The organism is Sutcliffiella rhizosphaerae (genome assembly GCF_917563925.1).
Lineage (GTDB): Bacteria > Bacillota > Bacilli > Bacillales > Bacillaceae_I > Sutcliffiella_A > Sutcliffiella_A rhizosphaerae.
This window is the reverse complement of sequence record NZ_CAKJTJ010000002.1, coordinates 57,672-173,014: the sequence shown is the minus strand read 5'-3', so window position 1 is coordinate 173,014 and position 115,343 is coordinate 57,672. Positions and strand designations below refer to the sequence as shown.

At 37.7% G+C, this 115,343-nt stretch carries 117 protein-coding genes and 1 other annotated feature; of the genes, 114 read left to right on the top strand and 3 right to left on the bottom strand.

Annotated features, from left to right (window positions below):
• Positions 1-113 precede the first annotated feature (113 nt).
• From sigG to LRP81_RS02730, 23 genes are all read left to right on the top strand, one after another.
• A complete protein-coding gene (gene sigG / locus LRP81_RS02835) occupies positions 114-893 on the top strand; it encodes an RNA polymerase sporulation sigma factor SigG (RefSeq protein ID WP_230499726.1) in 780 nt (259 codons plus the stop codon).
• A gap of 120 nt (positions 894-1,013) precedes the next feature.
• Positions 1,014-1,274: a YlmC/YmxH family sporulation protein gene (locus LRP81_RS02830; protein WP_230499725.1), complete on the top strand. Its 261-nt coding sequence runs from the start codon at positions 1,014-1,016 to the stop codon at positions 1,272-1,274.
• Between the two features lie 102 nt (positions 1,275-1,376).
• Entirely contained in the window at positions 1,377-2,213 is an 837-nt protein-coding gene (gene pgeF / locus LRP81_RS02825) for a peptidoglycan editing factor PgeF (protein WP_230499724.1), read from the top strand.
• On the top strand, positions 2,206-2,895 hold the full coding sequence (locus LRP81_RS02820; protein WP_230499723.1) for a YggS family pyridoxal phosphate-dependent enzyme: 690 nt from the start codon (positions 2,206-2,208) through the stop codon (positions 2,893-2,895). The genes pgeF and LRP81_RS02820 overlap by 8 nt, the downstream gene beginning before the upstream one ends.
• Positions 2,896-2,911: 16 nt before the next feature.
• On the top strand, positions 2,912-3,373 hold the full coding sequence (locus tag LRP81_RS02815; RefSeq protein WP_230499722.1) for a cell division protein SepF: 462 nt from the start codon (positions 2,912-2,914) through the stop codon (positions 3,371-3,373).
• Positions 3,374-3,379: 6 nt separating this feature from the next.
• Positions 3,380-3,649, top strand: coding sequence for a YggT family protein (locus LRP81_RS02810; RefSeq protein ID WP_230499721.1), 270 nt, complete (start codon positions 3,380-3,382; stop codon positions 3,647-3,649).
• A 65-nt stretch (positions 3,650-3,714) separates the two neighbouring features.
• Positions 3,715-4,488, top strand: a complete 774-nt coding sequence (locus tag LRP81_RS02805) for a YlmH family RNA-binding protein (RefSeq protein ID WP_230499720.1) — start codon at positions 3,715-3,717, stop codon at positions 4,486-4,488.
• Positions 4,489-4,571: 83 nt separating this feature from the next.
• Positions 4,572-5,072, top strand: coding sequence for a DivIVA domain-containing protein (locus LRP81_RS02800; RefSeq protein WP_230499719.1), 501 nt, complete (start codon positions 4,572-4,574; stop codon positions 5,070-5,072).
• A gap of 90 nt (positions 5,073-5,162) precedes the next feature.
• Positions 5,163-5,399, top strand: a binding site (T-box leader).
• A gap of 62 nt (positions 5,400-5,461) precedes the next feature.
• Positions 5,462-8,230 (top strand): isoleucine--tRNA ligase, encoded by a 2,769-nt coding sequence (gene ileS, locus LRP81_RS02795; RefSeq protein ID WP_230499718.1) that lies wholly within the window; start codon positions 5,462-5,464, stop codon positions 8,228-8,230.
• Between the two features lie 252 nt (positions 8,231-8,482).
• Positions 8,483-8,947, top strand: a complete 465-nt coding sequence (gene lspA / locus LRP81_RS02790; protein WP_230499717.1) for a signal peptidase II — start codon at positions 8,483-8,485, stop codon at positions 8,945-8,947.
• Positions 8,947-9,861, top strand: a complete 915-nt coding sequence (locus LRP81_RS02785) for an RluA family pseudouridine synthase (protein WP_230499716.1) — start codon at positions 8,947-8,949, stop codon at positions 9,859-9,861. The genes lspA and LRP81_RS02785 overlap by 1 nt, the downstream gene beginning before the upstream one ends.
• Before the next feature lie 207 nt (positions 9,862-10,068).
• The gene (pyrR, locus tag LRP81_RS02780) at positions 10,069-10,611 is read left to right on the top strand and encodes a bifunctional pyr operon transcriptional regulator/uracil phosphoribosyltransferase PyrR (RefSeq protein WP_230499715.1); all 543 of its coding nucleotides are present in this window, start codon (positions 10,069-10,071) and stop codon (positions 10,609-10,611) included.
• A gap of 147 nt (positions 10,612-10,758) precedes the next feature.
• Positions 10,759-12,072, top strand: a complete 1,314-nt coding sequence (locus LRP81_RS02775; RefSeq protein ID WP_230499714.1) for a solute carrier family 23 protein — start codon at positions 10,759-10,761, stop codon at positions 12,070-12,072.
• A 35-nt stretch (positions 12,073-12,107) separates the two neighbouring features.
• Complete coding sequence (locus LRP81_RS23210; RefSeq protein ID WP_263458220.1) at positions 12,108-12,236, top strand: hypothetical protein; 129 nt, start codon at positions 12,108-12,110, stop codon at positions 12,234-12,236.
• A 14-nt stretch (positions 12,237-12,250) separates the two neighbouring features.
• Entirely contained in the window at positions 12,251-13,177 is a 927-nt protein-coding gene (locus LRP81_RS02770; protein ID WP_230499713.1) for an aspartate carbamoyltransferase catalytic subunit, read from the top strand.
• The gene (locus LRP81_RS02765) at positions 13,143-14,432 is read left to right on the top strand and encodes a dihydroorotase (protein WP_230499712.1); all 1,290 of its coding nucleotides are present in this window, start codon (positions 13,143-13,145) and stop codon (positions 14,430-14,432) included. Before LRP81_RS02770 ends, LRP81_RS02765 begins: the two co-directional genes overlap by 35 nt.
• A complete protein-coding gene (locus LRP81_RS02760) occupies positions 14,429-15,526 on the top strand; it encodes a carbamoyl phosphate synthase small subunit (RefSeq protein WP_230499711.1) in 1,098 nt (365 codons plus the stop codon). Before LRP81_RS02765 ends, LRP81_RS02760 begins: the two co-directional genes overlap by 4 nt.
• Positions 15,511-18,726: a carbamoyl-phosphate synthase large subunit gene (gene carB, locus LRP81_RS02755; RefSeq protein ID WP_230499710.1), complete on the top strand. Its 3,216-nt coding sequence runs from the start codon at positions 15,511-15,513 to the stop codon at positions 18,724-18,726. Before LRP81_RS02760 ends, carB begins: the two co-directional genes overlap by 16 nt.
• Positions 18,726-19,502: a dihydroorotate dehydrogenase electron transfer subunit gene (locus LRP81_RS02750; RefSeq protein WP_230499709.1), complete on the top strand. Its 777-nt coding sequence runs from the start codon at positions 18,726-18,728 to the stop codon at positions 19,500-19,502. Before carB ends, LRP81_RS02750 begins: the two co-directional genes overlap by 1 nt.
• On the top strand, positions 19,499-20,440 hold the full coding sequence (locus LRP81_RS02745) for a dihydroorotate dehydrogenase (RefSeq protein ID WP_230499708.1): 942 nt from the start codon (positions 19,499-19,501) through the stop codon (positions 20,438-20,440). The genes LRP81_RS02750 and LRP81_RS02745 overlap by 4 nt, the downstream gene beginning before the upstream one ends.
• Positions 20,412-21,134, top strand: coding sequence for an orotidine-5'-phosphate decarboxylase (gene pyrF, locus LRP81_RS02740; protein ID WP_230499707.1), 723 nt, complete (start codon positions 20,412-20,414; stop codon positions 21,132-21,134). The genes LRP81_RS02745 and pyrF overlap by 29 nt, the downstream gene beginning before the upstream one ends.
• Complete coding sequence (gene pyrE, locus LRP81_RS02735) at positions 21,131-21,757, top strand: orotate phosphoribosyltransferase (protein WP_230499706.1); 627 nt, start codon at positions 21,131-21,133, stop codon at positions 21,755-21,757. Before pyrF ends, pyrE begins: the two co-directional genes overlap by 4 nt.
• 1,211 nt (positions 21,758-22,968) lie before the next feature.
• Entirely contained in the window at positions 22,969-23,952 is a 984-nt protein-coding gene (locus tag LRP81_RS02730; protein WP_230499705.1) for a nuclease-related domain-containing protein, read from the top strand.
• 183 nt (positions 23,953-24,135) lie between these two features.
• Here LRP81_RS02730 and LRP81_RS02725 read toward each other — a convergent pair whose 3' ends face one another.
• Positions 24,136-24,891 carry a SurA N-terminal domain-containing protein gene (locus LRP81_RS02725; protein ID WP_230499704.1) on the bottom strand — a complete coding sequence of 252 codons (756 nt, stop codon included), beginning with the start codon at positions 24,889-24,891 and terminating at the stop codon, positions 24,136-24,138.
• Between the two features lie 159 nt (positions 24,892-25,050).
• On the opposite strand from LRP81_RS02725, the gene LRP81_RS02720 reads away from it, so the two are divergent.
• Positions 25,051-25,581: an RNA polymerase sigma factor gene (locus LRP81_RS02720; RefSeq protein WP_230499703.1), complete on the top strand. Its 531-nt coding sequence runs from the start codon at positions 25,051-25,053 to the stop codon at positions 25,579-25,581.
• A complete protein-coding gene (locus LRP81_RS02715) occupies positions 25,568-26,194 on the top strand; it encodes a hypothetical protein (protein WP_230499702.1) in 627 nt (208 codons plus the stop codon). Before LRP81_RS02720 ends, LRP81_RS02715 begins: the two co-directional genes overlap by 14 nt.
• Before the next feature lie 151 nt (positions 26,195-26,345).
• Here the strand turns inward: LRP81_RS02715 and LRP81_RS02710 are convergent, their stop codons facing one another.
• A complete protein-coding gene (locus tag LRP81_RS02710) occupies positions 26,346-28,049 on the bottom strand; it encodes an Rqc2 family fibronectin-binding protein (protein ID WP_230499701.1) in 1,704 nt (567 codons plus the stop codon).
• A gap of 157 nt (positions 28,050-28,206) precedes the next feature.
• On the opposite strand from LRP81_RS02710, the gene LRP81_RS02705 reads away from it, so the two are divergent.
• The 17 genes from LRP81_RS02705 (at position 28,207) to spoVM (ending at position 46,174) form a co-directional block, all read left to right on the top strand.
• Complete coding sequence (locus LRP81_RS02705; protein ID WP_230499700.1) at positions 28,207-30,894, top strand: calcium-translocating P-type ATPase, SERCA-type; 2,688 nt, start codon at positions 28,207-28,209, stop codon at positions 30,892-30,894.
• Positions 30,895-31,091: 197 nt separating this feature from the next.
• Positions 31,092-31,961, top strand: coding sequence for a YicC/YloC family endoribonuclease (locus LRP81_RS02700; RefSeq protein WP_230499885.1), 870 nt, complete (start codon positions 31,092-31,094; stop codon positions 31,959-31,961).
• A gap of 60 nt (positions 31,962-32,021) precedes the next feature.
• Positions 32,022-32,285: an extracellular matrix/biofilm regulator RemA gene (gene remA, locus LRP81_RS02695; protein ID WP_152444261.1), complete on the top strand. Its 264-nt coding sequence runs from the start codon at positions 32,022-32,024 to the stop codon at positions 32,283-32,285.
• Between the two features lie 14 nt (positions 32,286-32,299).
• The gene (gene gmk / locus LRP81_RS02690) at positions 32,300-32,914 is read left to right on the top strand and encodes a guanylate kinase (protein WP_230499699.1); all 615 of its coding nucleotides are present in this window, start codon (positions 32,300-32,302) and stop codon (positions 32,912-32,914) included.
• 1 nt (position 32,915) lies between these two features.
• Positions 32,916-33,149 carry a DNA-directed RNA polymerase subunit omega gene (gene rpoZ / locus LRP81_RS02685; RefSeq protein ID WP_230499698.1) on the top strand — a complete coding sequence of 78 codons (234 nt, stop codon included), beginning with the start codon at positions 32,916-32,918 and terminating at the stop codon, positions 33,147-33,149.
• A gap of 249 nt (positions 33,150-33,398) precedes the next feature.
• Entirely contained in the window at positions 33,399-34,607 is a 1,209-nt protein-coding gene (gene coaBC / locus LRP81_RS02680; protein WP_230499697.1) for a bifunctional phosphopantothenoylcysteine decarboxylase/phosphopantothenate--cysteine ligase CoaBC, read from the top strand.
• Positions 34,604-37,012: a primosomal protein N' gene (gene priA / locus LRP81_RS02675; RefSeq protein WP_230499696.1), complete on the top strand. Its 2,409-nt coding sequence runs from the start codon at positions 34,604-34,606 to the stop codon at positions 37,010-37,012. The genes coaBC and priA overlap by 4 nt, the downstream gene beginning before the upstream one ends.
• A 19-nt stretch (positions 37,013-37,031) precedes the next feature.
• Positions 37,032-37,511: a peptide deformylase gene (def, locus tag LRP81_RS02670; protein ID WP_230499695.1), complete on the top strand. Its 480-nt coding sequence runs from the start codon at positions 37,032-37,034 to the stop codon at positions 37,509-37,511.
• A gap of 5 nt (positions 37,512-37,516) precedes the next feature.
• Positions 37,517-38,461 (top strand): methionyl-tRNA formyltransferase, encoded by a 945-nt coding sequence (gene fmt / locus LRP81_RS02665; RefSeq protein ID WP_230499694.1) that lies wholly within the window; start codon positions 37,517-37,519, stop codon positions 38,459-38,461.
• A 1-nt stretch (position 38,462) separates the two neighbouring features.
• Positions 38,463-39,800, top strand: a complete 1,338-nt coding sequence (gene rsmB, locus LRP81_RS02660; RefSeq protein WP_230499693.1) for a 16S rRNA (cytosine(967)-C(5))-methyltransferase RsmB — start codon at positions 38,463-38,465, stop codon at positions 39,798-39,800.
• A gap of 3 nt (positions 39,801-39,803) precedes the next feature.
• On the top strand, positions 39,804-40,895 hold the full coding sequence (rlmN, locus tag LRP81_RS02655; protein WP_230499692.1) for a 23S rRNA (adenine(2503)-C(2))-methyltransferase RlmN: 1,092 nt from the start codon (positions 39,804-39,806) through the stop codon (positions 40,893-40,895).
• Between the two features lie 9 nt (positions 40,896-40,904).
• The gene (locus LRP81_RS02650) at positions 40,905-41,654 is read left to right on the top strand and encodes a Stp1/IreP family PP2C-type Ser/Thr phosphatase (RefSeq protein WP_230499691.1); all 750 of its coding nucleotides are present in this window, start codon (positions 40,905-40,907) and stop codon (positions 41,652-41,654) included.
• Between the two features lie 5 nt (positions 41,655-41,659).
• Positions 41,660-43,633, top strand: coding sequence for a Stk1 family PASTA domain-containing Ser/Thr kinase (gene pknB, locus LRP81_RS02645; RefSeq protein WP_230499690.1), 1,974 nt, complete (start codon positions 41,660-41,662; stop codon positions 43,631-43,633).
• Positions 43,634-43,652: 19 nt separating this feature from the next.
• On the top strand, positions 43,653-44,531 hold the full coding sequence (gene rsgA, locus LRP81_RS02640) for a ribosome small subunit-dependent GTPase A (protein ID WP_230499689.1): 879 nt from the start codon (positions 43,653-43,655) through the stop codon (positions 44,529-44,531).
• Positions 44,532-44,534: 3 nt separating this feature from the next.
• The gene (gene rpe, locus LRP81_RS02635; RefSeq protein ID WP_230499688.1) at positions 44,535-45,188 is read left to right on the top strand and encodes a ribulose-phosphate 3-epimerase; all 654 of its coding nucleotides are present in this window, start codon (positions 44,535-44,537) and stop codon (positions 45,186-45,188) included.
• 75 nt (positions 45,189-45,263) lie between these two features.
• On the top strand, positions 45,264-45,914 hold the full coding sequence (locus tag LRP81_RS02630) for a thiamine diphosphokinase (RefSeq protein WP_230499687.1): 651 nt from the start codon (positions 45,264-45,266) through the stop codon (positions 45,912-45,914).
• 179 nt (positions 45,915-46,093) lie between these two features.
• Positions 46,094-46,174 carry a stage V sporulation protein SpoVM gene (gene spoVM, locus LRP81_RS02625; RefSeq protein WP_060665857.1) on the top strand — a complete coding sequence of 27 codons (81 nt, stop codon included), beginning with the start codon at positions 46,094-46,096 and terminating at the stop codon, positions 46,172-46,174.
• Between the two features lie 118 nt (positions 46,175-46,292).
• Here the strand turns inward: spoVM and rpmB are convergent, their stop codons facing one another.
• The gene (gene rpmB / locus LRP81_RS02620) at positions 46,293-46,481 is read right to left on the bottom strand and encodes a 50S ribosomal protein L28 (protein WP_230499686.1); all 189 of its coding nucleotides are present in this window, start codon (positions 46,479-46,481) and stop codon (positions 46,293-46,295) included.
• A gap of 368 nt (positions 46,482-46,849) precedes the next feature.
• On the opposite strand from rpmB, the gene LRP81_RS02615 reads away from it, so the two are divergent.
• The 72 genes from LRP81_RS02615 to LRP81_RS02260 all read left to right on the top strand — a co-directional run bounded on the left by LRP81_RS02615 (position 46,850) and on the right by LRP81_RS02260 (position 115,318).
• The gene (locus LRP81_RS02615; protein ID WP_230499685.1) at positions 46,850-47,212 is read left to right on the top strand and encodes an Asp23/Gls24 family envelope stress response protein; all 363 of its coding nucleotides are present in this window, start codon (positions 46,850-46,852) and stop codon (positions 47,210-47,212) included.
• Positions 47,213-47,228: 16 nt separating this feature from the next.
• Positions 47,229-48,905 (top strand): DAK2 domain-containing protein, encoded by a 1,677-nt coding sequence (locus LRP81_RS02610; RefSeq protein ID WP_230499684.1) that lies wholly within the window; start codon positions 47,229-47,231, stop codon positions 48,903-48,905.
• Between the two features lie 396 nt (positions 48,906-49,301).
• The gene (sdaAB, locus tag LRP81_RS02605) at positions 49,302-49,964 is read left to right on the top strand and encodes an L-serine ammonia-lyase, iron-sulfur-dependent subunit beta (RefSeq protein WP_230499683.1); all 663 of its coding nucleotides are present in this window, start codon (positions 49,302-49,304) and stop codon (positions 49,962-49,964) included.
• A gap of 60 nt (positions 49,965-50,024) precedes the next feature.
• The gene (gene sdaAA, locus LRP81_RS02600; RefSeq protein ID WP_230499682.1) at positions 50,025-50,912 is read left to right on the top strand and encodes an L-serine ammonia-lyase, iron-sulfur-dependent, subunit alpha; all 888 of its coding nucleotides are present in this window, start codon (positions 50,025-50,027) and stop codon (positions 50,910-50,912) included.
• On the top strand, positions 50,905-52,953 hold the full coding sequence (gene recG / locus LRP81_RS02595; protein WP_230499884.1) for an ATP-dependent DNA helicase RecG: 2,049 nt from the start codon (positions 50,905-50,907) through the stop codon (positions 52,951-52,953). The genes sdaAA and recG overlap by 8 nt, the downstream gene beginning before the upstream one ends.
• A gap of 127 nt (positions 52,954-53,080) precedes the next feature.
• Positions 53,081-53,650 carry a transcription factor FapR gene (gene fapR / locus LRP81_RS02590; RefSeq protein ID WP_230499681.1) on the top strand — a complete coding sequence of 190 codons (570 nt, stop codon included), beginning with the start codon at positions 53,081-53,083 and terminating at the stop codon, positions 53,648-53,650.
• 15 nt (positions 53,651-53,665) lie between these two features.
• A complete protein-coding gene (gene plsX / locus LRP81_RS02585; RefSeq protein WP_230499680.1) occupies positions 53,666-54,685 on the top strand; it encodes a phosphate acyltransferase PlsX in 1,020 nt (339 codons plus the stop codon).
• On the top strand, positions 54,685-55,641 hold the full coding sequence (fabD, locus tag LRP81_RS02580) for an ACP S-malonyltransferase (protein ID WP_230499679.1): 957 nt from the start codon (positions 54,685-54,687) through the stop codon (positions 55,639-55,641). Before plsX ends, fabD begins: the two co-directional genes overlap by 1 nt.
• Positions 55,634-56,377, top strand: coding sequence for a 3-oxoacyl-[acyl-carrier-protein] reductase (gene fabG, locus LRP81_RS02575; protein ID WP_230499678.1), 744 nt, complete (start codon positions 55,634-55,636; stop codon positions 56,375-56,377). The genes fabD and fabG overlap by 8 nt, the downstream gene beginning before the upstream one ends.
• 66 nt (positions 56,378-56,443) lie before the next feature.
• Positions 56,444-56,677, top strand: a complete 234-nt coding sequence (gene acpP, locus LRP81_RS02570; protein ID WP_230499677.1) for an acyl carrier protein — start codon at positions 56,444-56,446, stop codon at positions 56,675-56,677.
• A gap of 346 nt (positions 56,678-57,023) precedes the next feature.
• Positions 57,024-57,764: a ribonuclease III gene (gene rnc / locus LRP81_RS02565; RefSeq protein ID WP_399206895.1), complete on the top strand. Its 741-nt coding sequence runs from the start codon at positions 57,024-57,026 to the stop codon at positions 57,762-57,764.
• A gap of 88 nt (positions 57,765-57,852) precedes the next feature.
• The gene (gene smc, locus LRP81_RS02560; RefSeq protein ID WP_230499676.1) at positions 57,853-61,419 is read left to right on the top strand and encodes a chromosome segregation protein SMC; all 3,567 of its coding nucleotides are present in this window, start codon (positions 57,853-57,855) and stop codon (positions 61,417-61,419) included.
• A 15-nt stretch (positions 61,420-61,434) separates the two neighbouring features.
• Positions 61,435-62,424: a signal recognition particle-docking protein FtsY gene (gene ftsY / locus LRP81_RS02555; RefSeq protein ID WP_230499675.1), complete on the top strand. Its 990-nt coding sequence runs from the start codon at positions 61,435-61,437 to the stop codon at positions 62,422-62,424.
• 244 nt (positions 62,425-62,668) lie between these two features.
• A complete protein-coding gene (locus LRP81_RS02550; RefSeq protein ID WP_230499674.1) occupies positions 62,669-62,992 on the top strand; it encodes a putative DNA-binding protein in 324 nt (107 codons plus the stop codon).
• A 15-nt stretch (positions 62,993-63,007) separates the two neighbouring features.
• On the top strand, positions 63,008-64,354 hold the full coding sequence (ffh, locus tag LRP81_RS02545; RefSeq protein WP_230499673.1) for a signal recognition particle protein: 1,347 nt from the start codon (positions 63,008-63,010) through the stop codon (positions 64,352-64,354).
• Between the two features lie 120 nt (positions 64,355-64,474).
• Entirely contained in the window at positions 64,475-64,747 is a 273-nt protein-coding gene (gene rpsP, locus LRP81_RS02540; protein ID WP_230499672.1) for a 30S ribosomal protein S16, read from the top strand.
• Between the two features lie 8 nt (positions 64,748-64,755).
• Positions 64,756-64,986, top strand: coding sequence for a KH domain-containing protein (locus LRP81_RS02535; RefSeq protein WP_230499671.1), 231 nt, complete (start codon positions 64,756-64,758; stop codon positions 64,984-64,986).
• 110 nt (positions 64,987-65,096) lie between these two features.
• Positions 65,097-65,615 (top strand): ribosome maturation factor RimM, encoded by a 519-nt coding sequence (gene rimM, locus LRP81_RS02530; protein ID WP_230499670.1) that lies wholly within the window; start codon positions 65,097-65,099, stop codon positions 65,613-65,615.
• A complete protein-coding gene (trmD, locus tag LRP81_RS02525) occupies positions 65,616-66,365 on the top strand; it encodes a tRNA (guanosine(37)-N1)-methyltransferase TrmD (RefSeq protein ID WP_230499669.1) in 750 nt (249 codons plus the stop codon). It abuts the gene before it with no gap.
• 122 nt (positions 66,366-66,487) lie between these two features.
• Complete coding sequence (gene rplS, locus LRP81_RS02520; RefSeq protein ID WP_230499668.1) at positions 66,488-66,832, top strand: 50S ribosomal protein L19; 345 nt, start codon at positions 66,488-66,490, stop codon at positions 66,830-66,832.
• Between the two features lie 181 nt (positions 66,833-67,013).
• On the top strand, positions 67,014-67,565 hold the full coding sequence (gene lepB, locus LRP81_RS02515; protein WP_230499667.1) for a signal peptidase I: 552 nt from the start codon (positions 67,014-67,016) through the stop codon (positions 67,563-67,565).
• A 34-nt stretch (positions 67,566-67,599) separates the two neighbouring features.
• Complete coding sequence (gene ylqF / locus LRP81_RS02510; protein WP_230499666.1) at positions 67,600-68,460, top strand: ribosome biogenesis GTPase YlqF; 861 nt, start codon at positions 67,600-67,602, stop codon at positions 68,458-68,460.
• 270 nt (positions 68,461-68,730) lie between these two features.
• Entirely contained in the window at positions 68,731-69,504 is a 774-nt protein-coding gene (locus tag LRP81_RS02505; protein ID WP_230499665.1) for a ribonuclease HII, read from the top strand.
• Between the two features lie 15 nt (positions 69,505-69,519).
• Positions 69,520-70,815 (top strand): hypothetical protein, encoded by a 1,296-nt coding sequence (locus tag LRP81_RS02500; protein ID WP_230499664.1) that lies wholly within the window; start codon positions 69,520-69,522, stop codon positions 70,813-70,815.
• Positions 70,812-71,102, top strand: a complete 291-nt coding sequence (locus LRP81_RS02495; protein ID WP_230499663.1) for an EscU/YscU/HrcU family type III secretion system export apparatus switch protein — start codon at positions 70,812-70,814, stop codon at positions 71,100-71,102. Before LRP81_RS02500 ends, LRP81_RS02495 begins: the two co-directional genes overlap by 4 nt.
• Before the next feature lie 595 nt (positions 71,103-71,697).
• Positions 71,698-72,858 carry an ADP-forming succinate--CoA ligase subunit beta gene (gene sucC, locus LRP81_RS02490; protein ID WP_230499662.1) on the top strand — a complete coding sequence of 387 codons (1,161 nt, stop codon included), beginning with the start codon at positions 71,698-71,700 and terminating at the stop codon, positions 72,856-72,858.
• An 18-nt stretch (positions 72,859-72,876) separates the two neighbouring features.
• Positions 72,877-73,779, top strand: a complete 903-nt coding sequence (gene sucD / locus LRP81_RS02485; protein WP_230499661.1) for a succinate--CoA ligase subunit alpha — start codon at positions 72,877-72,879, stop codon at positions 73,777-73,779.
• 130 nt (positions 73,780-73,909) lie between these two features.
• Positions 73,910-74,788: a DNA-processing protein DprA gene (dprA, locus tag LRP81_RS02480; protein WP_230499660.1), complete on the top strand. Its 879-nt coding sequence runs from the start codon at positions 73,910-73,912 to the stop codon at positions 74,786-74,788.
• 396 nt (positions 74,789-75,184) lie between these two features.
• A complete protein-coding gene (topA, locus tag LRP81_RS02475) occupies positions 75,185-77,263 on the top strand; it encodes a type I DNA topoisomerase (RefSeq protein ID WP_230499659.1) in 2,079 nt (692 codons plus the stop codon).
• Positions 77,264-77,531: 268 nt separating this feature from the next.
• A complete protein-coding gene (gene trmFO / locus LRP81_RS02470; protein WP_230499658.1) occupies positions 77,532-78,836 on the top strand; it encodes an FADH(2)-oxidizing methylenetetrahydrofolate--tRNA-(uracil(54)-C(5))-methyltransferase TrmFO in 1,305 nt (434 codons plus the stop codon).
• A 64-nt stretch (positions 78,837-78,900) separates the two neighbouring features.
• Positions 78,901-79,809 carry a tyrosine recombinase XerC gene (xerC, locus tag LRP81_RS02465; protein ID WP_230499657.1) on the top strand — a complete coding sequence of 303 codons (909 nt, stop codon included), beginning with the start codon at positions 78,901-78,903 and terminating at the stop codon, positions 79,807-79,809.
• 24 nt (positions 79,810-79,833) lie between these two features.
• Entirely contained in the window at positions 79,834-80,376 is a 543-nt protein-coding gene (gene hslV, locus LRP81_RS02460; protein WP_230499656.1) for an ATP-dependent protease subunit HslV, read from the top strand.
• A 17-nt stretch (positions 80,377-80,393) separates the two neighbouring features.
• Positions 80,394-81,794 carry an HslU--HslV peptidase ATPase subunit gene (gene hslU / locus LRP81_RS02455; protein ID WP_230499655.1) on the top strand — a complete coding sequence of 467 codons (1,401 nt, stop codon included), beginning with the start codon at positions 80,394-80,396 and terminating at the stop codon, positions 81,792-81,794.
• Between the two features lie 27 nt (positions 81,795-81,821).
• Positions 81,822-82,601, top strand: coding sequence for a GTP-sensing pleiotropic transcriptional regulator CodY (codY, locus tag LRP81_RS02450; RefSeq protein WP_230499654.1), 780 nt, complete (start codon positions 81,822-81,824; stop codon positions 82,599-82,601).
• Positions 82,602-82,870: 269 nt separating this feature from the next.
• Positions 82,871-83,263, top strand: a complete 393-nt coding sequence (gene flgB, locus LRP81_RS02445) for a flagellar basal body rod protein FlgB (RefSeq protein ID WP_230499653.1) — start codon at positions 82,871-82,873, stop codon at positions 83,261-83,263.
• Complete coding sequence (gene flgC, locus LRP81_RS02440; RefSeq protein WP_230499652.1) at positions 83,263-83,715, top strand: flagellar basal body rod protein FlgC; 453 nt, start codon at positions 83,263-83,265, stop codon at positions 83,713-83,715. The genes flgB and flgC overlap by 1 nt, the downstream gene beginning before the upstream one ends.
• A gap of 11 nt (positions 83,716-83,726) precedes the next feature.
• Positions 83,727-84,023, top strand: coding sequence for a flagellar hook-basal body complex protein FliE (fliE, locus tag LRP81_RS02435; RefSeq protein ID WP_263458219.1), 297 nt, complete (start codon positions 83,727-83,729; stop codon positions 84,021-84,023).
• A gap of 108 nt (positions 84,024-84,131) precedes the next feature.
• The gene (fliF, locus tag LRP81_RS02430; protein WP_230499881.1) at positions 84,132-85,724 is read left to right on the top strand and encodes a flagellar basal-body MS-ring/collar protein FliF; all 1,593 of its coding nucleotides are present in this window, start codon (positions 84,132-84,134) and stop codon (positions 85,722-85,724) included.
• A 20-nt stretch (positions 85,725-85,744) separates the two neighbouring features.
• The gene (gene fliG, locus LRP81_RS02425; RefSeq protein ID WP_230499651.1) at positions 85,745-86,764 is read left to right on the top strand and encodes a flagellar motor switch protein FliG; all 1,020 of its coding nucleotides are present in this window, start codon (positions 85,745-85,747) and stop codon (positions 86,762-86,764) included.
• Positions 86,757-87,530: a flagellar assembly protein FliH gene (gene fliH / locus LRP81_RS02420; RefSeq protein WP_230499650.1), complete on the top strand. Its 774-nt coding sequence runs from the start codon at positions 86,757-86,759 to the stop codon at positions 87,528-87,530. The genes fliG and fliH overlap by 8 nt, the downstream gene beginning before the upstream one ends.
• The gene (fliI, locus tag LRP81_RS02415) at positions 87,527-88,840 is read left to right on the top strand and encodes a flagellar protein export ATPase FliI (RefSeq protein WP_230499649.1); all 1,314 of its coding nucleotides are present in this window, start codon (positions 87,527-87,529) and stop codon (positions 88,838-88,840) included. Before fliH ends, fliI begins: the two co-directional genes overlap by 4 nt.
• A gap of 11 nt (positions 88,841-88,851) precedes the next feature.
• A complete protein-coding gene (gene fliJ, locus LRP81_RS02410; RefSeq protein ID WP_230499648.1) occupies positions 88,852-89,301 on the top strand; it encodes a flagellar export protein FliJ in 450 nt (149 codons plus the stop codon).
• Positions 89,302-89,309: 8 nt separating this feature from the next.
• Positions 89,310-89,894 carry a MotE family protein gene (locus LRP81_RS02405; RefSeq protein WP_230499647.1) on the top strand — a complete coding sequence of 195 codons (585 nt, stop codon included), beginning with the start codon at positions 89,310-89,312 and terminating at the stop codon, positions 89,892-89,894.
• 24 nt (positions 89,895-89,918) lie between these two features.
• Positions 89,919-91,118: a flagellar hook-length control protein FliK gene (locus LRP81_RS02400; protein WP_230499646.1), complete on the top strand. Its 1,200-nt coding sequence runs from the start codon at positions 89,919-89,921 to the stop codon at positions 91,116-91,118.
• Positions 91,115-91,768 carry a flagellar hook assembly protein FlgD gene (flgD, locus tag LRP81_RS02395; protein WP_230499645.1) on the top strand — a complete coding sequence of 218 codons (654 nt, stop codon included), beginning with the start codon at positions 91,115-91,117 and terminating at the stop codon, positions 91,766-91,768. The genes LRP81_RS02400 and flgD overlap by 4 nt, the downstream gene beginning before the upstream one ends.
• 57 nt (positions 91,769-91,825) lie before the next feature.
• Positions 91,826-93,307 carry a flagellar hook-basal body complex protein gene (locus LRP81_RS02390; RefSeq protein WP_230499644.1) on the top strand — a complete coding sequence of 494 codons (1,482 nt, stop codon included), beginning with the start codon at positions 91,826-91,828 and terminating at the stop codon, positions 93,305-93,307.
• Between the two features lie 46 nt (positions 93,308-93,353).
• Entirely contained in the window at positions 93,354-93,566 is a 213-nt protein-coding gene (locus LRP81_RS02385; protein WP_317987026.1) for a flagellar FlbD family protein, read from the top strand.
• The gene (gene fliL / locus LRP81_RS02380) at positions 93,553-93,984 is read left to right on the top strand and encodes a flagellar basal body-associated protein FliL (RefSeq protein WP_230499642.1); all 432 of its coding nucleotides are present in this window, start codon (positions 93,553-93,555) and stop codon (positions 93,982-93,984) included. Before LRP81_RS02385 ends, fliL begins: the two co-directional genes overlap by 14 nt.
• A gap of 35 nt (positions 93,985-94,019) precedes the next feature.
• Positions 94,020-95,018, top strand: a complete 999-nt coding sequence (fliM, locus tag LRP81_RS02375; protein WP_230499641.1) for a flagellar motor switch protein FliM — start codon at positions 94,020-94,022, stop codon at positions 95,016-95,018.
• Positions 95,008-96,222, top strand: coding sequence for a flagellar motor switch phosphatase FliY (gene fliY / locus LRP81_RS02370; protein ID WP_230499640.1), 1,215 nt, complete (start codon positions 95,008-95,010; stop codon positions 96,220-96,222). The genes fliM and fliY overlap by 11 nt, the downstream gene beginning before the upstream one ends.
• Positions 96,223-96,240: 18 nt before the next feature.
• Entirely contained in the window at positions 96,241-96,603 is a 363-nt protein-coding gene (locus tag LRP81_RS02365; RefSeq protein WP_230499639.1) for a response regulator, read from the top strand.
• 17 nt (positions 96,604-96,620) lie between these two features.
• Positions 96,621-97,277 (top strand): flagellar biosynthetic protein FliO, encoded by a 657-nt coding sequence (locus tag LRP81_RS02360; RefSeq protein WP_230499638.1) that lies wholly within the window; start codon positions 96,621-96,623, stop codon positions 97,275-97,277.
• Positions 97,274-97,939, top strand: coding sequence for a flagellar type III secretion system pore protein FliP (gene fliP, locus LRP81_RS02355; RefSeq protein WP_230499637.1), 666 nt, complete (start codon positions 97,274-97,276; stop codon positions 97,937-97,939). Before LRP81_RS02360 ends, fliP begins: the two co-directional genes overlap by 4 nt.
• A gap of 13 nt (positions 97,940-97,952) precedes the next feature.
• Positions 97,953-98,222 (top strand): flagellar biosynthesis protein FliQ, encoded by a 270-nt coding sequence (gene fliQ / locus LRP81_RS02350; protein WP_230499636.1) that lies wholly within the window; start codon positions 97,953-97,955, stop codon positions 98,220-98,222.
• Positions 98,223-98,226: 4 nt separating this feature from the next.
• Positions 98,227-99,003, top strand: a complete 777-nt coding sequence (gene fliR / locus LRP81_RS02345; protein ID WP_230499635.1) for a flagellar biosynthetic protein FliR — start codon at positions 98,227-98,229, stop codon at positions 99,001-99,003.
• A complete protein-coding gene (gene flhB, locus LRP81_RS02340) occupies positions 99,004-100,092 on the top strand; it encodes a flagellar biosynthesis protein FlhB (RefSeq protein WP_230499634.1) in 1,089 nt (362 codons plus the stop codon).
• A 30-nt stretch (positions 100,093-100,122) separates the two neighbouring features.
• Positions 100,123-102,162, top strand: coding sequence for a flagellar biosynthesis protein FlhA (gene flhA, locus LRP81_RS02335; protein ID WP_230499880.1), 2,040 nt, complete (start codon positions 100,123-100,125; stop codon positions 102,160-102,162).
• A complete protein-coding gene (flhF, locus tag LRP81_RS02330; protein ID WP_230499633.1) occupies positions 102,159-103,304 on the top strand; it encodes a flagellar biosynthesis protein FlhF in 1,146 nt (381 codons plus the stop codon). Before flhA ends, flhF begins: the two co-directional genes overlap by 4 nt.
• The gene (locus LRP81_RS02325) at positions 103,297-104,178 is read left to right on the top strand and encodes a MinD/ParA family protein (RefSeq protein ID WP_230499632.1); all 882 of its coding nucleotides are present in this window, start codon (positions 103,297-103,299) and stop codon (positions 104,176-104,178) included. The genes flhF and LRP81_RS02325 overlap by 8 nt, the downstream gene beginning before the upstream one ends.
• 26 nt (positions 104,179-104,204) lie before the next feature.
• Positions 104,205-105,281 carry a protein-glutamate methylesterase/protein-glutamine glutaminase gene (locus tag LRP81_RS02320; RefSeq protein ID WP_230499631.1) on the top strand — a complete coding sequence of 359 codons (1,077 nt, stop codon included), beginning with the start codon at positions 104,205-104,207 and terminating at the stop codon, positions 105,279-105,281.
• Between the two features lie 11 nt (positions 105,282-105,292).
• Entirely contained in the window at positions 105,293-107,317 is a 2,025-nt protein-coding gene (locus LRP81_RS02315; protein WP_230499630.1) for a chemotaxis protein CheA, read from the top strand.
• Positions 107,318-107,342: 25 nt separating this feature from the next.
• The gene (locus LRP81_RS02310; RefSeq protein WP_230499629.1) at positions 107,343-107,807 is read left to right on the top strand and encodes a chemotaxis protein CheW; all 465 of its coding nucleotides are present in this window, start codon (positions 107,343-107,345) and stop codon (positions 107,805-107,807) included.
• On the top strand, positions 107,797-108,423 hold the full coding sequence (locus tag LRP81_RS02305; RefSeq protein ID WP_230499628.1) for a chemotaxis protein CheC: 627 nt from the start codon (positions 107,797-107,799) through the stop codon (positions 108,421-108,423). The genes LRP81_RS02310 and LRP81_RS02305 overlap by 11 nt, the downstream gene beginning before the upstream one ends.
• Positions 108,423-108,923, top strand: a complete 501-nt coding sequence (locus LRP81_RS02300; protein ID WP_230499879.1) for a chemotaxis protein CheD — start codon at positions 108,423-108,425, stop codon at positions 108,921-108,923. Before LRP81_RS02305 ends, LRP81_RS02300 begins: the two co-directional genes overlap by 1 nt.
• A gap of 37 nt (positions 108,924-108,960) precedes the next feature.
• Complete coding sequence (locus tag LRP81_RS02295) at positions 108,961-109,719, top strand: FliA/WhiG family RNA polymerase sigma factor (protein ID WP_230499627.1); 759 nt, start codon at positions 108,961-108,963, stop codon at positions 109,717-109,719.
• 43 nt (positions 109,720-109,762) lie between these two features.
• Positions 109,763-110,218: a hypothetical protein gene (locus LRP81_RS02290; protein ID WP_230499626.1), complete on the top strand. Its 456-nt coding sequence runs from the start codon at positions 109,763-109,765 to the stop codon at positions 110,216-110,218.
• 161 nt (positions 110,219-110,379) lie between these two features.
• Positions 110,380-111,087, top strand: coding sequence for a 30S ribosomal protein S2 (rpsB, locus tag LRP81_RS02285; RefSeq protein WP_064101087.1), 708 nt, complete (start codon positions 110,380-110,382; stop codon positions 111,085-111,087).
• A gap of 233 nt (positions 111,088-111,320) precedes the next feature.
• The gene (gene tsf, locus LRP81_RS02280) at positions 111,321-112,202 is read left to right on the top strand and encodes a translation elongation factor Ts (RefSeq protein ID WP_230499625.1); all 882 of its coding nucleotides are present in this window, start codon (positions 111,321-111,323) and stop codon (positions 112,200-112,202) included.
• A gap of 121 nt (positions 112,203-112,323) precedes the next feature.
• On the top strand, positions 112,324-113,046 hold the full coding sequence (gene pyrH, locus LRP81_RS02275; RefSeq protein ID WP_230499624.1) for a UMP kinase: 723 nt from the start codon (positions 112,324-112,326) through the stop codon (positions 113,044-113,046).
• A gap of 2 nt (positions 113,047-113,048) precedes the next feature.
• Positions 113,049-113,606 carry a ribosome recycling factor gene (gene frr, locus LRP81_RS02270; protein ID WP_230499623.1) on the top strand — a complete coding sequence of 186 codons (558 nt, stop codon included), beginning with the start codon at positions 113,049-113,051 and terminating at the stop codon, positions 113,604-113,606.
• 131 nt (positions 113,607-113,737) lie between these two features.
• The gene (locus tag LRP81_RS02265; protein WP_230499622.1) at positions 113,738-114,511 is read left to right on the top strand and encodes an isoprenyl transferase; all 774 of its coding nucleotides are present in this window, start codon (positions 113,738-113,740) and stop codon (positions 114,509-114,511) included.
• A gap of 18 nt (positions 114,512-114,529) precedes the next feature.
• Entirely contained in the window at positions 114,530-115,318 is a 789-nt protein-coding gene (locus tag LRP81_RS02260; protein WP_230499621.1) for a phosphatidate cytidylyltransferase, read from the top strand.
• Positions 115,319-115,343 lie beyond the last annotated feature (25 nt).

The window sequence follows — 115,343 nt, the reverse complement described above, 5'->3', positions numbered from 1 at the left end:
AATGACAACATTCCTAAAATTTGTCAGAATAGATAGATTTATGGAAGTGCATATTTTTTCCTCCAGAGGAGATACTTAACTCTTAACAGCAACTCCTGTTAGGAGGGGAAAGAATGTCACGTAATAAAGTTGAAATTTGCGGGGTAGACACATCCAAGCTTCCGGTTTTAAAAAACGATGAAATGCGAAAGTTGTTTAGAGAAATGCAAAGTGGTGAATTGTCTGCTCGTGAAAAGCTCGTAAACGGAAACTTAAGGCTTGTATTAAGTGTTATTCAACGATTTAACAACCGTGGAGAATTTGTCGATGATCTATTTCAAGTAGGTTGTATAGGGCTAATGAAATCAATTGACAACTTTGATTTAGGTCAGAACGTTAAATTTTCTACATATGCTGTGCCGATGATTATCGGAGAAATTAGACGATACTTAAGGGATAACAATCCGATTAGAGTGTCTAGATCCTTACGTGATATTGCATATAAAGCACTTCAAGTAAGAGAAAGATTAATGAGTGAAACCTCAAGAGAGCCGACAGCTGAAGAAATTTCAAAAGTGCTGGAGGTTCCGCACGAAGAAATAGTATTTGCTCTTGATGCCATACAAGATCCTGTCTCCTTATTTGAACCAATCTATAATGATGGAGGCGACCCTATCTATGTGTTGGATCAAATAAGTGATGAAAAAAATAAGGACATCCAGTGGATTGAGGAAATTGCATTAAAAGAAGGCATGAGAAGACTGAATGACCGAGAGAAGCTCATATTAAGAAAAAGGTTTTTTCAAGGAAAAACACAAATGGAAGTTGCTGATGAAATAGGAATCTCACAAGCCCAAGTCTCCCGGTTAGAAAAAGCAGCTATCAAACAAATGAATAAAAATATTCAAAGCTAGTTAATAAAGCCAGATATGATTCATTATTTACAAATGAATCGCTGGCTTTTTTATTTTTTCTTCATGAAGTATAAGGCAAGTATCATATAGTTAACTATGATAAATATTGGAGGAATGACTATGGTTAAAATATCAGATTTTCAAATGAAAGATGTTGTAAGTGTTTCGGATGGAAAAAAACTTGGAAACATTGGAGATATTGATATAAACCTTACAAATGGAAAAATTGAGGCTATTATCATTACTGGCGGGGGAAAAATGCTCGGATTCTTTGGTAAGGATGAAGAAGTGGTTATTCCTTGGCGGAACATAGTGAAAATTGGTGCAGATGTTATTCTTGTACGCTATCAAAATACTATAGAGGAAAGTTATAACGAGTAAAAACACGAAAATTCTTGTCGAAACCTATATTATAATACAATGTCTATCGAATATTGTGGTACAATATGAAGGAATATGAGCGTAAAAAAGTAGGTGTCTCAAATGACGGAACCATTTGTTTTGGAACAGAAACAATTTCTTACACTCCCAAGCTGGAAAGAGAAACTTTCGGAACTAATTGTTGGTTTTACAACCAAAAATGGTGGGATAAGCCAAGGGGCATATAATTCTTTTAATATGGGGTTGCATGTCGAGGATTCTGTTGAGCATGTCGTGGAAAATAAACAAATACTTGCAAATATAACTGACTTCCCAATGGACAATTGGATTGGTTGTGAGCAGACACACGGAAATTATATTGTTAAAGTATCCCCCGCCCATAGAGGCAAGGGTGTCACTAATTATAAGAATGCCATTGCTGGAACTGATGGTATTTATACAGACAGCGAAAATGTTCTTTTAACACTCTGTTTTGCTGATTGTGTCCCACTCTATTTTTTTGCCCCTTCATATCATTATATAGGATTAGCTCATGCGGGTTGGAAGGGAACAGTTAAAGAAATTGGTGGAATGATGATCAAAAAGTGGGAAATGGAAGGTGTCGCAACTGATGATATTTTTGTTGCAATCGGACCTTCTATTTCCTCTCAGTCATATTTGGTAGATGATTTTGTGATAAATCAAGTAAAATCAATTCTTCCCTTTCAGTGTCATCAATCCGCATTTAAAGAAGTTTCTAAGGGGCAATACGAACTCGATCTGAAATATGTGAATGTTGAAATTTTAAAAAAAGCAGGCATAAAGGAAGAAAATATTCTATGTAGCTCTTTTTGTACAAGCACTGATCATTCACTTTTCTTTTCACATAGACGTGATCAAGGAAAAACTGGACGAATGATGAGTTTTATTGGTCTGAAAGGAGCGTCAGTACATGGATAGCCACCAATCTGTTTTGAAAAATCTAGAAATTATTCGTACAAATATTTTAGAAGCTTGCAAAAAAGGGAATCGTAACCCAGACGAAGTAAAGGTAATTGGTGTAACTAAATATGTTTCTACTAAAAGAGCTTCAGAGGCTTTAACCGCAGGTATTACTCACCTTGGAGAGAACCGGGAAGAAGGTCTTTTAGCGAAACAAGAGGAACTTCATGGTGAGCCTATTTGGCACTTTATTGGAAGCCTGCAATCTAAAAAAGTAAAAAAAATTATTAAAAACGTAGATTATATTCATTCGCTCGATCGGGAATCATTAGCTAAAGAACTACATAAACGAGCAGAGCATATTATCAAGTGTTTTGTTCAAGTAAATGTATCACAGGAAGAATCAAAACATGGACTACTAAAAGAAGAAGCATTAAATTTTATAAAAAAGCTTGAAAAATACCCGAACATTAAAGTTGTTGGTTTAATGACAATGGCCCCCTACACCGATGACGAGGAAGTATTGCGCTTTACTTTTCGTGAATTAAGAGTATTAAAAGAAAAGATTCAGGCGTGGAACCTTCCTTATGCACCTTGCACAGAATTATCTATGGGTATGTCCAATGATTATATGATTGCAATCGAAGAAGGTGCTACATTTATTCGGATTGGTAGTGCACTTGTTGGAAATGAACAATAATATGGAGGTGTAGGTAATGACGATTAAATCAAAATTCAAAAGCTTTTTTGCTTTAGATGATGAAGAGTATGAGTATAAAGATACTGAAGAATATGAGGAAGAATCAATGGTGGAAGATTCTAGAAGAACTCGGTCGGCTGCATCTCAACCTGCAAAACAAAATGTAGTCAGTCTACAAAGTGTTCAAAAGACATCAAAAGTGGTACTTTATGAACCTCGATCGTATTCAGAAGCACAGGATGTTGCAGACCATTTGAAAAACCGCAGAGCAATTATAGTGAACCTTCAACGAATTGAAATGGACCAAGCAAAAAGAATAGTCGATTTCTTAAGTGGCACGGTGTATGCCATTGGTGGGGATATTCAAAAAATCGGTCAAAACATATTCCTTTGCACTCCAGATAATGTGGATGTCTCAGGATCAATTTCTGAAATAATGCAGCATGAACAAGATGACTTTACAGATAAGAGGTGGTAGGCATTTATGGGTATGGTAATAGGTTTACTGGAAAACTTAGTATTTATTTACACAATATTATTAATCATCTACATTTTTATGTCTTGGTTTCCTGGAGCGAGAGAATCTTCTTTCGGAAGTTTTCTAGGGAGAATATGTGAACCATATTTAGATATGTTCAGACGTATAATCCCACCGCTAGGTATGATTGATATCTCTCCTATAGTAGCAATTTTTGTATTACGTTACGCTATGGTTGGATTAAAGGCACTTTTTGAATTGTTAGGATTGTATTAATCTTTGAAGGGAATCTTTATAAACGTCGATTCCCTTTTTATTTTTTTGTTAAGTAGAGTGATAAAATGAGTATCTATCAACATTTTCGACCTGAAGAACATGATTTTATTGACCAGGTAATCGAGTGGAAAGAGGCGGTCTCTCACCAATATGCGCCAAAGCTTACTGATTTCTTAGATCCTCGTGAACAAGATATCATAAAAAGTATAATTGGACATGACGATGATGTTAAACTAGATTTTTCTGGGGGAGCGTTAGATGCGGAATGTAAACGTGCGTTTCTCTATCCAGAGTACTATATCCCTTCATTGGAAGATTTTCAGTTAAAAGGGTATCAACTATCTTATCCAGAAAAGTTTGTCCAAATAGAACATAGGCAAGTGCTCGGTTCCTTACTTGGTCTTGGCTTAAAGAGAAATAAGTTCGGAGATATCTATTTTCACGAAAAAGAAGTACAACTTGCTCTTAGTGCAGAAGTTAGTGCATTTGTTGAACTTCAATTTCAAGCTGTTGGGAAGGTAAAGGTCTCTTTACAAGAGATTCCACTAAGTGATTTAATTGCCCCAAAAACACAATGGGATGAAGTGTCTACTACTGCTTCTTCTTTGCGCCTAGACGTTTTAGTAGCTGCGATTTACAATATTTCCAGACAAAAAGCTCAATTGTTTATTGGAGCGAAAAAGGTAAAGGTTAACTGGAAAACAGTAGAGAGTACTTCCTTCGAATGTGCAAAAGGAGACATACTCTCCTTGCGTGGTTTTGGACGTAGTAAGATTGTGACGATAGATGGCAAAACAAAGAAAGACAAATGGAGAATTATTGCTGGCAAACAAAAATAATTATCCTTTTTGGCAGGAAACAATGCGTAACTGTCGAATAGTGTTACGTAACAGAAGAGATCTTTTTAATGGAGGTGGCACCGATGCCCTTAACACCACTTGATATTCATAATAAGGAATTTAATAAGGTATTCAGAGGATATGATTTAGACGAAGTAAATGAGTTTCTTGATCAAGTAATTAAAGACTATGAAATGGTATTGCGTGAAAAAAAGGAACATGAGGAAAAGGTGAAGGAGTTAAATGAACGTCTTTCCCACTTTACGAGTATAGAAGAAACCTTAAATAAATCGATCTTGGTTGCGCAAGAATCTGCTGAAGATGTAAGAAGAAATGCTCAAAAGGAAGCAAAGCTTATTATAAAGGAAGCGGAAAAGAACGCGGACCGGATAATTAATGAATCTTTGCTAAAATCAAGAAAGCTTCAAGTGGAAATTGATGAGTTGAAAAAACAATCCAAGATCTTCCGTAATCGATTCAAAATGCTTGTCGAGGCTCAACTCGAGTTAATTGATAATGACGATTGGGAGCATTTGATGGAATATGAAGAAAAAGATAAAGAATTAGAGGAAAGTGGAGTATAACCTTGACTAAATAAGGTAATATTCAGTATAATAACGAAACAAATCTTAAATTTGTCATAAACTAAAAAATATATTTTTTATTTACTATCAATCAAAGCGTTGATAGGGACAGTAGCTTCTAATACACTTATTTAAGCGAGTCAGGGTCGGTGCAAGCCTGATATAAGGTAAGAAGTGAAAATCACCCTTGAGCATTAAACTGAAGGCATGTTTGCTTGTAAGTTTAATCGTTACATTCACGTTACGAATGCTAAAGTGGGCTAGAATTACTTCTATGTAATTTTGCCAATTTAGGGTGGTACCACGGGAGATCCTCTCGTCCCTTTTTGGGATGAGAGGATTTTTTTATTTTTTGATTTCATTATTTTATGAAAGTTGGAGGAAAGACGATGGAATATAAAGACACATTACTAATGCCAAAAACTGAATTCCCTATGCGTGGAAATTTACCAAACCGTGAACCACAACAGCAAGAGAAGTGGGAAGAGATGGACATCTATAAAAAAGTCCAAGAACGCACGAAAGGTCGCCCTATGTTCGTATTACATGATGGACCACCATATGCAAATGGAGACATTCATATGGGTCATGCGTTAAATAAAGTACTGAAAGATTTTATCGTACGCTTCAAATCGATGAGTGGTTACCATGCCCCTTATGTTCCAGGCTGGGATACGCATGGTTTGCCAATTGAAACGGCATTAACTAAAAATAAAAAAGTAAAACGGAAAGAAATGACTGTGGCAGCATTTCGAAAACTGTGTGAAGAATATGCTTACGGCCAAATCGATAATCAAAGAGAGCAGTTCATGAGATTAGGTGTACGAGGGGATTGGTTTAACCCGTATATTACATTGAAGCCTGAATATGAAGCACAACAAATCAAAGTGTTCGGAGATATGGCCAAAAATGAATTGATTTATAAAGGTCTAAAACCTGTGTATTGGTCCCCATCCAGTGAGTCTGCACTTGCGGAAGCGGAGATCGAGTATCAGGATAAACGTTCACCTTCTATCTATGTTGCTTTCCAAGTAGAAGATGGAAAAGGGGTATTGGATGGCTCTGAGCGCTTTATCATTTGGACAACAACTCCTTGGACGATTCCGGCAAATCTCGGAATCGCTGTTCACCCTGAATTAGACTACAGTGTTGTAGAGGTAAATAGCGAGAAATTCATTATTGCTAGTGAGTTGCTTGAAACAGTAACCAACACTTTGGAGTGGAATAATCCAAAAGTGGTAAACATCTTGAAAGGTGCCAAGCTTGAAAACGTTGTTGCCAAGCATCCATTTTATGATCGTACTTCATTAGTGATGCTAGGTGATCATGTAACGACTGATGCCGGTACTGGGTGTGTTCATACAGCTCCAGGACATGGGGAAGACGATTTTGTTATTGGGAAAAAATACGGTCTTGATGTTTTATGCCCTGTAGATGCGAAAGGGAACATGACAGAAGAAGCACCTGGCTTTGAAGGGTTATTTTATGATGAAGCAAATAAACCAATTACAGAGAAACTCCAAGAGGTTGGGGCTTTACTAAAATTGAACTTTATTACACATTCCTACCCACATGACTGGCGTACGAAGAAGCCAACTATTTTCCGTGCAACAGCACAGTGGTTTGCATCCATTGATAAAATCAGAGACCAATTATTACAAGCGGTAGCAGAGACCAAGTGGGTGCCAGCATGGGGTGAAACGCGTCTATTTAATATGGTACGTGACCGCGGTGACTGGTGTATCTCCCGTCAACGTGCATGGGGTGTACCGATTCCTGTATTCTATGCAGAAAATGGCCAAGAAATCATCACAGATGAAACAATTGATCATGTGTCTGCCTTATTCAGAGAGCACGGATCAAACATCTGGTTTGAAAAAGAGGCGAAAGATTTGCTCCCAGAAGGATTTACACATGAAGGAAGCCCAAATGGTATATTCTCAAAAGAAATGGATATTATGGATGTTTGGTTTGATTCTGGATCTTCCCATCAATCCGTTTTAGAAGAAAGAGATGACCTAGTACGTCCAGCTGACCTTTATCTAGAGGGTTCTGACCAATATCGTGGATGGTTCAATTCCTCCCTTACTACGAGTGTAGCTGTCACTGGTAAAGCACCATACAAAGGCATCCTCAGCCATGGTTTTGCCCTTGATGGAGATGGACGGAAAATGAGTAAATCTTTAGGGAATGTTGTCTTGCCTTCAAAGGTAATGAATCAGCTTGGGGCAGATATCCTTCGTTTATGGGTAGCATCTGTTGATTATCAAGCGGACGTCCGAGTATCAGACAATATTTTAAAGCAAGTAGCAGAAGTATATAGAAAAATTCGTAACACATTCCGCTTCCTACTTGGTAATCTTGCCGACTTTGACCCATCAAAAGATGCTGTTGCAGTAAATGAGCTTCGTGAAGTAGATCAATATATGTTGGTAAAGCTAAATAATTTAATTGCAAAAGTTAAAAAATCCTATGAAGATTATGAATTTGCGGGTATTTACCACGCTGTTCACAACTTCTGTACGATTGAACTTAGTTCGTTTTATCTTGATTTTGCAAAAGATATCTTGTATATCGAAGGGCAAAATCAACATGACCGCCGTGCTATCCAAACAGTGCTTTATGAAACGTTGCTTGCATTAACGAAGCTAGTAACACCTATTCTTCCTCATACTGCAGACGAAGTATGGTCTCATATTGAGTTTGTGGAAGAAGAGAGTGCACAGCTTGTAGATATGCCAGAAGCATTAACTATCGAAAATGCTAATGTAATTGAGGAGAAATGGGATAAATTTATGGCATTGCGTGACGATGTATTAAAAGCATTAGAGGTTGCTCGTAACGAAAAGGTTATCGGTAAATCGCTTGCTGCTAAAGTAACCCTTTATGTTAATGCTGAAGCTAAATCTCTATTAGACTCAATTGAAGAAAATGTTCAGCAGCTATTCATCGTATCTGGTTTGGAAGTTGCAGGTGATAAAGAACAAGCGCCTGAAACTGCACAACAGTTTAATGATGTTGCTATTCTTGTCACACCTGCAGATGGTGAAACATGTGACCGCTGCTGGGTAGTAACAACAACAGTTGGAACAGATTCTGATCACCCGTCAATCTGTGACCGCTGTGCTTCAGTAGTAAAAGAAAATTATAATGCATAAGAATTGCACAAATGCCACAAAGGTGCAAAGCAAGCAAAACCTCCGCTATCAACACAGCGGAGGTTTCTATTTTTTCCAATGATCCATTCCGCTCTTTTATTTAGTACAAAGTTGGTGATAAGAACTAAAACATTCTTTCTTCTGCTTATTAGCAATTTTTTTAGATGATAGCCATTAGTATAAACTTTATTTACCACTTCTGTTTTGCTATAATTCAAAAGTACATATAAAAAGCTGGGGGTACCTGTAGGGATGTATTATCTTATAGCACTTGCAATTATATTTCTTGATCAATTAACAAAGTGGTTAGTCGTTCAATACATGGATCTTGGAGAGAGTATTCCAATTATCGAAAACTTTTTATATCTATCATCCCATCGAAATAGTGGAGCCGCATGGGGAATCTTAGAAGGTCAAATGTATTTCTTTTATATTATTACAGTAATTGTAGTGATCGGTCTGATTGTATACTTACAAAAGTTACCTAAAGACCAACCTTGGATGAAACTCGCCTTAAGTCTGATGCTTGGTGGAGCAATAGGTAATTTCATTGACAGAGTTTTACATCAAGAAGTGATTGACTTTATTAACACATATATCTTTACCTATGATTTCCCTATTTTTAATGTTGCTGATTCCGCATTAGTTATAGGAGTTGGAATCATACTGGTATTAACGATAATGGAAGGTAAGAAAGAGAAGGAGCTATCAAAATAATGACTGAAAGTTTAACGATTCACATAGATGAATCACAAAAGCATGACAGATTAGACAAGGTACTTTCTTTGCATAATGAAGAATGGTCCCGTTCACAAGTGCAGCAATGGATTAAAGAAGGACATGTATTAGTAAATGGAGAAAAAATAAAGCCAAATTATAAATGCAATACTGGTGATGAGGTATTACTCTCCATTCCTGAACCAGAAGAATTAGATGTTATTCCAGAAAAAATGGATTTAGATGTTTACTATGAGGATGCAGATGTAATTGTCGTAAATAAACCAAGAGGTATGGTTGTCCATCCCGCAGCAGGACATGCAACAGGCACTCTTGTGAACGGATTAATGGCACATTGCAAGGATTTATCGGGAATTAATGGTGTGTTGCGCCCTGGTATTGTTCACAGAATAGATAAGGATACATCTGGTTTATTGATGGTAGCAAAAAATGATTTTGCCCATGAAAAACTTGTTAACCAGCTTGTGGATAAATCCGTGACACGTAAGTATCAAGCAATCGTACATGGAGTTATTTCACATGATGTAGGTACGGTTGATGCCCCAATTGGACGGGATAAAAAGGATAGACAAAGCATGACAGTAACAGATGAGAATAGTCGACAAGCTGTTACCCATTTCCGGGTAATAGACCGTTATAAGGACTTTACTCATATTGAGTGTCAATTAGAAACAGGAAGAACGCACCAAATTCGCGTTCATATGAAATATATCGGCTATCCACTTGTTGGAGACCCTAAATATGGACCAAGAAAAACACTTGATATTGGTGGTCAAGCATTACATGCTGGTATCCTTGGATTCATTCATCCTCGAACAGAAGAATATATGGAGTTTGAAGCCCCTGCTCCAATCGAATTTGAACAACTGCTAAATCAAATAAAAAATCGTTGACAGTCTAATATTATTTTGAGATAATCATGACAGTTGAATAAGACCTTTAACGACAGTCCCGTGAGGCTGAGAAGGTAACGGCATATAGGAAGAGAAGAATTCAGTTTTATGAATTTCTTCTTTATCCCTATGCAAAAAACCTCTCATCAAAAACGGTGAGAGGTTTTTTGTTTCTGTTACTGTATATTTGCAAAAGAGGTGAACCTGATGGCAGAAAAGGCTTCTGTTCTAGATGAGCAAGCAATAAGACGAGCTCTGACTCGCATTGCCCATGAAATCATTGAACGAAACAAGGGAGTGGATGACTCCATACTAGTCGGGATAAAAACTAGGGGAATCTATCTTGCGAAGAGGCTAGCTTCCCGTATAAGCGAGATTGAAGAAAAGGAAATTGCAGTTGGGGAACTGGATATCACCCTATACAGAGATGATTTAACAACAAAAACTTCTGACAGTGAACCTTTAGTTAAAGGATCTGATATTCCTGTAGACATTAACAATAAAAAAGTAATATTAGTAGATGACGTGCTTTTTACTGGAAGAACAGTCCGGGCAGGAATGGATGCATTGATGGACTTTGGTAGACCAGCACAAATTCAATTGGCAGTTCTCGTCGATCGTGGACATAGAGAGTTGCCGATAAGAGCGGATTTTGTCGGTAAGAATATCCCAACCGCAAGCTCTGAAAAAATAGTCGTACAGCTTTCTGAAATAGATCAACATGATCAAGTAAGTATACATGAAAAATAAAAAACCCTTTTAAATGAAGTCCCGTGAGGCTTACAAAGGGGTAAACTGGTACCATGACCTATGGTGGTTAATGGGACCTCTCTACCTCTTTGTGCCTTAGGGCTCTACAAAGAGTTTTTTTATGCGAAAATTTAGGAGGTCAGTTTAATGAGTCAGAAACCAGTTTTAGATATAAGAGAGGTCCCATCAAAATCAAAATGGCTGCTTTTCAGCATACAGCATTTATTTGCAATGTTTGGGGCAACCATTTTAGTACCAGCACTTGTAGGGTTGAGCCCAGCAGTTGCATTAATTTCAAGTGGACTTGGTACATTGGCATATCTAGTGATTACAAAAGGTCAGATTCCAGCTTATCTTGGATCATCCTTTGCCTTTATCGTTCCGATTATCGCAGTGTCTGAAGTCGCAGGTCCTGGTGGAGCGATGGTCGGAGGTTTCTTAGCTGGAGTAGTTTACGGTGTGATTGCAATGCTGATAAAAGTATTGGGGCATCAATGGATTTTGAATGTACTACCACCGGTTGTCGTCGGACCTGTCATTATCGTAATTGGACTTGGTCTAGCAGGAGTTGCGGTGGGAATGGCAATGTATGAAAACCCTGGAGCTGCTCCCAATGAACTGATTTATAGTGTCAAACATTTAAGCATCGCCCTCATTACATTATCCATTACTATTATTAGTGCGATTTTCTTCCGAGGAATATTTGGAATCATCCCGATTCTAATAGGAATAATCGGTGGTTATGTTAGTGCATATTTCGCTGGGCTTGTTGATTTTTCAACCGTTTTGGAAGCAGGTTGGATTGAAGCACCTAGCTTTATCTTTCCGTTCGTAGATTACTCTCCAATGGTAACACTAACTATTATTGGGATAATGGTACCGATAGCTGCAGTAACTATTGCAGAGCATATTGGAGACCAAATGGTAATTAGTAAAATAGTTGGCAAAAACTTAATTGAAAAACCTGGTCTTCACCGCTCAATCCTTGGAGATGGGGTTGCATCTATGATTGCAGCTCTTGTAGGTGGACCACCAAATACAACTTACGGCGAAAATATCGGAGTACTTGCCATCACAAGAGTATTCAGTGTGTTCGTAGTCGGAGGAGCAGCAGTTCTGGCAATCCTATTCGGATTCGTAGGAAAGATTGCAGCATTGATCGGAACGATACCAAGTCCTGTAATGGGCGGTGTGTCCATCCTATTGTTCGGAATCATTGCATCAAGTGGATTAAGAACGATGATTGATAACAAAGTTGATTTTAACGAAAAAAGAAACCTTATCATTACATCTGTAATTTTGGTCATCGGGGTAGGTGGAGCATTCATCCAATTGGGGAATTTGCAGATTGCTGGAATGGCCTTGGCAGCTATCATCGGAATTGCCTTAAACCTGATTTTGCCTGGTAAAGGAAAAACACAAACAGAAACATTTGAAGAAAAAGAGAATACAGTTGCTTAAAACCTTTTAAAAATAGTCCAGAGAGGCTAGGAAGGGTGGAAAAGCTTGATCAGACAGATGAGATAATTTATCCACCTGTCTGTCAAAGCATGATTCAAACACCCTTCCACCTCGGACAGGGTGTTTTTTTACGGCAAAAAGAAGGTGTCATTACACTATTCTAAAGGGAGGTTTTCAAATGAAGCATTTACGAAAAATGTCAGACGTAACGAATGATGAAATAATGGCATTAATAAAAGACGCCACTAACTTTCAAAATGGTGCAAAATGGACACCTGAATCGTTAACGTTTGTAGCAAACCTTTTTTACGAGTCGAGTACAAGAACAAAATGCAGTTTTGAAGTAGCACAGAGAAGGCTTGGATTACAGGTGCTCCCATTTGAAGTAGGAACATCAAGTGTAAATAAAGGAGAAAGCTTATACGATACGGTTAAAACGTTGGAATCATTAGGTGTAAGTGCTGTTGTCATCAGGCATCCAGAGGAAGATTATTTTAATCAATTACAAAACGTGAATACTGCCATCATCAATGGAGGGGATGGATGTGGAAATCATCCGACTCAATCATTATTAGATATCATGACTATTTATCAGGAATTTAAACGATTTGCAGGATTAAAGATTACCATCATCGGAGATATTCGCCACAGTCGAGTAGCGCGTTCAAACGAAGATATTTTACAGAGATTCGGAGCAGAAGTAAGATTTGTAGCTCCTCCGGAATGGATGGATGAAAGCTATCAGCCAAACACATACATCACTATGGAAGAAGCGATTCAGACGAGTGATGTCATCATGCTGCTAAGAATCCAACACGAAAGACATGATAGCGACAACGGAGGATTGGATGAATATCATCAAAAATATGGTATGACAATCCAACGAGAAAAGGAAATGAAGGCTGGTGCTATCATTATGCACCCTGCACCTATTAATAGAGGTGTAGAAATTGCATCAGAACTAGTGGAATGTGGGCGCTCAAGAATATTTAAACAAATGGAAAATGGTTTGTACATGAGAATGGCGGTATTAAAAAAATCGTTGACTAGTAATGAAGGAGGAATGGCACATGACAATCTTATTAAAGAATGGAAAATGGCTTAATACGGAAGGTGAAATGGAAAAAGTGGATTTGCTGTTAAAGGGGAGTACCATTGCTAGAATAGCCTCCGACATTAGAGAAGAAGACGTAAAAGAAGTAATAGATTTAGATGGCAATCTTGTATCAGCTGGATTCATCGATGTGCATGTTCATCTACGTGAGCCTGGTGGAGAAAAGAAAGAAACTATTGAAACCGGCACAAAAGCAGCAGCAAAAGGTGGATTTACCACCATCTGCGCGATGCCGAATACAAGACCGACTCCAGACACTGTTGATCAGTTAAAATGGTTAAATTCTAAAATTGATGACACTGCAGTTGTCAGAGTCCTTCCATATGCTTGCATTACGACAAGACAGTTAGGGGAAGAATTGACTGATTTTGAAGAATTAAAAAAAGTTGGCGCATTTGCCTTTACAGATGATGGAGTAGGGGTACAGGATGCTTCTATGATGTTAAGTGCGATGAAAAAAGCAGCTTCACTTAATGTGGCCATTGTTGCCCATTGTGAAGAGAACACATTAATTAACAGAGGATCTGTACATGAAGGGATATTTTCTAAAGAACACGGGATCAATGGCATTCCATCCATTTGTGAATCAGTACATATCGCAAGGGATGTTCTTCTCGCTGAAGCAACAGGCTGTCACTACCATGTGTGTCACATTAGCACTAAGGAGTCTGTAAGGGTAGTAAGGGATGCGAAAAGAGCAGGGATAAACGTAACAGCTGAGGTAAGTCCTCATCATCTATTACTAAGTGAGATGGAAATTCCAGGTCTTGATCCGAACTTTAAAATGAATCCTCCACTGCGAGGTAAGGACGATCAAGAGGCATTAATTGAAGGATTATTGGATGGAACAATTGATTTCATTGCTACAGACCATGCTCCACATACTGCAGAGGAAAAAGCAGAAGGAATGGAAAAAGCACCGTTCGGAATTGTCGGGTTAGAAACTGCATTTCCTCTCTTATATAGTCATTTTGTTGAAAAGGGAATTTTCACATTAAAACAATTGCTAGAATGGCTGACAGTAAAACCTGCAAAAGTATTTAATCTTCCATATGGAACACTTCAAGAAGGAACTGTAGCCGACTTAACTGTCATTGATTTAAAAGATATTTCGAGCGTAGATTCTGGAAACTTTCTTTCCAAAGGGAAAAATACGCCATTCATTGGTTGGGAATGTAAAGGCTGGCCGGTTATGACTTTTGTTGATGGAAAACTAGTTTGGCAGAAAGGTAGTGTTCAAGTATGAATCGACAACTAATATTAGAAGACGGTACTTTCTTTGTAGGAAAGGCGTTTGGAAGCTTAAAAGACTCTATCGGAGAAGTCGTTTTCAATACAGGAATGACGGGATATCAAGAAATCTTATCCGACCCTTCCTATTGTGGACAATTAGTAACATTAACGTATCCACTTGTGGGAAATTACGGGATAAACCGTGATGATTTTGAATCTATTGATCCTGCAATACGTGGTTTTATTGTAAAAGAAGTAAGTGATTATCCTTCCAACTTCCGGAATCAATGGACATTGGATGAATTTTTTAAAGCAAAGGATATCCCCGGAATCGCGGGGATTGATACAAGAAAACTAACAAGAATAATCCGTAAATATGGAACGTTAAAAGGAGCACTGTGTGGATTGGCCGTTGACAAAGAAGCAATCATTCATAACTTACAATCAACCACACTTCCTACTAACCAGGTACAGCAGGTTTCCACTAAAACTGCATATCCTAGTCCAGGTAGAGGCTTCCGAGTAGTACTTGTTGACTTTGGTATGAAGCACGGAATTCTTCGAGAATTAAATAAACGTGGGTGCGACGTGGTAGTTGTTCCTTATAACATAACAGCAGAAGAAGTGATGAGACTAAGTCCAGACGGAGTCATGCTTTCTAATGGACCTGGAGATCCAAAGGATGTACCAGAAGCAATCAGTATGATCCAAAACTTAATTGGGCAAATACCGATTTTCGGGATTTGTCTAGGTCACCAACTATTTGCCCTTGCATGTGGTGCTAACACAGAAAAAATGAAATTTGGTCATAGAGGATCCAATCATCCTGTCAAAGATTTACGCACTGGAAAAGTTGCCTTGACCTCACAGAACCATGGCTATACCGTAACCGACGAATCCTTATCAAATACGGAACTAGAAGTAACGCATATCGCATTAAATGACGATACAGTAGAAGGATTAAGACATAAGAAGCACCCAGTATTTACTGTTCAGTATCATCCAGAAGCAAGCCCAGGTCCCGAGGATGCCAACTATTTATTTGATCAATTCATGACATTGATTAAAGAAGCTAAAGAGGGGGAGCAATTATGCCAAAACGTCTAGATATCAAATCCATCTTAGTAATAGGTTCCGGTCCAATCGTGATTGGGCAAGCGGCGGAATTCGACTATGCCGGCACACAAGCGTGCATTGCCTTGAGAGAAGAAGGTTATCGTGTTATTTTAGTCAACTCTAATCCGGCGACAATCATGACTGATCAAGAAATGGCGGACAAAGTCTATATGGAGCCTTTGACAGTAGAGTTTGTAAGCAGAATAATCCGAAAGGAACGGCCAGATGCGATTCTTCCTACACTTGGCGGACAAACTGGTCTCAATCTGGCAGTGGAGCTTGCAGAGGCTGGAGTGTTAGAAGAATGTAATGTCGAGATTTTAGGTACGAAGCTTTCTGCAATTCAGAAAGCAGAAGATCGGGAATTGTTCCGTTCCTTAATGAATGAGCTAACAGAACCTGTACCAGAGAGTGAAATTATTACTAATCTTGATGAAGCATATCAATTCGTTGAAATTGTTGGCTACCCCGTTATCGTTAGACCAGCCTACACACTTGGTGGGACTGGAGGAGGAATTTGTTCCAATCCGGATGAACTAGATGAAATAGTGACAAGTGGTTTAAAAAACAGCCCTGTCACTCAATGTCTTCTTGAAAAAAGCATCGCAGGCTTTAAAGAAATAGAATATGAAGTAATGCGTGACAGTAATGATAATGCAATTGTAGTTTGTAATATGGAAAACATTGACCCAGTTGGTATTCATACAGGTGACTCTATCGTTGTAGCACCGAGTCAAACACTTAGCGATAGAGAGTATCAGCTACTTCGAAATGTTTCTTTAAAAATTATTCGAGCATTAGAAATTGAAGGTGGATGCAATGTTCAACTTGCGCTAGATCCTCATAGTTTCCAATACTACATCATTGAGGTAAACCCGAGGGTAAGCCGCTCATCAGCACTTGCTTCAAAAGCAACCGGGTATCCGATTGCCAAGCTTGCTGCAAAAATCGCAGTAGGACTTACTCTTGATGAAATGATGAATCCAGTAACAGGTAAGACTTATGCCTGCTTTGAACCAGCATTAGATTATATTGTTACAAAAATACCAAGATTTCCTTTTGATAAATTTGAATCAGCAAATCGACGTCTAGGAACTCAGATGAAAGCAACTGGGGAAGTCATGGCAATTGGCAGAACCTTCGAGGAATCATTGTTAAAAGCTGTTCGATCACTTGAGTCCAATATCTATCATGTAGAATTGGAAGGGAGTGAAGAATTTGCAGATGAATTGGTAGAAAAGCGGATTAGAAAAGCCGGTGATGAGCGATTGTTCTACATCGCTGAAGCAATGCGCAGAGGGGTTACGATAGAAACCATTCATAACTGGTGTGAAATTGACCTTTTCTTCCTGCAAAAAATACACAATATACTATCGATGGAAGAAAATATTACTAAGCACAATGAGTGTGCAGAAACATTAAAGAAAGCAAAGGAAATGGGATTTAGCGATAAAACCATTGCCAAGCTATGGGACACAACTGAAAGGGAACTTTACCATATTCGATTACAACACGGTATTGCGCCAGTGTATAAGATGGTCGATACGTGTGCTGCTGAATTTGAATCTAGTACGCCATATTATTACGGTACCTATGAAGAGGAAAATGAATCTACCGTAACAGAGAAAGAAAGTATTGTAGTACTAGGATCAGGACCGATTAGAATCGGGCAAGGGGTCGAATTTGATTATGCTACTGTCCATTCTGTATGGGCAATTAAGGAAGCAGGATATGAAGCAATTATTATCAACAACAACCCAGAAACAGTTTCCACTGACTTTTCAATTTCAGACAAGCTATACTTTGAACCACTAACCATTGAAGATGTTATGAATATTATTAATCTCGAAAAACCAAAAGGGGTTGTCGTTCAATTCGGTGGTCAAACGGCAATTAATCTTGCGGCAGAGCTGGAAGCAAGAGGAGTAAAAATTTTAGGAACAACACTAGAGGATCTCGATCGAGCTGAAAACAGAGATAAATTTGAGCAAACATTGAATAACCTTGAAATTCCTCAACCTAAAGGGAAAACAGCAACTTCTATTGAACAAGCAATTAATATAGCTGAAGGAATTGGTTACCCTGTTTTGGTAAGACCGTCCTATGTTCTAGGTGGTCGTGCTATGGAGATTGTCTACAAATCAGATGAACTTTTGCACTATATGAAAAATGCAGTTAAGGTGAATCCTGAGCACCCTGTTCTAATTGATAAATACATGATTGGTAAAGAAATTGAAGTGGATGCCATATCAGATGGAAAAGATGTATTTATACCAGGAATTATGGAGCATATAGAGCGTGCGGGTGTCCATTCTGGAGATTCGATAGCAGTCTATCCACCACAAACTTTAAGTAAGCAAATAAAAAATCAAATTATTGATTATACAACTCGCCTTGCTCAAGGCTTAAATATTATTGGACTGCTAAACATTCAGTTTGTTATCTATAAAGAGCAAGTATATGTAATCGAAGTAAACCCAAGGTCAAGTCGGACGGTACCATTCTTGAGTAAAATAACACATGTACCGATGGCCAATGTCGCAACTAAAATAATTCTAGGAGAAACACTAGCTTCTCAAGGATACTCAACTGGACTACAGCAAGAAACAAAAGGTGTGTTTGTTAAAGTTCCGGTATTCTCATTTGCAAAGTTAAGAAGTGTCGATATCACATTAGGACCTGAGATGAAATCTACAGGTGAAGTAATGGGTAAAGATATGACACTTGAAAAAGCATTATATAAAGGTCTAGTCGCATCAGGAATTTCCATCAAAACATTTGGTTCGGTACTCTTCACCATTGCTGACAAAGATAAGGAAGAGGCATTATCTCTTGCTAAAAGGTTTCACCGAATTGGCTATAAAATACTAGCTACAGCAGGAACAGCAGAATATTTCGGGGAAGAAATGATTCCAGTTGAAATAGTTAATAAAATAGGAGGAGACTCTCCAAATCTAATCGATGTCATACGCAAAGGAGAAGCGCAATTTGTCATAAATACGCTAACAAAAGGAAAACAACCTGCACGTGATGGTTTCCGGATCCGCCGTGAATCAGTAGAAAACGGAATTCCTTGCCTTACATCATTAGACACAGCAAAGGCAATCCTCCGAGTTCTTGAGTCCATGACTTTTTCCATCGAATCAATCGAAACATTAGAAAAGGCAGAACAAGAGGCGGTGTTTAATTAATGAAAAAAGCCTGGATGACTGTTATTTCTCAAAAGGAAATTGCCCGAAATATTTATGAAATGACCTTGGAAGGGGAACTTGTCGAAATGATGAGTTCTCCAGGCCAATTTGTTCATATTCGTGTAACAGAAGGCTTCGATACCTTGTTACGCAGACCGATAAGCATTTCTTCCATTGATACAAAAAAAGGGCGGTTTCGCATCACATACCGCGCGGATGGTAAAGGTACCAAGTTATTAGCTACAAAACAATCTGGCGAAAAGATTGATGTGTTGGGCCCGTTAGGAAATGGATTTCCAATAGCTCAATTAAACAGTAGAGATCATGCTCTAATTGTTGGTGGAGGTATAGGTGTTCCTCCACTATTAGAGCTAACAAAACAATTAAACCAAACAGGAGTAAGAACAACACACATTCTAGGCTTCCAATCAAAGGAAGATGTTTTTTACAAAAATGAATTTTCCTATTTTGGTGATACCTATGTGGCAACGGTGGATGGCAGCTACGGAACAAAAGGGTTTGTTACTACCATTCTTGATGAAATTACTCCTAGTTTTACAACACTATTTGCTTGTGGACCAACACCAATGCTAAAAGCTCTTGAAAATATGTATCCAAATGAGAACGTATACCTCTCTTTAGAAGAACGAATGGGGTGCGGCATAGGGGCCTGTTTTGCTTGTGTTTGCCATTTGCAGGACGATCCACAAGGTTATACGTATAAAAAAGTTTGTACTGATGGACCTGTATTCAAAGCAAGGGAGGTGGTACTATGACATGCTTAACTGTTCAATTGCCAGGACTTGACCTCAAAAACCCCATCATGCCAGCATCTGGATGTTTCGGGTTTGGTAGGGAATATGCTAAATTATATGACCTAAATGTTCTTGGAGCCATTATGATCAAGGCAACAACAGCCGAACCTCGCTTTGGGAACCCTACACCAAGAGTCGCAGAAACGAATGCAGGAATGCTCAATGCCATTGGACTACAAAATCCTGGATTGGAAAAAGTCCTTACAGAAGAGTTACCGTTCTTAGAAAAATTTAATGTCCCTATTATTGCCAATGTCGCTGGTTCAGAAATAGAAGATTATGTTCAAGTAGCTCGTGAAATATCCAAAGCTCCAAATGTACATGCACTAGAATTAAATATATCGTGTCCGAATGTAAAAACTGGTGGTATCGCCTTTGGAACAGATCCGTTAGTTGCTGCCCAAGTGACACAAGCTGTAAAAGAAGTATCCAGCGTTCCTGTATATGTAAAACTATCACCAAACGTGGCAAACATAAGTGAAATTGCATTAGCAATCGAAGCCGCAGGAGCAGATGGACTAACGATGATTAACACCCTGCTCGGAATGAGAATGGATTTAAAGACAGGTCGTCCTATTCTTGCCAATGGCACAGGTGGATTGTCTGGCCCTGCGATTAAACCAGTAGCAATTCGTATGATCCATGAAGTCAGCCAAAAAGTTTCTATCCCGATCATAGGAATGGGAGGAATACAATCGGCTGAGGATGTACTAGAGTATTTCTATGCAGGTGCAAGTGCGGTAGCGGTTGGAACCGCCAATTTCATAGATCCTTTTGTATGTCCAACTATCATCGAAGAACTTCCATACAAAATGCATGAATTAGGGTTCGAACATATCTCTGAATGTATCGGAAGGAGCTGGAAGCAGCATGCAAAAATTGCCTATAGTCGCCCTTGATTTTGCCAGTAAAAATGAAGTGGAACATTTTCTCGAACTTTTTAATGAAGAAAAATTATATACGAAAATTGGAATGGAATTATTTTATCAAGAAGGACCTCGCATTGTAGAGTCAGTAATCGCATCAGGTCACGAGGTATTCTTAGATTTGAAACTCCATGATATTCCCCAAACTGTCTATCAGGCAATGAAAGGACTAGGAAAATTAGGTGTCTCGATGACAAATCTCCATGCTGCGGGTGGAAAAGAAATGATGTCAGCTGGATTAGAAGGATTAAAGGAAGGTGCAGTAATATCAGGTAAAAAAGCTCCACACCTCATCGCTGTAACACAGCTAACAAGTATGACGGAAAAAAGAATGCAAGAAGACCTATTAGTGGCAGTATCACTTGAAAATACGGTGCTCCACTATGCTAAAAATGCGTTTGAGTCAGGATTGGATGGTGTGGTTTGCTCCTCACTTGAAGCTACCATGCTGCAAGAGGTCCTTGGAAACGAATTTAAGAAAGTGACACCAGGGATCCGTTTGAAAGGTGATAGCAAAAACGACCAAAAACGGATCGTTACCCCAGCGGAAGCCCGTCAGTTAGGAGCCACTGAAATTGTCGTCGGACGCAGTATTACAAGAGCGGATGACCCAGTAAAGGCCTATCAATTAGTATTACAACAATGGCAAGGAGTGGAGATGGAATGAACAAAATAGCTAAAAACTTGCTAGATATCAAGGCAGTATTTTTCCAACCAAATGACCCCTTTACATGGTCATCAGGGATAAAGTCCCCTATTTATTGCGACAACAGGTTGACCATTTCCTATCCAGAAGTACGTAAAAACATCGCAGAATCACTCGCTAGTTTAGTAAATGAACATTTTAATAATGTAGAGGTCATAGCTGGTACCGCAACGGCAGGTATCCCGCACGCATCATTGGTTAGTCATGAATTAAACTTGCCAATGTGCTACGTACGTAGCAAAGCAAAAGCACATGGAAAAGGCAATCAAATTGAGGGGAAGGTTACGCCTGGACAAAGGGTAGTTGTCGTCGAGGACCTTATTTCCACAGGAGGAAGCGCAATTGGAGCAGTTCAGGCATTACGAGAAGCAGGTTGTGAAGTACTGGGTGTGGTGGCCATCTTTACATATGGACTAAAGGTAGCCAACGAAAATTTAGCAAACCATAGTTTAGATGTGCGCGCACTTTGCGACTATCAAACACTTATGGACACTGCAATAGAACGTGGAGATATCGATGAACAAGATCGAAAAAAGCTATCCAAATGGCTTGAAAACCCGACAAGTGAAGCTTGGATGGAATAGTAAAGAGAATAAAAGTATGGAGTGTCCCCTTGATGCGAGGGGATATTTTCATTGGGAAAACTTTAGAGCATGGATAGTACGGCATGCAGACTATATTGGTAACATATTGATTTTTTGAAACAAACATTAATGAGCAGAATTTCATATGGATATCAAAAAAGCATTGAATGGCCCATCATGATAAGTAAATTTGTGTTGATAAGCTGCAACATTGAAGGTTAGAGAATTCCAAAGGTTTTTGATATAGCATCAAAGGTACGTGGGAGATCTCGAAAGGTTTTGAGAATACCATCAAAGGTTTGTGGAATACCTCGAAAGGTTTTGAAGATACCATCAAAGGTTTCTGAGAATCCCCTAAAGGTAGCCCATTTCCCTCGAAAGGGGCAGTAAGGTAAGGGAATAAGGTAATTATTAGCTTCAACCAGTGCAAGAAAGGGGGGATCTCGAAAGGTTTTCGAAACATCATCAAAGGTTCGTGGAATACCTCGAAAGGTTTTTGATATAGCATCAAAGGTTCGTGAAATACCTCAAAAGGTTTTGAAAATACCATCAAAGGTTTCTGAGATATCCCCTAAAGGTAGCCCATTTCCTCGAAAGGGGCAGGAAGGTAAGGAAATAAGGTAATTATTAGCTTCAACCAATGCAAGAAAGGGGAGATCTCGAAAGGATTTCGAAACATTATCAAAGGTTCGTGGAATACCTCGAAAGGTTTTTGATATAGCATCAAAGGTTCGTGAAATACCTCAAAAGGTTTTGAAAATACCATCAAAGGTTTCTGAGAATCCCCTAAAGGTAGCCCATTTCCCTCGAAAGGGGCAGGAAGGTAAGGGAATAAGGTGATTATTAGCTTCAACCAGTGCAAGAAAGGGGGGATCTCGAAAGGTTTTCGAAACATCATCAATGGTTCACGAAACACCTCGAAAGGTTTTCAAAACAGCATCAAAGGTTTCCCTAAGTCCACTATAGGTTTCCAAAAGCCTGCTAAAGGTTCCCTACTTCCCACAAAACGTGAAATAGAGCATTATTTATATAGCAGTTGAAAAGTGCATAGTTAGAACATTTAGGACTACTCTAAGTTCGTCAAAAGGAGCGGCAAAACAAAGTGGAAATATAGCGCCAAAATAATATAATATAAAAATGCGATTTTCGTTTTATGGAAGGAAAATAAGAGGATGACGCAGTATTGTATAATAAACGAGAGGAGTGATAATTTGTTTAAAGAATCAGTAAATCTTCAGAAATTACAGGTTTTGAAAAAGAGGCTTAAAGTAGATCATCCCAAGTATATGGATCTAGAAAATGAAATTAGAATGAAAACAGCGGGAGAATATGGAGAGTATTCGATAAATTATTATTTATCTTTAATTCCAGAGTTAAAGTACGATTTTCAAATTGTTCGTGGACTGCGTTTACCTTTTAAAAATAGCTACTTTCAAATTGATACCCTTCTTTTGTTCCCCTCATTTTTTCTCATACTAGAGGTTAAACATTTAACCGGAACTCTTCATTTTGACCCGAATTTTCATCAGTTACTCCAAACTAAAAATATCATCCTTCCTAACAATGAATCTATTGATGAAACTAAATCAATTCCTGACCCAATATTACAGGTGAAAAGACAATTCAACCAACTTAAAGATTGGTTTGATGATCAAGGATATACCGATTATCGCGGTGACTCACTTGTAGTCTTAACTAATACAAATGCTATCGTGAAGGCTATTTCCGATAATAAAAAAGTGCAAGATTTTGTTGTTAGAAGTCCCGGACTCTCCTTTAGAGTGGAGAAACTTATTAGGAAACATGAAAATGATGATTATTTATACTGGGAGGAGCTAAAAGTCATATCTAAGCAGTTGAAAAGCAGCAATGTCGTGCGATCTAATAATGATTTAGAAGAATTTAATGTCCAAGTATCAGATATTCATCCAGGTGTATTTTGTACATCGTGTGAGGTACTCTTGATGGTAAGGGTGAACGGGATATGGAAATGTATAGTATGTAATCATGTATCAAAAGACGCACATGTGAAGACAATTGATGAATATTTTCTTTTGTTTGGAAATGAAATTAGTAGCCGTGATTGTATGTGGTTTCTCCAGTTAAATAGTACGTATATTGCTAGGAGTATATTAAAATCTATGAAATTAAATGAAGTTGGTAATACATTTTCAAAAAGATATCATAAAAAGTAAGGATCTAAATTAAGAGTATTAGTAACTTGAATTTCGCAAACTGAAATCGACAAATAAGCCTTGAGATAGTTGGAAAGACCGTCAACCTTTACTTTTGGTGATGAACCAATTAGCGTAGAAATTTCCATCTTTCACAAAACAAAAACAAAAAACACACCTCATAAAGAGGTGTGCCGTAAACCATTAAATCATTTTCTCAATTTCACTGTTTTCCTTTAGCTCTTCAACAACTGCTTGTAGTTTTTTCTGCTTGTCTTCCTGTTCTAATTGACCACGGATTTGGTCTTCTACTTCAGCTAGTTCAGGGAATTGGTTTTCTTGGGTTTCTTCACCTTCTGCAGCATCTTGTTGTTGTGCTTCACTTTGTTCTTTTGCTTGCTTATAATATTCTTCGACTTGCTCGTCCGTTACGTTTGTTTCTTCAAGTTCGTTTTCAAGATATTTCTCAAGTGCAAGCTCTTCTGCAATTTGAGTTTTAAGGGTCTCCATTGTTAGTGGACTAGCTTCTAGAGCTTCATTGAATTTTTCTTCACTTTCATATTGGGTTTTAATTTCGTTAAGGTAGTCTTCTACTTCTTTTTCAGATGCTTCATAGCCTTTGTCACTGACTTCTAGTGAAAGGATTTTTTGGTCAATTAGTGTATTTAATGTTTGCTCTTTAAGAGTATCTGCGTCTCCCATTTGACCGAATTGCATCATCATAATCTGTGTTTGTTGAAGCATATTGTTATATTCTTCACCTTTTATTTCTTCTCCATTAACAGTTGCAACTACCTTTTCAGGGTCCACTTCTTCTAATTCAGGAGCTTGTCCTTGATCTTGTTGATCTTGGGCATTTTGATTTCCTTCATTTGCTGCATCATTTTCATTTGCCCCGCAAGCAGCTAGTAGTGCGGTAGTTAACATTGCAATCAGAAAAACCGATAGCTTTTTTTTCATGTTGTTACCTCCAATGTGAAAACATTTCAAACTATTTTTCCATTTAAACATGGTTTTTATTAGGAAGCAAATATTTTCCCTTCTATTATTGAAAATATCTGTAACCTTTTTTCAATTCGAACGTCTTTATAGCAATATTTCACGAGAGGAGGAAGGATGTTGGATGAGGAAAATGCAAAACAAAAGGTAAGGGAATGGTACATGTTATACAGTGATGAAATTTATCGCTTTATATATTTATTGATTCGAGATCATGAGCAAGCAAAAGACCTGATGCATGATACCTTTTTGAAGTCCTATTTTAGTCTTGAGCAATACCAGGGAAGAGCAAGTGTAAAGAATTGGTTATACCGGATTGCTAGGAACCTTACGATTGATTATAAAAGGAAATCAAATCCAATTAGTTACTATTTGACTGAATGGAATTTGATTTCCGTAAACAGAGAAGGATGTCCTCAAAGGATTTTAGATCTAGGAGAATCTGAAAGGCACTTTTACATGGCCTTAAGTAAATTAAAGCATTCTTACCAAGAGGTAATTTTGCTAAGAAAAGTAAAAGAATTATCCACCAGGGAAACAGCAGAGGTCTTGAATTGGTCGGAAGCTAAAGTGAAAACTACTCTTTCACGAGCTCAGGACGCTTTGAAAAGAACGTTGGAGGAGGAGGGATATATTCATGGAGAAGTATAATGAAGATCAAGGGGCTCCAAGTTTCTCCTCTATCCGATTAGATGTAGATGAAAAGGAGCAAATTTATGAGAGATTAACAGATAGTATGAATAGGAATACCAAAAAATCCCTTTTTACTTTTCAAATTATTTTCATGTATGCTTCAGTGTTATTGATAGCATCAATAATAATTAGTGGTACAGTTATAAAACTGCAGGAAAGGACTGTAGGTACCTTAAGTGAGCATGGGATATTTGAAGAACCGAATATTCCTATTCTGCAAGATTTGGATCTTCATTTACAGCAAGAAATGGAGAATAAATGGTGGATTAAAGATGAGAAGGAGAAGGTTGTTGGTGCGATAATCTTCGCTGAAGAACCGCTTCAAGATTCAATAGAAATCACTGCGATTATAGAAAATAAAGAACTAAGCGATTATGCTTACCCAACAATCTATATACTGGAGCATGTAAAAACAATGGGTGTATTTCAAAGTCATCATTATTTTATTAATAGAGAAGGGAACCAGGAAGGCCCAAGTAACGTGTATCTGCGAATTAATGTACCTTACCCAGACCATGTCTTAGAAAAACAAGCAACTTTTATAATGGAAAGCTATCAAAAACATAACTAATTATAGTAAGAAAAATCCGGACTAATAGTCAAAATTTTTTTAATAGAATTTTGATTTGGTCCGGATTTTTTATTAGATAAATGGAGTTGCTCTAGGTATTTGCCTTATGCTTTGCAGTGCAATGTTCTTATAATGCTTGAGGTTTTGCCTCTTATTTTTTTAACTGTATCATCATTTCTTCATCCGGAGTGACATAAACGGTCTGCTGTTGTTCGTAGATAACAAAACCTGGTTTGGCTCCAGATGGTTTTTTAACATGCCTTACCTTTGTATAGTCTACAGGGACCGAACCGGAATGGCGGGCTTTGCTATAATAGGCGGCAATCGTTGCTGCTTCCCTAATAGTTGCCTCTGCGGGATTTTCACTGCGGATTACAACATGGGACCCAGGAATATCCTTCGTATGAAGCCATATTTCGTCTCGTCTGGCAACACGATTGGTTAAGTGGTCGTTTTGTTTATTGTTTTTTCCAACAAGAATTTCCGTGCCATCACTTGCCAGATAAGACTCTAGAACCGGTTTTTGTGGCTTCGTTTTTTTGCGGTTTTGCTTCATTCGTAAGTAGCCTTCTTCCATGAGCTCATCACGGATTTCCTGTATATCTTTTGGAGAGGCAGTTTCTACTTGCTGGCTTAACATATCAAAGTATTGAATCTCTGACTGTGCTTTTTCAATTTGTTCTTCTACGATGGAAAGTGAGTTTTTTGCTTTTTGGTATTTATTGAAATACCGCTGTGCATTTGCTGATGGTGTTCGTTGTGGATCTAGAGGAATCGTTATAGTGGATCCATTCTCATCGTAATAGTTTACGACACTAACCTCCACATCACCACGTGAAATTTGATAAAGATTTGCAGTTAGTAGTTCTCCATATAATTGAAACTTTTCAGCATCTTTGGCATCTACGAGCGTCTGCTCTAATTTACCAATCTTCTTTTGATTTTTATGGATTTCATTGATGATAAATCTATCTAAATCATTAGCCTGTTGTTTGACGCGGTCTCTAGATGCTTTCCCGAAATAAAAGCGATCAAGTGTTTCGCTTAGGGAATCAAAGGTTTTTTTCTCCCCACTAATATGCTTTAGGTCAATTAAGTAAAAGATTTCTTTATTGCTGCTTGTCAAAGTTTGGGGAGAAAATGCATGTTGTTTGATTTGATTTACTAATGAAATAAAGCTTTTTGGCAACGAATCCCTATTTGTGAGTCCTGCTGTGAATACTGCTTCTTTTGCAAATAACGGGGAGATTCCTGCAAAAATATTAACCAACTGTTTGTCTAGCTTTCCGGCAAAAAAATCAAGCTTCCGTTGAACGGTCTCTTCTGTTGCTTCAAAAGGATGAAGTTTGTTTTGAGACGGTGGCATTACATAAGGTTGGCCAGGAGAAAGACTTCTATGTCTATTTTGTGATAATGATACATGTTTAATAGTATCAAGAATCATATTTTTTTCTTTGTCTACAAAAAGAATATTGGAGTGGCGTCCCATAATTTCTACAATCAGCTGTTTATAGGAAACGTCCCCTATTTCGTTCCTTGCTTTTACATCAATTATGATAATGCGGTCCATTTCAATTTGATAAATATTGGTAATGATACTCCCTTCAAGGTGTTTACGGAGCAACATACAGAACATGGGTGGTTCTGTTGGATTTTCATAGGTTTCATTTGTCAGGTGAATTCTGGCATAGCTTGGATGTGCGCTAATCAGTAACTTATGATTTTTGCCTCCCTGCCGTATAGTTAACAGTAATTCATTCTTATATGGTTGATATATCTTCGTAATTCTTCCACTTTCAATCTTCTCTTTTAATTCGGTTGTCATAGCGTATGTAAAGATTCCATCAAAACTCATCTATATAAACTTCCTTTCTAATGAAGCAGGTAAATACGGTTCTCTCCTCTATTATATCTCATCAATTCTGATAACGCCCAAAAAGTATATCATTTTTTTGGACAGGTCCGAATAGACTTTCATAGATAGATTTTGTGCAAAGGTTGTGAGAGGACAGATGAAATGGCATGAAATGAGAGCAGAAGAAGTTGAGGAACAGATTAACTCCAATCTAAATGCTGGTTTAAGTGAATCTGAAGCGAAAAATCGGCTATTACAATTTGGGACGAATGAACTTCAAGAGGCCGAACGGCCGAACGCCATCTTATTGTTCTTAGAGCAGTTCAAAGATTTTATGGTCGTTGTTTTGCTTGCGGCTACCATGATATCTGGTTTACTTGGGGAATACATTGATGCTATTGCTATTATTGCTATTGTGGTAATTAATGCATTTCTAGGGTTTTTTCAGGAAAGAAAAGCTGAAAAATCGTTGCAGGCATTAAAAGAGTTGTCAGCCCCCCAAGTAATGGTGTTAAGAGAAAGAGAGTGGCGCAAGGTTGCTTCGCGTGATGTGGTAGTTGGTGACATTGTGAAGTTCACAAGTGGTGACAGAATTGGAGCGGACCTTAGAATTGTACAGGCTAGTTCATTAGAGATTGAAGAGTCGGCATTGACAGGTGAATCAGTTCCATCTGTAAAAAGTGTTAGTCCTGTAGCTGGATCTGATATTGCAATAGGAGACCAAGAGAATATGGCATTCATGGGGACCCTTGTAACCCGTGGTTCTGGGGTAGGGGTAGTAGTAGCAACCGGAATGAATACAGCCATGGGGCAGATTGCGGATTTACTCCAATCAGCAGAAGCCACTATCACCCCATTGCAAAGAAAACTTGAACAGCTTGGGAAAATATTAATTACAGTAGCGTTGATTTTGACAGCTTTAGTTGTAATAGTAGGTGTATTACAGGGGCATAGCTTGTACGATATGTTCTTGGCTGGGGTTTCGTTAGCGGTAGCAGCCATTCCGGAAGGACTTCCAGCAATTGTAACAGTGGCGTTGTCTCTTGGAGTACAAAGAATGATTAAACAAAAGTCAATTGTAAGAAAGCTACCTGCCGTGGAGACTTTAGGTTGCGCATCTGTTATTTGTTCTGATAAAACAGGGACTCTAACGCAAAACAAAATGACAGTTACTCACGTTTGGTCGGGTGGTAAGCTATGGAGTGTAACAGGAAATGGGTATGAGCCTAAAGGGGAATTTCTCCAGGACGGAAATAAAGTAGGTAAGATGGACAAATCATTGCAGCAGCTACTTACTTTTGGGTTGTTATGTAATAATGCAGAAGTTAAGGTAAAGAACAAACAATATGTTCTTGATGGCGATCCAACAGAAGGTGCACTATTGGTAGCTGCCATGAAAGCAGGTTATACAAGGGAAAGCTTGATTGATGACTTTCAGCTTGTAAAAGAATTCCCTTTTGACTCGGAACGGAAAATGATGAGTGTGATTGTAAAAGACAATCATGGAAAATTATTTGTCATAACAAAAGGTGCACCTGATGTGATAACAAAGGTAAGTGAATCGCTCCTTTGGAATGGAAAACGTGAGCTATTAACGCAGAAGTATGAGAACTTTGTTAAAGACATGGTCCATACGTTAGCATCAAAGGCGCTTCGAAATATTGCGGTAGCATTTAAGCCTATCACATCGTTTCATGAAGGTATGTTAGAGAAAGATGTAGAAAAGGATTTAATCTTTATCGGTTTGCAAGGAATGATTGATCCGCCTCGTCCAGAAGTGAAACAAGCAGTCAAAGAGTGTAGGGAGGCTGGTATCAAGACGGTGATGATTACTGGTGATCATGTTATTACCGCAAAAGCGATTGCTTCCGAAATTGGGATTTTGCCAATGGGAGGAAAGGTTTTAGAAGGTAGGGCATTACAGGGAATGTCACAGGAGGAGCTAGAACAGATAGTAGAAGATGTATATGTATATGCAAGGGTTTCGCCTCAACATAAGCTGTCAATTGTAAAAGCTCTTCAAAAGAAAGGCCACATTGTTGCCATGACAGGTGATGGGGTGAATGACGCTCCAGCAATTAAAGCTTCCGATATAGGGATTTCAATGGGGATTACTGGTACAGATGTAGCAAAAGAAGCATCCTCCCTTGTGCTACTAGATGATAATTTTGCTACCATTAAATCTGCCATTAAAGAAGGTCGTAATATTTATGAAAACATCAGGAAATTTATTCGGTACCTCCTTGCATCCAATGTTGGTGAGATACTTGTCATGCTCTTTGCTATGTTACTTGCCCTTCCTTTACCACTTGTACCTATCCAAATTCTTTGGGTAAACCTTGTTACAGACGGATTACCAGCTATGGCATTAGGGTTAGATCAAGCAGAGGGAGATGTGATGAAAAGGAAGCCGAGACATCCTAGAGAAGGAGTCTTTGCTAGAGGGTTGTGGTGGAAGATTGTCTCACGTGGGTTTTTAATTGGACTAGCTACTTTGCTGGCATTTATTATTGTCTACAGGCAAAATCCAGATAATTTGATGTATGCTCAAACAGTAGCTTTTGCAACACTCGTTATGGCGCAGTTAATTCATGTATTTGATTGTCGAAGTGAACGTTCTATCTTCCATCGAAATCCATTTCAAAATATGTATCTAGTTGGTTCGGTATTATCTAGTATATTGCTAATGCTTGTGGTCATTTATTATCCACCACTTCAAGGTATTTTCCATACAGTAGCAATTGACCCTAAAGAGTGGCTCCTTATTTTAGGAATGGCTTCCTTGCCAACATTTTTATTGGTTGGAACGCTTTTTACAAGTAAAGCAAAAAAGAATATGGTATAATTCTATTAAGGTAGTAGAGGAAACCTCTATTACCTTTTCCTGTAATGTGCTAAAAATAACTTTTAAAATAAGGCAAAGAATGCTAATATAGTGGTTGCTTAGCATCTCAAAGGCATTTATCAGAACCTGTAATATGCAGTTGGAAATTCTTCTACCATATTAACGCTACTCTTTACAAAGAATCGGACGTGAAAAAAATGGTGAAAAGTATGACAGGCTTTGGTCAATCGGAAGTGACCATTGATACATATAACATTAATGTGGAAATAAAGTCAGTCAATCACAGGTTTTGTGAGTTTAATATTAGAATGCCTAAGCGGTATCAATACTTAGAAGAAAAAGTAAAAAAAACAGTTAGTTCTATCGTAAACCGAGGACGCATTGAAGTATTCATCTCGGTGGAAGGTGGAACAAATGATAAACATTTGAGTGTAGACTGGCAACTTCTGTCTTTATACATAAAGGAATTACAAAATGCCAAAGAAAAATTTCAAATTTCCAGTCCGATTGAAATTAGTGATATACTTAAATTAGAAGATGTATTCATCATTTCAGAGTCGGAAAAAGGATTTGAAGTTGAAAAACCATTGCTAGAACAAGTTATGTTAGCATCTGAACAATTAGTTTCCATGCGTTCCCATGAAGGAGAGCAACTAAAAGAGGATGTGCTTGAACACCTTTCCCATATTGAAGAATTGACTGATCGAGTTAAAGAATCTGTTCCATTAGTAGTGGAATCCTACCGAAAAAGAATGGAAGTTAGATTAAAAGATTTTATAGTTTCACAAATTGATGAACAACGTATTTTAGCCGAAGCTGCTATTTTCGCAGACAAGGCAGATATTAATGAAGAGATAAAAAGAATACATAGTCACTTGAGCCAATTCCGGCATTCCTTACAATCAACTACTCCAGTAGGAAGAAAGTTAGATTTTCTCGTTCAAGAATTGAATAGAGAAGTGAATACAATTGGTTCCAAAGGAAATGACGCCAAGATTGCAAATTTGGTAGTCGATATGAAGGCTTGTCTAGAAAAAATAAAAGAGCAAGTACAAAACATTGAATGATTGTTGATTATCAACCAATAAACAGGGATAGAATAGAGTTTGTAACAAGAGGTGGGAACCATGAATATTAAATTGATAAATATTGGATTTGGTAATATCGTTTCAGCAAACAGAATCATTTCTATTGTAAGTCCTGAATCTGCACCGATTAAGCGCATTATTCAAGATGCGAGGGACCAAGGAATGCTCATTGATGCAACATATGGTAGACGAACTAGAGCTGTTCTAGTTATGGATAGCGATCATGTAATTTTATCAGCAGTACAACCTGAAACTGTTGCACAGCGACTTATAAATAAAGATGATATGTCTGATGAAGGGTAGGTATTTATAAATAAATGAGAGAAAGAGGATTATTGATAGTCCTTTCTGGTCCATCGGGCGTTGGGAAAGGAACTGTCAGAAAAGCATTATTTTCAAAAAAGGATGTTAGCTTGCATTACTCCATTTCAATGACTACAAGAAGTCCTCGGGATGGTGAAGTGGATGGTACAGACTATTTCTTTAAATCCAGAGAAGCATTCGAACAGCTTATAGAAGAAGATAAATTTATCGAATGGGCTGAATATGTTGGAAATTATTACGGTACTCCTGTTGAATATGTGGAACAATGCCTGGCAGAAGGCAAAGATGTGTTTTTAGAAATAGAAGTGCAAGGCGCAATTCAAGTGAAAAGTAAATTCCCAGAAGGAGTTTTTATTTTCTTGATGCCACCTAGTCTATCGGAGTTGAAAAACAGAATTACAACAAGAGGGACAGAAACGGAAGATTTGATTAACAATCGCATGACTGTAGCGAAAGAGGAAATCGAAATGATGGATGCTTACGACTATGTTGTAGAAAACGATCAAGTTGACCTTGCTTGTGAAAGGATTCAGTCTATCGTTCAAGCTGAACATTGCAAAAGGTCTAGACTTCGTGAAAAATATAAACAAATGCTGGAGGCTGAATAATATGTTGTACCCATCTATTGATTCTTTAATGACTAAACTGGATTCTAAATATACATTAGTAACTGTGTCTGCAAGACGTGCAAGAGAATTGCAACAAACAAATGACCAAATGATTGAAAAAACTGTTTCCCATAAGTTTGTAGGGAAAGCGCTTGAAGAAATTGAGGCTGGGCTGCTTTCTGCAAAAACAATCAAAACTGCTGAAAGAAGCGAAGGAATTCTTAATCATAAGTAATTTTACAACCTGAAGATGGGTTGCCCAGGTTGATTAAAAATGCCTCCACTATTTCTACCCGCCCTTTTGGGGACGATTTTTACCAATTTGGTAACCTTTGTCCTCCCGAGGGCTGTTATCTTGATTGGCGAGGGTTTTTAATCTGTTTGACCATATTACTTTGAACTTTGTCTAAACACTGAACAACCTAGAGATAGGTTGTTATTTTTTTAAGGACATTTTGATAGTTTAGCAATGGGGGTAGGTTTTATGCTAAAAGGGAAAAAAATATTGTTATGTGTGACAGGTGGTATTGCTGTTTACAAGGCGGTAGCCTTAACGAGCAAGCTTGTCCAGCAAGGTGCAGAAGTGAAAGTGATTATGAGTGAATCTGCTACGAAATTTGTTACACCACTATCATTTCAAGCGTTATCCCGTAATGAAGTGTTTACAGATACATTTGAAGAAAAAAATCCTGCTGTCATTTCTCATATCGACTTGGCGGATTGGGCTGATCTCGTGTTAGTTGCGCCTGCCACTGCCAATGTGATTGGAAAGCTAGCTAACGGGATTGCAGATGACATGGTTACTACTACATTACTTGCAACAACAGCTAAAGTGTGGATTGCACCTGCGATGAATGTACATATGTATGATCACCCAGCTGTAAAGGAAAACATAGATCGTCTCTTATCCTTTGGATATACATTTTTGGAGCCTGGAGAGGGCTTTTTGGCATGTGGTTATGTTGGCAAGGGGCGTTTAGAAGAGCCTGAAGCAATTGTCGAGGCGCTCACTCACTTTTTTACGAAGGAGAAGAGAAAACCTTTACTTGGAAAAAGTGTTTTAGTTACTGCAGGTCCGACTATTGAAAAGGTGGATCCAGTACGATACTTTACTAATCATTCTTCTGGAAAAATGGGCTATGCAATCGCGGAAATAGCTGCAGAGATGGGTGCTTCAGTCGTACTCGTATCTGGACCAACCCATTTACAGTCTCCACCAAATGTTTCTACAATAAGAGTGGAATCTGCCCAAGAAATGTATGAAACAGTCCTTGAATATTATGAAGATACCAATATTGTTATAAAATCTGCAGCAGTCGCTGATTACCGGCCAAAGCATGTTTTTGATCTCAAAATGAAAAAGTCAAACGATGACAGTTTGATAGAGATGGAAAGAACAACTGATATTTTGAAAACTCTAGGAGAACAAAAGAAAAACCAAATTTTAGTAGGGTTTGCTGCTGAGACAAATGATGTGGAGAGATATGCCAAGGATAAGCTTGATAAGAAAAACCTCGATCTAGTCGTTGCGAATAATGTGACACAGGAGGGAGCAGGTTTTGGAACAGATACCAATATTGTAACCCTATATAGAAAAAATGGAACACATCTTTCTTTACCGATGATGTCAAAAAAAGATGTAGCGAGATCCATTATCAATGAAATAATTAAAACACTCGAGGAAAAACAATGAGATTTGCAAGTGTAATAGTGGATGTCCCAGTAAAACAAACAGATCGACCATTCGACTACGAAATTCCTGAAAAATGGATAGGGATTGTTCAGCCTGGAATAAGAGTCAATGTACCATTTGGACCAAGGCAAATTCAAGGCTTTGTAGTGGCAGTCAAGGAATCTACAACTGTCGAAAAAACGAGGCCCATTACCTCATTAATTGATATTCAGCCAGTGTTGACAAAAGAATTGATGGGCTTGGCGCATTGGTTAAGGGATCACACACTGTGCTATACTATTTCAGCTTATCAAGCAATGCTACCAGCAGCATTAAAAGCTAAATATGTGAAATGGATAATTGCAAGAGATGTAACTAAATTACCTGCCGAATTACAGCTTTTTTTTCACGATACAGATAGGATTAAATTTGAAGAGTTAAGCGGAACAAATCATTTTAACGTAATCAAATGGTTAATTGAGGAAAATATTTTAGAAGTCTATTATGAAGTGAAAGACCGTCTCTCGAAAAAGACGCATAAAATTATTAGGCTAAATGCGACAGAAGAAATACTAGTACAAACAAAAAATGAACTATCTGAAAGAGCCATTGCACAGCATAAGCTATTGGACTTCTTTTTGGAAACTAAACAATCAGAAATAGTAAAGAAATTGCTCTTGGAAGAATTGCAAATTGGAGTTGCAGCATTAAAGGCGTTAATAAAGTTGGAAGTATTATCAGAAGAAGACGTGGAGATTTACAGGGACCCATATTTGGAGCGGACTTTCACTCCTTCCTCTCCATTACCATTAACATACCAACAGAACGAGGCGATCGGTCCGATTTTGGATTCCATCGACGGTAATAGACATGATGGGTATGTCATGTTTGGAGTTACTGGCAGTGGCAAGACAGAAGTATATATGCAAACAGTTGACAGAGTCCTTCAAAAAGGAAAAGAAGCGATCGTTTTAGTACCTGAAATTGCGCTGACTCCACAGATGGTTAATCGTTTTAAATCCAGATTTGGTTCCAAAGTTGCTGTATTACACAGTGGGCTTGGAATGGGAGAGAAATATGATGAATGGCGCAAAATTCATCGAAAAGAAGTGAAGGTAGTCGTAGGTGCCCGTTCAGCTATTTTTGCTCCGTTTGAAAATATAGGTATCATTATCATTGATGAAGAGCATGAAACTAGCTATAAACAAGAAGATACCCCAAGGTACCATGCAAGGGATATTGCTATGGAAAGAGGTCGCTATCACGAGTGCCCTGTAGTATTAGGTAGTGCTACGCCTACTTTGGAAACCTTTGCCCGTGCATCAAAGAATGTGTATAAGCTTTTGAAAATGGACAAGCGTATGAGTGAACAAGGGATGCCAGAAGTAGACATAGTAGACATGAGAGAAGAATTACGTGAAGGTAATCGATCCATGTTTTCGAGAGCCCTTCTAGAAAAAATGCAAATTAGATTAGAACGTGGAGAGCAAACGGTGCTTTTTTTGAATAAAAGGGGTTATTCTTCATTCGTTATGTGTCGAGACTGTGGATATGTAGTAGAATGCCCACATTGTGATATTTCCTTAACCTATCATAGAAGCTCCAATCAAATGAAATGTCATTATTGTGGATATGAAGAACCCGTAAGTTCAAATTGTCCGTCCTGTGACAGCGAACATTTTCGTTTTTTTGGAACAGGAACACAAAAGGTAGAGGAAGAGATAACAAAACTGTTGCCTAACGCTAGGGTTATTCGCATGGATGTGGACACAACAAGAAAAAAGGGTGCACATGAAAAACTCTTACAACAATTTGGCGATAGAAAGGCAGACATTCTCCTTGGAACACAAATGATTGCAAAAGGGCTTGATTTCCCATATGTTACACTTGTTGGTGTCCTTACAGCAGATACTATGCTTAATATTCCTGATTTCCGGTCATCTGAAAAAACTTTTCAGCTATTAACCCAAGTTAGTGGCCGGGCTGGTAGACATAATTTAGCTGGTGAAGTTGTCATTCAATCCTACAGTCCGGAGCATTACAGCGTGGAATTGGCTAGTCATCATGACTATCTCCAGTTTTACCAAAAAGAAATGCAAGTCCGAAAACTCCATCAATATCCACCGTTTTATTTTCTGGCACTCGTAACGGTCACACACCAAGAGCTGACAAAAACGGTTGCTGTTACAGAAAATATTACCAGGTTTTTGAAGCAGCATTTATCAGACAATGCTGTTATATTAGGTCCTGTGGCGTCTCCGATATCACGGATAAAAGACAGGTATCGATATCAATGTATAATCAAATACAAAAAAGAACCAAACCTGCATTCGGCACTTAAAAGTGTTTTAGATAAATATCAAACAAATATGGAGCAAGAAAAACTGGCTGTACATGTGGATTTAAATCCATATATGCTTATGTAATTAGTTGGAGGAATGAAGATTGTCTATTCTTAACATCGTGAAATATCCAGCAGAGGTTTTAGAACAAAAATGTGATAGTGTAACTGTATTTGACAAAAGACTTGTCAGATTAATAACCAATATGTACGATACGATGCTTGAAGCAGATGGAGTTGGATTGGCTGCACCACAAATTGGAATTGCCAAACGAATAGCCATAGTGGAAGCAGACGAAAAATATGGAAAAATCGAAATGATTAATCCTGAAATAATCGAATTAGCTGGTGAACAGACTGGTCCGGAAGGCTGCCTAAGTTTTCCTGGATTGTATGGAGAGGTATCAAGACCTAATTATGTAAAAATCCGAGCGCAAAATAGAAAAGGTAAATGGTACGAGTTGGAGGCGAAAGGGTTTCTTGCCAGAGCCATTCAACACGAAATGGACCATTTAAACGGAGTATTATTTACTTCAAAAGTAATAAGATACTATGAAGAAAACGAGTTGGAAGTAGAAGGGTGATAAAAATGAAGAAAATAGTATTTATGGGGACACCAGATTTTGCCGTACCGGTATTAAAACAAATCATTCAGGATGGATATGAAGTAATTGCAGTTGTCACACAACCTGACCGGCCAAAAGGTCGTAAAAAGGTGATGACACCACCGCCTGTTAAAGTTGAAGCTGAAAAACATAACATTCCGGTATTCCAACCTGAAAAGATAAAAGAACCTTTAGAATATGAGAAAATCACCTCTTTGAAACCAGATCTAATTGTAACAGCAGCATTTGGACAAATTTTGCCGAAACCATTACTAGACGCACCTGAGTTTGGTTGTATCAATGTTCACGCATCACTTCTTCCTAAACTAAGAGGGGGAGCGCCAATTCATTATTCCATTATTCAGGGTCAAGAGAAAACTGGAGTGACCATTATGTATATGGTAGAGAAGCTGGATGCAGGTGATATGTTGACACAAGTGGAAGTTACAATTGATGAAAAAGATCATGTGGGTTCCCTACATGATAAATTGAGTAAGGCTGGCTCTAATCTATTAGCTGAAACCCTCCCATTAGTATTTGATAATAAATTGTCCCCACAACCACAAAATCATGAAGAAGCAACTTTTGCTTGGAACATTAAAAGGGAACAGGAAAAGATAAATTGGTCGAATGATGGTGAAGAAATTTATAACCATATTCGAGGAATGCATCCTTGGCCGGTGGCTTATACCTCTATGGATGGACAGGTGATGAAAATTTGGTGGGGGGAAAAGGTAACAACAGAATCAAGTTTTTCATCTGGAACAATTATTGATATAGAGTCAGATGGTTTTGTTATTAAAACAGGAAATCAAACCGGAATTAAAATAACAGATTTGCAGCTTGCTGGTAAGAAAAGAATGACTGGAACACAGTTTTTAAACGGAGCAGGAGCTTCATTAACAGTGGGCACAAAGCTAGGAGAATAAAATGAAAAATGTCAGAGAGGTTGCTTTAGAAGGGTTAATCACGATTGAAAAAAACCAAGCCTACAGTAACCTACTATTAAATAATTACTTGGAATCAGGTAAATTAAATAAAAAAGATGCTGGTCTTTTCACAGAAATTGTCTATGGGACCATTCAGCGCTCCATTACATTGGAGTATGTTTTAGCCCCGTATATTCAAAAGCAGAAAAAGCTTCAGGATTGGGTGAAGAACCTTCTCAAAATGACCATGTACCAAATGATATATCTTGATAAGGTACCAGCCCGTGCTGCTATTTATGAAGCAGTAGAAATTGCGAAGAAAAGGGGCCATAAAGGTGTGGCATCCGTAGTAAACGGTGTACTGCGCTCCATTCAGAGAAATGGTGTTCCCGATTTAACGCTTATTGAAGATGATGCAGAACGAATATCCGTTGTAACAAGTCATCCGAAATGGCTTGTAGAAAAGTGGATGGAACAATATGGTGTGGAAAGTACAGAGAAGATGTGTGAAATTAACCTTGTCCCACCTAGTCAAACGGCACGTGTCAATACATGCAAATCAAGTGTGAACGAAGTCTTGGAAATGTTAAATTCAGAAGGATTCTCTGTACAAAAAGGAACGTTAGCGCAAGAAAGCATCGTATCTGAAAAAGGAAATATGGCTTTTTCAAATGCATATAAAAATGGCTACATCACCATACAAGATGAGAGTTCCATGTTAGTGGCAAAGGCACTTGGAGTAGAAAAAGGTGATAACATCTATGACTGTTGTGCGGCACCAGGGGGAAAGTCAACTCACATTGCTGAAGAGCTGGATGGGACTGGGATGGTCACTTCGACAGACTTGCACGAACATAAGGTGAGACTAATAAAGGAGCAGGCGACAAGACTCGGAATTTCTAATCTCCAAGCACAATCCCTTGACAGCAGAAGGGCAACTTCCATTTTTAAAGAAGAGCAATTTGACAAAGTCCTAGTTGATGCCCCTTGTTCGGGGTTAGGTGTAATACGAAGAAAGCCGGATTTAAAATATACAAAAACTCTTAAAGATATTATTCAATTAGCTTCTATCCAGTTGGCTATACTAAATGAAGTGGCACCTCTAGTAAAAAAAGGTGGAACTTTAGTATATAGTACATGTACAATTGATAAAGAAGAAAATGGAGAAGTTGTTCAGTCATTCCTAAAGGAAAACAAAGATTTTGAAATAGATATCAACATGAAAGATTTACTGCCAAAAAGCGTGGGTCCTTATATAAATGATGGAATGCTTCAATTGCTACCACACCACTTTGGTACGGATGGATTTTTTATTGTTAGACTAAAAAGGCAGGTGTAAAAGATGGAACAAAAAACAGAAAAAACGAACAAAAAAGAAATAGCAGCACAGAAACCGTCCATCTACTCGCTTCAACTACATGAACTTGAAGATTGGTTATTAAGTATAGGTGAAAAGAAATTTAGAACAACTCAAATATTTGAATGGCTCTATCAAAAGCGTGTTACAACGTTTGATGAGATGTCTAATCTGTCCAAAAATCTTCGTGAAAAACTAGAAGAGACATACACATTAACAACGTTAAAAACAATTGTTCAACAAACTTCTTCTGATGGTACTATGAAGTTTCTTTTTGAGCTTCATGATGGTTATTCCATTGAAACAGTTCTAATGAGACATGATTACGGAAACTCTGTCTGTGTTACTACTCAAGTAGGGTGTAGAATTGGTTGTACTTTTTGCGCTTCCACATTAGGTGGACTTAAACGGAATCTAGAATCTGGTGAAATTGTTGCCCAAGTGGTAAAGGTTCAACAGGCGTTGGATGAACTTGGAGAGCGTGTTAGTCATGTAGTAATTATGGGGATTGGCGAGCCATTTGATAATTTTGATGAAATGTTAGACTTCCTTAAAATCATTAATCATGATCAAGCATTGAACATTGGGGCTCGTCATATAACTGTTTCAACCAGTGGGATTATTCCAAAAATCTATAAGTTTGCAGATGAAAACTTGCAAATTAATTTTGCGCTTTCCCTTCATGCACCAAATACAGAGCTAAGATCACGCTTAATGCCGATAAATCGAGCATACAAGCTTCCTGATTTAATGGAGTCCATTCGATATTATATCAAAAAGACAGGTCGTCGAGTTAGTTTTGAATATGGCTTGTTTGGTGGAGTAAATGATCAAGTGGAACACGCAGAGGAGCTTGCAAGATTAGTAAAAGGAATAAAATGTCATATCAATCTAATTCCAGTTAACTATGTTCCAGAACGTGATTATGTGAGGACACCGAAAGAGCAAATTAATTTGTTTGAAAAAACCTTAAAAGATAAAGGCGTAAATGTAACAGTTCGTCGTGAACAAGGTCACGACATTGATGCTGCATGTGGCCAGCTGCGTGCAAAGGAGCGTAAAGAAGAGACGAGGTGACAAAGGTTAATGGTCTTTTTAACTGATAGAGGGAGAATTCGTTCACATAATGAAGACAATGGGGGGATCTTTGTTAATAAAGACGGTACCAAGCTTGCTATTGTTTGTGATGGCATGGGGGGACATCAGGCAGGAGAGGTAGCAAGTGAACAAGCTGTCAACCATTTACGGGCAAAATGGGAAGAGACGGAAAATATCTCTTCCCCTGAACCTGCCGAAACATGGTTAAAAACGTATATTCTTCAAACGAACCAGCTTCTATTTGATTACGCAAATACGCATGATGAATGCAATGGGATGGGTACTACAATCGTAGCAGCAATCTTAGGCGATTCTTATTTATCTATTGCACATGTAGGGGACAGCAGAATATATTTATTTTCAGAGGAAGTAACAAAACAATTAACTGAGGATCATACGTTTGTTAATGAATTGGTGAAAACCGGTCAAATCTCAAAGGAAGATGCTGAGCATCATCCAAGAAAAAATGTTATACTACAGGCTTTAGGAACAGAAGAATCCGTAAAGATTGATATGAAAACCATTACATATGATGATCCGGGGTATATTCTTCTTTGTTCTGACGGTTTGAGCGATAAAGTCAACGAGAGAGAAATGGAGAAAGTATTACTTGATGGGAACCAAGATGTATCGAAAAAAGCGCAAGAGCTGATAAAACGCGCTAACCATTACGGTGGGGAAGATAATATCACGGTAGCCATATTGGAATTATCTATCTCCGAAGTTGGGAGTGGGTGATATAGGTGTTAATTGGCAAAAGATTAAATGATCGCTATAAAATCAAAGAAGTCATCGGTGGCGGAGGAATGGCGAACGTATACCTTGCCCATGATATCATTCTCGACCGGGATGTAGCGGTAAAGGTTTTAAGGTTAGATTTTGCAAATGATGAAGAATTTATTCGACGTTTCCGCAGAGAAGCGCAATCGGCGACAAGTTTAGATCACCCTAACATTGTAAGTATTTACGATATAGGGGAAGAGGATGATATTTATTATATCGTCATGGAGCATGTATCCGGTAAAACCTTGAAACAGTATATTCAGCAATATGCACCAGTGGAGCAGTATAACACAGTTGAAATAATGAATCAGTTAACTTCTGCGATTTCCCATGCACACGATAATGGTATCATTCATCGAGATATTAAACCGCAGAATATACTTATTGATGATTACGGGACAATTAAAGTTACAGATTTTGGAATTGCGATGGCTTTAAGCTCTACAACAATTACTCAAACCAATTCATTATTGGGTTCTGTACATTATTTATCACCTGAACAAGCAAGAGGAAGCTTGGCGACAAAAAAATCTGATGTTTATGCTCTAGGCATTGTTATGTTTGAGCTTTTAACTGGAAGGCTGCCGTTCTCTGGTGAATCTGCCGTTTCCATTGCGTTAAAGCATCTTCAATCAGAAACACCATCCCCGAAAAGATGGAATCCTAGTATTCCACAAAGCATGGAAAACATCATTTTAAAGTCAATGACAAAAGATCCATTTCATCGCTATAGCACTGTTGATGAAATGCAAGCTGATTTAATGACTGCTTTGGATCCTAGTCGGAAAAATGAACCGAAATTTATTGTTCCAGATGAAGATGAAGAAGCGACAAAAGCTATTCCTATTATTAAAGGAAATCTTAACAATCTTCATAATGACGAAGAAACAAGAATTAGGACTACAGAAGATAAACCGAATAAAAACGAAGATAAAAAGCAATCGCCAAAGAAGAAGAAAAAGAAAAAATGGGTAATCTCTTTATTTATTCTTTTCTTTTTACTAGTTGGTGGAGCTGTAGCTGCATTTACTATACTTCCACCGATGTTACTTCCTGAAGATGTAACAGTTCCTGATGTTACAGATAAAGAACTTGATGAAGCTATCAAGGATTTGGAGAACCTTGGCTTTGTTATCGAAGAACCAAAAGAAGAGATAAGCGACGAGATTGAAAAAGGAAGAGTGATTAGAACAAACCCGAAAGCTGGGGATGAAGTAAAAGAAGGGAAAGCAATCACCATATTTGTTAGTTTAGGTAAAGAAGAGATTGAAATGGATGATTATACAGGCAAGAATGCAGAGGAAGCAATCAGAAGTCTAGAAAGATTGGATTTTAAAGTAGAAATTTCAGAAGAAATACATTCTGAGGATGTGCCAGCGGGCGATATTGTTAGCCAGGAACCAGAAGCAGGTCAGTTAGTAATACCAGATGAAACAACTGTTAAGTTCATCGTTTCAAAAGGTGCTAGTCCTATTAATTTAGATAATTATCAAGGATCATCTCTTGATTTTGCGAAGCGTCATCTTAATTCTCTTGGTCTTGGTGAACCAGAAATTACAGAAGAATATCATGATTCTGTCCACGAGGGAAATATTATTAAACAAGAGCCTGGACCAGATTCAGAAGTTCAAAGAGGAGATTCGATTAAGCTTACGGTATCTAAAGGACCACAGCCTGGAGATAAATCGGTGGATATTCCACTTGAAGTTAAATATGATCCTGAAGAAGAAGGCGCAGAACAAACTGTTGAAGTGTATGTAGAAGATTTAAACCAAAGAATGGACGAAGGTCCTATAGAAAACATAGTGATAACGGATGATTTAATATACAGCTTCACTGTGACGATTGCCTATAAACAATCAGCTAGATATCGAGTTGTAGTTGATGGTAAAGAAGTGGAAAATGTAACGCTTGATTATGACGATATTGATTAGGTAACTAAGGAGTGAGTGTATGCCAGAAGGCAAGATTGTCAAAGCACTAAGTGGCTTTTACTATGTTTTGACAGCAGATGGCGTTGTTACCCAATGTAGAGGAAGAGGGGTTTTCAGGAAAAACAAGATAACCCCTCTTGTTGGGGACATGGTCGTTTTTCAAGCAGAAAATGAGCAGGAAGGCTATATCATGGACGTATTGCCACGCAAGAATGAACTCGTCAGGCCACCAATTTCCAATATTGATCAGGCGATTCTTGTTTTTTCTGCCATGGAGCCAGAATTTAGTACAAGTCTATTAGACAGATTTTTAGTCTTGATTGAGTCTAAATATGTAACTCCTTTAATCTGTATTTCTAAAATGGACCTTCTAGAAGAAGAAGAGAAGCTGTTAGAATTTGCTTCTTATTACAGAAAGATAGGTTATGAGGTTGTAATGACTTCTACAAAGGAACCCGAACAATTAAAGGAAATTCTCCCATTTTTACGAGATAAAACTTCTGTAATTGCTGGGCAATCTGGTGTTGGGAAGTCATCTTTGTTAAATGTCTTGCGGCCTGAGCTTGATTTAAAGACAAATAATATCTCTACTCATCTTGGGCGTGGAAAGCATACAACCCGACACGTGGAATTAATGGAAATAAACCAGGGGTTTGTTGCAGACACTCCTGGATTCAGTTCACTCGAATTCTTAGAGTTAGAAGCAGATGAGGTAAAAGAATGTTTCCCTGAATTTGTAGAAAAAAGTGAACACTGTAAATTTAGAGGTTGTACACATATAAAAGAGCCTAAATGTGCCGTGAAGGATGCAGTAGAGAAAGGTGATATTGCTACATACCGGTATGAGCATTATTTTTCATTTGTAGAAGAAATAAAAGATAGAAAGCCGAGGTACTAATCCATGATAAAAATTGCACCCTCCATACTTAGCGCTGATTTCGCAAATCTTGGTAAGGATATAAAAGATGTGGAAGCGGGAGGAGCAGATTATATTCATATAGATGTAATGGACGGACATTTTGTACCTAATATTACGATTGGTCCACTAATTGTGGAAGCTATTAGACCGATTACAAACTTACCATTAGATGTTCATTTAATGATCGAAAAACCTGATTTGTATATTGGAGACTTTGTAAAGGCTGGCGCAGATATCATCTCTGTTCATGTGGAGGCATGTCCACATTTACATCGAACAATCCAACATATTAAATCACATGGTGTCAAGGCAGGTGTTGTGATCAACCCTGCTACTCCTGTCGAGAGTATTCTGCCGATCTTGAATGATATTGACTTGGTACTTCTTATGACAGTAAATCCGGGGTTTGGAGGTCAAGCGTTCATTCACCCAGTCCTTTCAAAAATTAAACAGGTTGCTGAAGTTGTAAAGCAAAGAGGACTAAACGTAGAAATAGAAGTAGACGGTGGAGTTAATACAGAAACCGCAAAACTTTGTGTAGATGCAGGTGCAAACGTTCTTGTAGCAGGATCTGCCATTTATAACCATGAGGATCGAACACAAGCAATCCATGCAATTCGTAACAATCTTCGTTAAAGAGGTAAAAAAGTCTTCATTTATGAAGGCTTTTTTACATTCGTCTCCAATTTAGTATTCAAAGGGGGAGAGGTAATGCTGATACATATTATGACAGGTGGTCCTGTTGATAAGATACCTAACTTAAACAACTATAAAGAAGGTGCCTTATGGGTTGGTGTCGATAGTGGGGTAAACTACTTGCTTAAACATCAAATTGTTCCTACCCAAGCATTTGGGGATTTCGATTCTGTAACAGAAAGCCAATTCAACGAAATTAAAAATCGATTAACACATTTAAGTGTTTTTCCAAGTGAAAAAGATGAAACTGATACGGAAATTGCTATTAATTGGTCATTAAAGAAAAACCCCTCCTTAATTAGGGTATTTGGTGCAACAGGTGGTAGGTTGGATCACTTTATGGGAAATATTCAACTTTTGCTGAAAGGACTAGAACATGGCACGAGAATAGAAATTCATGATAACCAAAACATATTATACATTGTTAAAGAAGGAAGCTATACACTCTCTACTCATCATTCCTTTCCGTATGTTTCTTTTCTTCCTGTAAGTAAATCTGTCAAAGGAATTACATTAACGGGTTTTAAATTCCCCCTGGAAAACAGGAATATTAGATGGGGAGATACACTATGTATTAGTAATGAACTTGAAATGGAAAAAGGTACTTTTTCTTTTCATGAGGGCATATTAATGGTGGTAAGGAGCCGTGATTATCATCCTTCATAATATACGGACCTTATGAATTCTCTGATTTGCTGGATTAGGCTCTTTTGAAAATAAAACAAAATGCAGGAAAAGAGTAGGAAACCAACCATTATTACGAGACTCTCATAAGCTACACAAAAGCAACAAGTTTGTAAAAATAGCCTAGCATAAAAGGGCAAAAGCTCGGGGGAGGGAATGGAATGAAATTCTATACAATTAAGCTGCCACGATTCTTGGGAGGAATCATTCGGGCGATGCTTGGATCGTTTAAGAAAGAGTAAGGCACCTTCGATAGGTGCTTTTTTCATAGATTGTATTACTATAACAATATTATGTAAACAAAAGTGAGAAATGAAAAAACGACAGGAATGAACCTGTCGTTTTTTATGTGCGCCTATATTATACGCGCTCTACTTTACCTGATTTTAAGGCTCTTGCAGAAACGTAAACACGCTTTGGTTTACCGTCAACTAGAATGCGAACTTTTTGAAGGTTTGCACCCCACTTACGACGAGTAGAGTTCATTGCGTGAGAACGTGCGTTTCCAGTACCAGTCTTTTTACCTGTGATTACACATTTACGTGCCATGTTCAATTCCCTCCTAACTACAAAAAAACATCAATCAATATTTTCATTGGTAAATAAGAAATTCATTTCTTATTTGTAGCGAGAAAAACGGTACAAAAGGTCTACGTCATAAGGAAGCGGACTTTCGTAATGTATTTCTATACTAAAATTATCACTTGAAAATACTTATATAATTTAACATACTACCCCAAACATTGCAATAGTTCGATAGAAAGCTTTCAAGAAAAAAGCCTTGACATACATGTTTTTAGCATTCAGTATAATAATAGTATTGTTAGAATAGCACCCGTATGCTTTTATTATGTGCTTATTTATAGTAAAATAGCGAGTAGACAAGGTGAAAAATCGAAATGAAGGGGGAACCTTTTATGTCCATCGAACTAAAAACATCTTATGGTCAAATAGATATTTCTAACGATGTAGTTGCTACTATCGCAGGTGGAGCTGCCATTGATTGTTATGGAATAGTTGGTATGGCTTCCAAAAGCCAACTGAAGGATGGGTTATCAGAAATTCTCAGAAAAGAGAACTTTACAAAAGGTGTCATAGTACGTCAAGAAGAAGATCAACTACATATCGATATGTACATTATCGTTAGCTATGGAACGAAGATTTCCGAAGTAGCCCATAATGTCCAGACGAAAGTGAAATATACGTTAAATCAAATGGTCGGTCTTTCCGTTGATTCTTTAAATATTTATGTGCAGGGAGTTCGCGTTACGAACCCGTAATAAGGAGGAAAATTTAGTGTCAGTTAAAGTTCTAAATGGAAAACGTTTTGCACAAATGATTATTCTAGGTGCAAATCATTTATCAAACAACGCAAAAATAGTGGATGCGTTGAACGTTTTTCCTGTTCCGGATGGAGATACGGGAACAAACATGAATCTTTCTATCACTTCAGGAGCAAAGGAAGTAAAAAATAATGTTTCTGAGCATATCGGGAAGGTTGGCTCTGCCCTTGCTAAAGGTTTATTGATGGGGGCAAGAGGGAACTCAGGAGTAATCTTATCTCAGTTGTTCCGCGGCTTTTCTAAGCATATAGAAACAAAAGAGACCATTACAAGTAAAGATTTTGCACATGCTTTAGAAGCGGGTGTCCAAACAGCATATAAGGCTGTAATGAAGCCTGTTGAAGGTACAATTCTAACAGTAGCGAAAGATGCTGCGAAAAAAGCGGTGGAAGTTGCAAAAAATGAAGACGATATAATTGTCTTAATGGAAGAAACATTAAAAGAAGCGAATGCATCTTTGAAACGAACTCCTGATTTACTACCAGTTCTAAAAGAAGTAGGAGTAGTCGATAGTGGCGGACAAGGCCTTGTCTACATATATGAAGGTTTTCTTGCAGAATTGAAAGGCGAAAGCATTGAAAATATTGCTCCAAAAACATCCATGAACGAATTAGTAAATGCTGAACACCACAAAAGCGTGCATTCTGCAATCAATACAGAAGACATCGAGTTTGGCTACTGTACGGAATTCATGGTGAAATTTGAAGATGATAAAGTAAAGGAAACTCCTTTCTCAGAAGAAAAATTCCGAAACGAATTATCCCAATTTGGTGATTCTTTACTCGTTATTGCAGATGAAGAAATCGTAAAGGTTCATATTCATGCTGAACATCCTGGTGATGTGTTAACATATGGCCAAAAATACGGAAGCCTTATTAATATGAAAATTGAAAATATGAGAGAGCAGCACAGTAATCTTCTTTTTGAAGAGGATAATTACCCTGTTGCAAAGCCTGAAATGAACAAAAAGCGTGAAAAATTCGGTATCATCACGGTTGCGATGGGTGAAGGAATTGCTGAATTATTTAAGAGTATTGGCGCTAAGGCAGTAATTGAAGGTGGCCAGACCATGAACCCAAGTACGGAGGATATATTGAAAGCAATTGAAGAAGTGAATGCTGATAATGTTATTATCCTCCCTAATAACAGTAATATTATCATGGCTGCAAAACAAGCTGCTGAAGTGGCTGGTAGCCACGTAGCGGTAGTAGAAAGTAAATCAGTACCTCAAGGTATGGCAGCAATTTTAGCTTTTAACCCTACAGGAGAGCTAGTGGAAAACGAAGAAATCATGAAGGAAGCGCTACAAACTGTCAAGACTGGTCAAATTACTTTCGCTGTAAGAGATACGAACATCGATGGAGTAGAAATACAAAAAGATGACTTTATGGGAATTGCAGATGGTAAGATTGTTCTCACAAACAAGGATAAAAAAGAAGCTGCCAGCAAGCTACTTAGCGAAATGATGGACGAAGATTCAGAGATCCTTACTATAATTTATGGGGAAGATGTTACAGAGGAAGATGTACAGCATTTGGTAAATGAGCTGGAAGATGCTTTTCCTGATGTCGAAGTGGAAGTTCATAATGGAAAACAACCACTTTATTCCTTCATTTTCTCTATTGAATAGGACGAAAGTGGATATTTAAAGCAAGAAGGGTTTACACTCTTCTTCAGAATAAAGACAAAATGTATTATAACCAATTACTCCTGACTCAAATGATACTGATAGCACTTCCTACTCGAGCAATTATGAGGAGTATAGTTGCGATTAAAGAGTATTTCCTTTCGTGCAAAGAGGAGTATGAAGGATTTGGACGTTTGTCAACAATCTGAAGAAGGGGGGGCCCTTCTTTTTCTAAATCATTGAAGTGAATGTATCTGCTAGCTCTAGCGCCATGGCCTCCCGATGTCATAACCAATTTGCCAAGAAGATGTAACCCAACTTTCTTGCCATCTTGTCTTATGTTTCGGGGCCGAACGAGGCGCTTCCGCTTTTCTTATTATCAAGGGGGATTGAATTTTTATGAAATATAGAAGCGTTTTTGATATTATTGGTCCTATAATGATAGGCCCATCAAGTTCACATACTGCTGGTGCCGCAAGAATTGGGCGTGTAGCAAGGAGTTTGTTTGGTAGAGAGCCAAAATGGGCAAATATCTTCTTTTATGGATCCTTTGCCAAGACATATAAAGGACACGGAACAGATGTTGCGATTGTGGGTGGACTGCTTGATTTCGATACGTATGATGAACGTATTAAAACTTCCCTAGAAATTGCTGCATCACTTGGTGTAAAGATTAATTTTCATGAAGAGGATGCTATAACAGATCACCCTAATACCGCAAAAGTGGTAATAGGAGATGATAATGGAGAACTTGAGTTAGTTGGTATATCAATTGGTGGTGGAAAGATAGAAATTACAGAATTGAACGGTTTTGCACTGAAACTGTCTGGTAATCACCCAGCTTTACTTGTTGTTCATGATGATAGGTATGGGGCAATTGCTGGTGTGGCAAATGTGTTAGCAAAATTTGCGATAAATATTGGTCATATGGAAGTGTCTCGTAAAGAAAAAGGAAAGACAGCATTAATGACGATAGAAGTGGACCAAAATATTGACAATAATATCATTGAAGAATTAACTGGTCTACCCAACATTACACAAGTGACAAAAATCGTAGATTAACTTTTGGAATAATAATGGCAGCGCTTACAATCCGTGTTTACATCTGAGGGGGAAAATAGAATGTTTCGTAATGTAGCAGAGCTCATTGAGATTGCTGAGAGCAAAAATAAAAGAATCTCAGAGATAATGATTGAACAAGAAATGGAATTCACCGGTAAAAGCAGGGAAGAAATCATCGCGCAAATGGATAAGAATCTGGAAATCATGGAACAGGCTGTAGCAAGAGGGCTTGAGGGTGTCAGGTCCGTGTCAGGGTTAACTGGTGGAGATGCTGTGCTTTTACAGAGATATATTGAAAAAGGTAACTTCCTCACTGGGAAGAATATTTTAGATGCTGTAAGCAAGGCAGTCGCCACAAACGAAGTAAATGCAGCTATGGGAACGATCTGTGCTACCCCAACTGCCGGTTCTGCAGGTGTAGTCCCAGGTACGTTATTTGCCGTGAAAGATGTGTTAAACCCTACACGGGAAGAAATGATTCAGTTTCTTTTTACTTCAGGGGCGTTTGGATTTGTAGTTGCCAATAACGCATCTATTTCAGGTGCAGCAGGTGGCTGTCAGGCAGAGGTTGGTTCTGCTTCAGGAATGGCAGCTGCGGCTATAGTAGAAATGGCTGGGGGTACTCCAGACCAATCTGCACAAGCAATGGCCATTACATTAAAAAACATGTTAGGATTAGTATGTGATCCTGTTGCAGGCTTGGTAGAAGTGCCATGTGTAAAGCGAAATGCCATGGGAGCTGCAAATGCAATGGTGGCAGCGGATATGGCTCTAGCTGGTATAAAAAGTACCATACCTTGTGATGAAGTAATTGACGCAATGTATAAAATTGGGCAAACCATGCCTACTGCACTTAAAGAAACCGCACAAGGAGGGTTGGCGGCAACACCAACTGGTCGAGAGCTTGAAGCGAAAATCTTTGGTGTTTCCTTACAAAAAGGTGACTAATTTATCAACTATTCCTATAAAAACGATTAAAGGCATTGGGGACGAAACAGCAAATTCACTTCACGCGATGGGGATATATTCAGTGGAAGATCTCCTCATGCATTTTCCATATAGGTATGAAGATTATCGGTTAAGGGATATTTCAGAAGTGAAACACGAAGAAAAAATAACTGTTGAGGGGAAGGTTCATGGTGAGCCTTCTCTTATGTATTATGGAAAGAAGAAATCGAGATTAACTTTCCGAGTTTTTGTTGGAAGATTTCTAGTTAAAGCAGTCTGTTTCAATAGGCCGTTCTTTAAAAACAAACTGAATATTAATGACACCATCACTTTAACAGGTAAGTGGGACCAACATCGCCAAACTATCACAGTGACCGACATTCAATTCGGTCCATCCATGAAAGAGAATGAAGTAGAACCAGTATATTCTGTAAAAGGTAACATTACCGTAAAACAGATGAGACGTTTCATTCATAATGCTTTAATTGAATATGGCGATGATCTTCAAAGTACATTGCCAGAGAGTTTGCTCACGAAGTATAAACTTCCGTCGAAAAGGGAATCAGTTCAAGCTTTACATAACCCAATTAATCAAGAAATGTTAAAGCATTCAAGGAGATATTTCGTCTATGAGGAATTTCTCTTATTTCAATTAAAAATTCAGGCTCTCCGAAAATATAAAAGGGAGCAGTCAAAAGGTTTAATCCACCAATTCAACCATAATGATTTACAAAGATTCCTCAAAACGCTCCCTTTTCCATTAACTGGGGCGCAGGAAAGAGTTTTAAAGGAAATTATTCATGATTTAACTTCTCCATTTAGGATGAATCGTTTATTGCAAGGTGATGTAGGTTCTGGTAAAACGGTAGTTGCGGCAATTAGTCTTTATGCAGCAATTCTTTCAGGATACCAGGGTGCCCTAATGGTGCCAACGGAAATTCTTGCTGAGCAACATGCCAAATCTTTGACAACCCTGTTTTCTAAGACAAACGTGAAAGTGGAGCTCCTAACAAGTTCTGTAAAAGGTAAAAAAAGAAGAGAGATATTAGAAAAATTGAGCAATGGAGAAATTGATATATTAGTAGGTACTCATGCTTTGATTCAGGAAGAGGTAAGTTTCCAAAAGCTTGGTCTAGTCATTACAGATGAGCAGCACAGATTCGGAGTGGAACAGCGTAGAGTTCTTCGTGAGAAGGGGGAAAGTCCTGATGTTCTATTTATGACTGCCACACCAATCCCGCGAACGCTTGCTATTACAGCATTTGGGGAGATGGACGTATCTATCATTGATGAGATGCCAGCTGGCCGTAAAGTAATCGAAACCTATTGGGCAAAACATCAAATGATTGATAGAGTACTTGGTTTTGTGGAAAAAGAGTTGCAAAAAGGCAAACAGGCTTATGTGATTTGTCCGCTAATCGAAGAATCTGAAAAGCTTGACGTCCAAAACGCAATTGATGTCCATGACATGCTTCACCATTATTTTAGAGGAAAATGGAATATCGGACTAATGCATGGAAGATTAAATTCTGAGGACAAAGAAAAAGTGATGGATGCATTTACTAGAAATGAAGTTCAACTCCTCGTCTCCACTACCGTTGTAGAAGTAGGTGTAAATGTTCCAAATGCAACAATCATGATCATTTATGATGCGGAACGTTTCGGTCTCTCCCAACTGCACCAATTGAGGGGGCGTGTTGGGCGTGGAAGTGAACAATCTTATTGTGTTCTCCTAGCTGACCCGAAGTCAGAAGCCGGAAAAGAACGTATGAAGATTATGACAGAAACAAATGATGGGTTTGTTTTGTCTGAAAAAGACTTGGAGCTTAGAGGGCCAGGTGACTTTTTTGGTAAAAAGCAGAGTGGGGTGCCAGAATTTAAGGTGGCAGACATGGTCCATGATTATAGAGCCCTAGAAGTTGCGAGACAGGATGCTCATGAACTTTTATACTCTAAAGCTTTTTGGGAAGAAGAACATTATAAAGAGTTAAGGAATATGATTGAAAAGTCCGGAGTAATGAATGGGGATAAGTTAGATTAGGGAGCAGGGAAGGTCTGGAAGGGATCAAACCTGCTCTTTACTAATATATTTTTTATCTTGCAATATCCCTATGAAATATATATACTACTATTAGTACCTAGTCATAATAGTTCGGATGGTGTATGAAATGAGAAGAAATAAAAAGGAGCGTCAACTTTCTTTAAAGGATAAAATTAAAGAAAATCCCTTCATTACAGACGAAGAACTTGCCGATTTTTTTCAGGTAAGTATTCAGACAGTCCGTTTGGATCGTTTGGAACTAAGCATACCTGAACTAAGGGAACGAATAAAGAATGTTGCAGCACGTACCCTTGAAAAAGAAGTGAAGTCACTTCCGCTAGAAGAGGTAATCGGAGAAATCATTGATTTACAATTAGATGAAAGTGCAATATCCATATTTGATGTGCAAGAGGAGCATGTTTTTAAGAGAAACAAAATTACCCGAGGTCATCATGTGTTCGCACAAGCAAACTCATTGGCGGTAGCAGTAATTAATGATGAATTAGCACTAACTGCAAAAGCTACGATAAGATTTACACGACCAGTAAAACTAGGTGAAAGAGTTGTGGCAAAAGCAGTTGTAAGTAATGTGGATATAGAAAAAGGCAGAACCACTGTAGAAGTGAAAAGCTCCGTTGGAAGTGAGAAAGTTTTTCATGGAGATTTTGAAATGTTCCGTTCTACAAGTTCAAATTAAAGGTAGGTTATAGCTATGAACATAGTCCTAGATGCAATGGGAGGCGATCATGCACCGAAATCCGTCGTGGAAGGTGTAATGAAAGCCGTTGAAAAATACCAAGATGTTACCTTTACTCTTGTTGGGGATGAAGCAAAGATTCGCCCGTTTTTAACTATTGATAAAAACATTCAAATTTTACATACAGAAGACTATATTTCTGGAGATGAAGAACCCGTCAAAGCAGTTCGACGCAAAAAGAATTCTTCTCTAGTTCTTATGGCGAAAGAAGTAAAAGAAGGAAGAGCTGATGCGTGTATTTCGGCGGGAAACACAGGTGCACTGATGGCAGCTGGTCTCCTAATAGTAGGACGCATTAAAGGTATTGAAAGACCAGCTCTATCCCCTACATTTCCAACTGTTGATGGAAATGGTTTTGTTATGTTGGATGTTGGGGCAAATGCCGATGCAAAAGCCGAACACCTTTTCCAATATGCATTAATGGGGTCTATTTATGCTGAAAAAGTACGAGGGATAAAAGCACCTCGTGTTGGACTTTTAAATGTTGGAACGGAAGATAATAAAGGAAATGAGCTTACTAAAGCTGCATTTGAATACATTAAGGAAGCTAAAGCAGTTCATTTTATTGGAAATGTGGAAGCACGTGACCTATTGAATGGAGTTGCTGATGTGGTTGTAACAGACGGCTTTACTGGTAACGTTACGTTAAAAGCTATCGAAGGGACCGCTCTTTCTGTATTTGATATGTTAAAAGATGTACTTACAAGCGACTTAAAAAGTAAACTTGCTGCTGCGGTACTTAAACCGAAGCTGAAATCAATAAAAAACAAAATGGATTATTCTGAGTATGGAGGGGCTGCTCTTTTTGGTCTAAAGGCACCGGTTGTGAAGGCGCACGGTTCTTCTGATGCAAACGCTGTATTTAATGCCATTAGACAAACAAGAGAAATGGTCCAAACAGATATGGTAAGTACTATATCTAAAACGATTGAGACAATGGAACTTGTTATAAAGGAAGAAGGTGGCGGAAAATAATGGGTAAAATAGCATTTGTTTTTCCTGGTCAAGGTTCTCAAACTGTCGGTATGGCAAAGGAACTTTCAAATGAACATAAAGAAGTAAAGGCTGTTGTTGAAAGTGCTGATAAAAAGCTAGGATATAGCTTATCCAAATTAATGTTTGAAGGGCCACAGGAAGAATTAACCTTAACATATAATGCGCAGCCTGCCCTTTTAACATCAAGCATTTCAATTTTGCAAGTATTAGAGAAAGCTGGTATTAAAGCGGACTTTGCTGCGGGTCACAGTCTTGGGGAATATTCTGCTCTTGTGGCAGCAGGTGCAATTAGTTTTGAAGATGCCGTATATACTGTACATATGCGAGGAAAATATATGGAAGAAGCAATACCTGCTGGAGAAGGATCAATGGCTGCTGTGTTAGGGCTTGAAGAAAGCCTTTTACAACAAGCATGTCTGGAAGCAACGGAGGAATCTGGTCCTGTTCAGCTTGCTAACTTAAATTGCCCTGGACAAATTGTTATTTCCGGGTCTGCGAACGGCGTTGCTGTTGCTTCCGAGAAAGCGAAGGAAAAAGGAGCAAAACGAGTAATACCATTAGTTGTAAGTGGTCCTTTCCATTCCAGTCTAATGGAACCTGCAGCTTCTAAGCTAAAGGATACGTTATCAACAATCAAGATTATTGACACATCCATACCTGTCATTGCTAATGTAAATGCAGATATTATGACAGGTGCAAATGAAATAACAAATAAGCTTGTTGAGCAACTATACTCACCAGTGCGATGGGAACAATCTGTTGAAAAGATGATCGACCTTGGAGTTGATACTTTTGTAGAGATTGGCCCTGGAAAAGTATTATCAGGTTTAATAAAAAAAGTAAATAGAAAAGTAACAACCATTCCGGTATATGATATCGAAACTTTAGAGAAAGCTATTGAGTATTTTAAAGAGGAGGGGATTTCCAATGCTTAAGGGCAAAACAGCAGTTGTAACTGGCGCATCTCGAGGTATAGGTCGTGCTATTGCACTAGAATTGGCAGATCAAGGAGCAAATATCGTAGTGAATTATTCGGGTAGTGAAGCAAAAGCACATGAAGTGGTGGAGCTGATTAAGGAAAAGGGTTCACAAGCGGTTGCAATCCGAGCTAATGTTTCGAATATGGACGAAGTGCAAGCCATGATGAAAGAAGCAGTTTCACAGTTTGAAACTATCGATATCCTAGTAAACAATGCTGGAGTTACGCGTGATAATCTGTTGATGCGAATGAAGGAAGATGAATGGGATGATGTAATCAATATTAATTTAAAGGGCGTATTTAATGCGACCAAAGCTGTCACTCGTCAAATGATGAAACAGAGATCGGGACGTATTATAAACATTGCCTCAATTGTTGGGGTAATGGGAAATGCAGGGCAAGCTAACTATGTTGCTGCTAAGGCAGGAGTAATCGGCTTGACAAAAACAACTGCCCGTGAACTTGCATCAAGGCATATTACTGTTAATGCCGTTGCACCAGGTTTTATTACTACAGATATGACAGATAAGCTAACTGAGGAAGTAAAGACGGTAATGCTTAAGCAAATCCCATTAGCTCGATTTGGAGAAGCAAAAGACATTGCATCAGTCGTTTCATTCCTTGCTTCAGAGAAAAGCGGCTATATGACCGGCCAAACGCTACATGTTGACGGTGGTATGGTAATGAGCTAAAAATCTAAACAAACACTAGTTTTTTTATAGTGGATTCACTATAATACTTGAGGGGAGGTGAAAGTTATGGCGGATGTATTAGAGCGTGTAACGAAGATCATTGTAGATCGTTTAGGTGTTGATGAGTCTGAGGTGAATCTTGATTCTAAATTCAAAGATGATTTAGGAGCTGATTCCTTAGATGTAGTTGAACTTGTAATGGAGCTTGAAGATGAATTTGATATGGAAATTTCAGATGATGAAGCTGAAAACATTACAACAGTTGCCGATGCGGTTAACTACATAAAAGCAAACTCTTAATCTTTTCCAATTGTCCCACTTAGGTGGGGCTTTTTCTTTTTGGTTGCTTTTGAAATCTTTGTTACATTTCACATCCATTTCAAGTTACTCGAAAAAACTATTTTTCGGCATTTAATAAAGGTAAGGATCAGTTTTTCAGTTATCAAATGTGTTAAAAACTCTCAAACCCTCTTTTTTAGCATTCATCAGTTCGTTTATTGAAGAAAAATAGTGTAAACTTGCCTCATAAAAGAAACATGCTATTTGTATCCGATAAATAATTTGTTAAAATAGTAATGTTATACAACTTTAAAAATTATTATTTCTCCATAACGGAAAAAGATGGGTATGTTGGAGGCTTCAATACATGAGTAGAAACAGAAGTAAAACAAATGAAATGAAAAGTGAATTGATGAAGAAGAAATTCTCTTTGCTACAAGAGAACATAGGAGTGCAGTTTCACAACGAAAAATTACTATTCCAAGCATTTACACATTCATCCTATGTGAATGAGCATCGGAGAAAACCGTACGAAGATAATGAGAGACTGGAATTTCTAGGGGATGCAGTACTGGAGTTGACCATTTCTCAGTTTTTATACAAGAAATACCCTTTAATGAGTGAAGGGCAACTAACCAAGCTTAGAGCATCTATTGTATGTGAACCTTCCTTAGTTTCATTTGCAAATGATCTTTCGTTCGGTCAGTATGTACTTTTAGGAAAAGGAGAAGAAATAACGGGTGGCCGTACAAGGCCGGCATTATTGGCAGATGTTTTTGAAGCCTTTATCGGTTCTTTATATTTAGATCAAGGTTTACCTGCTGTATTTACCTTCCTAGAAAAGTATGTACATCCCAAAATTAACGAGGGTGCTTTTTCTCATGTGATGGATTTTAAAAGTCAGCTTCAAGAAATGATTCAACGAAATGCACTTGGAGTAATTGAATATGAAGTGATGGAAGAAAAAGGTCCAGCTCATAATCGGGAATTTGTTTCCAAAGTATCATTGAACAAAAACGAGTTAGGAATTGGTGTTGGTCGCTCCAAAAAAGAAGCAGAACAACATGCAGCCCAATTTGCTTTACAAAAGCTCAAAGCAAAAAAATAATGTGAAGGCGATTCAGTTGCCATTGGTAATCATGAATCGCTTCCTTTTCTACATAGAAAAAACAAGAGTATGAATGAGGTGAAGTCAAATGTACCTCAAACGCTTAGAAGTGGTCGGATTTAAGTCGTTTGCTGAAAGAGTATCTGTTGATTTTGTGCCTGGTGTAACTGCGGTAGTTGGGCCAAATGGAAGTGGAAAAAGTAATATCATCGATGCGATTAGATGGGTACTTGGAGAACAGTCTGCAAAATCACTACGTGGTTCTAAAATGGAGGATATCATTTTTGGAGGTAGTGATAGTAGAAGAGCATTAAATATGGCAGAAGTTACCCTTACATTAGACAATAGTAACAGAATACTCCCAATAGATTATATGGAAGTGAGTGTTACAAGGAGGGTTTTAAGGTCAGGAGACAGTGAATTTCTGATTAATAAACAAACCTGCCGTCTGAAGGATATCGTTGATTTATTTATGGATTCCGGCCTTGGAAAAGAAGCATTTTCTATTATTAGTCAAGGTAAAGTGGAAGAGATTTTAAGCAGCAAGGCAGAGGAACGAAGAAGTATTTTTGAGGAGGCTGCTGGGGTTTTAAAATATAAATCTAGAAAGAAAAAAGCCGAAAGTAAATTGTGGGACACTCAAGAAAACCTGAATAGGGTGGCTGATATTTTACATGAACTGGAAGGGCAAGTAGAACCTCTGAAAATACAATCCTCCATTGCTAAAGACTATTTAGAGAAAAAAGAAGAGCTTGAACAGATAGAAGTTGGTGTTACGGTATTTGAAATTGAGGAACTTCATCAAAAGTGGGAAGAAAACTCTCAAAGTGTAAAAGAAAGTACCGAGAAGGAACAAGATTTATCAGCAGAGCTTGCCAAAAAAGAAGCAACGTTAGAAAAAGTAAAAGATCAGGTTGCGGCTTTGGATGAGTCCATAGACTCTTTGCAACAAGCACTCTTAGTTGCTACATCTGAACTTGAGAAATTACAAGGAAAGAAAGAAGTATTAAAAGAACGGAAAAAGAATGCAACAACAAACCGATCCCAATTAGAAAAGTCATCAGTGGAATTGGCTGAGTTTATAAGCATACAAAAAAACAAGCTAACAGAAGAGCAAAAACTCCTTGATTCACTTCGGAAGGAATTGGTCCTTACTGAACAACAGCTTAAAGAAAAACAAGTAATTAGCGAGCAGTTTGATCAAAACATTGAAGAAAAGATTGATCGATTAAAAAGCGAGTATATCGAGTTGCTTAACAGGCAAGCAACGATCCGAAATGAATTCACCCATCTTGAACAGCAAGGGAAACATGAAGATCTGAAAGTGACCAGGCTGGATGAAGGCAATAAAAAATATGTCGAAATACGTAAAAACACACTTAAGAAAAAAGAGAAAGTTCTATTAGATCAAAAAACAATTCATGCTGATCTTAATGAAGCAGTGGACCGTTATCGGAAAGAACAAGCAGAGTTAGAACAGTATAAGGTAACTTATCAAAAAAGAGAAACGACATTATATCAAGCGTATCAGTATCTCCAGCAGACACGTGCTCGGAAGGAAATGCTCGAGACCATGCAGGGGGATTTCACTGGTTTCTTTCAAGGTGTAAAAGAAATATTAAAAGTAAGAGATGAAGACCGGCTCATAGGGATAAAAGGTGCGGTTGCAGAGATTATACAAGTGAACCAGGATGTAGAAACTGCAATAGAAATAGCTCTAGGAAGTGCTACGCAACATATTGTGGTGGATAATGAGCAAAATGCTAGAACATCTATTCAATACCTTAAGAAAAATGGGTATGGAAGAGCGACTTTTTTACCAATGTCAGTTATGAAGCCTAGAATTCTATCAGACTTTCAAATCAACCAAATAAGTCAACATGAATCGTTTGTTGGAGTTGCTGCAAAGCTTGTTGAATTCGATCATGAATATGAGAATATCGTTTTTAACTTGTTAGGGAACGTTGTGATAGCAAAAGATCTAAAAGGTGCCAATGCATTAGCAGGGATGCTGCAACATCGCTACCGGATTGTAACTCTAGAGGGAGATGTTGTGAACCCGGGAGGTTCTATGACTGGTGGTGGAGTTAAGCAAAAGTCCAACTCTCTGCTTAGCAGGGGTAGGGAGCTTGATTCAATTTCTGCTAAATTGGAAGAAATGGAACAAAAAACGGCACTTTTAGAAGATCAGGTTAAGAGTTTAAAGCAAAAAATTTCCGAGAAAGAACTGCAAGTAGAGAATACGAAAACTGCTGGTGAAGAACTTCGTTACAAAGAGCAACAGGTTGTCAGCATGTTGCGAGAAGTGGAACTTGAGGAGAAAAACGTTAACGAGCATTTAAGCTTATACGATTATGAAAAACAACAATTAACCTCCTCTATTCAATCGTCAATCGATAGAAAAAAGCAGTTGGAAAAGGATCTAAAAAATGTTGGAATTCAAATACGTGAGTTGGATGAGGAAATATCTCAGCTAAATTCCCTGAAGATGCAGCAACATGCAACAAAAGAAACTGTGCAAAGCGAATTGACCCAACTCAAGGTAGATTATGCGAGCAAAAAAGAAAAACTCTATAATCATACTGAAAAAGTGGACACAATGAAAAATGACTATCACCAAGCAGAACAAAGACTGTCTGATATTCAAGAGGATCTTGCGCTTCTACAAAGTGAAATGAATAATAATTCATCAGGTGAACAAAGGCTGGAAGCTGCAGCAGAAGAAAAGCTTCAAGATAAAAATACAACGATGAAACTTATCACGGAACGTCGAGCAGAAAGACTTACCTTTCATGAAAAAGTAGAGAATGAAGAGGTTGAAATTAAAGAGCTGAAGCGACGGTATAAGCAACTAACTGAAGTACTGAAAGTCGAGGAAGTAAAATTAAACCGACTTGATGTGGAGCTTGATAATAGACTTCATCATTTAAGGGAAGAGTATATGCTATCTTTTGAAGCGGCAAAAGAGGAATACCCGCTTGAGTTGGAGATAGAAGAAGCGAGAAAAAGGCTGAAACTAATCAAATTAGCCATTGAAGAATTGGGTACGGTAAATCTTGCAGCAATTGAGGAATATGAACGTGTAAGTGAAAGGTATCTTTTTCTTAAGGATCAAAAGGACGATCTTCAAGAAGCAAAAGATACTCTGTACCAAGTCATTGGTGAGATGGATGAGGAAATGAAGAAAAGGTTTGAAATTACATTCACTAATATTCGCGCGCACTTCCACGATGTGTTCCGCTCCTTATTCGGTGGAGGTAGGGCTGATCTTGTTTTAACCAATCCCAATGACATGTTAAATACAGGGGTTGATATAGTGGCACAACCTCCTGGGAAGAAACTGCAAAACTTAGGACTTCTTTCTGGTGGGGAGCGAGCATTAACAGCAATTGCTTTACTTTTTTCTATATTAAAAGTGAGACCAGTTCCTTTCTGTATTTTAGATGAAGTGGAAGCGGCTTTAGATGAAGCGAATGTACACCGCTTCGCGCAATATTTAAAAAAATTCAGTAAAGAAACCCAGTTCATTGTAATTACTCATCGTAAAGGAACCATGGAATTCAGTGACGTTCTGTATGGTGTGACAATGCAGGAATCAGGAGTGTCAAAACTTGTTTCCGTAAGGTTGGAAGAATCAAATGAACTTGTTCAATAGAGAGGAAGCGAGAAAATGAGCTTTTTTAAAAAATTGAGAGAAAAGTTGACTACCCAAACAGATTCAGTAACAGATAAATTCAGAGAAGGGTTAACAAAAACAAGAGATTCTTTTTCTGGAAAAGTAAATGAACTTGTTGCCCGTTATCGCAAGGTAGATGAAGAATTTTTTGAGGAACTGGAAGAAATTTTAATTGGTGCTGATGTTGGAGTTAACACGGTTATGGATTTAATAGATGAATTGAAAATGGAAGTGAAACGCCGCAACATCTCTGAACCGAGTGAAGTTCAAAGCGTCATTTCCGAAAAGCTGGTTGAGATTTATGAAGCTGGAGAAGATGTATCACCAACTATTCAATTTCAGGAAAATGGTTTAACGGTGGTGTTAGTTGTTGGTGTTAATGGGGTTGGGAAAACCACCTCCATCGGAAAAATAGCGAAGAAGTTGAAGCAGGAAGGCAAGGATGTTTTATTAGCAGCAGGAGATACTTTCCGAGCGGGTGCTATTGAACAACTAGAAGTATGGGGAGAACGAGTTGGTGTCGATGTCATTAAGCAATCATCTGGATCCGATCCTGCTGCTGTGATGTACGATGCAGTACAGGCAGCAAAAGCAAGAAAGGTCGATGTGCTTTTATGTGATACAGCAGGACGTTTGCAAAATAAAGTGAACTTGATGAAAGAACTTGAAAAAGTTAAAAAAGTTCTCGAGCGAGAAGTTCCCGGCGCACCACATGAAGTGTTACTAGTATTGGACGCGACAACAGGGCAAAACGCATTAAGTCAGGCAAAGATATTCTCAGAAGCCACCAACGTCACAGGCATTGTCCTTACAAAACTTGATGGGACAGCAAAAGGTGGAATTGTCCTTGCAATCAGAAATGAAATGCAAATCCCGGTGAAGTTTGTTGGTCTTGGAGAAAAAGCCGATGACTTGCAAGAATTCAACGCAGAACAATATGTCTATGGACTTTTTGCCGATATGATGGAAAAGGAAGAATCATAGGAAGAATTTTACTTATCATACGAAAAACCGTCCTCTTTTGTAAGAGTGACGGTCTTTTCATAAAGCTTAAGTGCTGCTATTAGGTAAAAAGAGGTCAGGATTGGCATAGGATAAGGTTACCTAGAGCAAATGACGTTTATTTTCCACGTCCGAGTGGTCAAGGAAAAAACTTGACATTCCTAAATCCAGTCTGTAAAATTGACTATTGTAAAGGCATTTCACTTAACAAGGGAGAGTGAAAAAAATGCTTGAAAAAACAACGAGAATGAACTATCTTTATGATTTCTACCAGTCGTTGTTAACAGAAAAGCAACGAAGCTATATGTCTTTGTACTACTTGGATGATCACTCCCTTGGTGAGATAGCAGAGGAATATAACATTAGTCGTCAAGCAGTCTATGATAACATCAAACGTACCGAACAGATGCTTGAGCAATATGAGGAAAAGCTTTTGTTATTTCAAAAGTTTCAAGAGCGACAAAGCTTAATTGATCAGCTGAAAAAAGAGATTAAAGGGGACAATACAATATTGATAACCCTTATCCAGTCGCTTGAGAAATTAGATTAGGGGGCGGCATACAATATGGCATTTGAAGGTTTAGCCGACCGTTTGCAAAATACGATACAGAAAATTCGTGGTAAAGGAAAGGTTAGCGAGCAGGACGTTAAGGAAATGATGCGAGAAGTTCGCCTAGCTTTACTTGAAGCGGACGTAAACTTCAAAGTAGTTAAAGACTTTGTCAAACGCGTCAATGAACGTGCAGTAGGACAAGAAGTAATGAAAAGTCTTACACCTGGCCAGCAAGTTATTAAAGTTGTAAAAGAAGAACTTACCGAACTGATGGGTGGAGAACAAAGCAAAATTGCAGTCAGTAACCGCCCGCCAACAGTCATTATGATGGTTGGATTACAAGGTGCAGGTAAAACGACAACAACTGGAAAGCTTGCCAACCTCTTGCGTAAAAAACATAACAGAAAGCCGCTATTAGTTGCAGCAGATATATACCGACCAGCAGCAATTAAGCAGCTTGAAACACTAGGGAAACAGTTAAGCATGCCTGTTTTTTCTCTTGGTGATCAGGTCAGTCCTGTTGAAATTGCAAAACAGGCTATCCAAATGGCGAAGGACGAACATCACGATTATGTGCTGATTGATACTGCCGGTCGCCTTCACGTAGACGAGCAATTAATGGACGAACTGAAGCAAGTAAAAGAGATCTCAAAACCAGATGAAATCTTTCTTGTGGTGGACGCCATGACAGGGCAAGATGCTGTTAATGTCGCACAAAGTTTTAATGAACAACTTGGTTTGACTGGTGTTGTATTAACAAAACTCGACGGTGACACCCGTGGTGGAGCAGCATTATCTGTAAAATCCGTAACGAATACTCCCATTAAGTATATCGGGATGGGCGAAAAGATGGATGCCATTGAACCTTTTCACCCTGAACGGATGGCTTCTCGTATTTTAGGAATGGGTGATGTGTTAACACTCATTGAAAAAGCTCAAACAAATGTAGATGAAGAGAAGGCAAAAGAGCTGGAACAAAAACTGCGTACTATGAGCTTTACCTTTGATGATTTCTTGGAACAGTTGGGTCAAGTGAGGAATATGGGGCCGCTCGACGAAATCCTAGGTATGATCCCAGGAGCCAACAAAATGAAGGGCTTGAAAAATGTTCAAGTCGATGATAAGCAAATAGGGCATGTGGAAGCTATTATCCAATCCATGACAAAAGCAGAAAGGGATAATCCTGATCTGATGAATGCTAGCCGTAAAAAGCGGATAGCAAAAGGAAGCGGACGACCTATTCAAGAGGTTAACCGTCTTCTTAAACAATTCGAAGAGATGAAAAAAATGATGAAACAAATGACTAATATGCAAAAAGGAAAAGGCAAAAAAGGCGGCTTTAAATTTCCTTTTATGTAATCCAATTATCGTTATTTCTTCTCTAATAATTAAAGTGACAAGAAAAAACACTTTACAAACTTTAAACTACTTGATATTATACTATCTTGTGTGAAATATTTTCGGAGGTGCTATTTTATTATGGCAGTAAAAATTCGTTTAAAACGTATGGGTTCAAAAAAATCCCCATTCTATCGTATTGTAGTAGCTGATTCTCGTTCTCCACGTGATGGACGTTTCATTGAAACAGTTGGAACTTACAACCCAGTAACTCAACCAGCTGAAGTTAAAATCAATGAAGAGCTTGCATTGAAATGGTTGCAAGATGGCGCGAAGCCTTCTGATACAGTTCGTAACCTTTTCTCTAACGAAGGTATTATGGAAAAATTCCACAATGCTAAATTAGGCAAGTAAGAGGCAAAATGACAGAATTAATCCAAACAATTGTGACGTCGTTGGTAGATCATCCAGAAGATGTGGTGGTTACGGAAAAAGAAACAGGTCATGCTGTCACGTACCAACTCACTGTGCATCAAGATGATTTAGGGAAAGTGATTGGAAAGCAAGGAAGAATTGCTAAAGCAATTCGAACGGTTTTGTTCGCTGCTGCCTCACATGAAGATAAACGAGTGCAATTAGAGATTATGGAGTAGGGGAGGCTATCTAGCTTCCCTTTTTTCATTGTTTACGTAATATCACTATAGGTCCATCTCTTAGGGTAACCTATAGATACATAGAGTTGTCACTATTGGAGGTGTATGATATGTCAAAATGGTTTAATGTTGGGAAGCTAGTAAATACTCATGGAATTAAAGGGGAAGTTAGGGTAGTGTCGAGAACAGATTTCCCTGAACAACGCTATCAAAAAGGTAATCGATTATATTTGTTTTTGCCAAATGAAAAAGAACCGGTGGAAGTAGTGGTGGAGTCCAGAAGAGTGCATAAATCTTTTGATTTATTAATATTCAAAGGATACTACAACGTTAATGAAGTTGAGAAGTTTAAAGGAGCGATTGTAAAAGTTCCAGAAGACCAACTAGAAGAACTTGAAGAGGGAGAATACTACTTCCACGAAATTGTTGGTTGTAAAGTTTTACTCCAAGAAAACATGGAGGAAATCGGTACCGTAAAAGAAGTCCTTACCCCAGGTGCTAATGATGTGTGGGTTGTAAAAGCAAAGAAGGGCAAAGATATATTAATTCCTTATATTGACTCGGTTGTAATTAAAGTAGACATCAAAGAGAAAACTATTATCATCGATCCGCTTGAGGGGTTGTTGTAAATGAGAATTGATATTTTATCTCTTTTTCCAGAAATGTTTACAGGTGTATTAGAAACTTCCATCCTGAAAAAAGCTTCTGAAAAAGGTGCAGTATCATATAAAGTAACAGATTTTCGTGAGTATGCAGATAACAAGCATAAGACGGTGGATGATTATCCTTATGGCGGTGGGGCAGGCATGGTGCTGAAACCGCAACCTATCTTTGACGCAGTTACGACTATGACTAGCAAAAATGAAACTAAAACAAAACCAAGAGTCATCCTTATGTGTCCTCAAGGTGAAAGATACACCCAAAAAAAAGCAGAAGAACTCGCAACAGAGGACCATCTAATTTTTATTTGTGGACATTATGAGGGCTATGACGAGAGAATCAGAGAGCATATCGTAACAGATGAGATTTCTATAGGAGATTATGTTCTTACCGGTGGGGAGCTAGCCTCTATGGTTGTATTGGATAGCGTTGTCAGATTGTTGCCTGATGTATTAGGAAAAGCAGCTTCACATGAACAGGATAGCTTCAGTACAGGTCTTTTGGAGCACCCTCACTATACTAGACCTGCAGACTTTCGCGGGATGAAGGTTCCGGACGTGCTCCTTTCCGGTAATCATGCTTATATTGAGGAGTGGCGAACCAAGGAAGCTTTGCGGAGGACCTTTAGGAGAAGACCTGATCTTTTAGAAGGTTATTCTCTAAATGAACAGCAAATGGAATGGCTTTCAGAGATTAAAAAAGAAGAGGAAACATATTGATTTTATTGGATCAATATGCTATTATACTCTTTGTGACTTAGCGATAGCTATGTCTTAAAACGATGTTCCGCTGCATCAAAACAAGAATGGTATGAGCATCCGTGGAAAAGGAGTAGAAAACTATGCAAAAATTAATTCAAGAAATTACGCAAGAACAGTTGAAAACTGATCTTCCTTCTTTCCGTCCTGGTGACACAGTACGTGTTCACGTTAAGGTTGTTGAGGGAACTCGTGAGCGTATCCAGATGTTTGAAGGTGTTGTAATCAAACGTCGTGGCGGCGGTATCAGTGAAACCTTTACAGTTCGTAAGATTTCTTACGGTGTAGGTGTTGAGCGTGCATTCCCTGTTCATTCTCCAAAGATTGAGGGAATTGATGTAATTCGTCGTGGTAAAGTACGTCGTGCGAAACTTTACTATCTACGTGCATTACGTGGTAAAAAAGCGCGTATTAAAGAAATTCGATAATAGAAAGGGGAGCTTGGAGACAAGCTCTCTTTTTTTAACAAAAAAATCTTTAAGCAGCCCTTCTGCTTTCTAAAAAGATAAAGAAAAGTATATAATATAAATACGCTGTAAAGAAAAGAAATTCAAAATACATATTTTGTTTTTGAGAAAAATCATATCAAATAATGGTGGAGGAACAGTAATGGCTCGGTCTAAAAATGAAATTTGGGAATGGATCAAGGCTTTGGCTATTGCAATCATACTAGCGGCTGCAATACGCTATTTCTTCTTTGCCCCAATTGTGGTAGATGGGGATTCCATGATGCCGACCCTTCACAATCAGGACAGAATGATTGTAAACAAAATAGGGTATAAAGTCGGCGATCCTGAGCGATTTGATATTGTGGTTTTCCACGCAACGGTTGACAAGGATTACATCAAACGTGTCATCGGATTGCCAGGGGATGAAGTGGAGTATAAAGATGATGTTCTTTATATTAACGGAGAAGCATATGAGGAGCCATATCTAGATGAATATAAAGCACAGTATCTAGACGGGACTCTTACAGAAGATTTTACGTTAGAAGAAAAGACAGGCTATAAAGAAGTACCAGAAGGTCACCTATTCGTTATGGGGGACAATCGTAGACAAAGTAAGGATAGCCGTCATATCGGAACCATCCCACAAGAAGAAGTATTAGGAAATACCAATATAGTATACTGGCCATTGCCAGATATTAGAAAAGTACAGTAACTGAGCTTTTTAGTTTTTTCAGGAGGCTTTATCGATGACAATACAATGGTTTCCCGGGCATATGGCAAAAGCCCGGAGACAGGTAACAGAAAAACTAAAACTAATAGATATCGTATATGAATTGGTTGATGCACGAATCCCTGTTTCATCAAGAAATCCAATGATAGACGAAATAGTATCTAATAAACCAAGGATTATTTTACTTAACAAAGCGGATATGGCAGATGCAAAGGTGACTCGAGAATGGCTTGATTACTTTAACCTCGAAGGAACTACCACCAAAGCGATCGCAATTGATTCCCAATCTGGTAAAGGACTACAGCAAATCGGTTCTCTATCAAAAGAACTTTTAAAGGGAAAATTCGATAAAATGCAATCTCGTGGAATTAGACCAAGAGCCATTAGAGCATTGATAGTTGGAATCCCAAATGTCGGGAAATCCACACTTATCAATAGGCTAGCAAAAAAGAATATTGCCCAAACAGGAGATCGACCAGGTGTTACGAAAGCTCAGCAATGGGTTAAGGTAGGGAAAGAACTAGAGCTACTGGATACTCCAGGAATTCTTTGGCCGAAGTTTGAAGATCAGGATGTAGGTTACCGTTTAGCAACAACAGGAGCCATAAAAGATACTATCATAAATTTACAAGATATTGCTGTTTTTGCGCTTAGATTTCTTTCAGAAGCCTATCCAGAACGTTTGAAAGACCGTTACGGACTCGAAGAGATACCAGAAGATATTGTCGATTTGTTCGATGCGATTGGTTCTAGACGAGGCTGTAAGATGAGTGGTGGCCTGATTGATTACGATAAAACGGCTGAACTTGTCATCCGTGAAATCAGACAAGAAAAGCTTGGGAAATTAAGTTTGGAACGTCCAGAAACACTCATATAAGAGGCTTGCAAAGGTGAGCCTTCACTAATGTAAACAATCGCAAGCATACTTTGTTTACACTTTGGAGGCCACTAAAGTGGGCTTTTTTTTATGAGCAAGTTAAGAAACTACGATTGATTCATTAATTCTACTTGCCCAATCATCCCCGATAGCCTAAGGCAGCTGTAGAGTGCCATAAAGGGAAAGAGTGAATATGACTTTAAGTGCTAGCTAATATAACTAGAACCATTTTGTAATAGCAAAGCGGTTTATTATTGGGGGATAAAGAAAATGAAAAAAAAGTCGATAAAAGAAATTGAGAAGCTATTGAATGATTTGACAGATTTGAATACAAAAGAATACAGGTTGATAAAAGAGGATGAACGTAAAGGTGTTCAAACGCTTATCAAAAAATGGCAAAGAAAAAAAGTACTAGAAGAGCAATTGCTTAAGCAACATCAAGAGATGCAAAAATATGAAAGAGACAGCAGGGATCAAGGATATGAATACATTGCTGGGGTCGATGAAGTTGGACGTGGTCCACTAGCAGGACCTGTAGTGGCAGCGGCAGTCATTTTACCGAAAGACTTTTATTTACCCGGTCTGACAGACTCAAAGAAACTAAGTCCACAAAAAAGAAAAGAATTCTATCACTTTATTGTAAAACATGCGTTAAGCTATGGTATTGGCATCATTGATCCAAAGCAAATAGACCAGATAAACATATATGAAGCAACAAAACTTGCCATGATACAGGCAATTGAAAAAATGAGTGTTGCCCCTGATCACTTATTGATTGATGCGATGAAGTTAGACATTTCAATTTCGCAAACCTCCATCATAAAAGGAGATGCGAAAAGTATTACTATCGCTGCTGCCTCCGTTCTTGCTAAAGAAACAAGAGATACCTTAATGAAAAATCTTGGCCAGAAACACCCTGAATATGGTTTTGAGAAAAATATGGGGTATGGTACAAAAGAACATTTAATTGCCCTGCAGGAAGTAGGGGTTACTGAAGAGCATCGCCAATCATTTTCACCTGTTAAAGATATGATAAGTCACTAATTAAAGGAGCATTCTATGAACATTTGGCAATTGTTGCAAACAAGTGCTTCCCGTTCAACAAATGTAATGGGCAATCAGAATACATACATACATGCAAAGATCATTGCTCAAATGGAGGATGCTCTATTTGTTATTCAACGAGGGGCGGCAACTTCCAAAGCTTTTATCTCGGGAGATGTTCAAATTGGGAAAGAATACATCTTTAAAATGACAGCAGAGGAAAGAGGAACGGTGTTAACTCCCATTCAATCTGTACCACCAATAAAAGCAGGGGAAAATAGTACGAAGGAACCCCATAATGACCTGAATGCGGTGAAAAATGTCAATTCAAAATCAGCAAGTGAACTAATTCAATTGGCTACAAGTCCTATTAAAACTTTTGAGAAAATTAATTCATCTGCTTTTTCTACTCTAGCCACTACTATTGATAAACTTCCTCAGCAAAAAAAAGAAGTGGCTATCGAGTTTGTTAATCAAGTAATTCAAAGAGGTGGAATGTCGGGCGAAGGTAACACACTTTCCAAAATAGTTATTGGATTGTTTGAAGAAAAATCAACCATGGATTTGGTCAACAAAGTATATCAATCACTTCAACAGCAGGAAAACCCAACACCAAAACAAGAAAAACTGTTAGAAACATTACAGCAATTACAATCTACTGCAACCCTGGGGAAAAATGAAGCCACCTTACAGTTAGTAAAAAAAGCTGTAACTCTTTTAGGTCTTGACTATGAAAATAAAATAAGCGAATTATTACGACAAAGTCAGTCACTTTCGACTATTAAACCAGAACAGTTAAAGCCCCTTCTTATGGATTTTTTACAACATGTTACAACAGCCGAAGAAAAATCCACCATTAACGGATTGTTATCAAAAATTACTGGCTTTCAGCTGTTATCTAGGGAAGAAGGAAACCTTCAACAGCTGTTTATCCCGATACCAATTCTTTTAGATGATGAGGCTAAAGATTGGTATATTCATATAAGTGCAAAAAAGAAGAACAATACAGTAGACCCTGAATATTGCAGAATTGTAATGTTACTTGATTTACCGAAATTCTCAACAGTAATGATTGATGTTTTTATTCAAAAGAAGGTGATAAATCTGTCCTTCCACCACTCCTATCCACCACTAGAAAATTTGGTGGAGAATAGTACCTCATCACTAAAAAAAGCATTAAATGACAAAGGGTACACACTAAGCTCTGTGAAAGCTCATTTTAATAATGAAATAGAAACAGCAAGCCCAGAGATGGACTTTTTTCGCATTGTTCTAACTTCACCAGAGAAAGGATTAGATATAAAAATATGAAAAATCCAGAGGGAAAACGAAAAAAGGCGGTTGCACTAAAGTATGACAAGAACAAATCTTATGCACCAGTTGTTAATGCAAAAGGAGCAGGACTCGTTGCAGAAAACATCTTGGAAGAGGCGCAAAAAAATGATATACCAATCCAAGAAGATCCGGCATTACTTGAGTTATTAATGGAAATGGAAATAAACGAATCTATTCCTGAGGAACTCTATGAAGTTATTGCGGAAATTTTAGCACATGTGTACAGACTCCATGAAGGAGAGAAAGCGGGTTTGAAAAAGTGAAAAGCTAGTATTTGACTTTATTTTTTTATGGCAAACTTCGAATATGGTATAGGAACAACACAAAGAGTTATTGAAATTGTTCGTACAAAAATCGATGTTTTAAGTTGCGGAAAGGGATAAAGTGGTAGGCATTGTCAAGAAACTCCCCGATTGGATCTTCAAAACAGCAAAAAATCATCAAGCAAGTCTAAGCATACGGTTTCAATCCTTAAAAATAATCATGATTCACTTGAATCAGCACACCTACAACTCACAACCTTTGTGAATTATTTTTAATTTCGCAATGTAAAAGCAAACGCCTCTAAACTTGAAACAGCATAAATAATTTATCCCAAGTTAGCAAAAATACATGTGAAAATCCACACGTGAAGGTTTTCCGGCATAATGATAATAGATTGAATAATCAGTAAATAATACGGTAATTTTCCTTAAAATAGCTATTTTGATGCTTATTTAGAACACGAAACTATTAATTTTTTGAATTTAGTATAATATTTTTCCAGAAAGGTAGACAATTCATGTAGCATTTTATAAAATGAAAGCGCAGTCTATTTTTAAATAATGTTCTGTTATACATAAGATTGGAGGATGGGAAATGAATATCCATGAATATCAAGGAAAAGAGATCCTCAGAAAATACGGGGTAGCTGTTCCAAACGGCCGAGTAGCATTTACTGTCGAAGAAGCGGTAGAAGCGGCAAAAGAATTGGGAACAGAAGTTTGTGTTGTGAAGGCACAAATTCACGCTGGTGGGCGTGGAAAAGCAGGTGGAGTTAAAGTTGCCAAGAATATAGATGAAGTTCGTGAGTATGCGAATGAAATTCTTGGTAAAACATTAATTACACATCAAACAGGTCCAGAAGGTAAGGAAGTAAAACGCTTACTTATTGAAGAGGGATGCGATATTAAGAAAGAATATTATATTGGATTAGTTCTAGATCGTGCGACTTCACGAGTTGTTTTAATGGCATCTGAAGAAGGCGGAACGGAGATTGAAGAAGTGGCAGAAGAAACGCCAGAAAAAATCTTCAAAGAAGTAATTGATCCAGTTGTAGGTCTTACGGGATTCCAAGCACGTCGTGTTGCATTCAACATCAATATTCCAAAAGAATTAGTTGGACAAGCAGTTAAGTTCATGATGGGCCTTTATACAGCATTTGTGGAAAAGGATTGCTCTATTGCAGAAATTAACCCACTTGTTGTAACTGGTGATGGAAAAGTAATGGCGCTTGATGCAAAAATGAATTTTGATTCAAACGCTTTGTACCGTCAAAAAGATGTCCTTGAGTATCGTGATCTTGAAGAAGAAGATGCAAAAGAAATCGAAGCATCTAAATATGATTTAAGCTATATCTCCCTTGATGGAAATATTGGATGTATGGTAAATGGTGCTGGACTTGCTATGGCAACGATGGATATTATCAAACATTACGGTGGAGACCCTGCCAATTTCCTTGATGTTGGGGGCGGAGCAACTGCTGAGAAAGTAACAGAAGCTTTCAAAATTATCCTATCCGATGATAGTGTAAAAGGTATTTTCGTAAATATTTTCGGTGGAATTATGAAGTGTGACATTATCGCAACTGGTGTTGTGGAAGCCGCAAAGCAAATCGGACTTGAAGTGCCATTGGTTGTTCGTTTAGAGGGCACTAATGTTGATTTAGGTAAACAAATCTTAAATGAGTCCGGATTAAATATCGTTGCAGCAGAATCAATGGCCGATGGTGCACAAAAAATCGTAGCGCAAGTAGGATAAGAAAGGCAGGGGACATTCATGAGTGTATTCGTTAATAAAGATACAAAAGTTATTGTACAAGGTATTACTGGCTCCACAGCGTTATTCCATACGAAGCAAATGCTTGAATATGGTACACAAATCGTTGGAGGGGTTACACCAGGTAAAGGCGGTACGGAAGTAGAAGGTGTACCTGTATTTAACACAGTGGAAGAAGCGGTAAAAGCAACAGGAGCAAATGCGTCTGTCATTTATGTTCCAGCTCCATTTGCAGCAGATGCTATTTTGGAAGCTGTGGATGCAGAGCTTGATCTTGCTATTTGTATTACTGAGCATATTCCAGTTTTAGATATGGTAAAAGTAAAACGCTACATGGAAGGCAAAAAGACACGTTTAGTTGGTCCTAACTGTCCTGGCGTTATCACTCCTGGTGAGTGCAAAATTGGTATTATGCCTGGCTACATCCACACTAAAGGACATGTTGGGGTAGTTTCCAGATCAGGTACTTTAACTTATGAAGCAGTTCATCAATTATCACAAGAGGGAATTGGACAATCAACGGCTGTAGGTATCGGTGGAGACCCAGTAAATGGTACAGACTTTATTGATGTTTTAAAAGCATTCAATGAAGACGAAGATACTTATGCGGTTATTATGATTGGGGAAATTGGCGGTACAGCTGAAGAAGAAGCAGCACTATGGGTGAAAGAAAACATGAAAAAACCTGTTGTAGGCTTCATTGGCGGCCGCACTGCACCTCCAGGAAAGCGTATGGGCCATGCTGGTGCTATCATTTCCGGTGGTAAAGGTACTGCAGACGAAAAAATCCGTGTGATGAATGAGTGCGGCATTGAAGTAGCTGACACTCCATCTGTTATGGGTGAAACGTTAATCAAAGTGATTAAAGAACAAGGTATTTACGACAAGTGTAAAACACATTAATATTATTTTGAGAGGGATAGTCTATAGACTATCCCTCCATGTGTGTTCAAAAAACAGGGAAAACTAGTCCATTGTGCAAACTGAGTAACAATCTACAATTTCATTTAAATAAATGAGGTGTATGCCAAATATGAAAAAGCTGAAAAATAGATTATTAATTCTGCATCACTGCCCACATATTTCCTCCCAATTATTAAGAATTTTGCTCCAGAAAGATCCCACTTTAGAAAATATCTTCAATCAATCTCCTTCTGAAATCATGAAGCAAACCCCAACCTCAATGAAGAAAGCTCAAGCAATCCATCATTACCTTCAAACAAATCAAGTTTCTACCCTTCTAAAAAAATATCATGAACATAACATTCAATCCATCACAATATTTGATGAAGATTATCCCCCTTTATTGAAAGAAATTTTTGATCCCCCTTTAGTTTTATTTGTAAAAGGAAAGAAAACCCTCTTAAAACACAGAATGCTTGGAGTGGTTGGTTCTAGAGGAATAACATCATATGGGGCTCAATCTCTAGAAAAGCTGCTCCCTGCTTTGCTAATAGAGCCATTCGTTATCGTAAGTGGACTTGCGAGAGGTGTAGATATATATGCTCATAAATTAACCATAAGGCACGGAGGGAACACGATTGCGGTCCTCGGAGGTGGTATTCTTTGTATTTATCCAAAAGAACATCAGCCCATTGCTGAGTGGATTTCACATCACCAGCTCCTTATATCTGAATACCCCCCGTATGAGCCTCCAAAGAAATGGAATTTCCCTGAAAGAAACCGCATAATTAGCGGATTAAGTGAAGGTGTAATAGTAATCGAAGCAAAAGAAAAAAGCGGCTCTCTAATTACAGCAGATCAAGCTTTGGAGCAAGGGCGGGAAGTGTTCGCAATTCCAGGCTCCATTCATTCAGATACATCTAGAGGGACTAATGCATTGATAAAACAAGGTGCAAAACTCGTGGAAAATCCTCAGGACATATTAGAGGAACTTCCCAGGGATAGATGAGAAGAAAAGATGAAAAAAATTACACAAACATGACAAAATTCTAATGTTTTTTGGAGAATTTTCGTTTTTTACTTTACAAAATAATATATGTCTATATTATTATAGGGTACAATGATATTGCTGATTGTACCTTTTTATTGTTTTTTAGTATATAAAAGAGAAACTGTGTCTACATATAATACATAAGGATTGAGGAGATGTTTCATTAGTCTCTATAAGGGCAAATTAATTAAAAAAGTATATTCTGGTTTGACAAACGGTTACATCCTAATTGATAATGGTGAAGATTTCTTAATAAAAGATAATATAACAAATTTATATAGAAGCTAAAAACTTTGAGAAAACTCTTCCTTGTTGTTTTTTCATAGAATTTACCCTCTTGAGGAGGATTAATGGATGTCAGATTATTTAGTAATAGTGGAATCTCCAGCGAAAGCAAAAACGATTGAACGTTATTTAGGAAAAAAATATAAAGTAAAAGCTTCAATGGGTCATGTTAGAGACCTGCCAAAAAGCCAAATGGGAGTAGATGTAGAACAAAATTTTGATCCGAAATACATAACTATTCGGGGCAAAGGGCCAGTTTTAAAGGAACTAAAAACTGCAGCCAAGAAGGCGAAGAAAATTTTCCTAGCAGCTGACCCCGATCGTGAAGGAGAAGCGATTGCTTGGCATTTAGCCCATAGTCTCGATATTGATATTACCTCAGATTGCCGCGTGGTTTTTAACGAAATTACAAAAGATGCTATTAAAGAATCGTTTAAGCACCCGAGACCGATCAATCTGGATGTGGTAGATGCCCAACAGGCAAGAAGAATCCTTGACCGTTTAGTAGGCTATAACATCAGTCCATTATTATGGAAGAAAGTAAAAAAAGGATTGAGCGCTGGAAGGGTTCAATCAGTAGCGGTTAGATTGATTATTGATCGAGAAAAAGAAATTGCCTCATTTATTCCAGAAGAATATTGGTCTATTAAAAGCATGTTTGCTACAAATAACGGAAAAGATTTTGAGGCAAGTTTTTATGGTGTGAACGGGAAGAAGACTGAGCTAACTTCAGAAGAAGAAGTGCAATCAGTCATGAACAAGTTAGATGGTAACGCTTTTGAAGTGAAAAGCGTTACAAAGAAGGAAAGAAAAAGAAACCCTGCACTCCCATTTATCACATCTTCCTTACAACAGGAAGCAGCCCGTAAATTAAATTTCCGAGCGAAAAAGACGATGATGCTTGCACAACAGTTATATGAAGGCATAGAGCTTGGCAAAGAAGGTACAGTCGGGTTAATCACTTATATGCGTACAGATTCAACTAGAATTGCGGATTCCGCTAAGAATGAAGCAAAAGAATATATTGAAAAATCATATGGTAAATCATTTGTTTCAAATGAAGTAAGGAAAGAATTGAAAAAAACAAATGCACAGGATGCACATGAAGCGATACGTCCAACTTCTATTTTAAAGGATCCTTCATCTCTAAAAGAGTTTTTATCAAGAGATCAATTGCGGTTATACAAGCTTGTTTGGGAAAGATTCACAGCAAGTCAAATGGCTCCAGCGATATTGGATACTGTGAGTATCGACCTTTCACAAAATGATGTGATGTTTCGAGCGACAGGTTCGACTGTGAAATTCCAGGGATTCATGAAAGTGTATGTGGAAGGAAATGATGATCAGCAGGAGGAAAAAGAAAGCTTGCTTCCTCCTTTGGAAAGTGGAGATACAGTCTATTCAAAAGATGTTGATTCAAAACAGCATTTTACCCAGCCCCCACCCCGGTATACAGAGGCAAGGCTAGTTCGTTCATTAGAAGAACTCGGGATAGGTAGACCATCCACATATGCTCCGACTCTGGATACTATCCAAAAAAGGGGTTATGTTGCTCTTGATAATAAACGGTTTGTTCCAACAGAATTAGGGGAGATTGTAATTCAACTAATTTTAGAATTTTTCCCTGAAATCATTAACGTGGAATTTACAGCAGATCTTGAGACAAACTTAGATAATGTTGAAGAAGGAAAAGTAAACTGGGTTAACATCATTGATGGGTTCTATCATGAATTTTCAAAGCGTTTGCAAAAAGCAGAAATAGAAATGCAGGAAGTGGAAATTAAAGATGAACCTGCTGGAGAAGACTGTGAATTATGTGGGCATGAAATGGTCTATAAAATGGGTAGGTACGGAAAATTCATGGCTTGCTCCAACTTTCCAGATTGCCGAAATACAAAACCGATCGTTAAAGAAATCGGGGTTCCTTGTCCTAAGTGCGAAAAGGGAAATATAGTGGAAAGAAAGAGCAAGAAAAAGAGAATCTTTTTTGGATGCGATCAGTATCCTTCATGTGACTTTTTATCATGGGATAAGCCGATTGCACGGAAATGTCCAAAATGTGAGTCAATGCTTGTAGAAAAGAAGCTTAAAAAGGGTGTTCAAGTGCAGTGTGTAGAGTGTGATTACAAAGAAGAAGCACAGGGCTGATTATATTTTATTATCGTTCCACCTAGTTGCCTTTAGTGGAACGATTTAATGGAATTTTCTGCAGTTCGTATGGTTGATGTGATAGCTGGGAGCTTGATTAAATAAGCGAAGACCCAAGTAATCCAAGAAGAAGCTATACGAATTAATCAACTTACAAATATACCTGTAAATGGACAAAGGAAAAAGGGACTGACACATTCGTGGTTTGGTCAGCCCTTTTTCCTTTGCTTAAAAATATGATAATGAAATTGTGTATGGAGGAAATACTATGACAACAAAGACAGTAAATGTAATAGGTGCTGGACTTGCTGGAAGCGAAGCAGCATGGCAATTAGCCAATCAAGGCATTCAGGTTCACTTATATGAAATGCGTCCTGTTAAGCAAACTCCAGCTCATCATACAGATAAATTTGCAGAGCTAGTATGCTCAAACTCGCTTCGAGCTAATAACCTAACAAATGCTGTAGGTGTTCTGAAAGAAGAGATGCGCATACTAAATTCCGTTATCATTAAATCCGCTGACGATTGTGCTGTTCCAGCAGGAGGGGCTTTGGCAGTGGATAGGCACGAGTTTGCAGCAAAAGTTACCGAACGTGTGAGGCAGCATCCGAATGTTACGGTATTTAATGAAGAAATAGAAAGAATTCCTGATGGCCCGACTATCATAGCTACTGGACCACTTACCTCAAAGGCATTATCTGAGGAATTACGTATGTTAACTGGCGAGGAATATCTGTATTTCTATGATGCAGCCGCACCAATAATAGAAAAAGACAGTATCAATATGGATATCGTTTATCTAAAATCAAGGTATGATAAAGGAGAAGCCGCATATTTAAACTGTCCCATGACAGAAGAGGAATTTGATAAATTTTATGAAGCGTTAGTTGAGGCGGAAACAGTGCCACTGAAGGAATTTGAAAAAGAAATTTTCTTTGAAGGTTGTATGCCAATTGAAGTTATGGCAAATCGAGGTAGGAAAACCATGCTCTTTGGACCGTTAAAACCTGTGGGATTAGAAGATCCCAAGACAGGAAAACGACCTTTTGCCGTTGTGCAATTACGTCAAGACGATGCGGCTGGTACTTTGTATAATATTGTCGGTTTTCAGACACATTTAAAATGGGGTCCTCAAAAAGAGGTAATTCAATTAATTCCGGGATTAGAAAATGCCGAAGTGGTCCGTTATGGGGTCATGCATCGAAATACGTTTATCAATTCACCTAATTTGTTGAAGCCGACTTATCAATTCAAAGAAAGAGAAGACCTTTTCTTTGCAGGGCAAATGACAGGAGTGGAAGGATATGTGGAATCCGCGGCATCGGGCTTAATTGCAGGGCTTAACGCTGCTCGTCTCGTACAAGGCCTTGAGCCACTTGTTTTCCCGAAAGAAACAACTATCGGAAGTATGGCGAACTATATTACATCCACAAACGCAAAGAATTTTCAGCCGATGAATGCAAATTTTGGACTGCTTCCTGATCTTCCTGTTAAAATAAAAAACAAGCAGGAAAGAAATGAAGCACATGCTAGGAGAGCGTTGGAAACAATTCAGAATTTTGTAAAAAATTAATCAGATTAATTGCAAGGGCTACTAAATTGTGATACTATTTAGTAGCCCTTGTGAGGTGATATCGATGGAAAATGTAAATGTTTCGTTAAATTCTTTTCTTGAGTATTTACAAATTGAGCGAAACTATTCAAAATATACAATTGTATTTTATCAAAAAGATTTGGAAGAATTTTTTGATTTCATGACAGAGGAAGCGATTGCATCTTTTACCGATGTCACTCATAATGAAGCCCGCTTGTATCTGACAAGACTTCATCAGAAGAAGTATGCAAGAAGGTCCATTGCTAGAAAAACTTCTTGTTTAAGAAGCTTTTTTAAGTTTCTTTTAAGAGAGAAGAGAATAGAGCAGCACCCTTTTTCACTAGTTTCAGTGCCTAAACTCGATAAGCTTTTGCCCAAATTTTTGTATAATGAGGAATTGGAGAAGCTTTTTGATGTTTCTGATTTAACCACGGCATTAGGCCAACGAAACCAAGCGCTCCTTGAGTTGTTATACGGTACTGGTATCCGTGTAAGTGAATGTTGTTCTATCACAATTGGGGATATAGATTTTCAATTGGGTACAATACTTGTTACAGGTAAAGGGAATAAACAACGTTATGTTCCTTTTGGAACCTATGCGCATGACGCGCTCTCCACCTACATAGAAAATGGTAGAAAGGAATTATTGCAAAAGCAGTTAGATTCCAATCAGACAAAACATCTTTTCTTAAATTTTCGTGGGGGTGCGATAACTCCCCGTGGAGTAAGAGTGGTTTTGAACGATATTGTAAAAAGAGCGAGTTCAACCTTACATATTAGTCCTCATACGCTTCGTCACACATTTGCCACTCATCTGTTGAATGAAGGAGCCGACCTGCGGGTTGTACAGGAACTCCTGGGCCATGCCAGCCTTTCCTCGACGCAGGTTTACACTCATGTTACGAAAGACCATTTACAACGTACGTATAATCAATTTCACCCTCGTGCATAAGAGGACGAATGGAGGAAGGAATGCATGTCATCATTTCATGCTACAACTATTTTTGCAGTCCAACATAATGGGAAATGTGCAATGTCTGGTGATGGTCAGGTTACATTTGGTAATGCAGTAGTAATGAAACATACAGCCAGAAAAGTACGTAAGCTGTTTAATGGTAGAATCTTAGCAGGCTTTGCTGGATCAGTTGCCGATGCCTTTACTTTGTTTGAAATGTTTGAGGCGAAGTTGGAAGAGTATAATGGGAACATTCAACGATCGGCAGTCGAGCTTGCAAAAGAATGGCGTACAGACAAAGTATTACGTAGATTGGAAGCGATGCTTATTGTCATGGATGAGTCAAGCCTTTTACTTGTTTCTGGTACAGGAGAAGTTATCGAGCCGGATTATGGTATCCTCGCTATCGGATCAGGAGGTAATTACGCCCTGTCAGCAGGTAGAGCTTTAAAAAAGTATGCAGGTGAAAAGCTGACAGCAAGGGAAATTGCCAAAGCTGCTTTGGAAACTGCTGGAGAGATTTGTGTTTATACCAATGACAATATCGTTGTAGAAGAACTATAGAAAAGGCGGTTGTAGATATGAGTACAAAATTAACCCCTAAGCAGATAGTAGAAATGCTTGATCAATATATTGTAGGTCAAACAAATGCTAAAAAAGCAGTAGCAGTCGCTCTGAGAAACAGATATAGAAGGAGCTTGCTAACAGGGAACCTTCGTGATGAGGTTGTACCGAAAAACATACTTATGATCGGACCTACTGGTGTTGGTAAAACGGAAATTGCAAGAAGGATTGCTAAACTTGTTGGTGCCCCTTTTATCAAAGTGGAAGCAACAAAGTTTACTGAAGTAGGCTATGTAGGCAGAGATGTAGAATCAATGGTACGGGACCTAGTTGAAACTTCCGTGAGATTAGTTAAAGAAGAAAAGCTTGTAAGTGTAAAAGAAAAAGCAATGGAAAATGCAAATAAGCGGATTGTGGATTTGTTAGTACCAGGCAAACAAAAAAATACCTCTTATAAAAACCCGTTAGAAATGTTCTTTGGCGGAAATGCTTCTGCAAATGATACAGATGATCAGGAAAAACAAGAAGAAGTATCAATTAACGAGCAGCGGAGAAAAATGGCTCACCAATTGGCTCTTGGCGAATTGGAAGACCGTTATCTAACCGTTGAGGTGGAAGAACAGCAAGCTTCTATGTTTGACCTCCTCCAAGGGTCGGGTATGGAACAAATGGGAACAAATATGCAGGATGCCTTGAGTAGTCTTATGCCAAAGAAAAAGAAAAAGAGAAGACTGACTGTCCGAGAAGCAAGACCAATACTTACAAATGAAGAAGCCCAGAAGCTGATTGATATGGATGAAGTCACACAAGATGCAATAACTAGGGCAGAACAAAGTGGTATTATTTTCATTGACGAAATTGACAAAATAGCCAAGAAGAACAGTGGTTCGTCAGCTGATGTTTCACGTGAAGGAGTCCAACGTGATATTTTGCCTATCGTGGAAGGCTCTACAGTGGTTACAAAATACGGGCAAGTAAAAACGGACCATGTATTATTTATTTCAGCCGGTGCTTTTCATATTGCAAAGCCTTCCGATTTGATACCAGAACTACAAGGACGTTTTCCGATTCGTGTAGAACTGACGAAATTAGCTGTTGAAGATTTTGTAAGAATTCTTATTGAACCGGACAATGCATTGCTTAAACAATATATTGCTCTGTTGGAAACAGAAGGTATAAAAGTCGAATTTTCTGACGATGCTATTCGTAAAATAGCCGAAGTAGCGTTCCAAGTAAATCAGGAAACTGATAATATTGGTGCCCGTAGGTTACATACCATCTTAGAAAAACTATTAGAAGATTTATCTTTTGAAGCTCCGGATATCAATCTTGAAAAAATAGTGATAACTCCACAATATGTGGATGAAAAATTAGGTAATATCGTGAAAAATAAAGATTTAAGTCAATTTATTTTATAATAGAACCAGTTTTTAGGAGGAAAGAAAATGCCATTATTACAAAAAACAAGAACAATTAACGCAATGCTACAAAAAGCAGCAGGCAAACCAGTTAACTTTAAAGAAATGTCTGAAACACTATGCGATGTTATCGAGGCAAATGTGTTTGTATTATCCCGTCGTGGGAAATTATTGGGATATTCCATCAATCAACAAATTGAAAATGAGCGTATGATAAAGATGCTTGAAGATCGTCAATTTCCTGAAGAGTATACCAAAAACTTATTTAACATTTCTGAAACATCTTCCAACCTTGATGTTGAAAGTGAGTACACAGCGTTCCCTGTAGAAAATAAAGATTTATTTAAATCAGGATTAACGACAATCGTACCTATTATCGGTGGAGGAGAGCGTTTAGGAACACTAATTCTTGCGCGTCTTCAAGAGCCATTCTCTGACGACGATTTAATTTTAGCGGAATATGGTGCAACAGTAGTTGGTATGGAAATCTTACGCGAAAAAGCGGAAGAAATTGAAGAGGAAGCAAGAAGTAAAGCGGTAGTTCAAATGGCAATTAGTTCACTATCATACAGCGAGCTAGAAGCAATTGAACATATCTTTGAAGAGCTAGATGGAAAAGAAGGTTTACTTGTAGCAAGTAAAATTGCAGATAGAGTGGGAATTACACGATCTGTTATTGTAAATGCCCTACGTAAACTTGAAAGTGCTGGTGTTATCGAGTCTCGTTCACTAGGAATGAAAGGTACGTATATTAAAGTTCTAAATGATAAATTCTTGGTGGAATTATCCAAGTTAAAATCACATTAAGACAAAATAAAACAAAAGGGTTCGACATTTTACTACAAAATTCGTAGTAGTGTCGAACCCTTTTTTTGGTGGGGAATGGGAGCAAGAGAAAATAATGGAATGAGGTGATGGGTCTTTATACCTAACGAGTAAAATGAGTCAAAGTATCGATTTTTTTTAACATTTGATACATAGACATATCGGTTACCTTAATTTACAATAAAACCATACATACAATATTCGACAAAAATATATAATTCGAAACTAAGAATGATTATATGGGGGTACAAATGAAGGTTTTTTCGACATCCATCCAAGCCTTGGAAAAGGGAATACAATATTCAGGAACAAAACACAAAGCTATTTCTGATAATATAGCAAATGTGGATACACCAAATTTTAAGCGTAAGGAAGTTTCAGCTAATTTCGGCGAAGTACTTCGACAAACACTTCAATCAAAGAAAACAGACAACAGGCATTTAGAGTTTTCAAAAGGTAATCCAAATCAACCTTTTAAAGTAACAACCTCCTCTAATTCCTATTCCCATAATGGAAACAATGTTGATATTGATAAAGAAATGTCGGACATGGCAGAAAATCAGATTTATTATTATACGCTTATTGATCAGTTAAATGGAAAATTTCAATCACTTCAAAATGTCATTAAGGGAGGAAGATCCTAATGTCTATGTTTAAAACGATGAATATTTCAGCAAGTGCTCTGACATCGCAGCGCTTGAGGATGGACGTTATCTCTTCTAATATGGCAAATGTAGATACGACAAGAGGAGAATATCGAAACGGTCAATGGGAACCGTACCGAAGAAAAATGGTCGAAACTACTCCTCGTGCAAATAGTTTTCAATCGTATCTGCAAAAAGCTAGTGGAACAAGTAATGGGATTGGCGATGGTGTAAAAGTTACTAGGATTACAGAAGATGAAACACCTTTCCGATTAGCATTCGACCCAGAACATCCTGATGCAGACGAAGAAGGCTATGTTCGTTTACCAAATGTTGACCCACTGAAAGAAATGGTTGACCTTATGAGTGCAACAAGATCTTATGAAGCAAATGTTACAGTCTTTAATGCTTCAAAAGGGTTAATGATGAAAACCTTGGAGCTTGGAAAATAGGAGGATAAAGAATGATTACTAAGTTAGCCACTACTCAACCAATGACATTACCAACAGAACTAAATCAAAAATCTGGCGGGGAAGTTCATCAAGAGTTTTCCACCTATTTAAAAAATGCCATAAATGAAGTGAATAATTCCCAAGTGGCATCTAATGAATTAACAACAAAACTGGTGAATAATCAAGGTGTCGAACTACATGATGTATTAATTGCCCAACAAAAGGCAAGTGTAGCCATGCAATTAACGATGGAAATAAGAAATAAAGGTATTGAAGCTTATCAGGAAATTATGAGAATGCAAGTATAAACTAAATGATGCTAAAAAAAGAAAGCTTGATGATGATATACGGCAAAAAATAATGCGGTTATTCACTGCATAAATGTGCTGCAAGATGTAACCGGGGGAATTGACGGAATGAAAGAGAGATTACAAGCTATTAAGACTAAGACAGTTTCATTTTGGAGCAATAGAAGTAGCGTCCAAAAGACAGCCATCATAAGTTCAGTAATTGTTTCATTTTTTGCTGTCATTGCTATTATTTATTTTTTATCAAAGACTGATATGGCTCCACTATATAAAGATTTGACAGTCCAAGAAACAGGACAGATAAAAGAAGTATTGGATAGTAGGGGGATTTCCTCGCAAATTACGAATAATGGCACATCCATTCTTGTTCCAGAGCAAGTGGTAGACTCACTAAAAGTTGAACTTGCTGCTGAAGGAGTTCCGAAAAGCGGTAGTATTGATTATAGTTTTTTTGGTGAAAGATCTGGATTTGGTATGACGGATAATGAATTTCAAATTATGAAATTGGATGCTATGCAAACCGAATTGGCAAACCTGGTGAAGGGTATAGATGGAGTTGCTAATGCACAAGTAATGTTGAATTTACCTGAAGAAGGTGTGTTTGTTAGGGAATCTACCCGAGAAGCATCTGCATCGATTGTTATTCATAATGCACCAGGTTATCAATTTGATCAACAACAGATTGATGCACTGTATCATTTAGTTTCCAAAAGTATTCCTAATCTTTCAACAGATAATATCGTCATTATGAATCAGAACTTTGAGTATTTTGATTACAAAAATAGTCAAAACTCTGGAAATGTATTCACTGCTGCTTCTCAATTGGAATTAAAGAAACAAATAGAGAAGGATCTACAAAGGCAGGTCCATCAAATGCTTGGCATGATGATGGGTTATAACAAAGTAATTGTCTCTGTAACAACAGATATAGACTTTACACAAGAAACGAGAGCTGAAGATGAAGTACTTCCTGTAGATGTAGAAAATATGGAAGGCATTGCGGTAAGTATTGAAAGAATTACCGAAACGTATACAGGTAGTGATGATATCGCAGGAGGAGTACCGGGGACTGGCGAAGCAGATGTTCCTGCTTATGTTGCTGGCGGAGGAACAGGAAGTGGCGATTACGAAAGAATCGAAGAGAGAATCAACAATGACGTTAATCGAATCAGAAAGGAAATTGTTGAAAGTCCATATAAAGTAAGAGACCTGGGAATACAAGTAATGGTTGAACCGCCAATAGCAGATGACCCTCTTAGCCTTCAGGCAAATACAGTGGATGATATAAGGCAAATACTAAATACAGTTGTTCGTACGACCATTGATAAGAATATGCTTCCTGCAGATCAAGAAGAATTGAACTTAGATGATAAAGTAGTGGTGTCTGTTCAACCGTTTTTTGGAAAGGTAGATATGGAAGATACACCATCCGAGAGTATTCCAATGTGGATTTTTGTAGTAGCAGGAATCCTACTAGCAATTATTCTATTACTCCTGTTCTTATTGATTCGCAACAGACGAGCAGCAGATGTGGAAAAGGAAGTTTTATCAGTTGAAGAGGAATTGATTCCAGTAGCGGTTCCAGATATACATGATGAAAAAGAATCAGAGAGTTCGGTTCGCAAAAAACAGTTAGAAAAACTAGCAAAGGATAAACCGGATGAGTTCGCAAAGTTACTCCGTTCCTGGTTATCAGAGTAAAAAGGAAGGGGGAGAAGTAATTGGCAAAAGTAGGTCAATCCAAAACGTTTTCAAACAAACAAAAGGCTGCCATATTATTAATCTCTCTAGGGCCGGATGTTTCCGCCTCTGTTTATAAGCATTTATCTGAAGATGAAATAGAAAAACTGACACTTGAAATTAGTGGTGTTAGAAAAGTGGATTCTCATATTAAAGAAGACATTTTAGAGGAGTTTCACCAAATTGCGCTTGCACAAGACTATATTTCTCAAGGTGGAATAGGCTATGCTAAAACAGTTTTGGAAAAGGCGCTAGGGAAAGATCAAGCTGCAGCCATTATTACTAGATTAACTTCATCTTTACAAGTAAAACCTTTTGATTTTGCAAGAAAAGCTGATGCATCTCAAATATTAAATTTTATTCAAAATGAACATCCACAAACGATAGCTCTTGTATTATCTTACCTTGAACCAACTAAATCAGGTCAGATATTATCTGAACTACCACAAGAGCTTCAGGCTGATATTGCAAAAAGGATTGCTGTAATGGATAGTACTTCCCCAGAAATTATCAATGAAGTGGAACAGATTTTGGAAAGGAAACTTTCCACGACTGTAACACATGATTATACAAATACTGGTGGTATTGATGCAGTAGTCGAGGTGTTAAACCAAGTTGATAGAAGTACAGAAAGAACAATACTAGACTCACTCGAGATACAAGACCCAGAGCTTGCAGAAGAAATTAAGAAACGTATGTTTGTCTTTGAAGATATTGTCACTTTGGACAATATGGCTATACAGCGAGTTATTCGTGATGTTGAAAATGAAGACTTAATGCTGGCACTAAAAGTTGCAAGTGAGGAAGTTAAAGACATTGTTTTCAAAAATATGTCTAAGAGAATGGTAGAAACCATGAAGGATGATATGGAGTATATGGGACCTGTCAGACTTAAGGATGTCGAAGAAGCTCAGTCAAGAATTGTAGGAATTATCCGTAAGCTTGAAGAGGCAGGAGAAATAGTAATTGCACGTGGTGGAGGGGATGACATCATTGTCTAGGCTAATTAAATCTTCCCGCTTACAGGAATTGTCAAGAGAAACAATTTCCATCAAGGTTGCTCCTATATTCACTGCCAATAAAAGGTCAGAGGAAGAGGAAGCAGGCAGTTTATCGATAGAGCATATTAATAATTTGATTGAACAAGCAGAACGAAAAGCCTCAAAAATTTTAGAGCAAGCAGAAATAGATAAACAAAATACTTTAACAACCATAGAAAATGATAAAAAAGCTTGGAAAAACGAAAAAGAAGATTTACAAAAACAAGCATATGCGATTGGGTACGATGAAGGATTTACAGTTGGGAAAAAAGAGGCATTTGACCAAAATGCTTTTATCATCAACCAAGCAAAAGAGATTTTGGAGTTATCAAAAGAAGAACATCACAAAAAGTTAGATAACTCCATAGAGTCCATTGTGGCACTTAGTATGAAAGTTGCAGAGAAAATTCTAGGTAAGACGCTGGATTCAGATCCAACATCTTTTACTAAGTTAGTACAAGCAGCTTTAATAGAAGTGAAAGAAAAAGAAGAAGTAAAGCTTTTTACGAGCCCTTCAGATTTCCCTTATCTTATACAGAACAAAGAACAACTCCAAAGTGTACTTAATAGTCAATATGATTTAGTAATTTATCCAGACACAGAGCTTTCCAAAGGGGAATGCTGGATTGATTCATCGGCAGGTAGGATGGATGTTTCTTTACAAACTCAATTACAAGAAATCAAAGAACACTTGTTGCAGCTGGTGAATATGGAGTCTAAATCATGATTACTGTGGAAGAGTTAATAAAGGAAGTAGATGAGATCAATTCCTATAAAAGATATGGCAAAGTCAAAAGAGTTATTGGATTAATGATTGAATCAAAAGGGCCAGAAAGTTCGATAGGTGATGTATGCAATATCATCATAAGCAAGAAAAAGAAAAAAATTGTTCAAGCTGAAGTGGTTGGCTTCAGGGATGATCATGTCATCCTTATGCCTTTTACTGACATACAGGAAATAGGACCAGGATGTATGGTAGAGGCCACAAATAATTCATTGGAAGTTAGAATTGGCGAAGAACTTAGAGGGATGGTATTAGACGCATTAGGTAATCCGCTCGATGACGATATAAATCTCCCACATGGATTAAAGAAATTTGCAACAGATCAAGCACCACCTAATCCGATGAGCCGTCCTTCTATAACAGAAGAGCTTGAAGTTGGCGTGAAAGTGATAGATGGTTTACTAACAGTCGGCAAAGGTCAACGCGTAGGAATCTTTGCCGGGAGTGGAGTGGGGAAAAGTACACTTCTCGGGATGATTGCCAGAAATTCTAAGGCAGATATAAATGTAATAGCTCTTATCGGTGAGCGTGGCAGAGAGGTAATGGATTTTTTAGAAAGAGATCTTGGACCAGAAGGATTAAAAAGGTCCATTGTTGTAGTGGCAACCTCCGACCAACCAGCTTTAATGAGAATTAAAGGGGCCTATACTGCAACAGCGATATCCGAATTTTTCCGAAATCAAGGCTATAATGTCATGCTGATGATGGATTCCGTAACGAGGGTTGCTATGGCTCAGCGTGAGGTAGGTTTGGCGGTAGGGGAACCACCAACAACGAAAGGTTATACCCCTTCCGTATTTTCCATGCTTCCTAAACTTTTAGAGAGGACTGGAACGAATAAATACGGTTCGATAACCGCTTTTTATACAGTGCTAGTGGATGGAGATGACATGAACGAACCAATAGCAGATACTGTTCGTGGAATACTCGATGGCCATTTTGTATTGGATAGGGAACTGGCAAATAAAGGACAATACCCAGCAATCAATGTTCTAAAGAGTGTAAGCAGGGTGATGAACAATATTGTAGAGAGGGATCATAAACAAGCTGCCGAATTGTTAAGAGAAAAATTATCTAAATATTATCAGGCGGAAGACTTGATAAACATTGGTGCTTATAAGCGAGGAAGTTCTATAGAAATAGATGATGCTATCACTGCCTTTCCTTCTATTATTCAATTTTTAAAACAAGAAGTTGAGAACAAGTGGCAGTTTTCTGAGACCAAGAAAGAACTTATCAACCTAATGAAGTAGGTGTGCATTAAATGCTTTTAAAAAGGGGAAGACTCGAAAAGATTCTTGTTGTGAAAAATGCAGAAAAAAATCAAGCAAGCTCTGAGTACCGACAAGCGATTTCCAATTTTGAGTCAGAAGGTAAAGCCTTGTATGAGTTATTAAAAAAGAAAGAACTGTTGGAAGAACATTTACAAACCCAATTACAAACAGGTATCCCTATTGAAAAACTAAAACAGCAGCAATTTTTTATGGGGAATTTAGAAAAGAATCTATTTCACCAGCAAAAGAAAGTCAACCATGCTAGGGCATTTATGAACTTGAAAGAGGAAAAGCTCAAAGAACAATCGGTTGAATTTAAAAAATATGAAGTGTTGGAAGAAAAAGAGAAGCGGTATTGGAAAGAAATAGATTCCAAAACGGAAGCAACATTTATTGATGAACTCTCCATTCTTCAATATTCGCAGCACACAAATAGGTGAGTGGAATCATGAAAAAAGAAAAACAAAATGATGTGGAAGAAACTAAAAGTACCTTTATGCAAAAAATTTTATATTTGTTTATTATACCCCTTATGTTCGTTTCTATCCTAATTCTTGGCTATCTCACTTATCAAGGGCAAAACGTTTTTGAAATGGCAAAAGCTTTTGTCCCAGAGAAAAAAGAAACAGCTACGATCCAAGAAGAAAAAGATGATGAACCAATTATCAATACAAGTGATGAGGAAAAGGAAGCAACAGTGAGTTCTCCCCAAGAAGTAATTCTCCTCGAAAGGGAGGTAAGTGAAAAACAAAGGGAGATTGAAAAATTGCTTTCTCAATTAAAGCAAGCAAATGAGCGAATAGCAACACTTGAAAATGAGCAGCAAGAAGTCAAGGCATCGACAAAAGAGTTGGCAAAACTTTATGAAGGGATGTCGACAAGAAAGGCAGCCCAAATAATACAAGAGCTTGACGAAGAGATGGCATTAATTATCTTTAAAGAATTAAGCACAGCCAAAGCATCTTCTATCCTCGGTCAGATAGAGCCTCAAATGGCAGCCAGATTCACCACATTATTAGCTAATGAAGAATAGGGTTTGCAGAAAGGAATGAGCTGTTTGAACTTTTTTGTAACAGGAAACATTGGAACTGTCCGTTCAGGTGACACCATGCAATCTGAAGGGAAAAAAACGGAAACAAACTCTTTTCAAGAAGCGTCAAGGATGTTTCAATCCTTATTATCTGCTAATTTATTATCTCGTGAATCAGGCGAAGTTGATGCTAAAAGTGCTTTAGTTTTTAATGAAGCGTCACATCTCCCTGATGTTATGGAAGTCATGACGAAAGAAATGGAAGAATTGCTCTTTTTACAACTTTCCTTTTTGAATAATATTCAAACATTAGCGAATGAGAATGTAGAAAATGCCACTGAACTTCTGTCTGAGGATTATTATTCCGCTCTTGAAGACATAATTCTAATGATGGAAAGCATTACAGTAAATTCTGCTCCTATCCAACAAAATGGATCAATTGACAATCAAAAATTGATAGAACAGTATTTTAATCTATCAGAACGTGTAATTCAATTGATGAAAAACATCGTTGGTAAATTAGAAGATAATAGTAAAAGTGATCAAAAACTTGCTAAAGAAACGTCCAATCTGAATGAATTGATGACCTTAATTGAAAGAAAACTAGATTCGCAAACTCTTGTTGAAAGAAAACCAATCCTTGCCCAACAAAATACAGCACCAAATCCATTTCATTTCTCAACGACGGAAGCAGTTTTTGTAGAAAATGGATCAGTACAGTTGAGTACTTTGCAGCAACCTAAACAGGCGACGATTCAATGGACAATAGATACTTCAACAAGTGAAAGGGCAAAAGAGCAGTTATTACAAAGACTTGAAGGAATATTGGGAAAAAGCAATATTAAGTTTGTAAATGGAAACCAAACGATGACGATTAGATTAAATCCTGATCATCTTGGAACATTACATATTAAACTCCAGGATAGTCCTCAGGGATTACTGGCAAAGCTTATCGTCCATTCCAAATCTGCTGCTTCCCTTTTAGAAAGTACGATTAGCAACCTGAAGCAAAATCTAGCTTTATCAAATGTAAATGTAGACAAATTGGAAGTGGTGTTCCAAGGTCAAGAACAAAGAGTTTTCCAACAGCAGAATAACCCTAATGATCAACCATATCAATCCAAACAATCACAATCTCAAGATAAGAAAAAGGATGAAGAAGCAAAATCCTTTGAAGACGTATTTTTAGAAGAATTGGAAATAAAAGATGTAGGTGAAGATACATGACAAACACGATTTCTTCCGACTTATTTATCAGCAATCGCCAAACGGAATCGCAACGATCAACCAATATAATGGGAAAAGACGATTTTCTGCGTCTATTAATTGCTCAGCTTCAAAATCAAGATCCCCTTAATCCGATGGAGGATCGAGAATTTATTGCACAGATGGCAAATTTCTCCTCGCTCGAACAGATGACCAATTTGAATAAAAGCATGGAAGGATTCATTAGCAATCAAAACAAAATGAATGTACTTTCTCTTCAGCAATATCTAGGTGTAAATCTTTCTTGGCAAGATGTTAAAGAAGTGGATGGAGAGATGGTTGTAGAGACAAAGTCAGGTTTTGTTTCAAGTATTTCCATGGTTGATGGCAAAGCGAGACTTGTAATGAATGATGGTAGTGAAATTGCGGTGGAACAGATTACGAAAGTAAAGCATTCTGAGGAGTCATTGCCCTCTTCTCAACTTTCTCTGCTTTCAGCAAGTCATCTGATCGGAAAAAAAGTTTCCGTTACTTTTGATGGACAATCTGTTGATATGGCACCAGTAGAATCTGTGTTGACTAAAGATGGTAAAACGTATCTTACTCTTAATAATGAGCTGTTTATTGGTAAGAAGATTCCTTTAGATGCTATTACGAGAATCTCTCAATAACAACTTTATATAAACAATACCCACAATCATTTTAAAATAAACAAGGGGGAATAAATCATGTTACGTTCCATGTATTCAAGTATCGGAGCATTAAAAAACTTCCAAACTAAGCTGGATGTAATTGGAAACAATATTGCTAATGTCAACACTTACGGCTTTAAGAAAGGTAGAGTTACCTTCCAAGAAATGATGGTTCAGCAGTTATCTGGTGCAAGTGGGCCAGCAGCAGGTAGAGGTGGAACTAATGCGAAGCAAGTGGGGCTTGGATCAATGATTAGCTCCATTGATACGATTCAAACACAAGGATCTTTACAAACAACTGCGCGACCACTTGATCTTGCCCTTTCTGGTGACGGATACTTTGCAGTGGCAACCATCTCTGATATCACTAGAGTAAACGTAGATTCCAATACTACTTATGGCGATAATCGTATCCTGGGTGGATCAATAGATGCTGCAGTATCTCTTAATTATACGCGCTCAGGGAACTTTTACTTGGATAATAATGGATACCTAGTAAATGCAAATGGAATGTATCTGATAGGAGAAACAGGAGAAAAACGTATTCCTAATGATAATATAATAGCAGCATCAAACGCTGCCTTAAATGCAAGTGAAATTTTCTTTGATGAGTACAGAGACTTCCGCAATGATACGAATAGGTTTTTAGATCTCTCTATGAAATTTTTAGAAGCGCAGCGAACATTTGAGGATGCAGAGAAAGCGAACACGGAAGCCGGTGGTAATGATCCGCAGTTACTGGCAGCAGCTCAGGCAGCGGAATCAGCGAGAGATAATGCAGCGACTCAATTCAATGATTTTTACTCCAATATTTATTCAGGAGAATTAGATTCTTTCAGAGGTGCAGCAACTGCACTTAATGTCTCCATTGATAACTTTATTACAAATACTGGGGAGGTCGTATACAGATTAAACGATCCTGTCGTACAAAATTATACGGGTACTATCCCAACAGCTGCAAATGCGAATGTAAATGATCTTTCAAACTTAGTAAACTATGCTCAAAATATTAAAACAAATCTTGACACTGCTTACCGAACATTTGAAAATTATGTAGCAACAGCAGAAATGATTCAAATGCCAACTTGGACTGACTCATTAAGCGGTAGCGCTGGCCTAATCCAAATTCCGCCAAATGCTAGAAGCTTTAGTATTACTGGGGATGGAAAAGTCAACTTTATTGATCAAAATGGAAACTTGAAGGTAGCTGGCCAATTAATGCTTGCTAAATTTCCAAATGATGCCGGGTTAGAAAGGGTGGGAGAGAACCTTTTCCAGCAATCCAATAACTCTGGTAGTATGGACAAAAATGGTGATGGACTGCAATTAGATGAGATGTTCAGACCTGGTCAAAACGGTGCAGCATCCATCATCTCAGGTACTCTTGAAATGTCCAATGTGGATCTTTCTGAAGAATTTACAGAAATGATCACAGCTCAAAGGGGATTTCAGGCAAATACTCGAATCATTACAACTTCCGATGAAATTTTACAAGAGCTTGTCAATCTGAAGCGATAAGGAGGGAGGGCTAAGTGTGTAAAGGCTTAGCCCGACTGTATTGATTATGTTAACTAGGTTGAATGGAAAAAAGTTTGCAGTCAATGTCTGGTTAATGGAACAAATAGAAGAAACACCAGACACTATGATCACATTGAATAATGGCAAAAAGCTTATTGTAAAAGAAAGCATGCAAGACGTGTTGGTACTTTGCAAAGCCTTTTTTGCACAAATGCATCATGGTACTTATTTGGAGGCTGAAAAAGATGTTTCGCAATAAAATAGTAAACGCCATGATTATTATTTTGCTTGCTATCTCGCTTTTAGGTGTTGTTGCCCTTATTTCGTTGGATATATTTTCTGCTGATGGAGCTTCTGAGGAGCCTTCTATAGATGACGTTTTGAAGTATTCGGTAGATTTTGAGGAGATTACAACAAACTTAAAAAGCGGTGGTTTTATCCGTTTAACCATTAAAGTGCAAACAGATGGTAAAAAGGCACGAGCAGAAATTGAAAAAAGAGATTTTCAAGTGCAGAACATTGTAATACATGAAATTTCTAATAAATCCGCTACAGAGTTAAATGGAGGAAAAGGAATCACGCAGCTTGAAGAGGATATTCAGGAAAAATTAAATGAAATAATGCAGGATGGAGAAGTCGTGAAAGTATATGCAACCTCCTTTCTCCTACAAAATTAATCACCAAGAGGTTGATGAGAATAGGCGGTGATGAAATGTCTACGGAAATAATGTCACAAAATGAAATAGATGCACTACTTTCTGCCCTTTCAACGGGTGAGATGAATGCTGAAGAATTAAAGAAGGAACAGGAAGAGAGAAAAGTTAAAGTTTATGATTTCAAACGAGCTCTCCGATTTTCCAAAGACCAAATAAGAAGCATTACGAGAATACATGAGAATTTTGCGAGGCTGCTTACAACCTATTTCTCAGCACAATTGCGTACTTATATACAAATCAGTGTTGCTTCTGTGGATCAATTGCCTTATGAGGAATTCATTCGATCTATTCCTAAGATGACGATCCTAAATGTATTTGAAGTTACTCCACTTGAAGGTAGAGTGGTACTTGAAATAAACCCTACCATTGCCTATGCCATGCTGGATAGACAGCTGGGAGGAAAGGGTTCAGGCGTTAACAAAGTTGATAGTTTGACAGAAATTGAGACAAGGTTAATGACGACACTTTTTGAGGGAGCAATTGAAAATTTTGGAGAAGCATGGGATACAATTACGGAAATGCAACCCAAATTATCCGATCTTGAAGTCAATCCGCAGTTTCTTCAAATGGTATCTCCAAATGAAACAGTAATTGTTATTTCTATGAACATTACAATTGGCGAAGTTTCAGGGGTAATTAACATCTGTATTCCTTATGTCGTGCTAGAGCCAATTATTCCGAAGCTATCTGCTCACTATTGGATGGAAGAAAAACATAAAGTAAGACAAGCACATGAGCAGGAATCTCTCGAAAAGGTGATTAGAGCAACTTCATTGATAGTCACAGCAGAGCTTGGCAAATCTGAAATTTCGTTTTCAGATTTATTAAATATTAACATTGGGGATGTAATTCCTCTTGATCAAAAAATAGATAAACCTATTAATATAAAAGTAGATAATAAACCAAGCTACTTTGCACAAGTAGGACAAGTGAAAAAACATTTAGCAATACAAATCATGGAAAAAATTAAGGAGGGTTACGAGGATGATGAGTGACGGAATGTTATCTCAAGATGAGATAGATGCCTTGCTTCGAGGGACAGATAACAACGATCAGGACCCCCCTTTAAATGAGCTGAAAACTGAAGAGTATCTATCTACTTTAGAACAAGACGCATTAGGCGAAATTGGGAATATTTCCTTTGGTAGTTCGGCCACTGCCTTGTCTACTTTATTAAATCAAAAGGTTGAAATTACTACCCCTAAAGTATCATTGATTGAAAGGAAAAAACTTGAAAACGAATTTCCTGATCCCTACGTGGCAATACGTGTAAGTTATACCGAAGGGTTTACAGGTACGAATATATTAGTAGTGGAACAAAAGGATGCAGCTATCATAGCTGACTTGATGTTAGGAGGTTCTGGAGAAACTCCACAAGTAGAATTTGATGAAATTCATCTTAGCGCAGTACATGAAGCGATGAACCAAATGATGGGATCTGCAGCAACTTCTATGTCGACTGTCTTTGCTAAAAAGATAGACATTTCCCCTCCTGCTGTGATGTTGTTGGATTTGAAAGAAGGTGAAGGTGCATCTGAGCTTCCTGAAGAAGAGCTGTTAATAAAGGTCGCATTTTCCATCCGGATTGGAACTTTAATCGATTCTTCTATTATGCAAATACTTCCTTATGAATTTGCAAAAAAATTGGTCGGGGAGTTATTAAATCAAAATAATGAGCCAATAGTAGAGACTGAACAGGTAGATATGCAGCCAACTATTAATCAACCTGCAGCATCTCACTATGTAGCTAGTGCTCCATCTCACAGCGACACAGCATTTTCTAAGGAAACAGCTCATGCCCAACAGGCTTTTGCATTTGCAAATGGAGAAGCGATGGGTAGCTCAAATAGTAACCAATCATTCTCAACACAGCATGCCGTAAACGTCCAACCAGCTGTATTTACTAACTTCGAGACAACTGCAGTAGAAGAATCAGAGCCTAGTAACTTAAGTATGCTTTTGGACATTCCTCTGCAAGTGACAGTAGAACTTGGCAGAACAAAGCGATCTGTTAAAGATATCTTAGATTTATCAACTGGCTCCATTATTGAATTGGACAAACTTGCAGGTGAACCGGTTGATATTTTAGTCAACAATAAGCTGATTGCACAAGGCGAAGTAGTGGTTATTGATGAAAGCTTTGGTGTTAGGGTTACAGATATAGTAAGTCAATCAGATAGAATACGAAAACTTCGATAGATATTAGGGGGAAATAACATGAGTAAAAGAATACTGATTGTAGACGATGCGGCATTTATGAGAATGATGATTAAAGATATCTTAACAAAAAATGGGTATGAAGTGGTTGGTGAGGCAGCAGATGGTGCTCAAGCAGTTGAAAAGTATAAAGAACATCATCCGGATCTAGTGACAATGGACATTACTATGCCTGAAATGGATGGAATTACTGCACTAAAGGAAATTAAAGCTATTAATCCGAACGCAAAAGTTATCATGTGTTCTGCAATGGGACAACAAGCAATGGTTATTGATGCCATTCAAGCTGGAGCGAAAGATTTTATCGTGAAACCTTTCCAAGCTGACCGAGTAATTGAAGCTATTCATAAGACACTGTCCTAGAGGTGTCTGTTTTGTGTGTGAATAAGAAAATATCATTTTTTTGCCTTACAATACTGCTAATAATTTCAATTCCAACTACTGTTTTCGGAAATGGAATCGATAATAGTGTCTTTAATGAATATGAGGATGAAAAACCAAAAACTGAACAGCCAGAAAAAGAGACTGCTGAAGTGGTTTCTTCTGATGAAGAGTTAGGAAATAATGTACCTAGTGTTGGAATATTTGACTTTCTTAAAATGATACTTGCATTGTTTTTCGTATTAGCACTCATCTATTTAGCTCTGAAATTAATTAATAAAAGGAACAAGCTTTTAGGTGGAAGAGGTATAGAAAACATCGGAGGAGCAAGTCTTGGTAATAACAAGTCGCTTCAACTTGTTAAAGTAGGAAATAGTATTTTAGTTGTGGGAGTAGGGGACTCTATTAATCTTTTGAAAGAAATTACAGATGAAGAGGAGCAGGAGAAAATCATACAATCCTACCAAGATAGAATAGAATCAAACGGGATTCATACCAATAGCCTGCCTGGTTTTGTGAAAAAATGGAATCAAAAGAAAGTAGAGAACAAACAAACTTCTTTTTCCTCCCTTTTACAAGAACAAATTGGCCAATTGTCAAAAGAAAGGCAACAGAAGATGAAGGAATGGGAAAAGAAAGAAGGACACGGTAAATGATTAATTTTGTTGGGCTATTCAGTGGAAATGAAGCATCCACAGTTTCTAGCTCTATCCAGTTGCTCCTGTTATTGACCGTTTTTTCTTTAGCTCCAGCCATTTTAATCTTAATGACAAGCTTTACCCGTATTATTATCGTCTTATCTTTTGTTAGGACATCCCTTGCAACGCAACAGATGCCGCCAAATCAAGTGTTGATAGGACTTGCACTCTTTTTAACTTTTTTTATAATGGCTCCAACTTTTGCAGAAGTTAATGATACTGCGTTGCAGCCGTTGTTTAATGAAGAGATTACGTTAGATGAAGCATACGAGCTTGCTAGCATTCCACTAAAAGAGTTTATGAGTAAACATACTCGTCAAAAAGATCTGGCATTGTTTATGGATTATGCCCAAATGGAACGACCAGAAACTATCGAGGATATCCCCTTAACTGTTCTGGTACCAGCATTCGCAATCAGTGAGTTGAAAACTGCATTTCAAATTGGTTTTATGATATTTATTCCATTCCTAGTAATAGATATGGTTGTAGCAAGTGTACTGATGAGTATGGGGATGATGATGCTTCCACCAGTTATGATTTCACTGCCATTTAAGATTCTATTATTTGTGTTAGTGGATGGGTGGTACTTAATTGTAAAATCTTTATTGCAAACATTTTGAATGAGGTGTAAAAATGAGCCCGGAATTTGTGATTTCTATGGCAGAAAGAGGAGTATTTACTATTCTATTAATTAGTGCACCTCTTTTAGTGCTTGCTTTGGTAGTGGGCTTAATCGTTAGTATTTTTCAAGCAACTACCCAAATACAAGAACAAACCCTTGCTTTTATCCCGAAAATCATTGCGGTATTGGTAGGGTTGGTAGTATTTGGGCCATGGATGTTATCCAATATGCTTTCATATGCTTTGGAGATTTTTAATAACATTCATAGGTTTGTAAATTAGATTCATGTTAGAGTGGATCAATTATTTTCCGGCCTTTTTATTAGTTTTGACAAGAGTTACAGCATTTTTTGTAACCCTTCCACTCTTTTCATATCGGAATGTTCCTACAACTTTTAAAGTGGGGCTAGGGTTTTTCTTTGCGCTTGTAATGGCTCTCTCTATGGATTTACCAGTTCTAGGTATTGACGGTTCCTATATATTATTGGTGTTAAAAGAAATGATGGTTGGGTTACTTATTGGCCTTGTTGCTTATATGATTCTTGCTGCTATTCAGATAGCTGGTGGATTTATAGATTTTCAAATGGGGTTTGCTATTGCGAATGTTATAGACCCGCAAACAGGTATCCAAAGTCCAATTATCGGACAATTTTTCTATATGTTTGCCATGTTATTGCTACTTGCAGTAAATGGCCATCATCTAATGTTGGACGGGATTTATTATAGTTATGAATTAATATCTATTACTCAAGCATGGCTGCCACTAGGTGATGAAGCTGTTTTTGAATTGATTCTCCAAACGGTAACCAAGATGTTTCTTATTGCTCTTCAGCTTGCCATTCCTATTGTAGGGGTCTTGTTTTTAGTTGATGTTGCGTTAGGGATCGTTGCAAGAGCTGTACCACAGCTAAATGTTTTTGTGGTCGGTCTGCCTTTGAAAATAGGTGTTAGCTTCATAACAATCATATTTTCTTTGACGATTTTGTTTACTCTATTTTATAAGCTGTTTGAATTGATGCTTCATACAATGAGAAGCTTAATGGATTTGCTTGGGGGCGGTTAAATGACATCTGTGCTTAAACTCGATTTGCAATATTTTGCCGGGGAGAAAACCGAGAAGGCGACGCCGAAGAAAAGGCAGGATACCCGAAAAAAAGGTCAAGTAGCAAAAAGCTCAGATGTAAATACTGCTTTTGTGTTAATTGCAGTATTTCTTTGCCTCCTTGCAATCGGTCCCTGGATGAAGACTCAAGTCACCACACTTTTTGTTCAGACATTTCATGTTTATATTTTAGAGGAAGTAACAGTCGATAAAGTGCACTTGATCTTTATTGAAATACTTATGCAAGTGATTTGGATAGTGGGACCAGTTATGCTTGCAGCTGCTATTGGCGCGCTGTTTTCAAATTTCGTTCAGGTGGGCCCGCTCTTTTCAACTGAAGCCATCCATATGAAGTTAAATAAGCTAGATCCGATACAAGGTTTTAAAAGAATATATTCTGTAAGAGCCATTGTTGAATTTGTAAAATCAATGCTCAAAATTGTTTTTATCGGTATCATAACCTTTTCCATCCTTTGGATAAGTCTGGAGGATGTGTTGATTCTCTCTCAAAAAAATATTCATGAGGCATTGGCATTCCTAGGTTCTCTAACAATTAAGATGGGGTTGTTTGCCGGTGGTGCTCTACTCTTTTTATCGGTTTTTGACTATTTTTATCAAAAATATGACTATGAGAAAAATATTAGAATGTCTAAGCATGATGTGAAGGATGAATATAAGAAATCCGAAGGGGATCCGCTAATAAAGTCAAAAATTAAGCAAAAGCAACGGGAAATGTCAATGCAACGTATGATGCAGGATGTCCCTAATGCCGATGTTGTGATAACGAACCCTACTCATTATGCCATCGCAATTAAATATGATGAGAAAAAAGGGGATGCTCCGATCGTGCTAGCAAAAGGGGTAGATTTTGTAGCATTGAAAATTAAGGAAAAGGCTGCAGAACACAAGGTAATCACGGTGGAAAACAAACCACTTGCCAGAGCTCTTTACAGCCAGGCGGAGATAGGCGACGTAATACCGGAAGATTTCTTCCAAGCAGTTGCAGAAATATTAGCATATGTATATCGGTTACAAAACCAAGTGAAATAATGCAAGGAAGTTGAGGAGAGAATAATGAAAATTCCAGCCAGAGATTTAGCCGTATTACTTAGTGTCATTTTAATTATTGCCATGTTAATTATTCCTTTTTCTCCATGGATGCTAAGTATACTAATCATTATTAATATCTCTCTTGCTCTAATCGTTCTGTTGACAACGATGAATATTCAGGAGCCATTGCAGTTTTCTATTTTTCCGTCATTATTATTATTACTTACCTTGTATAGACTTGGACTAAGCGTTTCTACCACAAGGTCCATACTAAGTGAAGGTGATGCGGGTACTGTTGTAGAAACGTTTGGGTCTTTCGTAATTGGTAGTAACATTGTTGTAGGATTGGTTATATTTATTATTTTGGTAATTATTCAATTTATTGTCATCACCAAAGGTGCAGAACGTGTTTCTGAAGTTGCTGCCAGATTTACACTCGATGCAATGCCAGGAAAACAAATGAGTATTGATGCAGATTTAAATGCAGGAATGATTTCTGAGCAAGTTGCAAGAGAACGAAGAGAAAAGATTGCCAAAGAAGCAGATTTTTATGGATCTATGGATGGGGCTAGTAAATTTGTAAAAGGTGATGCCATAGCGGGGATCATTATTGTATTCGTAAATATCATCTTTGGAATCATTATTGGAGTGGCTCAGATGGGATTAACCTTTGCTGAATCGGCTCAAAAATTTACCTTGCTGACAGTTGGCGACGGGATTGTATCACAAATCCCAGCTCTTCTTATTGCAACAGCTACAGGTATTGTTGTTACAAGGGCAGCATCCGATGGAAATATTGGTGGAGATATAAGCAAACAGCTATTTGCTTATCCCCAAATGCTGTATGTTGCCGGGACAACGGTTTTATTATTAGGAATAGTAACGCCTATCGGTTTGCTTCTAACTGGTCCAATATCTGCTTTGATAATTGGTGGAGGTTACATGATCAGTAAACAACAGAAAGAAAGTGTCTTTGTCGAAGAAGAGACGGAAGAGGAAGTTACCTCTGATGAAATGAGGAGCCCGGATAGTGTTGTAAATCTCCTATCAGTTGACCCGATTGAGTTTGAATTTGGTTATGGCCTCATTCCACTAGCAGATTCCAAGCAAGGAGGAGACTTACTTGATAGGATTGTCATGATAAGACGTCAACTTGCCTTAGAGATGGGGTTGGTCATTCCTGTTGTCCGAATCAGGGACAACATCCAACTTCAACCAAATGAATATCGCTTGAAAATAAAAGGAAATGAAGTTGCAAAAGGGGAACTATTACTTGATCATTACCTAGCCATGAGTCCTGGAATGGAAGAGGATCATATTGAAGGTATTGATACAATTGAACCTTCTTTCGGATTACCTGCAAAGTGGATTAGTGAGGATGTGAAAGATGAGGCAGAAATGTCTGGATATACTGTTGTGGACCCTCCATCCGTTGTTTCTACTCATATTACTGAAAAAATGAAGCAACATGCATATGAACTCCTTGGAAGACAAGAAACGAAACAGTTAGTCGATCATTTAAAGGAAAGCACTCCAATATTAGTAGAGGAAGTGACCCCGTCACCACTTTCCATTGGAGATGTTCAAAAAGTTTTAGCAAAATTATTAAAGGAAAATGTATCTATTCGAAATCTTCCTATTATCTTTGAAACGTTAGCAGATTATGGAAAAATGTCTGCTGATACAGACCTCTTAACCGAATATGTAAGACAATCTTTAAGCAAACAGATTACTAGTCAATACGTTGTAGGAAATGAATCTTTAAAAGTAGTGACATTATCTGGGAAAATCGAAAAACTAATTGCTGATCATATCCAGCAAACCGAACACGGTAATTTTCTATCTTTGGATCCGAATATTTCCATGGATATTGTTCAGAAGGTTGGAGACCAAATGGAACAATTCTCTATTTACGAACAATCACCTATCCTATTATGTTCACCAGCTGTAAGAATGTATGTGAAGCAGTTGTTAGAGAGATATCTGCCACATGTTGCAGTGCTCTCCTACAATGAACTGGAAGCAAGTATTGAAGTACAAAGCATCGGGGTGGTGAATGTGGAAGGATGAAAGTAAAAAAATATAAAGCAGAAAATATGAAAGCGGCAATGCACCTAGTTCGATTGGAATTAGGTGATGATGCTGTCATTCTAAATTCAAAACCAGTAAAAACCCGTAAGTTTTTTGGATTAGTTACAAAGAACAGTGTAGAAGTTATTGCAGCTGTTGATGATGAACCAATCAAACAGCTGCAACAAACTTTTAAGATATCAGATAAAAGAGATGAAATATCCCATAGTCTTTCTACGAAACCAAGTATTCTTACTAATGGTAATCAAGAGAAATTATTGGAAAACATTCAGGAAATGAAAGTGATGATGACAAATATCACAAAAGGGGTACAACGTGATACTTCTTTATCGGATGACTTTCTCAAACTGGAAAAAAGATTGCACGCATCTGAATTAAGCGCAGAGTATACGTCAGAAATAATTGATTATCTATACAACATTTGGCTAAATGATAAAGAAATAACTTATTCTGGGCTGTTGAAATATTTAGAAAAGGAATTACTTCTCAAATTAGAAGACATTAAATTTGAAGTGATCCCTTTTAAGAAAAAATTTGTTTGTTTAGTTGGTCCGACTGGTGTTGGAAAAACAACTACTCTAGCAAAACTAGCAGCAAATGCTTCCTTGAAATTCGGAAAAAAAATAGGATTTATCACAACCGACACTTATCGGATTGCTGCAATTGAGCAACTTAAAACGTACGCTAATATTTTGGATGCACCAATTGAAGTATGTTATTCACCAGAAGACTTTAAATTTGCTAAAGACAAACTGTCCCATCTTGATGTAGTGTTCATTGACACTGCTGGAAGGAACTATTTAAATAATCAGTTTGTAGAAGAATTAAAGCAGATAATTAATTTCCAAGAGGAAATGACTACTTATCTTGTTTTATCCCTTACATCCAAAATGAAGGACATGAAAATAATAACAGACCAATTTTGGAATGTCGGGATTGATCATTTCATTTTTACGAAAGAAGATGAAACATCGTCTAAATGTTCAATGTATACTCTTTCAAGACATTACCAGAAAGGAGCTACATTTGTAACAAATGGTCAAAATGTTCCTGAGGATATACGTTCCTTTTCAAAAGAGTTATTGGTAAAAATCGTGCTTGAGGAATTGCAAAATGAATGATCAAGCTCAAGTCTTAAGAGAAAGAGTGTTAAATTCAAAAAACAATATGCTGACAGCTGATAAAAAAGAGGCAAAAGTAATAGGTGTAATTAGTGGAAAAGGAGGAGTTGGAAAATCAAATTTTTCCCTTAATTTCTCTCTATCTCTCCAGAAACAAGGGTTTCGCGTGTTGTTGTTTGATATGGATATTGGGATGGCCAATGTTGATGTACTTATGGGAACCACCCAGCGCTATAGCATTATAGATATATTTGAACGGAATATGACTTTGACTGAGATAATTCAAAGTGGTCCTGAAAATTTGTCTTATATCGCAGGGGGATCAGGATTAACGAATGTTTTTCAAATGAATGACAACAAAAGAGAGCAATTTCTTACTCAATTGCAAGATTTGTCCTACTCATACGATTTTATCTTATTTGATATGGGAGCAGGCATTACAGATGAAAGTAGAAAATTACTACTATCTTGTCATGAATTATTTCTTGTTACAACATGCGAACCGACTTCTTTGACTGACGCTTATTCTGCAGTGAAATTTATTTATGCACATGCAAATGTCAAGCCTATTCCCATTCAATTAGTCATAAATCGTGTGATAAGTAAAAAAATTGCACAAGTAACAGCTGAAAGATTAAACAATGTTACAAAAAAATTTCTGAATAGGGAACTTCTTCACCTAGGTTCTCTTCCTGATGATAAATATGTATCATTGGCTGTCATGGAACAAGTACCTTTTGTTTTGAAGTATCCTTCAAGTGCAGCAGCGCTTGCCATAAAAAGCCTTACCTTACGATATTTACAGGAAAATAATAAGTATCAAAAGAAAAAGGTGGATACATTTATTATGAAACTAAGAAGCTTCTTTGCGTAAGAATGCAAGAAAGGAAGGGATCAACGATGAACAAAGTAAAAGTACTTATAACCGATGATTCCATCTTTATGAGAAAGCTTTTGTCCGATCTCTTGGCAAAACATCCTGCACTAGAAGTGGTTGCAACAGCTAATAATGGAAAAGATGCGATTGAGAAAATAAAGCTTTACAACCCAGATGTCATTACTATGGATGTAGAAATGCCACAAATGAATGGTTTAGAGGCTCTGAAAATCATTATGGAAACAAATCCAGTGCCCACTATAATGCTATCTAGTACAACCAAAGAAGGCTCGTTGAATACTATAATAGCCATGGAGAACGGTGCAGTAGACTTTGTCGCAAAGCCTTCTGGAGCTATTTCTCTTGATATTCATAAAGTAAAGGCAGAACTAATCGAAAAAATCCTTCTTGCTTCCCAATCGAATTTGCAATCTTTCAAATATACTTACGAAAAAAAGAATAAAAATCAAATTTCCAAAAGTGTACAAAGAAAAAATACAAACCCTATTAGCTATAAAAAGAAAAGAAAACCTCTCGTTTGTATCGGTACTTCTACTGGTGGTCCAAGAGCATTACAAACGATATTAGCAGAATTTCCTAATTCGTTTCCTGCTCCAATCTTTATTGTGCAACATATGCCTAAATTTTTTACTAAATCGCTAGCTAATCGGCTAAACACCATGAGTAACATAGTTGTTGTTGAGGCCGAGCACAATCAAAAGGTAGAAGAAGGAACTGCATATATTGCTCCAGGTGATTATCATATGCATATTGTTGAGAAGAAAGGCGAGTTATACATCAATCTTGATGAATCTCCCCCTATGAAAGGTCATCGTCCCTCGGTGGATCATTTGTTTTCTTCAATAAGCAATTTAAGTGGTTTTGAAAAGGTCGCAGTAATCTTGACAGGTATGGGGAATGATGGAACAGCAGGTATACAAGAATTAAAGAAATATGAAAATACAATTTGTATAGCTGAATCGGAGGAAACTGCGGTTGTGTATGGTATGCCAAAGGCTGCAGTATTATCTGGTAACGTTGATGAAGTTCATCAATTGGGAGATATTGCACAAAGGTTACAAGAAATTATTATTGTCTAGGGGTGTAAAATATGGATTTAAGTCAATATCTAGATGTTTTTCTTGAAGAAAGTAAAGAACATTTACAAACGATTAACAATCAATTATTAATGCTGGAAAAACAACCTAGTAATCTCGAAATTGTTAATGATATATTCCGGTCTGCTCATACACTTAAAGGAATGTCAGCTACAATGGGGTATGAAGATTTGGCGAATTTGACTCATCAAATGGAGAACGTTTTAGACTTAATCCGAAACAATAAAAGGTCCGTTTCTCCAGAACTTTTGGATATAGTTTTTCAATCCGTTGAATATCTAGAAGAAATGGTTGAGTCCATTTCCTCAGGTGGAGACGGAAAAAAAGATGTTACAGATGTTGTTTCCCTCCTTATTAAAATTGAAAAAGGAGAAGAAATCACTACATCTTTAACAGAAGCAAAGACAGAAGTAATGGACCATAAGTATGATTCATACGAAATTACAATCTTACAGCAATCCGAGGAACAAGGATATAGACCTTATGAGGTAACAGTTAACCTGCGTGAGGATTGTCTTTTAAAGGCAGCTCGAGTATTTATGGTATTTGAAGTAATGGAAGGTATGGGGGAAGTTATTAAATCAAATCCTTCTGTCGAGTTGCTAGAAGAGGAAAAGTTCGATTTAAGTTTCTGTGTAACTATAGTTACCAAAGATGATGAGGCAAGCATTCAAGCTAAAATCATGAAGGTTTCGGAATTGGAAAATGTTGAAGTAAAGAAACTAGATACAAAAGCTTTGTCTGAAGCAGAGTCAATATTGATTGATCATCAAGTCGAGGAAGTGAATGCTGCTGTACAAGAGGTGGCTCCTGCAGTAGCATCTGTTACAAAAGAAGAAGAAGCTCCAGCAAAATCCTCAGCCGTAACAAATAAAACAATTAGAGTCAGTATAGATCGATTGGACGCTCTAATGAACCTTTTTGAAGAATTAGTAATTGATAGAGGAAGATTAGAACAAATATCAAAAGACTTAGAAGAAGCAGAATTAATCGAAACAGTTGAAAGAATGTCAAGGATATCCAACGACTTACAAAATATCATCCTAAATATGAGAATGGTGCCAATTGAAACAGTATTTAATCGTTTTCCAAGAATGGTAAGGCAATTGGCAAGAGATTTAGGTAAAAAAGTGGATATTCATATAATCGGAGCGGAAACGGAGCTAGATCGCACGGTTATGGATGAAATTGGTGACCCTCTCGTTCATCTTTTACGTAATGCGATCGATCATGGTATCGAAACACCTGAAATACGAAGTGCAAATGGAAAACAAGAAGCAGGAAGCATTACTTTAAAAGCTTTTCATAGTGGAAATCATGTATTTATAGAAATTATGGATAATGGGGCAGGAATATCGAGAGAAAAAGTTCTAAATAAAGCAGTAGGCAAAGGAATTGTTTCCCTTCAAGATGCCGAGAGAATGAGTGATCAGCAAGTATATCAGCTAATATTATCTTCCGGTTTTTCTACAGCAGAAGTGATTTCTGATATTTCAGGTCGTGGAGTTGGACTTGATGTGGTGAAAAATACGATAGAATCTCTTGGTGGAAGTATTACCATCTCATCAAGGGAAGGCGAAGGAACTACTTTTTCTATTCAACTTCCATTAACTTTATCTATTATCTCAGTGCTATTAACAGAAATAGCTAATGAAAAATATGCGATTCCATTATCCTCAATCATCGAGACATCTATTATTAGAAAAGAAGACATTATGAATGCACATAATCAGATGGTCATCGACTTTAGAGGTAAAATTGTACCAGTTGTTCATTTGGACAGCGTATTCCATGTTGAGCGTGAAAATCAGTCTGACGAGGAATTTTATTCTCTTGTGCTTGTAAAAAAGGGAGAAAAAACAGCAGCTTTGGTCGTAGATTCCTTTATTGGTCAACAAGAGGTTGTTCTAAAATCATTAGGTCAATATTTAAGCTCCACATTTGCAATCAGCGGTGCAACCATACTTGGAGATGGACAAGTGGCACTTATTGTTGATTGTAATGCATTAATAAAATAGTCCTAAAATAATGGAGGGTATACAGATGGAAGAAACCTCTCAAAAATTGAAACTTATTGTATTTGAACTGAATGGTGAAGAATATGCCATACCAGTAAATCAAGTTCGTTCCATTGAAAAGATTATGCCTATTACAAGAGTTCCAAATGTACCTGGCTATATTAAAGGTGTTATTAACCTAAGAGGCGTTATTACTCCAATTGTAGATTTAAGAAGCAGATTCGAGATGGAGAAGATATCCTTATCTGATTCATCAAGAATCATTATTACGGTTGTGGAAGAATTAGAGGTTGGATTTATTGTAGATGCTGCAAATGATGTGATTGACATAACGAATGAAGATATCGAGCCCTCACCAGAAGTGGTGGGATCAGTTGCCAATATGTACGTAAAAGGTGTAGTCAATGTTAATAAGCGTTTGTTTGTATGTTTAGATCTAGCGGAAGTTCTAAACCTAGAAGAATTAAAAGGTAATAGTAATGAATCATAATCACAGTCTAAATGAACTGGATATTCTTAAAGAATTAGGTAATATTGGCGCCGGGAATGCCGCTACAGCTCTTTCTCAACTTCTTAATAAAGAAATCAATATGAATGTTCCAATGGCTAAGGTAGTTAATTTCAATGAGATGATGGAACTTATTGGAGGATCTGAAAGACCAGTTGCGGCTGTATTCCTTAGAATGGAAGGTGAAATAACAGGAAGTTTGTTTTTTGTTTTATCTTTGGAAGATGCCACAAGATTGATTAATCATCTTATACCTGATAGGGATTTACATGTTGGGAATCTTCCTTCGCATGAGCTTGGTCTTTCTGCTTTACAAGAGTTAGGAAATATTGTATCTGCACATTATTTAACTGCTTTGTCAGAGTGCATTGGAATGATTGTGACTCCATCTGTACCTCAAGTAACCATTGATATGGTCGGCGCTATTGTTATGACTGGACTGTTGGAAATCTCTCAGGTTAGTGATCATGCCATTTTTATTGATACAGAATTGATAGAAACTGCAGAAAAACAGTTGGAGAAGGCAAAAGGACATTTTTTCCTTGTTCCTAATCCCGATTCATTTGAGAAAATATTAAAGGCATTAGGAGCGAGATAATCTTGGAGATTGAAACAATCGTTAAAGTAGGAATAGCAGAATGCAAGATTGTAAAAACTCCACAGTTTATCCGTACCTCAGGTCTTGGTTCTTGTGTAGGGGTTGTCATTTATGATACGACTACAAAAATTGCTGGGATGGTCCATGTAATGTTACCAGATTCATCGTTAGCAAGAACGTCTTCATTTAATTTTTATAAATATGCCGATACTGGTGTAATGCAGTTGGTACATGATTTACAAAAGTTAGGTGTCATAACTTTAAATATGAGGGCAAAGATTGCAGGGGGATCGCAAATGTTTTCATTTACTAATGGAAGCAGTGACATTATGAGAATTGGTCCAAGGAATGTAGAAGCAGTAAAAGAAACCTTGGAAGAATTACAAATCCCTATTGTCAGTTCAGATTACGGAGGGAACAATGGTAGAACAATTGAGTTCAATCCCAATAACGGTATATTAATGATTAAGACAGTAAATAAAGGTATTAGTTACATCTAATTGCTTTCGGTCTTAGTAGTATTTTAGGAGGAAAGCCATGGCTACTTCAATAAACGATTCCTACTATTGGAACTTATGGAAAACAAAAAAAGATCCCGATGCTGGTGATTTTCTAGTTAAAAAATACATGCCCCTTGTACACTATCATGTTCAACGAATTGCAGTAGGTCTTCCTAAGAGCGTAAAAAGAGAAGAAGTAAAAAGTCTAGCCTTTGTTGGGTTGTTTGATGCTATTGAAAAATTCGATCCTACTAGGGATTTAAAATTTGATACATACGCATCCTTTAGAATTAGAGGATCTATCATTGATGGCCTTAGAAAAGAAGACTGGCTGCCTAGAAGCGTCCGTGAAAAAGCAAAGAGAATAGAATTCAGCATTGAAAAGCTTGAACAGAATTTAATGAGAAATGCTACATTAGAAGAAGTGGCAACAGCCGTATCCATGCCAGAGGAAGAAGTATCATCCGTTATTCAGGAAGTGTTTTATGCAAATGTTTTATCAATGGATGAGATGCCTAAAGAGAATGAAGAGGCTACCCAAGGCACTTATGTTCTGAAGGATGAAAAAACATTAACTCCAGAAGAAGAAGCAATCAGGTCAGAATCTATTTATCAGCTCGTACAACAGATTGAAAACCTTACAGAAAATGAAAAACTGGTCATAAGCTTGTTCTACAAAGAAGAATTGACGTTAACAGAGATAGGGCAAGTACTTGGTTTAACTACGTCTCGCATCTCACAAATTCATTCCAAAGCAATCTTCAAACTTAGGAAACAACTTGAACCGGTATGGTAGTTGCAAATTATCTGGTTATTGTATGCAAAAGGTGTGAAGGAAAATGATTATTTTTACAGTAATAAACTTTGTTTTAATCTTGCTTGTTATCTTGTTTGTTATCATCCTCTATATAAAGCTTTCAAATGTTCAGCAACTTGAACAGGAATATCGGAGTCTTATAAAAGAAGCAGAAGAATCAATATCTGGCTATATTCTTGAATTAAAAGAAGAAAATGACAGATTTTTGTCCAAAATTACAAAAGAAGAAGAGACACCCTCTGTATTTGATACAAAAGAAGGAAATTTAACAGGTTTAGATATCTCTGAGTTATTAGCTCAAAATGACTCACATGACAAAAAGGTTGATTTGCCAAGACATAATGATTCTTTTGGGGAATTGGAACTAAAAGATCAGGTGAAAGTTTTGGAAGAAAAAGGGTACACATTTGATGAAATTGCCAAAAAATTAAACAAAGGGAAAACCGAAATAGAACTTCTTATGAAATTTCGACAGTGAACCCTATTTAAAACTTGAATGTGATATGTGATTGTGATATATTTATTTTCGGTGTTATAAATACACACGTTTACTGATTCAAGCATTGGTGCTGATTATCAATCAGTTTTGTATGAAAATGACGTAAACGGAGGAAAAAAAACCATTAGGAGGAATAACACATGTCAGTAATTTCTATGAAGCAATTATTGGAAGCTGGAGTACACTTCGGTCACCAAACTCGCCGTTGGAACCCAAAAATGAAGAGATACATCTTCACTGAGCGTAACGGCATCTACATCATCGACCTTCAAAAAACAGTGAAAAAGGTTGAAGAAGCATACAACTTTGTAAAGGAACTTGCTGGTAACGGCGGAACAGTATTGTTCGTTGGTACTAAAAAGCAAGCTCAAGATTCTGTGAAAGAAGAAGCAGAACGTTCTGGAATGTACTTTGTAAACCAACGTTGGTTGGGTGGAACACTAACTAACTTTGAAACAATTCAAAAGCGTATTACTCGTCTGAAAGCTATCGAAAAGATGCAAGAAGACGGTACTTTTGAAGTACTACCTAAAAAAGAAGTTGTAATGTTGAAGAAAGAACTTGAGCGTCTAGAGAAATTCTTAGGCGGTATCAAGGACATGAAAGGTCTTCCTGATGCATTATTTATCATTGACCCACGCAAAGAGCGTATTGCTGTTGCGGAAGCAAGAAAATTAAACATCCCTATCGTTGGAATTGTAGATACTAACTGTGATCCAGACGAAATTGATGTAGTAATCCCAGCAAACGACGATGCTATTCGCGCGGTTAAACTATTAACTGGTAAAATGGCAGATGCTATTCTTGAAGCGAAACAAGGCGAAGAGACTGCTACAACTACTGCATAATATTATTTAAAATGAAAAGGTGATAAGAGGGGAAAGCCTTTTATCACTTTTTTTTCGAAAAGACAACTCGGCGATTGATACGGTGTTGTAGACAATGAAAAAAGACTACTTTTCTTATTCATTGATAACGCTTATTTTAAGTTAAGGCACATGCCTTATAGAGGATATTGTGGTGATTAACAGGCTGGATCAATTAATATTTGATATTTACATAACCTAAGGAGGATAAAAAAATGGCTGTTACTGCTCAAATGGTAAAAGAACTACGTGAAAAAACTGGCGCAGGTATGATGGACTGCAAAAAAGCCCTAACTGAAACAAATGGAGATATGGATAAAGCAATCGATTTCTTACGTGAAAAAGGAATTGCAAAAGCTGCTAAGAAAACGGATCGTATCGCTGCAGAAGGTTTAACTGCAATCACTACAAATGGTAACGATGCAGTAATTTTCGAAGTAAACTCGGAAACAGACTTTGTTGCAAAGAACGAAGGTTTCAAAACGCTTGTTAGTGAATTAGGCGAATTTTTGCTTGCAAACAAGCCTGAATCTGTTGACGCAGCACTTGAAGCAAAAATGGATAACGGTGCTACTGTATCTGAACACATTAACTCAGCTATCGCTAAGATTGGAGAGAAATTAACTCTACGTCGTTTTACTCTAGTTACAAAAACAGATGCAGATGCGTTTGGTGCTTATTTACACATGGGCGGCCGCATCGGAGTGTTAACTTTACTTGAAGGTACAACTGAGGAAGCTGCAGCTAAAGATGTAGCAATGCACATCGCTGCTATTAACCCTAAGTATGTTTCTCGTGACCAAGTTTCTGCAGAAGAAGCTGAGCGTGAGCGTAAAGTATTGACAGAACAAGCATTAAACGAAGGAAAACCAGAAAACATTGTTGCGAAAATGGTAGAAGGACGTCTTGGAAAGTACTTCGAAGATATCTGCCTACTTGACCAGTCTTTCGTTAAAAACCCTGACTTGAAAGTTCGTCAGTTTGTTGAAAGCAAAGGCGCTACAGTAAAGAACTTTATTCGTTATGAAGTTGGAGAAGGTATCGAAAAACGTCAAGATAACTTCGCTGAAGAAGTAATGAGCCAAGTTAAAAAATAAGAGGAACTACGATGTATAGGAGGGGAACACAATTTGTGTTCCTCTTTTTAGGAAACGTCAATGTTGAAATATTATCTAACATTGTTGAAAGCGAAAAACCCTTTTATTATTGGAGGTAATTATGGCTCAAGCAAAATATCAACGTATTGTACTTAAATTAAGTGGAGAAGCTCTTGCAGGTGACCAAGGCTTCGGAATTAATCCGACAGTTATCAAATCTGTGTCTAATCAGGTTAAAGAATTGACGGAACTAGGTGTAGAAGTAGCAGTTGTCGTAGGCGGAGGAAACATCTGGAGAGGAAAAATAGGCAGTGAGATGGGGATGGACCGTGCATCTGCCGATTATATGGGGATGCTTGCTACGGTTATGAATTCATTGGCACTTCAGGATAGTTTGGAAAATTCCGGTGTGCAAACCCGTGTGCAAACGTCCATCGAAATGCGTCAAGTTGCAGAGCCTTACATCAGAAGAAAGGCAATTCGCCATCTTGAAAAGAAACGGGTCGTTATTTTTGCAGCTGGAACTGGAAACCCATATTTTTCTACAGATACAACAGCAGCATTAAGAGCAGCTGAAATTGAGGCTGATGTCATTTTAATGGCAAAAAACAATGTTGACGGTGTATACAGTGCAGATCCAACAGTTGATGCAACAGCTACAAAATACGAGTCTTTATCCTATCTTGATGTTCTACGTGAAGGTCTTGCTGTTATGGACTCTACAGCATCTTCCTTATGTATGGATAACGATATTCCTATTATCGTCTTTTCTGTTATGGAAGAAGGAAATATTAAGCGTGTTGTTTTAGGTGAAAATATCGGAACAATTGTAAGGGGGAAATAAAGATGGCAAATCAAGTTATTACTCAAACAAAAGAAAGAATGGAAAAAGCAGTACAAGCATATTCCCGTGAATTAGCAACTTTTCGTGCTGGTCGTGCAAGTGCTTCCTTACTGGACAAAGTAACGGTTGATTATTATGGCGCACCAACACCTGTTAACCAGCTTGCTTCATTGAACGTTCCTGAAGCTAGGCTTTTAGTTGTACAACCATATGACAAAACAGCTTTAGGAGATATAGAAAAAGCGATCATAAAAGCTGATTTAGGATTAAATCCTTCTAATGATGGAACAGTTATCCGTATTTCGATTCCAGCACTAACAGAAGAAAGACGTAAGGATTTAGTTAAACAAGTAAAAAGAGCCTCCGAAGATGCAAAGGTAGCAATTCGTAATGTGCGTCGTGATGGAAACGATGATTTGAAAAAATCAGAAAAAAATGGGGATATCACTGAAGACGAATTACGTGGGTATACAGATGATATTCAAAAGCAAACAGACTCGTTCATTGCGAAAATTGATTCTGTAACAAAAGAAAAAGAAAAAGAAATAATGGAAGTATAAGCGATTTACATGTAAAATGGAAAGATGAAAAGACCCTCTAATGTTTACAGGGGGTTTTTTTGTTAATACTGTTACTATAAATAGATAGATTCAGATTTGTGTCATCTATTTATTTTTAATGGAGGATTTTTATGCTGAAAAAAATACAAGAGTGGAGAGGCAAAGAAACCTCTAAATCGCTAAGCTTAAAAGAAGAAATAATGAAACACCCTATTCCTGAACATATTGCCATTATTATGGATGGTAATGGAAGATGGGCTAAAAAACGAGCTCTTCCAAGAGTAGCTGGTCATCATGAAGGAATGAAAACCGTCAGGAAAATCACTAAAGCTGCAAATAGTCTCGGTGTCAAAGTATTGACCTTATATGCGTTTTCAACGGAAAACTGGAAAAGACCTAAATTGGAAGTGGATTTTCTATTAAAGCTTCCTGAAGAATTTTTAGGAACTTTTTTACCTGAATTAATCGAAGAAAATGTCCAAGTTAGACTGATGGGGAATAAAACTGACCTACCAGATCATACACTTCGGGCAGTAGAACATGCAATGGATCAGACAAAAGAAAATACAGGACTTGTCTTGAATTTTGCACTTAATTACGGTGGACGTGACGAAATCCTTCGTGCAGTCAAAGCGTTAGCTGATGATGTAAATGAGAACAGGATTTCTTCTGATCAATTAACAGAAGAGATATTTTCTGAGTATCTTTTCAGTAATTTATTACCAGATCCAGATCTTTTAATACGTACTAGTGGGGAAATAAGGTTGAGTAATTTTATGCTTTGGCAATTGGCTTATGCCGAGTTCTATTTCACTGACGTATTATGGCCTGATTTTAATGAAAACAATCTTTATGAGGCAATAAATAGTTTTCAACTGCGAGGGCGAAGATTTGGTGGTATATAAGAAGGTGTTGGACATACAATGAAACAAAGAATCATAACAGCGGCAATAGCAGCGGCAGTTTTTTTACCAATTGTTATATATGGTAATATGCCATTTGTCATTATTATTTATTTGATAGCAACAGTAGGACTTTTTGAAGCATTAAGAATGAAGCAACTTGCCATTGTAAGTGTTCCAGGAATATTGTCTTTAGTATCCATGTGGTATCTGATGATTCCAGTACAGTATTTCGGAGAGGCTTTGCCACTTTCGAAAATGGAATTTCTACTACTAATTGTTCTATTGTTATTGTCATATACAGTACTTTCCAGAAACAAATTTAATTTTGATGATGTTGGATTCTTATTAATTTCAACCATATATGTTGGATTAGGTTTTTATTATTTTATTGAAATTAGAGAACTGGCTTTGGCATGGGTATTTTTTGCATTATTTGTTATATGGACAACTGATTCAGGGGCCTATTTTATCGGTAAAGCGATTGGGAAAAAGAAATTGTGGCCAGATATAAGTCCAAATAAAACAGTTGAAGGATTTATCGGTGGTATTGTAAGTGCCATAGCGGTGGCATTAGTTTTTCATTTTATTGTAAGCTTTGAGCATAATCTGCTGATTACAATTATCATAGCTGCTTTATTATCTATTTTTGGTCAAATAGGTGATTTAGTAGAGTCAGCTTTAAAGAGACATTACAAAATAAAAGATTCAGGGAGTATTTTACCAGGTCATGGTGGAATCCTGGATCGATTTGATAGCCTTCTTTTTGTACTGCCATTATTACACTTTATACATATCTTTCTTTTCTAAGAAGTTGGTAGAAGAAGGTTTTGTG

What these genes read in the sequence shown, in the direction of transcription:
- sigG (WP_230499726.1), top strand. Translation starts at nt 114, where the DNA reads ATGTCACGTAATAAAGTTGAAATTTGCGGGGTAGACACATCCAAGCTT.
- LRP81_RS02830 (WP_230499725.1), top strand. Translation starts at nt 1,014, where the DNA reads ATGGTTAAAATATCAGATTTTCAAATGAAAGATGTTGTAAGTGTTTCG.
- pgeF (WP_230499724.1), top strand. Translation starts at nt 1,377, where the DNA reads ATGACGGAACCATTTGTTTTGGAACAGAAACAATTTCTTACACTCCCA.
- LRP81_RS02820 (WP_230499723.1), top strand. Translation starts at nt 2,206, where the DNA reads ATGGATAGCCACCAATCTGTTTTGAAAAATCTAGAAATTATTCGTACA.
- LRP81_RS02815 (WP_230499722.1), top strand. Translation starts at nt 2,912, where the DNA reads ATGACGATTAAATCAAAATTCAAAAGCTTTTTTGCTTTAGATGATGAA.
- LRP81_RS02810 (WP_230499721.1), top strand. Translation starts at nt 3,380, where the DNA reads ATGGGTATGGTAATAGGTTTACTGGAAAACTTAGTATTTATTTACACA.
- LRP81_RS02805 (WP_230499720.1), top strand. Translation starts at nt 3,715, where the DNA reads ATGAGTATCTATCAACATTTTCGACCTGAAGAACATGATTTTATTGAC.
- LRP81_RS02800 (WP_230499719.1), top strand. Translation starts at nt 4,572, where the DNA reads ATGCCCTTAACACCACTTGATATTCATAATAAGGAATTTAATAAGGTA.
- ileS (WP_230499718.1), top strand. Translation starts at nt 5,462, where the DNA reads ATGGAATATAAAGACACATTACTAATGCCAAAAACTGAATTCCCTATG.
- lspA (WP_230499717.1), top strand. Translation starts at nt 8,483, where the DNA reads ATGTATTATCTTATAGCACTTGCAATTATATTTCTTGATCAATTAACA.
- LRP81_RS02785 (WP_230499716.1), top strand. Translation starts at nt 8,947, where the DNA reads ATGACTGAAAGTTTAACGATTCACATAGATGAATCACAAAAGCATGAC.
- pyrR (WP_230499715.1), top strand. Translation starts at nt 10,069, where the DNA reads ATGGCAGAAAAGGCTTCTGTTCTAGATGAGCAAGCAATAAGACGAGCT.
- LRP81_RS02775 (WP_230499714.1), top strand. Translation starts at nt 10,759, where the DNA reads ATGAGTCAGAAACCAGTTTTAGATATAAGAGAGGTCCCATCAAAATCA.
- LRP81_RS02770 (WP_230499713.1), top strand. Translation starts at nt 12,251, where the DNA reads ATGAAGCATTTACGAAAAATGTCAGACGTAACGAATGATGAAATAATG.
- LRP81_RS02765 (WP_230499712.1), top strand. Translation starts at nt 13,143, where the DNA reads ATGACAATCTTATTAAAGAATGGAAAATGGCTTAATACGGAAGGTGAA.
- LRP81_RS02760 (WP_230499711.1), top strand. Translation starts at nt 14,429, where the DNA reads ATGAATCGACAACTAATATTAGAAGACGGTACTTTCTTTGTAGGAAAG.
- carB (WP_230499710.1), top strand. Translation starts at nt 15,511, where the DNA reads ATGCCAAAACGTCTAGATATCAAATCCATCTTAGTAATAGGTTCCGGT.
- LRP81_RS02750 (WP_230499709.1), top strand. Translation starts at nt 18,726, where the DNA reads ATGAAAAAAGCCTGGATGACTGTTATTTCTCAAAAGGAAATTGCCCGA.
- LRP81_RS02745 (WP_230499708.1), top strand. Translation starts at nt 19,499, where the DNA reads ATGACATGCTTAACTGTTCAATTGCCAGGACTTGACCTCAAAAACCCC.
- pyrF (WP_230499707.1), top strand. Translation starts at nt 20,412, where the DNA reads ATGCAAAAATTGCCTATAGTCGCCCTTGATTTTGCCAGTAAAAATGAA.
- pyrE (WP_230499706.1), top strand. Translation starts at nt 21,131, where the DNA reads ATGAACAAAATAGCTAAAAACTTGCTAGATATCAAGGCAGTATTTTTC.
- LRP81_RS02725 (WP_230499704.1), bottom strand. Translation starts at nt 24,891, where the DNA reads ATGAAAAAAAAGCTATCGGTTTTTCTGATTGCAATGTTAACTACCGCA.
- LRP81_RS02715 (WP_230499702.1), top strand. Translation starts at nt 25,568, where the DNA reads ATGGAGAAGTATAATGAAGATCAAGGGGCTCCAAGTTTCTCCTCTATC.
- LRP81_RS02710 (WP_230499701.1), bottom strand. Translation starts at nt 28,049, where the DNA reads ATGAGTTTTGATGGAATCTTTACATACGCTATGACAACCGAATTAAAA.
- LRP81_RS02705 (WP_230499700.1), top strand. Translation starts at nt 28,207, where the DNA reads ATGAAATGGCATGAAATGAGAGCAGAAGAAGTTGAGGAACAGATTAAC.
- LRP81_RS02700 (WP_230499885.1), top strand. Translation starts at nt 31,092, where the DNA reads ATGGTGAAAAGTATGACAGGCTTTGGTCAATCGGAAGTGACCATTGAT.
- remA (WP_152444261.1), top strand. Translation starts at nt 32,022, where the DNA reads ATGAATATTAAATTGATAAATATTGGATTTGGTAATATCGTTTCAGCA.
- gmk (WP_230499699.1), top strand. Translation starts at nt 32,300, where the DNA reads ATGAGAGAAAGAGGATTATTGATAGTCCTTTCTGGTCCATCGGGCGTT.
- rpoZ (WP_230499698.1), top strand. Translation starts at nt 32,916, where the DNA reads ATGTTGTACCCATCTATTGATTCTTTAATGACTAAACTGGATTCTAAA.
- coaBC (WP_230499697.1), top strand. Translation starts at nt 33,399, where the DNA reads ATGCTAAAAGGGAAAAAAATATTGTTATGTGTGACAGGTGGTATTGCT.
- priA (WP_230499696.1), top strand. Translation starts at nt 34,604, where the DNA reads ATGAGATTTGCAAGTGTAATAGTGGATGTCCCAGTAAAACAAACAGAT.
- fmt (WP_230499694.1), top strand. Translation starts at nt 37,517, where the DNA reads ATGAAGAAAATAGTATTTATGGGGACACCAGATTTTGCCGTACCGGTA.
- rsmB (WP_230499693.1), top strand. Translation starts at nt 38,463, where the DNA reads ATGAAAAATGTCAGAGAGGTTGCTTTAGAAGGGTTAATCACGATTGAA.
- rlmN (WP_230499692.1), top strand. Translation starts at nt 39,804, where the DNA reads ATGGAACAAAAAACAGAAAAAACGAACAAAAAAGAAATAGCAGCACAG.
- LRP81_RS02650 (WP_230499691.1), top strand. Translation starts at nt 40,905, where the DNA reads ATGGTCTTTTTAACTGATAGAGGGAGAATTCGTTCACATAATGAAGAC.
- rsgA (WP_230499689.1), top strand. Translation starts at nt 43,653, where the DNA reads ATGCCAGAAGGCAAGATTGTCAAAGCACTAAGTGGCTTTTACTATGTT.
- rpe (WP_230499688.1), top strand. Translation starts at nt 44,535, where the DNA reads ATGATAAAAATTGCACCCTCCATACTTAGCGCTGATTTCGCAAATCTT.
- LRP81_RS02630 (WP_230499687.1), top strand. Translation starts at nt 45,264, where the DNA reads ATGCTGATACATATTATGACAGGTGGTCCTGTTGATAAGATACCTAAC.
- spoVM (WP_060665857.1), top strand. Translation starts at nt 46,094, where the DNA reads ATGAAATTCTATACAATTAAGCTGCCACGATTCTTGGGAGGAATCATT.
- rpmB (WP_230499686.1), bottom strand. Translation starts at nt 46,481, where the DNA reads ATGGCACGTAAATGTGTAATCACAGGTAAAAAGACTGGTACTGGAAAC.
- LRP81_RS02615 (WP_230499685.1), top strand. Translation starts at nt 46,850, where the DNA reads ATGTCCATCGAACTAAAAACATCTTATGGTCAAATAGATATTTCTAAC.
- sdaAB (WP_230499683.1), top strand. Translation starts at nt 49,302, where the DNA reads ATGAAATATAGAAGCGTTTTTGATATTATTGGTCCTATAATGATAGGC.
- sdaAA (WP_230499682.1), top strand. Translation starts at nt 50,025, where the DNA reads ATGTTTCGTAATGTAGCAGAGCTCATTGAGATTGCTGAGAGCAAAAAT.
- fapR (WP_230499681.1), top strand. Translation starts at nt 53,081, where the DNA reads ATGAGAAGAAATAAAAAGGAGCGTCAACTTTCTTTAAAGGATAAAATT.
- plsX (WP_230499680.1), top strand. Translation starts at nt 53,666, where the DNA reads ATGAACATAGTCCTAGATGCAATGGGAGGCGATCATGCACCGAAATCC.
- fabD (WP_230499679.1), top strand. Translation starts at nt 54,685, where the DNA reads ATGGGTAAAATAGCATTTGTTTTTCCTGGTCAAGGTTCTCAAACTGTC.
- fabG (WP_230499678.1), top strand. Translation starts at nt 55,634, where the DNA reads ATGCTTAAGGGCAAAACAGCAGTTGTAACTGGCGCATCTCGAGGTATA.
- acpP (WP_230499677.1), top strand. Translation starts at nt 56,444, where the DNA reads ATGGCGGATGTATTAGAGCGTGTAACGAAGATCATTGTAGATCGTTTA.
- rnc (WP_399206895.1), top strand. Translation starts at nt 57,024, where the DNA reads ATGAGTAGAAACAGAAGTAAAACAAATGAAATGAAAAGTGAATTGATG.
- smc (WP_230499676.1), top strand. Translation starts at nt 57,853, where the DNA reads ATGTACCTCAAACGCTTAGAAGTGGTCGGATTTAAGTCGTTTGCTGAA.
- ftsY (WP_230499675.1), top strand. Translation starts at nt 61,435, where the DNA reads ATGAGCTTTTTTAAAAAATTGAGAGAAAAGTTGACTACCCAAACAGAT.
- LRP81_RS02550 (WP_230499674.1), top strand. Translation starts at nt 62,669, where the DNA reads ATGCTTGAAAAAACAACGAGAATGAACTATCTTTATGATTTCTACCAG.
- ffh (WP_230499673.1), top strand. Translation starts at nt 63,008, where the DNA reads ATGGCATTTGAAGGTTTAGCCGACCGTTTGCAAAATACGATACAGAAA.
- rpsP (WP_230499672.1), top strand. Translation starts at nt 64,475, where the DNA reads ATGGCAGTAAAAATTCGTTTAAAACGTATGGGTTCAAAAAAATCCCCA.
- LRP81_RS02535 (WP_230499671.1), top strand. Translation starts at nt 64,756, where the DNA reads ATGACAGAATTAATCCAAACAATTGTGACGTCGTTGGTAGATCATCCA.
- rimM (WP_230499670.1), top strand. Translation starts at nt 65,097, where the DNA reads ATGTCAAAATGGTTTAATGTTGGGAAGCTAGTAAATACTCATGGAATT.
- trmD (WP_230499669.1), top strand. Translation starts at nt 65,616, where the DNA reads ATGAGAATTGATATTTTATCTCTTTTTCCAGAAATGTTTACAGGTGTA.
- rplS (WP_230499668.1), top strand. Translation starts at nt 66,488, where the DNA reads ATGCAAAAATTAATTCAAGAAATTACGCAAGAACAGTTGAAAACTGAT.
- lepB (WP_230499667.1), top strand. Translation starts at nt 67,014, where the DNA reads ATGGCTCGGTCTAAAAATGAAATTTGGGAATGGATCAAGGCTTTGGCT.
- ylqF (WP_230499666.1), top strand. Translation starts at nt 67,600, where the DNA reads ATGACAATACAATGGTTTCCCGGGCATATGGCAAAAGCCCGGAGACAG.
- LRP81_RS02505 (WP_230499665.1), top strand. Translation starts at nt 68,731, where the DNA reads ATGAAAAAAAAGTCGATAAAAGAAATTGAGAAGCTATTGAATGATTTG.
- LRP81_RS02500 (WP_230499664.1), top strand. Translation starts at nt 69,520, where the DNA reads ATGAACATTTGGCAATTGTTGCAAACAAGTGCTTCCCGTTCAACAAAT.
- LRP81_RS02495 (WP_230499663.1), top strand. Translation starts at nt 70,812, where the DNA reads ATGAAAAATCCAGAGGGAAAACGAAAAAAGGCGGTTGCACTAAAGTAT.
- sucC (WP_230499662.1), top strand. Translation starts at nt 71,698, where the DNA reads ATGAATATCCATGAATATCAAGGAAAAGAGATCCTCAGAAAATACGGG.
- sucD (WP_230499661.1), top strand. Translation starts at nt 72,877, where the DNA reads ATGAGTGTATTCGTTAATAAAGATACAAAAGTTATTGTACAAGGTATT.
- dprA (WP_230499660.1), top strand. Translation starts at nt 73,910, where the DNA reads ATGAAAAAGCTGAAAAATAGATTATTAATTCTGCATCACTGCCCACAT.
- topA (WP_230499659.1), top strand. Translation starts at nt 75,185, where the DNA reads ATGTCAGATTATTTAGTAATAGTGGAATCTCCAGCGAAAGCAAAAACG.
- trmFO (WP_230499658.1), top strand. Translation starts at nt 77,532, where the DNA reads ATGACAACAAAGACAGTAAATGTAATAGGTGCTGGACTTGCTGGAAGC.
- xerC (WP_230499657.1), top strand. Translation starts at nt 78,901, where the DNA reads ATGGAAAATGTAAATGTTTCGTTAAATTCTTTTCTTGAGTATTTACAA.
- hslV (WP_230499656.1), top strand. Translation starts at nt 79,834, where the DNA reads ATGTCATCATTTCATGCTACAACTATTTTTGCAGTCCAACATAATGGG.
- hslU (WP_230499655.1), top strand. Translation starts at nt 80,394, where the DNA reads ATGAGTACAAAATTAACCCCTAAGCAGATAGTAGAAATGCTTGATCAA.
- codY (WP_230499654.1), top strand. Translation starts at nt 81,822, where the DNA reads ATGCCATTATTACAAAAAACAAGAACAATTAACGCAATGCTACAAAAA.
- flgB (WP_230499653.1), top strand. Translation starts at nt 82,871, where the DNA reads ATGAAGGTTTTTTCGACATCCATCCAAGCCTTGGAAAAGGGAATACAA.
- flgC (WP_230499652.1), top strand. Translation starts at nt 83,263, where the DNA reads ATGTCTATGTTTAAAACGATGAATATTTCAGCAAGTGCTCTGACATCG.
- fliE (WP_263458219.1), top strand. Translation starts at nt 83,727, where the DNA reads ATGATTACTAAGTTAGCCACTACTCAACCAATGACATTACCAACAGAA.
- fliF (WP_230499881.1), top strand. Translation starts at nt 84,132, where the DNA reads ATGAAAGAGAGATTACAAGCTATTAAGACTAAGACAGTTTCATTTTGG.
- fliI (WP_230499649.1), top strand. Translation starts at nt 87,527, where the DNA reads ATGATTACTGTGGAAGAGTTAATAAAGGAAGTAGATGAGATCAATTCC.
- fliJ (WP_230499648.1), top strand. Translation starts at nt 88,852, where the DNA reads ATGCTTTTAAAAAGGGGAAGACTCGAAAAGATTCTTGTTGTGAAAAAT.
- LRP81_RS02405 (WP_230499647.1), top strand. Translation starts at nt 89,310, where the DNA reads ATGAAAAAAGAAAAACAAAATGATGTGGAAGAAACTAAAAGTACCTTT.
- flgD (WP_230499645.1), top strand. Translation starts at nt 91,115, where the DNA reads ATGACAAACACGATTTCTTCCGACTTATTTATCAGCAATCGCCAAACG.
- LRP81_RS02390 (WP_230499644.1), top strand. Translation starts at nt 91,826, where the DNA reads ATGTTACGTTCCATGTATTCAAGTATCGGAGCATTAAAAAACTTCCAA.
- LRP81_RS02385 (WP_317987026.1), top strand. Translation starts at nt 93,354, where the DNA reads ATGTTAACTAGGTTGAATGGAAAAAAGTTTGCAGTCAATGTCTGGTTA.
- fliL (WP_230499642.1), top strand. Translation starts at nt 93,553, where the DNA reads ATGTTTCGCAATAAAATAGTAAACGCCATGATTATTATTTTGCTTGCT.
- fliM (WP_230499641.1), top strand. Translation starts at nt 94,020, where the DNA reads ATGTCTACGGAAATAATGTCACAAAATGAAATAGATGCACTACTTTCT.
- fliY (WP_230499640.1), top strand. Translation starts at nt 95,008, where the DNA reads ATGATGAGTGACGGAATGTTATCTCAAGATGAGATAGATGCCTTGCTT.
- LRP81_RS02365 (WP_230499639.1), top strand. Translation starts at nt 96,241, where the DNA reads ATGAGTAAAAGAATACTGATTGTAGACGATGCGGCATTTATGAGAATG.
- fliP (WP_230499637.1), top strand. Translation starts at nt 97,274, where the DNA reads ATGATTAATTTTGTTGGGCTATTCAGTGGAAATGAAGCATCCACAGTT.
- fliQ (WP_230499636.1), top strand. Translation starts at nt 97,953, where the DNA reads ATGAGCCCGGAATTTGTGATTTCTATGGCAGAAAGAGGAGTATTTACT.
- fliR (WP_230499635.1), top strand. Translation starts at nt 98,227, where the DNA reads ATGTTAGAGTGGATCAATTATTTTCCGGCCTTTTTATTAGTTTTGACA.
- flhB (WP_230499634.1), top strand. Translation starts at nt 99,004, where the DNA reads ATGACATCTGTGCTTAAACTCGATTTGCAATATTTTGCCGGGGAGAAA.
- flhF (WP_230499633.1), top strand. Translation starts at nt 102,159, where the DNA reads ATGAAAGTAAAAAAATATAAAGCAGAAAATATGAAAGCGGCAATGCAC.
- LRP81_RS02325 (WP_230499632.1), top strand. Translation starts at nt 103,297, where the DNA reads ATGAATGATCAAGCTCAAGTCTTAAGAGAAAGAGTGTTAAATTCAAAA.
- LRP81_RS02320 (WP_230499631.1), top strand. Translation starts at nt 104,205, where the DNA reads ATGAACAAAGTAAAAGTACTTATAACCGATGATTCCATCTTTATGAGA.
- LRP81_RS02315 (WP_230499630.1), top strand. Translation starts at nt 105,293, where the DNA reads ATGGATTTAAGTCAATATCTAGATGTTTTTCTTGAAGAAAGTAAAGAA.
- LRP81_RS02310 (WP_230499629.1), top strand. Translation starts at nt 107,343, where the DNA reads ATGGAAGAAACCTCTCAAAAATTGAAACTTATTGTATTTGAACTGAAT.
- LRP81_RS02305 (WP_230499628.1), top strand. Translation starts at nt 107,797, where the DNA reads ATGAATCATAATCACAGTCTAAATGAACTGGATATTCTTAAAGAATTA.
- LRP81_RS02295 (WP_230499627.1), top strand. Translation starts at nt 108,961, where the DNA reads ATGGCTACTTCAATAAACGATTCCTACTATTGGAACTTATGGAAAACA.
- LRP81_RS02290 (WP_230499626.1), top strand. Translation starts at nt 109,763, where the DNA reads ATGATTATTTTTACAGTAATAAACTTTGTTTTAATCTTGCTTGTTATC.
- rpsB (WP_064101087.1), top strand. Translation starts at nt 110,380, where the DNA reads ATGTCAGTAATTTCTATGAAGCAATTATTGGAAGCTGGAGTACACTTC.
- tsf (WP_230499625.1), top strand. Translation starts at nt 111,321, where the DNA reads ATGGCTGTTACTGCTCAAATGGTAAAAGAACTACGTGAAAAAACTGGC.
- pyrH (WP_230499624.1), top strand. Translation starts at nt 112,324, where the DNA reads ATGGCTCAAGCAAAATATCAACGTATTGTACTTAAATTAAGTGGAGAA.
- frr (WP_230499623.1), top strand. Translation starts at nt 113,049, where the DNA reads ATGGCAAATCAAGTTATTACTCAAACAAAAGAAAGAATGGAAAAAGCA.
- LRP81_RS02265 (WP_230499622.1), top strand. Translation starts at nt 113,738, where the DNA reads ATGCTGAAAAAAATACAAGAGTGGAGAGGCAAAGAAACCTCTAAATCG.
- LRP81_RS02260 (WP_230499621.1), top strand. Translation starts at nt 114,530, where the DNA reads ATGAAACAAAGAATCATAACAGCGGCAATAGCAGCGGCAGTTTTTTTA.